Annotated in this window: 90 protein-coding genes, 3 tRNA genes, 5 pseudogenes and 1 riboswitch (2 of these 99 only partly in view); of the genes and pseudogenes, 42 read left to right on the forward strand and 56 right to left on the reverse strand. The window is 59.8% G+C overall.

The window, feature by feature from the left end; translation table 11 throughout:
• Both I6L34_RS01285 and I6L34_RS01290 read left to right on the forward strand, forming a co-directional pair.
• Nucleotides 1-696: the 3' portion of a pirin family protein gene (locus tag I6L34_RS01285; protein WP_216955407.1), read on the forward strand. It extends 204 nt beyond the left edge of the window; 696 of the gene's 900 nt are visible here — the last part of the coding sequence; the start codon falls outside the window, past its left edge; its stop codon occupies nucleotides 694-696.
• Nucleotides 693-1919 (forward strand): CynX/NimT family MFS transporter, encoded by a 1227-nt coding sequence (locus tag I6L34_RS01290; protein WP_216955410.1) that lies wholly within the window; start codon nucleotides 693-695, stop codon nucleotides 1917-1919. The genes I6L34_RS01285 and I6L34_RS01290 overlap by 4 nt, the downstream gene beginning before the upstream one ends.
• 28 nt (nucleotides 1920-1947) lie before the next feature.
• Here I6L34_RS01290 and I6L34_RS01295 read toward each other — a convergent pair whose 3' ends face one another.
• Nucleotides 1948-2832, reverse strand: a complete 885-nt coding sequence (locus tag I6L34_RS01295) for a LysR family transcriptional regulator (RefSeq protein ID WP_216955412.1) — start codon at nucleotides 2830-2832, stop codon at nucleotides 1948-1950.
• Nucleotides 2833-2933: 101 nt separating this feature from the next.
• Between I6L34_RS01295 and I6L34_RS01300 the strand changes: the two genes are divergently transcribed.
• The 3 genes from I6L34_RS01300 (at nucleotide 2934) to I6L34_RS01310 (ending at nucleotide 6327) form a co-directional block, all read left to right on the forward strand.
• On the forward strand, nucleotides 2934-3572 hold the full coding sequence (locus I6L34_RS01300; protein ID WP_216955413.1) for an NAD(P)-dependent oxidoreductase: 639 nt from the start codon (nucleotides 2934-2936) through the stop codon (nucleotides 3570-3572).
• Between the two features lie 414 nt (nucleotides 3573-3986).
• Nucleotides 3987-5030 (forward strand): isopenicillin N synthase family oxygenase, encoded by a 1044-nt coding sequence (locus I6L34_RS01305; protein WP_216955414.1) that lies wholly within the window; start codon nucleotides 3987-3989, stop codon nucleotides 5028-5030.
• 133 nt (nucleotides 5031-5163) lie between these two features.
• Nucleotides 5164-6327 carry a PLP-dependent aspartate aminotransferase family protein gene (locus I6L34_RS01310; RefSeq protein ID WP_216955415.1) on the forward strand — a complete coding sequence of 388 codons (1164 nt, stop codon included), beginning with the start codon at nucleotides 5164-5166 and terminating at the stop codon, nucleotides 6325-6327.
• 109 nt (nucleotides 6328-6436) lie between these two features.
• Here the strand turns inward: I6L34_RS01310 and I6L34_RS01315 are convergent, their stop codons facing one another.
• The 3 genes from I6L34_RS01315 to I6L34_RS01325 form a co-directional block, all read right to left on the reverse strand.
• On the reverse strand, nucleotides 6437-8101 hold the full coding sequence (locus tag I6L34_RS01315; RefSeq protein ID WP_216955416.1) for an AMP-binding protein: 1665 nt from the start codon (nucleotides 8099-8101) through the stop codon (nucleotides 6437-6439).
• A 98-nt stretch (nucleotides 8102-8199) separates the two neighbouring features.
• A complete protein-coding gene (locus tag I6L34_RS01320; protein ID WP_005333639.1) occupies nucleotides 8200-8478 on the reverse strand; it encodes a YfcL family protein in 279 nt (92 codons plus the stop codon).
• 99 nt (nucleotides 8479-8577) lie between these two features.
• Nucleotides 8578-9693 carry an ATP-NAD kinase family protein gene (locus I6L34_RS01325; RefSeq protein WP_216955417.1) on the reverse strand — a complete coding sequence of 372 codons (1116 nt, stop codon included), beginning with the start codon at nucleotides 9691-9693 and terminating at the stop codon, nucleotides 8578-8580.
• Nucleotides 9694-9813: 120 nt separating this feature from the next.
• Between I6L34_RS01325 and I6L34_RS01330 the strand changes: the two genes are divergently transcribed.
• The gene (locus I6L34_RS01330; RefSeq protein WP_005352619.1) at nucleotides 9814-10551 is read left to right on the forward strand and encodes a TerC family protein; all 738 of its coding nucleotides are present in this window, start codon (nucleotides 9814-9816) and stop codon (nucleotides 10549-10551) included.
• Nucleotides 10552-10647: 96 nt separating this feature from the next.
• Here the strand turns inward: I6L34_RS01330 and I6L34_RS01335 are convergent, their stop codons facing one another.
• The 18 genes and pseudogenes from I6L34_RS01335 to pspA all read right to left on the reverse strand — a co-directional run bounded on the left by I6L34_RS01335 (nucleotide 10648) and on the right by pspA (nucleotide 27132).
• Nucleotides 10648-11136, reverse strand: coding sequence for an OmpA family protein (locus I6L34_RS01335; protein WP_005333642.1), 489 nt, complete (start codon nucleotides 11134-11136; stop codon nucleotides 10648-10650).
• Nucleotides 11137-11171: 35 nt separating this feature from the next.
• On the reverse strand, nucleotides 11172-12401 hold the full coding sequence (locus I6L34_RS01340; protein WP_139732016.1) for a diguanylate cyclase: 1230 nt from the start codon (nucleotides 12399-12401) through the stop codon (nucleotides 11172-11174).
• A complete protein-coding gene (locus I6L34_RS01345) occupies nucleotides 12398-12955 on the reverse strand; it encodes a YfiR family protein (protein ID WP_005333646.1) in 558 nt (185 codons plus the stop codon). Before I6L34_RS01345 ends, I6L34_RS01340 begins: the two co-directional genes overlap by 4 nt.
• A gap of 189 nt (nucleotides 12956-13144) precedes the next feature.
• Nucleotides 13145-14692, reverse strand: coding sequence for a transcriptional regulator TyrR (tyrR, locus tag I6L34_RS01350; RefSeq protein WP_005333656.1), 1548 nt, complete (start codon nucleotides 14690-14692; stop codon nucleotides 13145-13147).
• Nucleotides 14693-14840: 148 nt separating this feature from the next.
• Nucleotides 14841-14930: pseudogene (locus I6L34_RS01355) on the reverse strand (4a-hydroxytetrahydrobiopterin dehydratase); the annotation flags it as partial.
• 29 nt (nucleotides 14931-14959) lie between these two features.
• Entirely contained in the window at nucleotides 14960-15298 is a 339-nt protein-coding gene (locus I6L34_RS01360) for a 4a-hydroxytetrahydrobiopterin dehydratase (protein WP_019444917.1), read from the reverse strand.
• Nucleotides 15299-15361: 63 nt separating this feature from the next.
• Complete coding sequence (gene phhA, locus I6L34_RS01365) at nucleotides 15362-16156, reverse strand: phenylalanine 4-monooxygenase (RefSeq protein WP_115521826.1); 795 nt, start codon at nucleotides 16154-16156, stop codon at nucleotides 15362-15364.
• A gap of 153 nt (nucleotides 16157-16309) precedes the next feature.
• Nucleotides 16310-17740 carry a gamma-aminobutyraldehyde dehydrogenase gene (locus tag I6L34_RS01370; RefSeq protein WP_216955419.1) on the reverse strand — a complete coding sequence of 477 codons (1431 nt, stop codon included), beginning with the start codon at nucleotides 17738-17740 and terminating at the stop codon, nucleotides 16310-16312.
• A 29-nt stretch (nucleotides 17741-17769) separates the two neighbouring features.
• On the reverse strand, nucleotides 17770-18597 hold the full coding sequence (locus tag I6L34_RS01375; RefSeq protein WP_005352644.1) for an ABC transporter permease: 828 nt from the start codon (nucleotides 18595-18597) through the stop codon (nucleotides 17770-17772).
• A gap of 35 nt (nucleotides 18598-18632) precedes the next feature.
• Complete coding sequence (locus I6L34_RS01380; protein WP_005346227.1) at nucleotides 18633-19601, reverse strand: ABC transporter permease; 969 nt, start codon at nucleotides 19599-19601, stop codon at nucleotides 18633-18635.
• On the reverse strand, nucleotides 19598-20611 hold the full coding sequence (locus I6L34_RS01385; RefSeq protein ID WP_139708577.1) for an ABC transporter ATP-binding protein: 1014 nt from the start codon (nucleotides 20609-20611) through the stop codon (nucleotides 19598-19600). The genes I6L34_RS01380 and I6L34_RS01385 overlap by 4 nt, the downstream gene beginning before the upstream one ends.
• A gap of 143 nt (nucleotides 20612-20754) precedes the next feature.
• Nucleotides 20755-21900 carry an ABC transporter substrate-binding protein gene (locus I6L34_RS01390; RefSeq protein ID WP_115521822.1) on the reverse strand — a complete coding sequence of 382 codons (1146 nt, stop codon included), beginning with the start codon at nucleotides 21898-21900 and terminating at the stop codon, nucleotides 20755-20757.
• Between the two features lie 197 nt (nucleotides 21901-22097).
• Nucleotides 22098-23021 carry a LysR family transcriptional regulator gene (locus tag I6L34_RS01395; RefSeq protein ID WP_005346246.1) on the reverse strand — a complete coding sequence of 308 codons (924 nt, stop codon included), beginning with the start codon at nucleotides 23019-23021 and terminating at the stop codon, nucleotides 22098-22100.
• A 190-nt stretch (nucleotides 23022-23211) separates the two neighbouring features.
• Nucleotides 23212-24243 (reverse strand): YcjF family protein, encoded by a 1032-nt coding sequence (locus tag I6L34_RS01400; RefSeq protein ID WP_216955421.1) that lies wholly within the window; start codon nucleotides 24241-24243, stop codon nucleotides 23212-23214.
• Between the two features lie 53 nt (nucleotides 24244-24296).
• Complete coding sequence (locus I6L34_RS01405; RefSeq protein ID WP_058056957.1) at nucleotides 24297-25703, reverse strand: YcjX family protein; 1407 nt, start codon at nucleotides 25701-25703, stop codon at nucleotides 24297-24299.
• Between the two features lie 101 nt (nucleotides 25704-25804).
• The gene (gene pspC / locus I6L34_RS01410; protein ID WP_005333670.1) at nucleotides 25805-26209 is read right to left on the reverse strand and encodes an envelope stress response membrane protein PspC; all 405 of its coding nucleotides are present in this window, start codon (nucleotides 26207-26209) and stop codon (nucleotides 25805-25807) included.
• Nucleotides 26206-26442 (reverse strand): envelope stress response membrane protein PspB, encoded by a 237-nt coding sequence (gene pspB, locus I6L34_RS01415; protein ID WP_005333672.1) that lies wholly within the window; start codon nucleotides 26440-26442, stop codon nucleotides 26206-26208. Before pspB ends, pspC begins: the two co-directional genes overlap by 4 nt.
• Nucleotides 26443-26445: 3 nt before the next feature.
• A complete protein-coding gene (gene pspA, locus I6L34_RS01420) occupies nucleotides 26446-27132 on the reverse strand; it encodes a phage shock protein PspA (RefSeq protein WP_005361184.1) in 687 nt (228 codons plus the stop codon).
• Between the two features lie 196 nt (nucleotides 27133-27328).
• Here pspA and pspF point away from each other — a divergent pair, with 196 nt between their 5' ends.
• From pspF to I6L34_RS01450, 6 genes are all read left to right on the forward strand, one after another.
• Nucleotides 27329-28357, forward strand: a complete 1029-nt coding sequence (gene pspF, locus I6L34_RS01425) for a phage shock protein operon transcriptional activator (protein ID WP_075115121.1) — start codon at nucleotides 27329-27331, stop codon at nucleotides 28355-28357.
• 108 nt (nucleotides 28358-28465) lie between these two features.
• Nucleotides 28466-30061, forward strand: coding sequence for an ABC transporter substrate-binding protein SapA (gene sapA, locus I6L34_RS01430; RefSeq protein ID WP_216956846.1), 1596 nt, complete (start codon nucleotides 28466-28468; stop codon nucleotides 30059-30061).
• A 2-nt stretch (nucleotides 30062-30063) separates the two neighbouring features.
• Complete coding sequence (locus tag I6L34_RS01435) at nucleotides 30064-31023, forward strand: ABC transporter permease subunit (RefSeq protein ID WP_129503868.1); 960 nt, start codon at nucleotides 30064-30066, stop codon at nucleotides 31021-31023.
• Nucleotides 31024-31058: 35 nt separating this feature from the next.
• A complete protein-coding gene (locus tag I6L34_RS01440) occupies nucleotides 31059-31952 on the forward strand; it encodes an ABC transporter permease subunit (RefSeq protein ID WP_005333677.1) in 894 nt (297 codons plus the stop codon).
• Nucleotides 31952-32950: an oligopeptide/dipeptide ABC transporter ATP-binding protein gene (locus I6L34_RS01445; protein WP_005333679.1), complete on the forward strand. Its 999-nt coding sequence runs from the start codon at nucleotides 31952-31954 to the stop codon at nucleotides 32948-32950. The genes I6L34_RS01440 and I6L34_RS01445 overlap by 1 nt, the downstream gene beginning before the upstream one ends.
• Nucleotides 32951-32984: 34 nt before the next feature.
• Entirely contained in the window at nucleotides 32985-33770 is a 786-nt protein-coding gene (locus I6L34_RS01450; RefSeq protein ID WP_005333681.1) for an ABC transporter ATP-binding protein, read from the forward strand.
• Nucleotides 33771-33875: 105 nt separating this feature from the next.
• On the opposite strand, the gene htpG is transcribed toward I6L34_RS01450, so the two are convergent.
• Nucleotides 33876-35789: a molecular chaperone HtpG gene (gene htpG / locus I6L34_RS01455; protein WP_216955424.1), complete on the reverse strand. Its 1914-nt coding sequence runs from the start codon at nucleotides 35787-35789 to the stop codon at nucleotides 33876-33878.
• Nucleotides 35790-35957: 168 nt separating this feature from the next.
• Nucleotides 35958-36560: a recombination mediator RecR gene (gene recR, locus I6L34_RS01460; RefSeq protein WP_021231388.1), complete on the reverse strand. Its 603-nt coding sequence runs from the start codon at nucleotides 36558-36560 to the stop codon at nucleotides 35958-35960.
• Nucleotides 36561-36937: 377 nt separating this feature from the next.
• On the opposite strand from recR, the pseudogene I6L34_RS01465 reads away from it, so the two are divergent.
• Nucleotides 36938-37854, forward strand: a pseudogene (locus tag I6L34_RS01465) (IS5 family transposase).
• Between the two features lie 53 nt (nucleotides 37855-37907).
• On the opposite strand, the gene I6L34_RS01470 reads toward I6L34_RS01465, so the two are convergent.
• The 21 genes and pseudogenes from I6L34_RS01470 to I6L34_RS01570 all read right to left on the reverse strand — a co-directional run.
• The gene (locus tag I6L34_RS01470) at nucleotides 37908-38291 is read right to left on the reverse strand and encodes an Imm50 family immunity protein (protein ID WP_141108814.1); all 384 of its coding nucleotides are present in this window, start codon (nucleotides 38289-38291) and stop codon (nucleotides 37908-37910) included.
• Entirely contained in the window at nucleotides 38288-42985 is a 4698-nt protein-coding gene (locus tag I6L34_RS01475) for an RHS repeat-associated core domain-containing protein (RefSeq protein WP_216955426.1), read from the reverse strand. The genes I6L34_RS01470 and I6L34_RS01475 overlap by 4 nt, the downstream gene beginning before the upstream one ends.
• On the reverse strand, nucleotides 42982-43710 hold the full coding sequence (locus I6L34_RS01480; RefSeq protein WP_058056962.1) for a DUF4123 domain-containing protein: 729 nt from the start codon (nucleotides 43708-43710) through the stop codon (nucleotides 42982-42984). The genes I6L34_RS01475 and I6L34_RS01480 overlap by 4 nt, the downstream gene beginning before the upstream one ends.
• Nucleotides 43700-45745 carry a type VI secretion system tip protein TssI/VgrG gene (gene tssI, locus I6L34_RS01485; RefSeq protein ID WP_058058708.1) on the reverse strand — a complete coding sequence of 682 codons (2046 nt, stop codon included), beginning with the start codon at nucleotides 45743-45745 and terminating at the stop codon, nucleotides 43700-43702. Before tssI ends, I6L34_RS01480 begins: the two co-directional genes overlap by 11 nt.
• A gap of 11 nt (nucleotides 45746-45756) precedes the next feature.
• Nucleotides 45757-46044 carry a type VI secretion system PAAR protein gene (locus tag I6L34_RS01490; RefSeq protein WP_058057360.1) on the reverse strand — a complete coding sequence of 96 codons (288 nt, stop codon included), beginning with the start codon at nucleotides 46042-46044 and terminating at the stop codon, nucleotides 45757-45759.
• 305 nt (nucleotides 46045-46349) lie between these two features.
• Nucleotides 46350-47777 carry a VasL domain-containing protein gene (locus I6L34_RS01495; RefSeq protein ID WP_216955428.1) on the reverse strand — a complete coding sequence of 476 codons (1428 nt, stop codon included), beginning with the start codon at nucleotides 47775-47777 and terminating at the stop codon, nucleotides 46350-46352.
• A 44-nt stretch (nucleotides 47778-47821) separates the two neighbouring features.
• Nucleotides 47822-51319, reverse strand: coding sequence for a type VI secretion system membrane subunit TssM (tssM, locus tag I6L34_RS01500; RefSeq protein ID WP_064336275.1), 3498 nt, complete (start codon nucleotides 51317-51319; stop codon nucleotides 47822-47824).
• A gap of 41 nt (nucleotides 51320-51360) precedes the next feature.
• Nucleotides 51361-52788, reverse strand: coding sequence for a type VI secretion system protein TssA (gene tssA / locus I6L34_RS01505; protein WP_216955430.1), 1428 nt, complete (start codon nucleotides 52786-52788; stop codon nucleotides 51361-51363).
• A gap of 8 nt (nucleotides 52789-52796) precedes the next feature.
• Nucleotides 52797-53402, reverse strand: coding sequence for a type VI secretion system-associated protein VasI (vasI, locus tag I6L34_RS01510; protein WP_216955432.1), 606 nt, complete (start codon nucleotides 53400-53402; stop codon nucleotides 52797-52799).
• On the reverse strand, nucleotides 53402-54940 hold the full coding sequence (locus I6L34_RS01515) for a sigma-54-dependent Fis family transcriptional regulator (protein ID WP_019444941.1): 1539 nt from the start codon (nucleotides 54938-54940) through the stop codon (nucleotides 53402-53404). Before I6L34_RS01515 ends, vasI begins: the two co-directional genes overlap by 1 nt.
• 2 nt (nucleotides 54941-54942) lie before the next feature.
• Nucleotides 54943-57585, reverse strand: a complete 2643-nt coding sequence (tssH, locus tag I6L34_RS01520) for a type VI secretion system ATPase TssH (protein ID WP_058058706.1) — start codon at nucleotides 57583-57585, stop codon at nucleotides 54943-54945.
• A 20-nt stretch (nucleotides 57586-57605) separates the two neighbouring features.
• A complete protein-coding gene (gene icmH / locus I6L34_RS01525; RefSeq protein ID WP_019444943.1) occupies nucleotides 57606-58385 on the reverse strand; it encodes a type IVB secretion system protein IcmH/DotU in 780 nt (259 codons plus the stop codon).
• Between the two features lie 23 nt (nucleotides 58386-58408).
• A complete protein-coding gene (gene tssK / locus I6L34_RS01530; RefSeq protein ID WP_021230534.1) occupies nucleotides 58409-59743 on the reverse strand; it encodes a type VI secretion system baseplate subunit TssK in 1335 nt (444 codons plus the stop codon).
• A gap of 2 nt (nucleotides 59744-59745) precedes the next feature.
• Complete coding sequence (gene tssJ, locus I6L34_RS01535) at nucleotides 59746-60261, reverse strand: type VI secretion system lipoprotein TssJ (RefSeq protein ID WP_058057355.1); 516 nt, start codon at nucleotides 60259-60261, stop codon at nucleotides 59746-59748.
• Nucleotides 60261-61496: a type VI secretion system-associated FHA domain protein TagH gene (gene tagH / locus I6L34_RS01540; protein ID WP_058057354.1), complete on the reverse strand. Its 1236-nt coding sequence runs from the start codon at nucleotides 61494-61496 to the stop codon at nucleotides 60261-60263. Before tagH ends, tssJ begins: the two co-directional genes overlap by 1 nt.
• Nucleotides 61497-61535: 39 nt before the next feature.
• Complete coding sequence (gene tssG / locus I6L34_RS01545; RefSeq protein ID WP_042053054.1) at nucleotides 61536-62534, reverse strand: type VI secretion system baseplate subunit TssG; 999 nt, start codon at nucleotides 62532-62534, stop codon at nucleotides 61536-61538.
• Nucleotides 62498-64264, reverse strand: coding sequence for a type VI secretion system baseplate subunit TssF (tssF, locus tag I6L34_RS01550; protein WP_058058703.1), 1767 nt, complete (start codon nucleotides 64262-64264; stop codon nucleotides 62498-62500). The genes tssG and tssF overlap by 37 nt, the downstream gene beginning before the upstream one ends.
• Before the next feature lie 3 nt (nucleotides 64265-64267).
• Nucleotides 64268-64699: a type VI secretion system baseplate subunit TssE gene (gene tssE / locus I6L34_RS01555; protein WP_005299981.1), complete on the reverse strand. Its 432-nt coding sequence runs from the start codon at nucleotides 64697-64699 to the stop codon at nucleotides 64268-64270.
• Nucleotides 64700-64705: 6 nt separating this feature from the next.
• Nucleotides 64706-66187 carry a type VI secretion system contractile sheath large subunit gene (gene tssC, locus I6L34_RS01560; protein WP_019444949.1) on the reverse strand — a complete coding sequence of 494 codons (1482 nt, stop codon included), beginning with the start codon at nucleotides 66185-66187 and terminating at the stop codon, nucleotides 64706-64708.
• A 37-nt stretch (nucleotides 66188-66224) separates the two neighbouring features.
• Entirely contained in the window at nucleotides 66225-66728 is a 504-nt protein-coding gene (gene tssB, locus I6L34_RS01565) for a type VI secretion system contractile sheath small subunit (protein WP_058057353.1), read from the reverse strand.
• A gap of 781 nt (nucleotides 66729-67509) precedes the next feature.
• Nucleotides 67510-67911, reverse strand: a pseudogene (locus I6L34_RS01570) (transposase); the annotation flags it as partial.
• Between the two features lie 45 nt (nucleotides 67912-67956).
• On the opposite strand from I6L34_RS01570, the pseudogene I6L34_RS01575 reads away from it, so the two are divergent.
• Nucleotides 67957-69166: pseudogene (locus I6L34_RS01575) on the forward strand (IS3 family transposase).
• Between the two features lie 565 nt (nucleotides 69167-69731).
• On the opposite strand, the gene I6L34_RS01580 reads toward I6L34_RS01575, so the two are convergent.
• From I6L34_RS01580 to I6L34_RS01590, 3 genes are all read right to left on the reverse strand, one after another.
• A tRNA-Ser gene (locus I6L34_RS01580) sits at nucleotides 69732-69819 on the reverse strand.
• Between the two features lie 183 nt (nucleotides 69820-70002).
• Nucleotides 70003-71739 carry a C4-dicarboxylic acid transporter DauA gene (gene dauA / locus I6L34_RS01585; protein WP_058056698.1) on the reverse strand — a complete coding sequence of 579 codons (1737 nt, stop codon included), beginning with the start codon at nucleotides 71737-71739 and terminating at the stop codon, nucleotides 70003-70005.
• Nucleotides 71740-71898: 159 nt separating this feature from the next.
• Nucleotides 71899-72177: a hypothetical protein gene (locus I6L34_RS01590; RefSeq protein ID WP_128821555.1), complete on the reverse strand. Its 279-nt coding sequence runs from the start codon at nucleotides 72175-72177 to the stop codon at nucleotides 71899-71901.
• A 49-nt stretch (nucleotides 72178-72226) separates the two neighbouring features.
• On the opposite strand from I6L34_RS01590, the gene I6L34_RS01595 reads away from it, so the two are divergent.
• Nucleotides 72227-72302, forward strand: a tRNA-Asn gene (locus tag I6L34_RS01595).
• A 4-nt stretch (nucleotides 72303-72306) separates the two neighbouring features.
• A tRNA-Asn gene (locus I6L34_RS01600) sits at nucleotides 72307-72382 on the forward strand.
• A gap of 44 nt (nucleotides 72383-72426) precedes the next feature.
• Here I6L34_RS01600 and I6L34_RS01605 read toward each other — a convergent pair.
• Together I6L34_RS01605 and I6L34_RS01610 are read right to left on the reverse strand one after the other, a co-directional pair.
• Entirely contained in the window at nucleotides 72427-73500 is a 1074-nt protein-coding gene (locus I6L34_RS01605; protein ID WP_058056697.1) for an HNH endonuclease, read from the reverse strand.
• On the reverse strand, nucleotides 73484-73999 hold the full coding sequence (locus I6L34_RS01610; RefSeq protein WP_230848152.1) for a bifunctional 2-polyprenyl-6-hydroxyphenol methylase/3-demethylubiquinol 3-O-methyltransferase UbiG: 516 nt from the start codon (nucleotides 73997-73999) through the stop codon (nucleotides 73484-73486). Before I6L34_RS01610 ends, I6L34_RS01605 begins: the two co-directional genes overlap by 17 nt.
• A 555-nt stretch (nucleotides 74000-74554) precedes the next feature.
• Between I6L34_RS01610 and I6L34_RS01615 the strand changes: the two genes are divergently transcribed.
• The 11 genes from I6L34_RS01615 (at nucleotide 74555) to I6L34_RS01665 (ending at nucleotide 91296) form a co-directional block, all read left to right on the forward strand.
• The gene (locus tag I6L34_RS01615) at nucleotides 74555-77146 is read left to right on the forward strand and encodes a RecQ family ATP-dependent DNA helicase (RefSeq protein WP_216955433.1); all 2592 of its coding nucleotides are present in this window, start codon (nucleotides 74555-74557) and stop codon (nucleotides 77144-77146) included.
• Entirely contained in the window at nucleotides 77079-79574 is a 2496-nt protein-coding gene (locus I6L34_RS01620) for a UvrD-helicase domain-containing protein (RefSeq protein ID WP_216955434.1), read from the forward strand. Before I6L34_RS01615 ends, I6L34_RS01620 begins: the two co-directional genes overlap by 68 nt.
• Before the next feature lie 171 nt (nucleotides 79575-79745).
• Entirely contained in the window at nucleotides 79746-80231 is a 486-nt protein-coding gene (locus I6L34_RS01625; RefSeq protein ID WP_005333692.1) for a YqhA family protein, read from the forward strand.
• 128 nt (nucleotides 80232-80359) lie between these two features.
• Nucleotides 80360-80809 carry a hypothetical protein gene (locus I6L34_RS01630; RefSeq protein ID WP_005361249.1) on the forward strand — a complete coding sequence of 150 codons (450 nt, stop codon included), beginning with the start codon at nucleotides 80360-80362 and terminating at the stop codon, nucleotides 80807-80809.
• A 4-nt stretch (nucleotides 80810-80813) separates the two neighbouring features.
• Complete coding sequence (locus I6L34_RS01635; protein ID WP_216955435.1) at nucleotides 80814-83810, forward strand: YncE family protein; 2997 nt, start codon at nucleotides 80814-80816, stop codon at nucleotides 83808-83810.
• Entirely contained in the window at nucleotides 83810-84649 is an 840-nt protein-coding gene (locus tag I6L34_RS01640) for an FTR1 family protein (protein WP_216955436.1), read from the forward strand. Before I6L34_RS01635 ends, I6L34_RS01640 begins: the two co-directional genes overlap by 1 nt.
• Nucleotides 84650-84751: 102 nt before the next feature.
• On the forward strand, nucleotides 84752-86176 hold the full coding sequence (locus I6L34_RS01645) for an NAD(P)/FAD-dependent oxidoreductase (RefSeq protein ID WP_216955437.1): 1425 nt from the start codon (nucleotides 84752-84754) through the stop codon (nucleotides 86174-86176).
• Nucleotides 86177-86210: 34 nt separating this feature from the next.
• Entirely contained in the window at nucleotides 86211-86771 is a 561-nt protein-coding gene (locus I6L34_RS01650; protein WP_216955439.1) for a hypothetical protein, read from the forward strand.
• Nucleotides 86772-86784: 13 nt separating this feature from the next.
• Complete coding sequence (locus I6L34_RS01655; protein WP_254202917.1) at nucleotides 86785-88218, forward strand: hypothetical protein; 1434 nt, start codon at nucleotides 86785-86787, stop codon at nucleotides 88216-88218.
• Between the two features lie 58 nt (nucleotides 88219-88276).
• On the forward strand, nucleotides 88277-89971 hold the full coding sequence (locus I6L34_RS01660; protein WP_216955441.1) for a hypothetical protein: 1695 nt from the start codon (nucleotides 88277-88279) through the stop codon (nucleotides 89969-89971).
• 113 nt (nucleotides 89972-90084) lie between these two features.
• On the forward strand, nucleotides 90085-91296 hold the full coding sequence (locus I6L34_RS01665) for a Bcr/CflA family multidrug efflux MFS transporter (RefSeq protein ID WP_042055658.1): 1212 nt from the start codon (nucleotides 90085-90087) through the stop codon (nucleotides 91294-91296).
• Nucleotides 91297-91372: 76 nt separating this feature from the next.
• Here I6L34_RS01665 and nhaD read toward each other — a convergent pair whose 3' ends face one another.
• A complete protein-coding gene (gene nhaD, locus I6L34_RS01670; protein ID WP_058060016.1) occupies nucleotides 91373-92797 on the reverse strand; it encodes a sodium:proton antiporter NhaD in 1425 nt (474 codons plus the stop codon).
• A 107-nt stretch (nucleotides 92798-92904) separates the two neighbouring features.
• Nucleotides 92905-93372, reverse strand: coding sequence for a DUF4357 domain-containing protein (locus tag I6L34_RS01675; RefSeq protein ID WP_005333716.1), 468 nt, complete (start codon nucleotides 93370-93372; stop codon nucleotides 92905-92907).
• Nucleotides 93373-93569: 197 nt separating this feature from the next.
• Here I6L34_RS01675 and I6L34_RS01680 point away from each other — a divergent pair, with 197 nt between their 5' ends.
• From I6L34_RS01680 to kwaB, 5 genes are all read left to right on the forward strand, one after another.
• Nucleotides 93570-94250 (forward strand): ABC transporter ATP-binding protein, encoded by a 681-nt coding sequence (locus I6L34_RS01680; protein ID WP_005361261.1) that lies wholly within the window; start codon nucleotides 93570-93572, stop codon nucleotides 94248-94250.
• A gap of 30 nt (nucleotides 94251-94280) precedes the next feature.
• On the forward strand, nucleotides 94281-96710 hold the full coding sequence (locus I6L34_RS01685; RefSeq protein ID WP_216955443.1) for an FtsX-like permease family protein: 2430 nt from the start codon (nucleotides 94281-94283) through the stop codon (nucleotides 96708-96710).
• A gap of 185 nt (nucleotides 96711-96895) precedes the next feature.
• Nucleotides 96896-97936 (forward strand): lipocalin-like domain-containing protein, encoded by a 1041-nt coding sequence (locus tag I6L34_RS01690; protein WP_216956850.1) that lies wholly within the window; start codon nucleotides 96896-96898, stop codon nucleotides 97934-97936.
• A gap of 442 nt (nucleotides 97937-98378) precedes the next feature.
• Nucleotides 98379-98966, forward strand: a complete 588-nt coding sequence (kwaA, locus tag I6L34_RS01695; protein ID WP_216955445.1) for an anti-phage protein KwaA — start codon at nucleotides 98379-98381, stop codon at nucleotides 98964-98966.
• Nucleotides 98959-99918 carry an anti-phage protein KwaB gene (gene kwaB / locus I6L34_RS01700; RefSeq protein WP_201908860.1) on the forward strand — a complete coding sequence of 320 codons (960 nt, stop codon included), beginning with the start codon at nucleotides 98959-98961 and terminating at the stop codon, nucleotides 99916-99918. The genes kwaA and kwaB overlap by 8 nt, the downstream gene beginning before the upstream one ends.
• A gap of 123 nt (nucleotides 99919-100041) precedes the next feature.
• On the opposite strand, the gene I6L34_RS01705 is transcribed toward kwaB, so the two are convergent.
• Nucleotides 100042-100836, reverse strand: a complete 795-nt coding sequence (locus tag I6L34_RS01705; RefSeq protein WP_047438899.1) for an alpha/beta fold hydrolase — start codon at nucleotides 100834-100836, stop codon at nucleotides 100042-100044.
• Nucleotides 100837-100954: 118 nt separating this feature from the next.
• Here I6L34_RS01705 and I6L34_RS01710 point away from each other — a divergent pair, with 118 nt between their 5' ends.
• From I6L34_RS01710 to I6L34_RS01720, 3 genes are read left to right on the forward strand one after another with little or no spacing between them, the layout of a single operon-like run.
• Nucleotides 100955-101338 carry an MmcQ/YjbR family DNA-binding protein gene (locus tag I6L34_RS01710; RefSeq protein WP_216955448.1) on the forward strand — a complete coding sequence of 128 codons (384 nt, stop codon included), beginning with the start codon at nucleotides 100955-100957 and terminating at the stop codon, nucleotides 101336-101338.
• Entirely contained in the window at nucleotides 101335-101823 is a 489-nt protein-coding gene (locus I6L34_RS01715; RefSeq protein WP_216955450.1) for a GNAT family N-acetyltransferase, read from the forward strand. The genes I6L34_RS01710 and I6L34_RS01715 overlap by 4 nt, the downstream gene beginning before the upstream one ends.
• A gap of 57 nt (nucleotides 101824-101880) precedes the next feature.
• Entirely contained in the window at nucleotides 101881-102216 is a 336-nt protein-coding gene (locus I6L34_RS01720; protein ID WP_216955453.1) for a DUF3802 family protein, read from the forward strand.
• A gap of 261 nt (nucleotides 102217-102477) precedes the next feature.
• Here I6L34_RS01720 and msrA read toward each other — a convergent pair whose 3' ends face one another.
• The gene (gene msrA, locus I6L34_RS01725) at nucleotides 102478-103110 is read right to left on the reverse strand and encodes a peptide-methionine (S)-S-oxide reductase MsrA (protein WP_216955455.1); all 633 of its coding nucleotides are present in this window, start codon (nucleotides 103108-103110) and stop codon (nucleotides 102478-102480) included.
• A 268-nt stretch (nucleotides 103111-103378) separates the two neighbouring features.
• Here msrA and argA point away from each other — a divergent pair, with 268 nt between their 5' ends.
• Nucleotides 103379-104707: an amino-acid N-acetyltransferase gene (gene argA, locus I6L34_RS01730; RefSeq protein WP_005345063.1), complete on the forward strand. Its 1329-nt coding sequence runs from the start codon at nucleotides 103379-103381 to the stop codon at nucleotides 104705-104707.
• Nucleotides 104708-104814: 107 nt separating this feature from the next.
• Nucleotides 104815-105038, forward strand: a riboswitch (Lysine riboswitch).
• 90 nt (nucleotides 105039-105128) lie between these two features.
• The gene (gene lysC, locus I6L34_RS01735; protein ID WP_047438909.1) at nucleotides 105129-106481 is read left to right on the forward strand and encodes a lysine-sensitive aspartokinase 3; all 1353 of its coding nucleotides are present in this window, start codon (nucleotides 105129-105131) and stop codon (nucleotides 106479-106481) included.
• Between the two features lie 82 nt (nucleotides 106482-106563).
• Here the strand turns inward: lysC and I6L34_RS01740 are convergent, their stop codons facing one another.
• Nucleotides 106564-107649, reverse strand: coding sequence for a hypothetical protein (locus I6L34_RS01740; RefSeq protein ID WP_216955457.1), 1086 nt, complete (start codon nucleotides 107647-107649; stop codon nucleotides 106564-106566).
• Between the two features lie 255 nt (nucleotides 107650-107904).
• Between I6L34_RS01740 and I6L34_RS01745 the strand changes: the two genes are divergently transcribed.
• Nucleotides 107905-110160 carry an LTA synthase family protein gene (locus I6L34_RS01745; RefSeq protein ID WP_216955460.1) on the forward strand — a complete coding sequence of 752 codons (2256 nt, stop codon included), beginning with the start codon at nucleotides 107905-107907 and terminating at the stop codon, nucleotides 110158-110160.
• Nucleotides 110161-110224: 64 nt separating this feature from the next.
• Here the strand turns inward: I6L34_RS01745 and I6L34_RS01750 are convergent.
• A pseudogene (locus tag I6L34_RS01750) lies at nucleotides 110225-111242 on the reverse strand (S66 peptidase family protein).
• 265 nt (nucleotides 111243-111507) lie between these two features.
• Between I6L34_RS01750 and I6L34_RS01755 the strand changes: the two are divergent.
• The 4 genes from I6L34_RS01755 to asrC all read left to right on the forward strand — a co-directional run.
• A complete protein-coding gene (locus tag I6L34_RS01755) occupies nucleotides 111508-112350 on the forward strand; it encodes a patatin family protein (protein WP_216955462.1) in 843 nt (280 codons plus the stop codon).
• A 200-nt stretch (nucleotides 112351-112550) separates the two neighbouring features.
• Nucleotides 112551-113609 (forward strand): anaerobic sulfite reductase subunit AsrA, encoded by a 1059-nt coding sequence (gene asrA / locus I6L34_RS01760; RefSeq protein WP_216955464.1) that lies wholly within the window; start codon nucleotides 112551-112553, stop codon nucleotides 113607-113609.
• Between the two features lies 1 nt (nucleotide 113610).
• Nucleotides 113611-114450, forward strand: coding sequence for an anaerobic sulfite reductase subunit AsrB (asrB, locus tag I6L34_RS01765; RefSeq protein WP_042080452.1), 840 nt, complete (start codon nucleotides 113611-113613; stop codon nucleotides 114448-114450).
• 11 nt (nucleotides 114451-114461) lie between these two features.
• Nucleotides 114462-115343: the 5' portion of a sulfite reductase subunit C gene (gene asrC, locus I6L34_RS01770; RefSeq protein WP_058056676.1), read on the forward strand. Its footprint extends 129 nt past the window's final position; only the first 882 of its 1011 coding nucleotides appear in the window; it begins with the start codon at nucleotides 114462-114464; its stop codon lies off the right edge, out of view.

Genomic DNA, 115343 nt, shown 5'->3' on the forward strand with positions numbered 1-115343 from the left:
GATTCGACGAGCCCCCACGTCAACTACGACTCCCTCGGCAATCAGGGCCCCATCGAACCGGGCGCGCTCCACTGGCTGGCGGCCGGGCGCGGGGCCGTACATACCGAGCAGCCGGAAGGGGCATCCCCCTATGTCCACGCCCTGCAGATCTTCGTCAACCTGCCTGCCCGTCAAAAGATGATGTCGCCTTTTGCCGTCCACGCAGCCGCTGCCACCATCCCCGAGTTTCATGGCGAAGGGGTGCGAGTACGGGTGGTCGCAGGCCACAGCAACGGGATAACGGCACCACACTCGGTAGAACTGCCCCAACCCTTTACCCTGCTCGATGGCCATTGCGCGCCTGGCAGCCGCTTCACCCATCTGCTGGCGGCTGGCTGGAATGCCATGATCTATCCCCTGACCGGATCGCTAACCCTGCAGGCGGAGGGAGAGCGGCACCTCATCCCGGCAGGTCACGGGATGGGTGTCAGCCTCTCTGCCGATGGTGGCGAGGCGGTGGCTCTGCAGCTTGAGGCCACCGAGCCCTGCCACTTCGTGCTTCTCTCAGGCCAGGCGCTCAATGAACCCCTGGTCAAACATGGCCCCTTCGTCATGAACAGCCACGACGCCATTGCAGATCGGCTGCATGCCTATCAGCGCGGCGAATTTGGTCAGCTCAACGATGAGTGGCTGCGCAACGGCCAATATCGGCCATGAGCACGCTCGCTGGCCACCAGCCACAAAGCACGCGCTGGCCTCTGGTCTTCCTCGCCATTTTCGCCGGTGCCAGCGGCGCTCTCTGCCTTGGCAAAGTGCCCGCAGTGCTCGGCATACTGCGCAGCGAGCTGGGGCTGACTCTGGTCGAAGCCAGCTATCTCGCCTCAGCTTTCAATACGCTGGCGATCCTCTGCAGTCTCTTTCTCGGCCTGTTGCTGACCCGCTGGAGTGGGCGGCAAACCGGGGTTGTCGGGCTTTTGGTTATCGTCACAGGCGGGGCGTTGGCGCTGCCCGCCACCGGGCTGGCCATGATGCTGCTGTCGCGCATTGTCGAGGGGATTGGCTTTTTGCTGGTCTCGGTGGCCATGCCCGCCTTTATCGTGGCGGTGACCCGGGAGGAGGATAAGCGACTGGCCTTGAGCCTGTGGGCGGTCAACCTGCCTCTCGGGGCGGCGGCGGGTATGCTGCTCACCCCCTGGCTCACGGCGCAAGGTGGCTGGCGACTGGCCTGGCTGATCCTGATGATCCCGCAACTCTCTGCCCTGCTGCTTCTGCTCGCCAGTCGCTCGGCAGATGGGCTGCGGCTCGGGACGCCCCAAAGAGCGATCAATGTGGGCCAACCGCTGCGCCAACTCACTGCGCTCCGGCAGAAGGCACTCTGGCGCTACGGGTTGGCGTTCACGCTCTACAGCCTGATGCTATGGGCGCTCTTTGTCTGGCTGCCAACCATGTTGCAAGGCAGCCCCGGGATTGGCCAAAGCCAGATCGCCCTGCTCTCGGCACTGGCGGTGGTCGCCAATATTCCCGGCAACCTGATGGGGGCATGGCTGCTGCGCCGGGGCGTGGCGCGAGATCGGCTCATCAGCTGGGCACTGGGCCTGATGGCGCTGTGCGGCATGTTCGCCTTCTGGCCCGGCCTGTCGCCATGGTGGTCCTATGGATTGTGCCTCGTCCTCTCCCTGTCGGGTGGCATGGCGCCGCCGGCTATCCTCTCGTCTGCGCAGGGAGTGAGTCAGGGGCCGGTACAACTGGCCATCGTGCAGGGATTTTTTGTCCAGCTCGCCAACCTCGGTCAGCTGCTTGGCCCCCTGTTGCTGGCGGCCCTGATGACGGACAACGGCCAATGGGGGAACGCTCGCTGGCTCTTTCTGGGCAGCTTGCTGCTGGCAATCGGACTCTATCTGTGGCGCCGCCCGCTCGTTGGCGGGCAAGAGCCCAACTGACAGCTAGGCCAAGCCGCATTGATATGTGTCAGGAGGCGCCTGCAAAGTAGCTGCGCAGCGCCTCGACCACCCGTCGCACCTTCTCCGGGATCTCCCGCTGTGGCGTGATGGCGTGGATCTCCATCGGCTGCACCCGAAAACCGGGCAGCAGTTCCAGCAGACGCCCCTGCACCAGATCCTCGCCAATCTCCCCCTCCGGTTGCAGCGAGATCCCCTGCCCTGCCAGCGCAAACTGGCGCAGGGGCAACACGTTGTTGCAGAGCACCTTGGCCTTGAACCTCACCCTGTGTTCGCCCCCCTTCTCGTCAAGCAGCAGCAAACCGTTGCCCAGCATGTCGCCACAGAGCCAATCGTGGGCGGCCAGATCGGCGGGGGTGCGCGGCGTCCCCTTGCGCGCCAGATAGGTGGGGGCGGCGCAGAGCAGCATCCGGGTTTGCCCCAGTTTGCGGGCCACCAGAGTCGAGTCGGGCAAGGTGCCGACCCGCAATGCCACGTCAATCCGTTCGGCAATCAGATCCCGCTTTTCGTCATCGGCAATTATCTGGATGGTGAGGCCGGGGTGAGCCTGCAACAGCGGGGACAATGCCAGCGCCAGCGGCTGGCCCGCCATCCCCACCGGGGCGGTTATCCGCACTTCCCCGAGCAGGGCGTCGCGCACCTCGGAGAGGCGCAGCTCGGTCTCGTTCAGGGTCTGCTGCAACGCCCGGCAACCTTGCCACACCACCTCCCCCGCCTCGGTCAGACTGAGGCGACGGGTGGAGCGATGGAGCAGGGGCAGCCCGAGCAGGCTCTCCAGCTGGCTGATATGCTGACTGACGGCAGAGGGGGTCATGCCGAGGGATTTGGCCGCCCCTGTCATGCTGCCCGCTTCCACCACGGCAGCGAAGATGGCGTAACGTCTGAGCTGTTCCATTATTAAATCCAGCTTACAAGTGAATGCATTTTTGAGGTGATTATTAAATCATAACTGGCGGCGTAGGATAGCCCCATTCCAACAGTGAAGGAGAGTTCCCCATGAAGATTGCCCTGATCGGTGCCAGCGGTTTTGTCGGTTCAGCCATCCTGAACGAGGCCATCAGCCGCGGCCATCACGTCACCGCCATCGTCCGCGATGTCAGCAAGGTGGCCGCCCATCCGCAGGTCACCGCCGTGGCGGTGGATGCCCAAAACCCGCAGGCATTGGCCGAGGTGCTCCAGGGGCACGATCGAGTGATCAGCGCCTACAACCCGGGCTGGACCACACCGGATATCTACGACCAGTACCTCAAGGGAGCCAACGCGATTGTCGCAGCAGTCAAAGCGGCCAACAGCTGGCTGCTGGTAGTAGGTGGCGCCGGCAGTCTGGAGGTAGCCCCCGGCGTGCAACTGGTGGATACCCCGGAGTTTCCGGCCGAGTGGAAACAGGGGGCGCTGGCGGCCCGCGACGGTCTCACCGCCCTGCGCCGTGAAACCACCCTCGACTGGCGCTTTGTCTCTCCCCCGGTGTTCCTGGAACCGGGCGAGAAGCGCGGCGGCTATCGGATTGGTGGCGATCAGGTGCTGTTCAGTGGCGAACAGCCTGCCGGGATCACCGCCGGTGATCTGGCCGATGGCGTGCTGAACGAGGTGGAAAAACCGGCTCACCAGCGCCAGCGCTTTACCTTGGGTTACTGAGAGCCCACAGTCGGTTAAGGCCAGAGATGCGCGGTCACTCACCTACGCACCCGGTCAGGTGAACACCCGCTCAAACAGAAGGGAGGCATCCGCCTCCCTTCTGTTTTGGCCATTTTTGCCGCTGGCAGCTTGCCTCCCAATCATTCCCTTTTTAGCTCTCAATGGCGGCGCAAAAACCCGTCAGCCCATCAGGATCCGAATTCCATTTCGAATTTTGTATATAACTAAGAATAATTTGTTGTTTCCGTCTTATAACACCGAACAGTAGCATCCCCTTCATTCCAGATGGCGCCACACCGCAAGCGCATACCGCCACACTGTCGCGCCATCCCGTTTGCCGCTCATCAGGCCAGCCCGCACCAGAGGCAGCAGAAGAGATGGCGCCAGAGATAACGAAAGAGTGAGGAGGTGCACATGGAACATTCACCACTGCCGATCATCGATCTGGCTGCCCTCAACGGGGCACCCGACCTGCGTCGCCCTATGTTGGCCAGGCTGGCCGCGGCCGCCCGCGACGTCGGCTTTTTCTATCTGACAGGGCATGGTCTGAGTGACGCCGAGCAGCGAGAGACTCTGGCGCTGGCAGAGCGCTTCTTTGCCCTGCCGGAGCAGGAGAAGCTGGCGGTGCAGATGGTCAACAGCCCCCACTTTCGCGGCTATAACCGGGTCGGTGCCGAGCTGACCCGAGCGCGGCCGGATCTGCGCGAGCAGTTCGATATCATGAATGAGGCGCAAGCCCTGCCTGCGGTCCTGCTCCGTGAACCCTGGCAGCGGCTGATCGGTCCCAACCAGTGGCCGACCGCCCTGCCCGAGATGAAAACCCATCTGCTGGCGTGGCAGGATCGGCTGAGCGATATCACCCTCATCCTGCTGGCTGCTTTTGCCGAGGTGCTGGAGCAACCGGCCCAAGTGTTTGACGCCAGCATTCGCGGCGCCCCCTATCAGCACATGAAGCTCATTCACTACCCGGGGCAAGAGGCGGGCGGCAGCAGTCAGGGGGTCGGCGCCCACAAGGATCCCGGCTACCTGACGCTGGTGATGCAGGACAATCATTCAGGGCTTGAGGTCGAGACGGCCGACGGCTGGATCTCTGCGCCCCCTCTGCCGGGCGCTCTGGTGGTCAATATCGGCGAGCTGCTGGAGCTGGCTTCCAACGGCTATCTCAAGGCGACCCTGCATCGGGTGGTGAGCCCGCCGCCCGGCGTCTCGCGCCTCTCCTGCGCCTTCTTTATGGCGGCGCGGCTCGATGCCACCGTGCCGCTGCTCAGCCTCTCCCCCGCGCTGGCAGCGCAGGCGCAAGGGCCGGAGAGTGACCCGACCAACCCGCTCTTCTATCAGGTGGGGGAGAATGTGCTGAAAGGGCGGCTGCGCTCCCACCCGGATGTGGCGGCGCGTCACTATGGGCCGGTGGAACCCGCTCGCCTTCCACGCACTGAAAGCGAAGCGGTACCGGCCTAAGCAACGCTGAGATCCGCAGGCGGGTATATGCATAAGCCACAAGCAGCATGGATATACCCGCCCTGACAAAAACAACAAGCAACGAACAACAAAACAAGTCATGGCCAGAGCCTGGCCATCACGGAGCAACACGATGAAATTCAAGACCATGAGCGTACACAGCGGCCAGCGGATCGACCCCCAGACCGGCGCCCTCACCACCCCGCTCTACCAGAGCAGCACCTTCAGCTACTTCAACGCCCAGGCGGGCAAGGAGCGCTTTGCAGGTCAAGCCCCGGGTTTTATCTACAGCCGCTTTGGCAACCCCACCACCGCCGAGCTGGAGCAGAAGCTGGCAGCCCTCGAAGGAGCCGACGAAGCACTGGTGGTGGCGAGCGGCATGGCGGCGGTGAGCGCCATCATGTATGCCCTGGCCGACAGCGGTGATGAAGTGGCCTATATCGGCCCGCTCTACGGCGGCACCGATGCCTTCCTCAAGCAAACCTTCAGCCGCGCCGGCATCAAGGTCACCGCTTACGAGAGCGATCGGGATCTGCTGGCCAACATCCGCCCCGCCACCAAGGTGGTACTGTTCGAAACCCTGACCAACCCCACCCTCAAGGTGGTGGATCCGCGGCTGGTGGTGGAAGCGGCCCGCAAGGTGGGCGCCATTACAGTGTGTGACAACACCTTCCTCACCCCCTACCTGCTGCGCCCGCTGGAGCTCGGGGTCGATGTGGTGATGCACAGCGGCACCAAATATCTGGGCGGCCACGGCGACATCATCGCCGGGGTGGTGGCAGGCTCTCACGCCCTGATGAAATCGATCCGCACCGTGGCCCTCAAGCATATCGGCTCCCCCATCGGCCCGCAGGAGGCCTACCTGCTGCAGCGCGGGGTCAAAACCCTGCCGCTGCGGATGGATGCCCACCTGCACAATGCCCAGAAAGTGGCCGAGTTTCTGGCCACCCATCCGGCGGTGAAGAAGGTGATCTACCCGGGGCTTACCAGCCATCCGGGCCACGATGCCCTCGGCGCCTTCGCCAGCGGCTTTGGCGGCATGGTGAGCATTGAGCTGGAAGGCGGGTTTGAGCGCTGCGCCACCCTGCTCGATAACCTGCAACTGTTCGTGCAGGCGGTGAGTCTGGGGGATCTCGAGAGTCTCGCTTGCCATCCGGCCAGTACCACTCACGCCGCCATGGACGAGGCGAGCCGCCTCGCCGCCGGGGTCAACGACGACCTCATCCGCTTCAGCATCGGGGTGGAAGATGCGGACGATCTGATCGCCGATCTGGCCGCCGCACTGGCGCAGATCTAACCGGGCGCGCTTTTACTCGCCGACAAAACAGCGGCGAGTGAAATGCCCCAAACACAACAACGGCCCATCAAGGGCCGTTGTTGTTTGGTGCGCTATGGAAAGACGGGAGTTACTCCTCCCATACCACCACCTGGGATGAGGGCCAGCGATCCCCGACCTGGGCGTACTTTTGCTCCAGCAGGTGACGCTTGATCTTCATGGTGGGAGTCAGCACACCGTTCTCGATATTCCAGGGGGTTTTCACCACCAGAATGCCGCGAATTTTGGCATGAGATTCCAGCTGATCGTTGACCCGTACCCGCGCCGCTTCCAGTCTGGCATTCACCTCCTCCCGATTGCCCTTCATGGCGCTCTCGGCCAGCTGAACCAGCGCAATGGGCTGCGGCATGCCGTAACCAATCACGCAGAGCTGTTCGATAATGGGCTCCTGCCCCAGCAGTCCCTCGATGGGCACCGGCGCCACATACTTGCCCTTGGCGGTCTTGAACACATCCTTCATCCGGCCGGTGATGGTGAGATAACCCTCCTTGTCCAGCTTGCCCATGTCACCGGTGTGGAGCCACCCCTCGGCATCGATGGCCTCGGCACTGTGCTCGGGATCCTTGTAGTAACCCAGCATCATCCCTTCGCAGCGGCAGAGGATCTCCCCTTCGTCAGAGATCTTGATGTTCACCCCGATCCCCGCCTTGCCGACGGTGCCGATCTTGTCGGCGCGGAACGGGTAGTTGATGGTGGAGTAGGCGTGGTTCTCGGTCATACCCCAGGCTTCTGTCACCTTGAGGCCGATGCTCAGATACCACTCAAGCAGCGCAGGGGAGACAGGCGCTGAGCCGCAGCCGAGTACCCGGGCCTGATCCAGCCCAAGCCCCTTTTGCAGCTTGCGTTTGATAAGGCCGGAGATAAGCGGGATCTTGAGCAGCAACGCCAGTTTGTTCTGGGGCAGCTTCTCGTGGATCTTGATGCGGAACATGGCCCACAGCCGCGGCACCGAGATAAAGACGGTGGGACGGCAGCGTTTGACATCTTCGATAAAGGTGTCGAGGGATTCAGGGAACGCGATGGTAGCGCCGCCATAGAGGCTGCCGCCGTAGATGTAGACCCGCTCGGTAATGTGGGCCAGCGGCAGATAGGAGAAACCCCGATCGGCCTGGCTCAGGCTCACCGTCTCCACCAGCTTCTCGCACGACCAGGCGTAACGCTCGACGCTCAGCATGGCCCCTTTCGGCTTGCCGGTACTGCCGGAGGTGTAGACCAGACTCAGCAGGGAGTCAGGGGCCTGCACCGGGCTGTCAGGGATCGGCTCATGCGCCTCCAGCAGATCGTCCCACTGGTGGCTGGCTGGCATGGTGTCATAGGGGAAGGCGATGCGCAGCAGATCGGCGGGTACGCCCGCCTCCTGACTCTTCCAGTCATCCAGCTTGCCGACGAAGATCGCTTTGGCCTCGCTATGGCGCAGCACATATTCGATGGTATCGACGTTGGCAGTCGGGTAGATGGGCACGCTCACATACTGCCCCATCTGCATCGCCAGATCGGCGATAAACCACTGGGCGCAGTTCTTGGAGAGCAGCGCCACCTTGTCACCGGCCACCAGACCGAGGTGACGCAAGGCCGTCACCATCCGCCGCGCTTCATCGGCCACTTCACCCCAGGTGAAATCGACATATTCGCGGTTGATGGTTTGACGCAGGTAGGTTCGATCAGGACACTGCCGCTCCCAGTGATAGAGCATCTCGAGCGGCAGTTTATTGGCAATGCGTGAGGAGGAGGCCATAGTTTAATCCCTGAAACAAAAGGCGAAACTTATTATTAACCTTTCACTAACTTCAGGGGAAGGATAAACTCAAACTTCAGTTTGAATTGTGTATCCGATCAAGCTTCTGCGTCTTGTTGCAAACGACTCCACATCGCCTGCACCAGTTTTTCATCCTCTTCAGAAAGCTCACCTTGCAAGATCGCCTCGTTGAGGCTGCGCAGCACATAGCTCTTGACGTCCCGCACCAGGGTCTTGCCTTCCAACTCGGCCCGGGCAACGGCCAATGAGATATGACCTCGCAGGTAACCCCCCGCAAACAGCTCATCGTCGGTCGCGGTAGCAACCATGCTGTCGATCAGTCCCAACAACTTGTGCTCAAAATCGTGAATCGTCATGTAACGCAGCCTCATTTGCGGCAAAAAATTCGGGGGTATGGAACCGCAATCCGGTTGATTGCAGCTCTCTGGCGCCAGGCCAGCAGCGTCCTTGGCGTCCTATTCCGGGTTGGCCACCGGGTAGATGACCTGATCCTTGTATCCCGTGGTTATTCGCAGATAACCACGCAACGCCCGGTTTAATTCGGGATCATCGGTGTCCACCAGCAGCGGCCTGCCCGCAAGGGCGGCAAGCTTGGCTTTGGTTGCCAGCACCTGGATATTCTCCAGCCCGACACACCGAATCACCTCAGGACTCAATTGCTGATTTCCGCGCCCGAACAGATGTCCCTGTCCGCCGATCAGGGTAATGATCAGTCGGCAGCGACGGCCGCGGATCCGGGTCAGGATCTCGGCGGCGCTGAGATCCTGCCCGATAAGTCGGCCATTTTCCACCAGATCCACACCGAGCAAAGTATTTTCCAGACCGAGCTCTGCCATACAGGCTGCCACCGTGCTGCCGGAGCCCATCAGATAGAGGGTATCGGGCTCCATCTGCTCCACCACACCGGCGGCGAGATCCGCCAAGACCAGCTCTTCGGACTCCTTGCCCCCCTGTTTTACCGCCTGTACGTAACGCAGATCGCCGGGCACCTTCAGCTGGCCGTAGTGGCGGGCCCGCACCTTGCCCGCGCGAAACGCCTCCTCGTCGATGTCGCGCACCTCGGCATCGATCAGGCTGAGCAGTTCCCCTGCGATCATCCGCGCCACCACCCGCCCGCTGGCGGCAGGCGTCACCCCGTAGACGCCGGAGTGGATCTTGCACCCCGCGGGAATGCCGAGCACATGGCAAGACTCCCCCACCGCGGCGCAGATATCCCGCGCCGTGCCATCGCCACCGGCAAACAGCAGCAGATCGACCCCGGCTTCGCGCATCAACTCAGCGGCGTGGCGGGTATCATCGGCCGAGGTGCTCTCCCCGACCGGTTGATAGATGACCCGACAGGGCAATCCCAGCTCTCGGGCCACCGCCTCCCCCATCTCTCCCGCCACCGTCAGCAGTTCGAACGGGACGCTCAGCTCGCACAGTGGCAACAAGGCTTGCCGCGCCCGCTCCTGCGCCTTGGGCACGGCACCACGAGCAAGCGCCTCATCCACCACGCCGTCACTGCCCTTGAGCCCCACTGCGCCACCAATCCCGGCGACCGGATTAATAATGAACCCTAATCGAAACATGCCACCCTCCCTTGCGATGGCCACCATTTTTATCTTTTCCCCCCTCTGGGACAAGCAGTGGCGCCCCTGCTAGAATGCGCTGCTTCAATTTTCCAACCAATTTTCAACCAAGGTTCAATCATGCTGGAATGGGTTCTTGATCCCTCTGCCTGGGTCGCACTCGCCACCCTTACCCTGCTCGAGATCGTGCTGGGCATCGACAACATCATCTTTATCTCCATCCTGGTAGGTCGCCTGCCGGAGGCGCAGCGTCAAAAAGCGCGTATTCTGGGTCTGGGGCTCGCCATGGGTACCCGGATCCTGCTGCTGCTCTCGCTGGCCTGGGTGATGCGCCTCACCGATCCGCTCTTCACCGTGCTGGGTGAAGCCATCTCCGGCCGCGACCTGATCCTGCTGCTGGGGGGCCTGTTCCTCATCGGCAAGAGTGCCCACGAGATCCACGTCACCCTGGAAGGGGCGGCCGAGCCGGAGAGCGTCAGCAAAGCGGCCTCGGGCTTTATCAGCACCCTGATCCAGATCGCCATCCTCGATATCGTGTTCAGCCTCGACTCGGTGATCACCGCGGTCGGCATGGCCGATCACGTGCCGGTGATGGTGCTGGCCATCATGATCGCCGTCTTCATCATGATGTTTGCCGCCAAATCCATCGGTGATTTCGTCGATGCCCACCCCACCATCAAGATGCTGGCCCTCTCCTTCCTCACCCTGGTGGGCTTCGCCCTGATGGCCGAGGGGATGGACCTGCATATTCCGAAGGGCTACATCTACTTCGCCATGGCCTTCTCGCTGGTGGTGGAGATGATCAACATCCGCCTGCGCAGTCATCACGACAATAACGGGCAAAATAGCGCGCAGTAACCCTGCCCCCACATGCCCTCGCGACCCCAGCTGTCGCGATCAAAAAGAGCGCAGGTCGGGCGCTCTTTTTTATGGGTAATGAAATGATGAGAAGGGTTATTGATCGCTGATGACGATGGCAACCCGGCGGTTGGCGGCCCGGCCCTCTCTGGTCTTGTTATCCGCCAGCGGCATGGTCTCGCCACGGCCATGGATCTCCAGATTGGCCGGCTTCATGCCGACCGAGACCAGCACATCGGCCACTGACTGGGCCCGCTTCAGGGAGAGCTGCTGGTTGTAGCTGCTCTCACCGGTATTGTCGGTGTGGCCATCCACCCGCGCCTTGTCCAACCCTACGCCAAGCAGTGTTTTACCCAGTTTTTCAACGGATTGGCGAGTCTGGGGATTGAGCGCCCCCACGTTGTTGGCAAACAACACCCGGTTGGCCAGATCCAGCGTCCACCCCTCATCGGTCAGATAAAAGCCCTGCTCCTTGAGCACGGCGATCTGCTCCGGGGTCAACCCTTTGGGCGCGCTCTGGCAACCGGCCAGCAGTGACAACATCAACCCCAGCAGGGTCACTTTCAACAGGTGGGTGATCTTCATGGTTTGCTCCTTGTTTATGTTGTTATTCTTGCCAGTCAGGCGATGGTTTGCTGTTCGCTGCGGCGCGCCCGTTTCGCCAGATACATGGCTGCATCGGCCTGATCACACAGCACGCTGGCACTCATGCCCGCCTGATAGACGGCGAAGCCGACACTCACCTCGGCCACCAGCTGACGACCGTCACGCAGCGCCACCGGTTCGCTCATCGCCTGCTGGATGCGGCTAATCACCTCTTCCACCTCATGCTGTCGCTGGAGTGGGCCAACCAGCACCGCAAACTCGTCACCACCGAGGCGAAACACCAGATCATCCGGACGCAGCTGATGTTGCACCCGTCTTGAGAGCGCGATCAGCACATCGTCACCGGCGTTATGCCCCAGCGTGTCATTAATTTGCTTGAAACGATCGCAGTCGAGATAGAGCAGCGCAAATCCCTCTTGCTCGCCGAGGGAGATGGCCTGCGCGAGCCGCGCTTCAAACAGGGCGCGATTGGGCAGTCCGGTAAGGGCATCGTGAGTCGCCTGATGGAGCAGGCTGGCATTTTCGCGGGCCTGCTGGGCCTGCCAGGCTTGCAGCTCGTCCAGCAGGGAGTTGAAGTCATCCCCCAACTCGTTAATCTCGACGATATCGGCCGGTGGCGCCCGCATCCCCAAGGTGCGCTGTCGGCGTACCGAGTGGGCGACAAGTGCCAGTTTACGCAGCGGTGCGGTGATGGAGACCTGCATCCGGTCGGCCACATAGAGTGCCACCATGGCGCTCAGCATCAGACAGACCACCATCACCAGCAGCGCCGAGAGCAAAAACAGCAACAGATATTCACCGTGGCCGCGCAGCTCGATGGTGGCGATCTGCTCGCCACCCCGCAGCATGGGGAGTTTGACAGGCCCCGGCATCAGCAGTTGGGCCAGATAGTCTTCGAGCGTCACCAGCGGGTTGCTTCTGGGGCGCTCCCAACTGGCGAGCAGCTGGCCATTGGTCAGCACGATAGTGGCTTCGGCCACCTCTTCCTTGGCAACGATGCCGCTAAGTGCCTCGCTCGCCGCCTCCTCATCGTGGAACACCACCGCCGCCTCGGCGCTGTAGCTGATGGCGCGAGCTACCAGCTCCAGATTGTGGTCGGCGTAAAAACGCACTACCAGCAGGGCCACCAGAGTAAAAAAGAGTCCTGCCACGCTGACGGCTGTGATGGCGGCCACCAGATGGGTTCGCCCCAGGCTCTGACGCAGGGTCAGACGGCGGGGAGCCGCGCTCACCTGTCGTCTCATGGAACCCCCTTGTCGGCATGGGCCAGCTTGAGCACGGCGGGATGCACCCGCACGCCGCTCAGGGCCAGGGCATCGAGGTTCACTTTAAACCGCACCCGCACGCTGTCCGGCGAGGTCTGCAGGCAGAACACCGAGCTGGTGGAGCAGTCGTGGTTGTATTCGCTGATGCTGAGCACTGGGTGTCCCTGCAGGCGGGCAAACAGCGCAATCCGAGTCGGCTCGTCGAGCACCCCCAGATAGAGCACATCGCAGTGATCGCTGATGGCCGGATCGCTCGCCTCGTAACGATGGACCTGCACGGTACGGCCATTGGCCTGACGATCGATGGTAAAGAGGGCGCCGGCATATTCGGTCGGCGCCGCCACGCACATACGCAACACCGCAGGTTCGGTGGGCCAGCGGGTGTAACTCATGATATCGAGCACCAGCTCCCTGACCGCCGTCGCCCGGCTCTCCGCGGCCGTTTCCGCCAGCGCGCGGGGCAACAGCAGGCCAAACGCAACCAACAGGAGCGCCAGACGGGCAGTTAAACGGGGGGAAAAGAGTAACAGCATGATCGGGAGGTGGTCGCCTTGACAATACCGCTGCTATGGCATTGCGGTTCGGGTACATGAACCCAGATAGTAAGTTGGCTGACACTGGCCTGACAAGTCTCACCCCGCCATCATCTACCGAGTTCGTGTAAAGAAAACGGAGAGCCCGTCTGGTAACGGGCTCTCTGGTGGCAGGCAGCAAGGTGGAAATCACTTCTTGCTGATGCCGTATTCTCGCAGCTTGTTGGCGATGGCGGTATGCGACACGCCCAGGCGTTTGGCCAGCTGGCGCGTCGACGGGAAGGCGGGATAGAGCCGGGCCAGCAGCTGGCTCTCGAAGCGCTTCACCGCATCGTCGAGATTCCCCTCAAACCACTCGTCGATCAGCGGCATGGTATCGGCCGCCACCGGCAGATCGATCTGCTCGGGCCCCAGCTCATCCCCTTCCAGCAGGGTCATGGCGCGGTAGAGACAGTTGCGCAGCTGGCGCACGTTGCCCGGCCAGCGGTAGGCGGTCAGGTAGTCGGCCATGTTGCGGGTAAAGCGCGGACGGGGTCGCTGCAACTCGCTGGCAAAGCGGGAGACAAACTGCTGGGCCAGCACCATGATGTCTGCCTTGCGCTCGCGCAGGGGGGGCAGCGCCAGACTGAGCACGTTGAGGCGATAGTAGAGATCCTCGCGGAAGGTTCCTTCGTGCACCAGATCCAGCAACTGCTTCTGGGTGGTGCAGATGAAACGCACGTTGACCTTCACCTCCTGCTCGTCACCGACCCGGCGGAATACCCCATCCTGCAACACCCGCAAAAACTTGGTCTGCAGATGGGGAGACATGTCGCCGATCTCGTCCAGCATCAGGGTGCCGCCACTCGCCAGCTCCAGCACGCCGCGCTTGCCCTCGGTGTTGTTGCCAAAGGCGCCGGGGGCATAACCAAACAGCTCGCTCTCGGCCACGTTATCCGGCATGGCGGCGCAGTTGAGGGCCATAAAGGGGTGGCTGGAGCGCAGGCTGGCACCGTGACAGGCACGGGCCAGCAGCTCCTTGCCGGTGCCGGTCTCACCGACGATGAGCAGCGGCGCATCCTGCATCGCCAGTTTGCGCGCTTGCGACAGCACCTCTTTCATCTTGGGGCTCTCGGCCTGCAGATGCTCGAAGCCCCCCACTTCCACCGCATGAAGCGCGCTGAAGTGCAGGCCGACCCGACGGGCAGATTTGAGCACCACCACGGCCCCGGCCAGCGCCTGCTTGCCGCGGGCTTCTGCCACGAACAGCGGCATCAGATCTGCCAGATACTCTTCGCCATTGAAACTGAGCTTGCAGGTCTGCGGCTTGATCTCGCTCGCCTCCAGCCAGCGGGTGAAGGAGAAACCCTTGACCAGCGAACCGAGCGCCACGCCGCGTACCTCCTCCACCGGCAAGCCGAGGGTGGTGAGGGCAGACTGGTTGGCCTGGGTCACCTTGCCCTTGCTGTCGAGGGAGAATACCAGATCCGGCAGCGCCTTGAGCAACGCCTCGATCTCGTGATGCTCTCGCTCGGAGGGCATGTAGGGGATGGTCTTGACGTCGTAGACGCCGGGAATGCGGCGGATCTCCGGCATCAGGTGCTGAAAATCACTGAACTCCAGCTCGGGAAAGTTGAGATAGATGATGCCTGAGGTATCGATTTCGATGCCGCGCAGATCGATATTGTGCTCCACCAGGCGGTCGAGCAGTTCCCGGGTCAGGCCCAGGCGGTCTTCACAGCTGACTTCAAGACGCATTCGGGACACACTTCCTAGCTAACTCTATGAATGAGCGGATAATACAGTCTCGATCCCCCCAGTGCGAGCGCCAGCCCATAAAAATGCGGGCCTGCCCCGCTTTCGCAGGCAGGCCCGGGTCAACCGATGACGCTGGTGTGGGGCGCGATTACCGGAGCAACTGATCGGTGCGCGCCGCCATGATGAAGTCGTTGCGATGCAAACCGCCGATCTTATGCATCCACCAGCTGACGATCACCATATCGCTCACTGGATGAGTGGTGGCGTTCACTTCAGCAGCTCATCCGTGCGTGCAGCCATGATGAAGTCGTTGCGGTGCAAGCCGCCGATCTTGTGGGTCCACCAGCTGACGGTCACCTTGCCCCACTCGGTCAGGATGGCCGGATGATGGAACTCCGCTTCCGCCAGCTCCCCCAGGCGGTTGGTAAACGCCAACGCCTCCTTGAAGTTGCGAAACGTAAATTCCCGCCGCAGTTGCAGCGCCCCCTCCTCCACCAGCGGCTGCCAGTCGGGAATAAGCTGCATCAGCTCGCGCAGCTCCTCATCGCTCACCTTGGGGGCATCGGCGCGACACGCTTCACACTGCTGGCTGGCCAGTTCGGACATGGGTTACTCCTGCTTGAATTAATGAAAAATTAATGAAAATGAAATAGGGTTGTTTGCTTTTGGTCAGCTCGCCTGTTTGCCAGCGGGAACCTCAAAGCGCGGCGGATAGAGGCCAAGCCGACTGGCCTCGGCCAGAGCAGCCATGATCTCCTCCCCGGTCAGCTGGTAGAGATGATCGAGACTCGGCAGCACAAAATAGGTGGGCTGCATGATGTCGATGCGATACGGGGTGCGCAGCACAGTCAACAGATCGAAGGGTTGCAGCAGCGGCTTGCCAGAAAGGGCATAAGCTGTCTCGCCGATGGAGGAGAGAATGCCGCCACCGTAGATACGCAGCCCGTCAGGCGTCGCCAAGAGGCCAAACTCCACGGTGAACCAGTAGAGCCGCGCCAGAAAAACCCGCTGCTCCTTGCTCGCCTGCTGGCCAAGCTGGCCATAGAGGTGGGTAAAGTGGGCAAAGGCCGGATTGGTCAACATGGCGCAGTGGCCGAAGATCTCGTGAAAGATATCCGGCTCTTGCAGGTAGTCGAGCTCGTCCCGGCGCCGGATAAAGGTGGCCACCGGAAACTGGCGATTGGCCAGCAGGGCGAAGAAGCGATCGAACGAGATAAGTGCAGGTACTGCCGCCACCGACCAGCCGGTCGCAGGCTGCAAGACGGCGTTGATCTCGGCCAGCTGGGGGATGCGATCACGGGGCAGCCCCAGTCTGTCGAGACCGGCCAGATACTCGTCACACCCCTTGCCATCGAGAGCGGCGAACTGACGTTCGATCAGGATCTGCCAGGTGCCGTGCTCTTCGTTGCTGTAGTGGATCACCCCGTCAGCATCCGGCTGGTGGGCGGTGTAGAAGGTTGCCATAGCGGTTCCATCCTCTGGCGCCATATCAAGGCGCCTTGCCGTTTCATCACGGTTTCACTGTAACGAAATGGCAACAAAAAAAGCAGCCGACCCATGAGTCGGCTGCCTGAAACAGTTGTAAATAAATTGTGACAAGCCGCTAACCAATCCCCACTACAACTTGACCATGATATGGCGCGGCACAGTGTAATCCTCCAGTGCATAGAGGGAGAGATCCTTGCCGTAGCCAGACATCTTCATGCCGCCGTGGGGCATCTCGGAGGTGAGCATGAAGTGGGTGTTGATCCAGGTGCAGCCATATTGCAAGTGGCTGGCCACCTTGCTGGCGAGGCTCAAATCCCGGGTCCAGACCGACGAGGCGAGGCCATAGTCCGAGTCGTTGGCCCACTGCACCACCTGCTCGGCATCGTTGAAACGGGTCACCGACACCACGGGGCCAAACACCTCGCGGCGTACGATCTCATCCTCCTGACGGGCCCCGACAATCAGGGTCGGCTCGAAGAAGAAGCCGTTGCCGGGACGGATCTTGCCCCCCGCCGTCACCTCCACATGACCGCTGCTCTGGGCCCGCTCGACAAAGCTGGCGACCCGGTTGCGCTGTCTGTCCGAGATAAGCGGCCCCATCTCAACCCCCTCCTCGTACTGGCTGCCCACCTTGATGGAGGCCACCGCATCGGTCATGGCGGCGACGAACTTGTCGTAGATCTTGCCCTGGGCATAGATACGGCAGGCGGCGGTGCAATCTTGCCCTGCATTGTAGAAACCGAAGGTGCGAATGCCCGCCACCACCGCCTCCAGATCCGCATCGTCGAAGATGATCACCGGCGCCTTGCCCCCCAACTCAAGGTGGGTACGCTTCATGGTGCGGGCGGCGCTCTGCAGGATCTTCTGACCGGTGGCGATATCGCCGGTGAGCGACACCATCCGCACCAGCGGGTGCTCCACCAGCGGCGCCCCCACGCTTTCCCCCCGCCCGCAGATGACGTTGATAACCCCACGGGGGAAGATCTCGCTGGCCAGTTCGGCAAGACGCAAAGCGGTGAGCGGGGTCTGCTCGGAGGGTTTGAGCACCACCGTATTGCCCGCCGCCAGCACCGGCGCCATCTTCCAGGCCGCCATCATCAGCGGGTAGTTCCAGGGGGCGATACTGCCCACCACCCCGATGGGATCGCGGCGGATCATGCTGGTGTGCCCCTCGATATACTCCCCCGCCAACGGCCCTTGCAGACAACGGGCAGCCCCGGCAAAGAAGCGGAAGCAGTCCACCACCGCAGGCAGCTCGTCGTTGAGTACCGCCAGATAGGGTTTGCCGCAGTTGAGGGATTCCAGCGCCGCAAACTCCTCGGCGTGGCGCTCGACGAGATCCGCCAGACGCAGCAGCAGGTTGCTGCGCTGGGCCGGGGTGGTGCGGCTCCACTGGGCGAAGGCGCGCTGGGCACCGTTCACCGCCCGGTTCACCTGTTCGAACGAGGCTTCGGGTACGGCGGCGATCTGCTCGCCGTTGGCCGGGTTGAGAATGGGTTCGGCCTGCCCCTCGCCGGTCACAAACTGGCCATCAATCAAGAGTTGGGTAGAGAGTTTCATGGTTGCATCCTTGCGCACGCGTTGAGTCATCATTTGCCACTGCCAGCGACATCATGGGTGTCGCGAGTGAGGTAGTAGGCAAGCAAAATGGGAATAGTGGTGAAGGCCACTATGATGAGGGCCACCACGTTGGTGACCGGCCTGTCACGGGGACGGATCAGCTCCTGATACATCCAGATGGGCAGGGTGGTCTGCTGGCCCGCAGTGAAGGTAGTGACAATCACTTCGTCAAAGCTCAGGGCAAAGGCCAGCATGCCCCCCGCCAGCAGCGCCGTGGCCAGATTGGGCAGGATCACGTAGCGCAGGGTCTGGAAACCGTCGGCCCCGAGATCCATCGACGCCTCGATGAGGCTCTGGTTGGTGCGGCGAAAACGTGCCAGCGCATTGTTGTAGACCACCACCACACAGAAGGTGGCGTGGCCGATAACGATGGTCCAGAAGCTGAACGGGATCTCCATCAGGCCGTAGGCCGAGCGCAGCGCGATACCGGTGACAATACCGGGCAGCGCGATGGGCAGCACCAGCAAGAGCGACACCACTTCCTGACCGAAGAAGCGGCTGCGGGCAATGGCCCCTGCCGCCAAGGTGCCGAGGATCATGGCTGCCAGCGTCGCCAGCCCCGCGACCTCCAGCGACAACTGGATGGCACGCCACACATCGGGGCGATTGAGGGTCACCTCGAACCACTTGAGGGTGAGCCCGGGGGGCGGAAACTGGTAACTCTTGCTCTCGCTGGTGAAGGCGTAGAGGAAGATAAACAGAATGGGAAAGTGCAGGAACAAGAGTCCACCGATGGCGGCGTACTTGAGCAGGCCCGAAGGGCGCTCTCCCTGACGGCTCACTGAGCTAGCTGACATGACGGCCTCCTTGCTGCCGGTTCAAAGCGATAGGGTCAAAGCGCATCAAAGGCTCCTAACCGTTTCGCAATCGCCAGATAGATGGCGATGATAAGGATCGGCACCAGCGAGAAGGCGGCGGCAAAGGGCAGATTGCCCGCCGTTCCCTGCTGCATGTAGACCACCTGACCGATATACATGGTCGAGTTGCCGATGATGCCGGGGATGATGTAATCACCGAGGGTCAGCGAGAAGGTGAAAATGGAGCCCGCCACCACACCGGGCAACGCCAGCGGCAGGATCAGGTTGCGAAAGGTCTGGGCGGGTGTAGCCCCCAGATCGCTGCTCGCCTCCAGCAGGGATCGCGGTATACGCTCCACCGCCGCCTGAATGGGCAGGATCATGAAGGGCAGCCAGACATAGACGAACACGATAAAGGTGCCGAGCCGCGAGAAGGAGAGCGACGGGCCACCTATCACCGGCAAGGAGAGGATGGCATCGAGCAGCCACTCCAGCCCCATGCTGTCGGCCAGCCAGCTCACTACCCCCTCCTTGGCCAAGATCAGCTTCCAGGCGTAGACCCGCACCAGATAGCTGGACCAGAGCGGCAGCATGATCCCCACATAGAACAGCGCCCGGGTCTTGCCACTGGTGTAGCGCGCCATGTAGTAGGCCACCGGAAAACCGAGCAGGGCGCAGGCCAGGGTCACCAGCAGCGACATGCCGACGGTGCGGCCGATCACATCCAGATTCTCCGGCCGCAGCAGGGCGACGAAGTTTTGCAGCCCCAGCTCGTGGCGCACCTGACCGCTGAACTCGTCCAGCCCGAACAGAGAGTTGGAGAGCAGCATCAGCAAGGAGCCGACATAGATGATGCCGAGCCACAGCAGCGGCGGCCCCAGCAGGATCGCCAGCAGCAGGCCGGGCCGACCATAGAGCAGGGTCGAGAGGCGCCGCAGCGGCCTGAAACGGGCAGGTTCGGGCTGATGGTTCATGGCAAGACTCGCACTGTGAGGGGCACTCATGGCTGCGCCCCCTGATGGGCGCCGCTCAGGCGATGGATAGCCTGCTCCGGCCAGCTGAGGCTGACCCTGCTGCCACGCGCCAGACGGGCCTGCCCCTCATTGGGGTGGTTGACGATGATCTCGAGCTGCTCCCCGAGATCAACCCGATAACGGACGAAGGGACCCAGATACTCCACCTCGCGGATCTCCCCCGACCAGCCCGGCGTGCCCGCCTCAGCGAGCCGGATCCGCTCCGGGCGCACCATCATCTGGCTGCCGTCGCCGCACAGCCGTCTGGCCTGCTCCCCTTCGAACAGATTGACGGTACCGACGAAGCGGGCCACAAACGGCGTCGCCGGAGCGTCGTAGATAGTATCGGGCGCAGCGATCTGCTCGATCTTGCCCTGACTGAAGATGCAGATCCGGTCGCTCATGGAGAGCGCCTCCTGCTGATCGTGGGTGACGAAGATAAAGGTGATGCCCAGCTGGCGTTGCAACGCCTTGAGTTCAAGCTGCATCTGCTCGCGCAGTTTAAGATCGAGGGCCCCCAGCGGCTCATCCAGCAGCAGGATGCGTGGCTGGTTGATAAGCGCCCGGGCGATGGCGATGCGCTGGCGCTGGCCGCCGGAGAGCTGGCTCGGGCGGCGCTTGCCGACCCCGGGCAGTCGCACCAGTTCCAGCATCTCGTCCACCTTGCGGTAACGCTCCGCCTTGGCGACCCCCTTGAGCATCAGGCCATAGCCGATGTTGTCGCGCACATCCATGTTGGGAAACAGGGCATAGTCCTGAAACACGGTGTTCAGGTTGCGATCATAAGGCGGCACGGTGGAGCAGGGTTCGCCAAACAGGCGGATCTCCCCGTCGCTCGGGTACTCAAAGCCCGCGATCATCCGCAGGCAGGTGGTCTTGCCGGAACCGCTCGGCCCCAGCAGGGTAAAGAATTCCCCGGAGGGGATCTGGAAAGAGATGTCATCGACCGCCTTCACCTCGCCATAGTGGCGGCTGACCCGGTCAAATTGTACGGCGTTCATGGGGCGTCCTTGTCTGTGCTGGGATGGGCCGGACTCCTGTCCGGCCCGCTTGATTATCCGCTCTCGGCAGTCGTGCAGAGGAGGCGCAGCGCCCCTGCCGTTGGCAAGGTGGCAACGGTTCCGACCACCTTGCTCACCCCGCCTTAGCGGCCGCCCAGAATGGCGATATAGTCGGAAACCCAGCGGTAATAGGGCACGCAAGTTCCCTGGCTCTTGCACTGGGAGACCGGAGTGCGCCAGAAGCGAACCCGATCGAAGTTGTCGATACCGTTGGTTTTGCACCCGGTCGGGCCCAGCAGGGCATTGCCCTCACAGGCGGCAGGTACCACAGGCACCGAGCCAAACCAGGCGGCGAGATCCCCCTGCAGCTTGTTGCTCAGGGAGTGCTCCAGCCACTTGTAAGCGCAGGTGAGGTTCTTGGCATCGCTATGCACCATGCTGGTATCGGCCCAACCGGTCACTCCCTCTTTCGGCACAGTGGTGGCGATGGGCTGCTTGTCGGCGATCAGGGCATTGGCCTGGAACGGCCAGGAGCCTGACGCGACCACACCTTCGTTCTTGAAGTCATCGATTTGAACGAAGGCATCATGCCAGTAGCGTCCCACCAGCTGGCGCTGCTTGCGCAGCAGATCGAGGGAGGCCTTGTACTGATCCTCGTTCAGCTCGTAAGGATCCTTGATGCCCAGGGCAGGCTGATGGGTCATCAGATAGAGGGCGGCATCGGCGATGTGGATCGGGCCGTCAAAGGCCTGCACCCGCCCCTTGTTGGACTTGCCATCCGCCAGGGTCTGCTCCTCGAACACCACGTTCCAGGAGTCCGGTGCCTTGGGGAACACCTTGGTGTTGTACATCAGGATATTGCCGCCCCACTGGTAGGGCACGCCGTAGTGCTTGCCATCCACAGTGTGCCAAGGGGCATTTTGCAGCCGGGGATCAATCTTGCTGTAGCTCGGGATGAGCGCCAGATTGAGCGCCTGCACCTTGCCACCGGCAATCAGACGCAGACTGGCATCGCCGGAGGCGGTCACCAGATCGAAGCCCCCCTCGTTCATCAAGGCCACCATCTCGTCCGAGGTGGCCGCCGTCTTGACGTTCACCTTGCAGCCGGTCTCTTTCTCGAATCCGGTCACCCAGTCGTAGTTCTTGTCGGTCTCGCCACGCTCAACGTAGCCAGCCCAAGCCACGATATTGAGCTGGCCTTCACCCTTGCCGAGCTCGGTCGGGGCAGCCTGGGTCTGGCCTGCCAGCAGCGCCGGAACAAGAGCCAGCATCAGAGGGGTCAATTTCATCATGCACTCCTTGCATTGTGTTGACTTGCATCAGGTGAAGGAACGCCACCATGGGCGTTAACATCCTGTTAACCAGCAATGAGCTTAGGGGAGTAGCAATACGATGAATATTTCAATTTTTGGTGGCTCAGGTATCAGCTAAATCGATATCGAGTGCAGATGAATCTGATTTTTGGTGGCTACCCCGTAAGAGATGGCTAGCGAGGGAGCGCCTGACGGGCCCGCAACCGGCTCTGATCCCGTGCGATATCGATAAATTCCCGCGCCGTCCAATCCAGCCGAGAACCACGGCGCCACACCAGCCCGATATCGATGGCGGGAATGGGCTCCTTGATGGGGCGCGCCTCGACCCGCTCCTGCTCCAGCGACCAGGGGCGATAGGCAAAATCGGGCAGCAGGGCGACCCCGAGCTGGCTTGCCACCAGACTGCGCACAGCCTCCACCGACGCGGTGCGCAGCACGATACGGGGGGAGATGCCGTAGCGACGCAGGCCGCCACCGATGATCTGATCCAGCTGATCGGCGGTCAGCGAGATCATCGGCTCCTCCCCCAGTGCGGTGAGCGAGAGGGTCGACTCGGCGCAGAGCGGGTGGTTGGCGGCCAGCCAGAGCCGCAGCGGCGAACGGGTCAGCAATTCGGTATCAAACGCCTCTTGCCGGATGGTGCGGTTGGTCATCAGGATCCCCACATCCACCTCGCCATTGACGATCTGGTGCTCCAGAAAAGGCTGTTCATCCTCCTTCACCTCAATCTGTACCGCCGGAAAGGCACGGCGAAAGCGGCCAAGCGCCTCTGAGAGGTAGTAACCCGCCACCAAGGTGGTCACGCCGATGGTGAGTCGCCCCTGATCCTGCTGGGCCACCGCTTTGAGGGAGTGGCTCGCCTCGGTCATGGCGCCGAGAATACGGCGGGCGTGGAGCAAAAACTGGTGGCCCTGAGTGGTGAGGGTGACGCCGCGCGGATTGCGCTCGAATAGCGGGGCGCCGAGCTCGGTCTCCAACTCGCGAATGGCGCTGGTGACCGCCGACTGGGATATATGGAGCTCGGCTGCGGCACGACTCACTGAGAAGCTGTCGGCCACGGCCACAAAATAACGGATCTGGCGAAAGGTAAAGTTCATCGGGCATCCTTGCCGATTGGTACTATTGGTGTGATTGGTAAGATTGACTGCCAGCTTAACCGTAAACGGGCGTCTCGCCAAAACCGGGCACTGCTGCCAACTCAATGATCTGCCGATGAAAACTATGCCCCTGTGGCTTGGCGAGCACGACAGGGGCATGGGTCATCGCAGCAAGGAGCAGACAGGGCTATCAGGATTTGTTGAGATACCCCGCCAGCTGGCCGATCAGCCGCTTGCGCAGCTCGCCGAGTTTGGGTTTCTCGTCCGCACACCAGGGCAGCGGGCGGCACGCCTCTATAGTACGCAGGCCAAGGCGAGCAGTGAGCAGCCCGGCCCCCACCCCTTGCGCCGCGCGGGCAGAGAGCTTGGCGGCAAACTCGGCGCCCAGCAAGTCCATCCCTACCTCGGTCACCAGCTCGGTTGCACCGGCGTAGAGCATGTTGCGAAACACCTGACGGATGAGGCGTATGCGGCTCCAGTAGCCAAGTTCGATGGCGTAGACATCGGCGATATCCTCGATCATCCGCAGGTTGCGCCACAGCATCAGCATCATGTCGACGGTGGCGAGCGGGCTGAGCGCCACCAGAACAGCGGCCTCCCCCGACCATTTGGCCACCCGCGCCTGGGCCAGCTTGTCGCGCTCGCCGAGCACCAGCTGGCTGTAGAGGGTCAGCACCTCCCGATCGCTGTGGCTCTCGTCGAGCTGGACCAGCCAGGTCTGATACCCCTCGCGCCCCTTGTCGCCACTTTTGACCGCCAACCCTTCGCAGAAGGCTTGCCCCTGCCCGACCCCCTGATGGGCCAGCAGATCTTCTGCTCGCGAGCGCACATCCTGGCGCCGCTTGAGGGTGCGCAGGCGCAGCCACTCGCGCCCCACCACGCTGGCGGTCCCCGCCGCCACCAGCGCCGAGGCCGCCAGCCACGCGCTGCCCCAGAGCGGGGTGGTGAGGAATTGATCGTAAAGAAAGACGCCATACTGGCCCAACGAGAGCAGACCGACCGCCCCCAGCCCCCACGCCAGTAGCCGATGGCGGCGTCGCGGTTTGCTGACGAGGGCGCTCTCCACCTCGGTGAACTCGTCCAGCTCGTCGAGGCGCTCGAAACTCGCCTCCTCCAGCCGCTGGGCTGGTGCGGGCGGTCGCTCGTCACTGGCCACCGTCAAGGCAGGCTCAAGGATCACCTTGCCCTGCAGCGGTGGCCGCTCTTTTATCTGATCGTTCATCGCATTGTTCTCCTGTGCGCAGCCTTCGGCTCAGGTGCCAAGACCGCACACCGTTATTCGAGGTGATCCCCGAGCAGAAACTCCAGCGCTGCATCGAGCCGGATATGGGGCAGCGCCTGATGGGGGCTCATGGGCATGGGGCGAAACGCCTGAAAATCAAAACCCTGACTGTTCCACCACTGCGCAGGCGGAATATGGGGCGGCACCTCCCCCGGGAACAGCAGCAGCGGCTCACCGCTCAGGCTGGTGCCACGGATGGCCGGGAACTCGCGGCCATTGGCCACCCCCTTGCCAACTTCCGTCGCCTTGATGGCGGCGAGCGCCAAGCACTCAGTGGTGATCCCCTCAAAACGAGCCTGACCGCGACCGCTGCGTACCAGATGCTGGAGCAGGGAGACCATGGGCGCATGCTGTTCGGGGGTGACGTGATCGGCCTTGCTCGCCACAAAGAGCAGCTTGTCGATACGGGGCGAAAAGAGTCGCCGCCACCAGTTGCTCTTGCCGTAGGCAAAGCTCTCCATGATGCGGGCGATGGCCTGCTGCATGTCGCCAAAGCTGGCCGCCCCGGCGTTGAGGGGCTGCAGGCAATCCACCAGCACGATCTGGCGATCAAAACCGGCAAAGTGCTGCTCGTAGAAGCCCTGCACCAGATGCTGTTTGTACTGCTCGAAGCGCTGCTTGAGGGTGGCGTAGAGGGTGCCATCGGCAGGCTCGCTGGCAGGCATATCCCACACCCAGGGGACAAACTGCAGCATGGGGGCACCGGCATACTCCCCCGGCAACACGAAGCGACCGGGTTGAATAAGGTGCAATCCCAGCTCCTGTTTGCAGGCATGCAGATAGGCGGTGTAGCGCTCGGCAAGCTCAGCCACCGGCCGCTCTTCGAAGCGCTGATCGACCTGCCACCCGGGTGTCAGCCAGCTGGCGGCAAGTGCCTGCAGCTCTGGGCGACGAAGCTGCTCGCGCACCTGTTCGCTCCACTGCTCGTAGCTCATCTCCAGCAGCGGCAAGTCGAGCAGCCACTCCCCGGGGTAGTCCACCAGATCCACGTAGAGGGTGGAGATCTCCCCCAGATGTTTGCGCAGGGGATGACGGGTGCGATAGCGGATTTCGAGGCGCACTTCGGCCACCCCGCGGGTGGGCTCGGGCCAGGCAGGTGGATCGCCAAACAGGGAGTCGAGGCCACGCTCGTAGGCAAAGGTGGGGATGTGGGCATTGAGCTGCGGCACCCGGCGGGCGCCGAGGATGCGCCCCTGACGCAGGGCATCCCACAACGGCAAACGGCCATCGATGGCCGCGTGTTCCAGCTGGTTGACCAGCGCCGTGATAAAGGCGGTTTTGCCGCTGCGAGAGAGGCCGGTCACCGCCAGCCGAATATGGCGATCCCGCACCCGGTTCACCACGTCGTTCGCCTTGTGTTGCAGGCGAGTCAACTTCTGTTCCAGTTTATTGAGTATCAAGGCTTGACCCGTTCTCCCTTGGTGGTTGCATCTGGATAGCTGGTGTCGATGGTGGCGCATCACGGGAGGCGCCGCCATCGACATGGGTGCTTCAGCAAGAACTACAGCTTGCGAAACTCCCGCTGCAGGGTGAACTCCCTGGAGGTCACCAGCTTCTCGATCCGCTGAACTCTAGGCTCCAGCGCGTCAAGTTCCTGCGCGATGCGGCCCAGCGCCTGATGAGGGGTGATCCCCGCCTGCCAGCTGCGCGCTTTCATCCGCACCTCGGCAAAGTCGGCATCCTCTTGCGAATAGAGGGTGACCGGCTTTTTGTCGAGCAGGAACCAGGCGGCGATATAGGCGGTGAAGGTGATGAAACCGGCGAAGATAAGGCCACTGATGGCGAGCAGCCGCACGATCCAGGTCTCCACCCCGAAATACTCAGCCAAACCGGCACAGATCCCGGCTATCTTGCCACGCTGGGGATCGCGATAGAGGTTACGCCCTTCACGACTGACACTGCTCATACCTTGTTCCTCCAACCGGGTACTTCCGCATCCAGAATCGACTCCAGCGCGCCCACTCGCTCCTGCATCTTCTCGGTGCGAGCCAGCAGCCCTTGCAGCTGTTCCCGCTCGCTATCGGCAAGACCGGCGCCAATCCGCCCCTTGGCACGATAGTGCAGCACCAGCCAGATGGGAGCCACCACCACCATGAAGACCACCATGGGAACCATCAATACGCCCAGCAGATCTTCCATCTGTTACTCCCCCTGTTTGCCTTCGCTTTTGCTGTCGCCCTGACCCAGCTTCTGGCGCATGGCTTCCAACTCGCGGCTTATCTGATCGTCCACTTCCAGCTCGGCAAACTGCTGCGCCAGCGCCTTGTCGGACTGTCCCAGATCGGCGCGCGCTTCCATTTCGTCGATGCGACGCTCCATCCGCTCAAACTTGCTCACCACCGCCTGGCTCTCGCCACGGGCTACCTGGCTCTGCACATTGAGACGGCTGCTGGCCGCTTCGGTGCGAATGGCCATCGCCTTTTGACGGGCGCGGGCATCTTCCAGCTTGGCTTCGAGCTGGCGGATCTCTTCACCCAGCTTCTCGATGCCGCTGTCGACCGCCTGCTGCTCGCGGTAGAGGGTCTCTGACAACTCGGTCTGTTTCTTCTTCTCGATCAGGGCGGCGCGGGCCAGATCTTCACGTCCCTTGGTAAGGGCCAGCTCGGCCTTGGCCTGCCACTCGTCGACCCGCTCCTGATGACGGGCGACCTGACGGCCAATCTCTTTCTGGCTGGCGAGGAAGCGAGCCAGATTGGAACGCTCCTTGACCAGCTCGTCCTCCATCTCCTGGATGATCAGGCGCACCATCTTCTGGGGATCTTCTGCCTTGTCGAGCAGAGCCGTCAGGTTGGAATTGATGATGTCGGCCAGACGGGAAAAAATACTCATGATTGCACTCCTGTTATTGGCATGGCGTTGTTTCTCCATTGACAATGGCAACTTGTGTGCCAATCTGGAACAAAATTTAACTTGTTGATTTATATGGGGCAGAATAGCCGGATTGCAAGATGCCTCGCGCAAGTGATGATTAAAATCACCAACTTTTGGTAAGATTGACCAGCTTTTACAACTGACAGGGATCACTATGACCACGGCCACGGAAAGCCTGCTGGGGGAATCCAACGCATTTCTCGAGATCATTGAGCAGGCCTCACGGCTCGCCCCGCTGCGCAAACCCGTGCTGATCATCGGTGAGCGGGGGACGGGCAAGGAGCTGATCGCCCACCGCCTACATTATCTCTCGGCGCGCTGGGATCAAAGCTTTGTTACCATCAACTGCGCCACCCTGAGCGAGAGCCTGCTGGAGACCGAGCTGTTCGGTCACGAAGCGGGATCGTTTACCGGCGCAGCCAAGCGCCACCAAGGCCGCTTCGAGCGGGCCGATGGCGGCACCCTCTTCCTCGACGAGCTGGCCACCACCAGCGCCCGGGTGCAGGAGAAGTTGCTGCGGGTCATCGAGTATGGCGAGTTCGAGCGGGTGGGTGGGGCCAAGCCCCTCAAGGTGGATGTGCGGCTGGTCTGCGCCACCAACGAGGATCTCCCTGCGCTGGCCGACAAGGGGCAGTTTCGCCCCGATCTGCTCGATCGGCTCGCGTTTGATGTGATCACTCTCCCCCCCTTGCGGGAGCGGCGGGAAGATATCCTGATGCTGGCAGAGCACTTCGCCCACAACATGACCCGGGAGCTGGGCTATCCGCTCTTTGCCGGCTTCTCGCGCAAGGCAACCCAGCTACTGCTGGATTACCACTGGCCGGGCAACGTGCGGGAGCTGAAGAACGTGGTGGAGCGTAGCATCTATCGTCAGGGCAATCCCCAGTTGCCGCTCTCGACCCTGGTGCTCAACCCGTTTGATTCCCCCTGGCGACCACAGGTCACGCAACCTGCGCAAGAGGCCCGAAGCGAGGTACAATCTGCATCCCCCCTCGCCTTGCCGCTCGATCTCAAGCAGGCGGTGGCGGAGTACGAGATTAATTTACTCAAGCAAGCGATGCAGCAATCCCAGTATAATCAGCGCAAAGCCGCTCAACTGCTGGCCTTAAGCTATCACCAGTTCCGTGGCATGCTACGCAAATATCAGCTGCTGGATGGCGATAACGATGCAGAACAAGAGTGAAGGAGTGCGGTTGATGCCGACTCCAGCAACACGCCAGCCTTCGCGCTGGCACATTTGTATCAAAACGTGCGTACAAAACCCCTATAAGAACATGGTTCAACAATGAGAATGCTCACACCCTTGCTGCTGGGTATGCTGGTGCTGGTCACCGGCTGCCAGAAGCAACCCGAGGCCTCCAAAACCGGACTCATCTATTGTGCTGAGGGATCCCCCCTCTCCTTCAATCCCCATGTTTCCAACTCCGGGGTGACACTGGATGCCAGTGCCCGTCCGCTCTACGACCGCCTGCTGGAGGTGAACCCCAACACCCTGGCGCTGGAGCCGGCGCTCGCCACCAACTGGCATGTCAGCGAGGATGGCCTCACCTATACCCTGACCCTGCGCAAGGGGGTGACATTTCACCATACCCCCTGGTTCAAGCCCACCCGCACCTTCAATGCCGATGACGTGGTCTTCACCTATGCCCGCCAGCTTGACGAGCAGCACCCCTATCACAATGTCTCCGGCGGCGATTACCCCTACTTCTACAGCCTGGGGCAAGATCTGCTGATCAAACGGGTGAGCAAGAAGGGGCCGCAGACGGTGGTATTCGAGCTGAATCAGCCAAACGCCTCCTTCCTCGCCACCCTGGCCAGCGACTATGCGGTGATCCTCTCCGCCGAATACGCCGAGCAGATGTTGCAGGCAGGCACCCCGGCCCTGCTGGATAGCCGCCCCATCGGCACCGGGCCGTTCAGCTTCAAGGAGTATCGCCACAACGAGTTCATTCGCTATCTGCGCCACCCCGGCTATTGGGGCGGCGATGCCAAGATTGAACAGCTGGTCTACGACATTACCCCCAAATCCGCCAAACGGCTGGCCAAGCTGCTGACCGGCGAGTGCGACGTTATGAGCACCCCTTCCGCTAGCCAGCTCTCGGTGATCAAGCAAAATCCGGCGCTGAGCCTCTCAGTCCAGTCGGGGATGAACGTCGCCTTTTTGGCCCTCAATACCCGCAAGCCGCCGTTCAACAACGTCAAGGTGCGTCAGGCCATTGCCAGCGCCATCAATATCGACAACCTGCTTCAGGCGGTCTATTTCGATACCGGCCTGCCCGCCAACAGCCTGTTGCCGACCCTCTCATGGGGTTACAACCCCAGCCTGCCCGAGCGCAAACCCGACCTGAAACGGGCGCGCCAGCTGCTCAAGGAGGCGGGACTGGAGAAAGGGTTCGAGATGCAGGTGCTGGTGCAACCGGACGCCCGCCCCTACAACCCGGATGCGGTCAAGACCGCCCAGCTGATCCGCAGCGATCTGGCCAAGGTCGGGATCAAGCTCAAGATCGTGCAACGGGAGTGGCCGGTGATCGAAGGCCGCCTCACCAAGGGGCAGTACGACAGCCTGCTCTCCGGCTGGATTGCCGACAACGCCGACCCGGACAACTTCTTCCGCCAGCTGCTGAGCTGCTCGGCAGTGGAGCGCGGCAACAACTACAGCCGCTGGTGTAGCCCGGCCTTCGATCAGTTGCTGGATGATGCGGTCACCACGCCCCAGCTCTCGTTCCGGCTGCGTAACTACTACTATGCCCAGACCCTGCTCAACGAACAGCTGCCGCTGATCCCGCTGGCGCACGCCTTGCGTACCCTGGTCAGCCGCAGCGACATCGAGGGGCTGACGCTGATGCCCTTTGGCGGCACCTCCTTCAACCAGGCTCACAGGGAGTAAGCATGCTTCTATACACCTTGCGCCGCATCAACCTGCTGCTCATCACCCTGCTGGCGCTGACCTTTGTCGCCTATCTGCTGGACTATCGGCTGATCGGCCATCAGCTCAGCTTCTGGAGCGGCTATCCCGACTTCCTGCGCCGCATTTTCGCAGGTGACCTGGGGCTCTCCAGCGTCTCCGGGCTGCCGGTGCTGGACGAGATCCGCCACTACTTCCCGGCGACCCTGATCCTCTGTCTGGCGGCGTTCGCCATCTCGCTGCTGGTGGGCATTCCTCTCGGCACCCTGGCGGCACTGTCCCAGGGCAAGACGCTGGATCTCTCCATCATGACTGCCGGTCTTATCGGCTATGCGGTGCCGGTGTTCTGGCTGGCACTGCTGGTAGTGATGCTCTTTTCGCTGGATCTCGGCTGGTTGCCGGCATCGGGCCAGATCAGCCTGCTCTACGACGTGCCCCCCATTACCGGCATCGCGGTGCTCGATGTGCTGCTCAGCAACGAGCCCTGGCGGCAAGCGGCACTGCATGATGCCCTGCGCCACCTGATCCTTCCGTCACTGGTGCTGGCGGTGGTGCCCACCACCGAGGTGATCCGCCATGTGCGCAGCTCCCTCATCGACGTGATGAAGCAGAACTACATCAAGGCGGCGGCGAGCCGGGGCCTTTCCAAGGCGCAGATCGTCTGGCGCCATGGTCTCAAGAACGCCCTGCCGCCGGTACTGCCGCTGCTGGGTCTGCAACTGGGTAGCGTACTCACCTCCGCCATGATCACCGAGGTGGTGTTCGAGTGGCACGGGATCGGCCGCTGGCTCATCAGCAGCATCGCCCTGCAGGATTACGCCGCCATTCGCGGCGCAACCCTGGTAGTGGCCAGTTTCGTGATCCTGACCAGCGTCAGCACCGAGTTGCTGACCACCCTTATCTATCCGGCACGGCGCAAAGAGTTGTATGCCAAACAAGATTGAACGCGCTCATGGCGTGACCAGGAGCCAGGTATCCTATGCAAGATAAATCGAACATCTATCCCGAGCTCAAGATCCTCTCGCCCCTTGAGCAGACGTGGGCCTCCTACAGCCGCAATCCTCTGGCGATGGCGGGGCTCTGGTGCTTTTTGCTGTTGCTGCTCATCACGCTGGTGGGGCCGCTGGTCGTCCCCTACGGCATAGATGAACAGCACACCGACAAGCTGCTGCTCGCCCCCTCGTGGGCGGCGACCGGCAACATCGACTACTTCCTCGGCACCGACGATCTGGGGCGCGACATGCTCTCCCGGCTGGTGGTAGGGGCGCGCCTCACTTTCGGTTATGCGCTGGTCGTGGTGGTGATCGCCATGGTGGTGGGTTCCGCCATCGGCATCCTCGGCGGCATGAGCAAGGGGCTTAAATCGAGCGTGCTGCACCACTTACTCGATACCCTGCTCTCCATCCCCTCCCTGCTGATGGCCATCATCATGGTCGCCATCATGGGGCCGGGTTTTGGCAATACCCTGATAGCCATTACCCTGGCGTTGATCCCGCCATTTATCCGGGCCACCTACAACGCAGTACATGCCGAGATGCAGAAGGAGTACATCACCGCCAGCCGCCTCGATGGCTCGCCCCCCTTCCGGATCATGCGTCTGGCTATTTTGCCCAACATTGTCGAAACCCTGGTGGCCCAGACCACCCGCACCTTGTCGGCGGCCATTCTCGATATCTCGGCGGTCGGGTTTCTCGGTCTCGGCGCCCAGTCTCCCCAACCTGAGTGGGGCACCATGCTGGCCGATTCGAGCGACCTCATCTATCTCGCCCCCTGGACTGTCACCCTGCCCGGCATCGCCATCCTGTTCAGCGTGCTGGTGACCAATTTAGTTGGTGAAGGCATTCGTGAAGCACTCAAAGAGGGGAATGACTGATGCCGCTGCTCGATATTCGCAATCTCACCATCGAGATCGACACCCCGCAAGGCAAGGTCAAGGCGGTGGACAAGGTGAGCCTGACCCTGACCGAGGGGGAGATCCGCGGTCTGGTGGGTGAATCCGGCTCCGGTAAAAGTCTGATCGCCAAGGTGATCGTCGGCATCGAGAAGGACAACTGGACGGTGCGTGCCGACCGGATGCGCTTCAACGACATGGATCTGCTGACCATGGCCCCCAAGGAGCGCCGTCGCATCATGGGCCGCGAGATCGCCATGATCTTCCAGGACCCCATCAGCTGCCTCGACCCCTCCGAGGAGATCGGCACCCAGCTGGAAGAGGCGATCCCGACCGATTCGTTCGAGGGACAATTCTGGCAGCGCTTCCAGTGGCGCAAGAAAAAGGCCATCGCCCTGCTGCACCGGGTCGGCGTCAAGGATCACCGCAAGGTGATGCGCGCCTATCCCCACGAGCTGTCGGATGGCATGTGCCAGAAGGTGATGATCGCCATGGCCATTGCCAACCAGCCGCGTCTGCTGGTAGCCGACGAGCCCACCAGCGCCATGGAGTCCACCACCCACTCCCAGATCCTGCGACTGCTGGACAAGATGAACAAGCTGGGCAATACCACCATCCTGATCATCAGTAACGATATCGCCGCCATCGCCAACCTGACCGATACCATCAACGTGATGTACTGCGGCCAGATGGTGGAAGTGGGCACCCGGGAGCAGATCCTCGAGACCCCGCATCACCCCTATACCGATGCCCTGCTCAAATCGATCCCCGACTTTGACAAGCTGGTGCGCCACAAATCGCGCCTCGAGACATTGCCCGGCGTCATCCCGCCGCTGCAACACCTGCCCATCGGCTGCCGTCTGGGGCCGCGCTGCCCCTACGCCCAGAAGCAGTGCGTGCAGACCCCCCTGATGAACAAGATCAAGGGCCATCAGTTCAGCTGCCACTTCCCGCTGAACATGGAGGAGCCAAAAAAATGATGACCGTTAATGCCCCCATGAAGGAGCCCCGCTTGTGATCGAGCCATCCCTGTTGCAGGTCAGAGGCCTTAGCAAAACCTACCAGAACCGCACCGGTCTATTCCGTCGTCAGGCGGTGGAGGCGATCAAGCCCCTGTCGTTCGATCTCGAAGTGGGTCAGACCCTCGCCATCGTCGGCGAAGCTGGCTCCGGCAAGAGTACCCTCGCCCGCATTCTGGCTGGCATGATCGAACCCACCAGCGGCGACATCGCCATCGACGGCCAGCTGATGGTGCATGGCGATTACCAGACTCGCTGCAAACTGCTGCGGATGATTTTTCAGGATCCCAACACCTCGCTGAACCGCAAGATCCGGGTCGGCCAGATCCTGGAAACCCCACTGCGCCTCAATACCGAGATGACCGAGGAGGAGCGCCGCGAGAAGGTGGTGCAGACCCTGCGCATGGTGGGGATGCTGCCGGATCACGCCCTCTTCTACCCGCAGATGCTCTCCTCCGGTCAGCAGCAGCGGGTTGCGCTGGCGCGGGCGCTGATCCTCAACCCCAAGATCGTGGTGGCCGATGAGGCGCTCTCCACGCTGGATATCTCGGTGCGCTCCCAGATCATCAACCTGCTGCTGGAGATGCAGGAGACCATGGGGCTGAGTTATGTGCTGGTAGCCAACGACCTGGGTATCGTCAGCCATATCAGCGACGAGGTGCTGGTAATGCACGAAGGTCGGGTGGTGGAGCGCGGCAAGACTCTCAAGGTGTTTGCCGATCCCCAGCATGAGGTGACTCGCCGTCTCATCCAGAACTACAACAACGAATACCGCAAATAGAGAGGCGCTGGCCGCCTCCCTCACCGCTGTGTTTCGCCGAGTTCACTCGGCAGGATCAAAAAAGCCCACTGTATGCAGTGGGCTTTCTGTTACCAGCGTTGCTGCTTAGGCTTGCAGCAGCAGACGGTTGATGCGGGAGACGAAGCTCGCCGGATCGTTCAGCCCGCCCTGCTCGGCCAGCTGGGCCTGTTCGTGCAGCAGGGTGACCCACTCGCCAAACAGCGCCTCGTCTTCGATGGTGTCGAGTTTCTTCACCAGCGCATGGTCAGGGTTGAGCTCCAGAATGTACTTCTGCTCCGGTACCGGCTGGCCGGCGGCACGCATCAGCTTGATCATCTGGGTGCTCATGCCGTAGGCGTCGGTGACGATGCAAGAAGGTGAGTCGGTCAGACGGTGAGTGACACGCACCTCTTTCACTGCATCGCCCAGGCTCTTCTTGACCCGCTCCACCAGACCGGCATTGGCCTTCTCGGCCTCCTCCTGCGCCTGTTTGGAGGCTTCGTCTTCCAGATCGCCGAGATCCAGTTCGCCACGGGTGACGGAGATAAGCTGCTTGCCGTCGAACTCGGTCAGGTGGCTCATCAGCCACTCGTCCACGCGCTCCCACATCAGCAGCACTTCGACACCCTTCTTGCGGAAGATCTCGAGGTGCGGGCTGTTCTTGGCAGCGGCATAGGAGTCAGCAGTGATGTAGTAGATCTTCTGCTGGCCTTCCTTCATGCGGCCAACGTAATCCTCAAGAGAGACGGTCTGGGCTTCGCCCTCGCCAGCGGTGCTGGCAAAGCGCAGGAGCTTGGCGATCTCTTCGCGATTGGCGTAATCCTCGGCCGGGCCCTCTTTCAGCACATTGCCGAACTCTTTCCAGAACTTGGCGTACTTCTCGGCATCGTCTTTCGCCAGCTTGGAGAGCATGGTCAGAACCCGCTTGGAGCAAGCCTTGCGCAGGGAAGCGGTCACCTTATTGTCCTGCAGGATCTCGCGGCTGACGTTGAGCGGCAGATCGTTGGAGTCCAGCACCCCTTTGACGAAACGCAGGTAGGTCGGCATAAACTGCTCGGCGTCGTCCATGATGAAGACGCGCTGCACGTAGAGCTTCAGACCGTGTTTCTGCTCGCGGTTGTAGAGGTCGAACGGTGCGCGGACCGGTACGTAGAGCAGGCTGGTGTACTCCTGCGCCCCTTCCACCCGGTTGTGACCCCAGAGCAGCGGATCTTCAAAGTCGTGGGCGACGTGCTTGTAAAACTCCTGATACTCCTCGTCCTTGATATCTTTCGGGTTGCGGGTCCACAGTGCCGTGGCGCGGTTAACCTGCTCCCACTCGCCCGGGGTGCCGACGATGGTCTCGCCATCCTCTTCGCGATCCGGGGTACCCTCTTTGAACATCTCGACCGGTACGCTGATGTGATCGGAATATTTGCCCACCACGGAGCGCAGACGCCAGTCGTCGAGGAACTCGTCCTCTTCGGCACGCAGGTGCAGGATGACGTCGGTACCGCGACCCTCTTTGGTTACGTCAGCGACGGTGAAGGAGCCTTCCCCTTCAGATTCCCACTGTACGCCCTGCTCCGGAGCAGTACCGGCGGCGCGGGAGACCACGGTCACCTTGTCGGCCACGATAAAGGCGGAGTAGAAGCCGACCCCGAACTGACCGATCAGCTGGGAGTCACGTCCCTGATCGCCGGAGAGGTTTTTGAAGAATTCTGCGGTGCCGGACTTGGCGATGGTACCCAGGTGCTCAATCACCTGATCGCGGGTCATACCGATCCCGTTATCGGAGATGGTCAGGGTACGCTTCTCTTTGTCCACCACCAGACGCACACGCAACTGGCCGTCGTTTTCGAACAAAGAGGCATCGGAAAGCGCCTTGAAGCGCAGCTTGTCCGCCGCATCGGATGCGTTGGAGATCAGCTCGCGCAGGAATACTTCTTTGTTGGAGTAGAGGCTGTGAGCCATCAGGCTCAGCAGTTGTTTGACTTCAGTCTGAAAGCCGTGGGTTTCGGCATGAACACTTTGGGTCATGGACCAATCCTCAGAAACATCGGGTTGAACATATGCCCAACCTAGATGGGGACAGCGATCCAAATATCAAGGGGGCGAATGTGCAATCCTGCTCATTCGCCCCCTGTTGGCGTGTAACCGCCGATTTTATGTTCAGTTTTTCGCGACTTGCCTGCCGCCACCCGCCCCTTACTTGAGGCGCTGGCGCCCCATTAGGGAGTGGGAGAGCGTGGTGCCATCCACCAGCTCCAGCTCACCCCCTACCGGCACCCCGTGGGCGATGCGGCTCACCTCTACCCCGGCGGTGCGGGCCATATCGGCGATATACCAGGCGGTGGCATCCCCCTCGATGGTGGGGTTGGTGGCGAGGATCAGTTCGCTGATCGCCTCATCTTTCAAGCGGCGCTCCAGAATATCGAGTCCCAGCTCCTCCGGGCCGATACCGTCCAGCGGCGACAGATGGCCCATCAGCACAAAGTAGCGACCGGAAAACTGGCCGGTCTGCTCGATGGCGGCCACGTCCGCCGGACTCTCCACCACACAGAGCAGGCCATTCTCTTCCCGCTTGGGATTGGCGCAGATATCGCAGCGGTCGTTCTCGGTAAAGGTGCGGCAGTGGCTGCAATGACCGATCTCGGTCAGGGCGCGAGAGAGCAACTGGGCCAACCGCAAACCGCCGCTGCGCTCACGCTCGAGCAGGGTAAAAGCCATCCGCTGGGCAGACTTGGGCCCCACCCCCGGCAATACCTGCAGGGCTTTCATCATCTCATCGAGCAGGGGACTGAACTTCATAACACTCCTTACACAGGCCTGCCCCTCGCCACCACCAGGGCCACGACGGGTCAGCAAAACAGGATAACGCCATTGGCGCAGGACTATACCCGAGCCGGCCCCCCATCGCCATCGGCTTAGCCACACCTTCTTCGCTAACCGCCCTGTCGAGTCAACCGGACAGTTTTCAACGAGGCACTTACCCATTAGAAATGGCGCTTGTTTTGCTCTATCGCCAGCGTGTTTGCCCGAATCAATGGAATTCAAGGAAAACCACAAAAAAGGTTGTGTCACGCCTTTGCTCCACCAGCAGCGTTGTTTCCCAAATCGATGTGGCTGAATGGAACTAACTGAGAACTTGGTGATCTGATCACAACCATCCTCTTCAAGTCTGCATCATGGGCATATCGCTTCATCCCATCACCAACTGGCCTCAATACAACAAGTCTTTGATTAACCGTGGTTCGCTCACCTTCTGGGTTGATGCCGAGGCCATGAACAACTGGTTTCACCACGACCATCACGGACGGCGGGGCAGCAGCCAGCTCTACACCGACCAGACCATTTGTACCTTCCTGATGCTCAAGGGGATTTGCAACCTCACTCTGCGGGCCACTCAGGGACTACTCGACTCTCTGTTCGAGTTGATGAATGTGCCGCTGTGCGCACCGGACTGCAGATGTGTTAGCAAGCGCGCTCGCACGGTGAAAGTGGCCTATCGACAACCCGCCAAGGGGCGAATCACCGACTTGGTCATCGACTCAACCGGGCTGAGGGTGTTTGGTGAAAGCGAATGGAAGGCCAGAAAACACAGCGCCGAGAAATGGCGAATCTGGCGCAAGTTGCATCTGGCGGTAGACTCGACAAACCACGATATCGTGGCAACAGAGGTGTCATTTGAAAACACCCATAATACGGAGGTTTACCGACCTTGCTCAATCCACTGCGGCGCAAGCTGGGACGTGTTTATGCGGATGACACCTATGACAGCAAAGCCAGCCATCATCTTATCTCGTGCAAAGGGGCGACAGCCTGTATCCCGCCTCGCAAGAACGCTGGACTCTGGAAAAAGGGGCACCCAAGAAATGAGGCTGTACTGGTAATGCGCAAGAAAGGGCTGGCGCACTGGAAGAAGATATCGGGGCATCACCGCCGCTCGCTGGCAGAGACGGCAATGTATCGGTTCAAGCAGTTGCTGGTGGGGAAAATCAATCTGCGTAACTACAATGGCCAAGTGGGAGAAGTCATGGCGTATGTAAGCGCCATAAACAAGCTGAATACCTTGGGCCTACCTGTCAGAAAGCCCCGAGTGTAGCGGTCACCAGGGGCTGGGGCTGTTGCTGCTTGATGATTGATTTGGCCCCCCCCCTAACTTAAATACACGCTGCAACTTTGAAAAACCAGAAACTCCGCCTTTATTTCAACTTTAAAATCCCCATTACATTGTCGGATAACATAAATATCTTTTTGTTGTTCAATATCAATAGAAAAAAAACCTGCCATATACCAACCGGATATATAAACACTTTCTGCATTACAAACAGAAAGAGTTATTGAAACCGTATTGAAATCTCTTCCGTATAAACCCCATTTTGCAACCTCTTTAGACGGCTTCTCTTTAGTATGAAGAGTTAAAAAAATATGGCCACCGGAAGAAAACTCAACTCTACCGATTAAAATATCACCGTTTATTCCTTCTGGATATAAAGCTTGCAAATGTGGGTGTGGCAATACCACATCAAACAGATTCATTTTTTCACTCCAAAATTATAATGACCATGAGTTCCTAAAACAGAGCCTGTATTCAAATTATCTGAAGGCCTAATATTAAAATGAGGTTCCAACCCGTGCCTAGGAGTTGCTTTAGCATGACCTAAGCTATGTTCTTGAATAAATACGCTCTCACCTTTTGCATTTATAAACTCATATTGCCTAGTTGTTATTGGTTGATTGTTAGTTCCCATAATCACTCTGCCATTCCCATCTAATAATTCAGGCTTGGTGATATTAACGGGCTGCTGGGTCATGGGTATTCCTGCATCACGCTTTGCTTGTCTAAAGGCCTCACGCCGAGTTTCAGCCTCATAAGAGGTTTTCTTATTCGGCCCCGGCGGACACTGCCCCGGTATATTCGTCAACCCCAGCGGATCCACCCAACCGGTCGGGTTGGGGGCATACTGATAGTTGTTGAGCCCGCCTGCCAAGCCTATCGGGTCGGGGGTGATAAATCTACCCGTTTCAGGTTGGTAGTAGCGGTGCCGGTTGTAGTGAAGGCCAGTCTCAGCATCAAAATATTGCCCTTGAAAACGCAGCGGCGTCGCCACTTCCGTTATCTCTTCCCGCCACACATTGCCATAGGCGCGATAGCGCACCTGCCAGGCAGTCGCTCCATTGTCACGAGTCAACGCCAGCGGGGTACCAAGGTGGTCAAGTTGATAATGGAATACCTCGGCATCCTGCCCTTCCCCTTCCAGCTGTACCAATGGCTTGAAGCTGCCCGGTTCATAGATAAAGCTGCGGTATTGCTCATCGGTACGATGTTTATCATTACCAAGCTGATAACTGCTTTCGGCAATCAGGTTGTTGGCCTGCCACAAGAATTCGGTGACCAGCTCGCCCTTTGCCCCACTCACCGTCTTGCGAATACGGCGGCCAAAGGCGTCGTAGTCATAACGGGCCGTGGTGCCATCCGGCAGCTCAGCCCTGATCAGTTGGTGCTGGCAGTCGTAGTGATAACGGGTAACCAGTGACTGGCCTTTGCCCCGTCGCTCGATGGCCAGTCGGCCAAATTCGTCGTACTCAAAATGGCGATCGCCACTAAACAGCAGCCGGTTCCCCTGGGTGCGCGCCCCATCAAACTGACTACCCAGCGTCTGGCTCAACAGGTTGCCCGCCGGATCGTGCAGGAACCGCTCGGTCAGTTCACCACGCACCTCCAGCAAGCGGTCCAGCGGGTCGTAGCGGTAGTGCTGCTCCCCTTGCACGCTGTCATTGATCTGCAGCAGATTGCCGGTGCGGTCATAGCCGTAACGCCGCTCACGAGCGACCTGTTTGCCCCGTTGCAATCGCAGCGCCGTCAGCCGCCCTTGCTCGTCATATTCGTATTGCTGGGTCAGCGCCCCCTGGCTGCGGCGCATCTCCAATCCACCAACCATCTGGTGGCGAGTCAGCTCAGCGCCGTTCAGATCAATCCCGCTTAGCTCGCCATGCAGGTAGTGGTAAGCCAGCTTGTTGCCATCGGGCAACTGCCAGTGGGCCAACCGCCCCATGGCATCATGCTTGAAATAGTTGGAAGCCCAGCCCTGATGCTCGGCCAGCAGATTGCCTGCTGCATCGTATTCAAAGGTGAGTGGCCAGGCGCTATCATCCACCTGGGTCAACTGACCGTACTGGTCATAGCTGAACTGGATTTCACGGCCATCGGGCAAGGTTTTTTTAAGCAGCCGCCCCATGGAGTCTCGCTCATAACGGGTGACCAGCTCGGTCTCCTGCTTGCCGAACTCGGCCTTCTCGCTCAAATGGCCGTTGAGGTCGTAGCGGTAAGCGGTGGTGCGACCATCAAAGCCGGTTTCCCGCGCGACCAGGCCATTGGGGAAGTAGTGAATGCGGTGCTGCTCGCCATGCTCGTTCTCAATCTCGCTCAAGAAGAGCTTGGCATTGTCGTAGCGATACTTAAGCTCACTGCCGTCCGGGTTGATGCGGCGGCTTACCAGATGCAGGCCGGGGTGATATTCGTAGCGGGTCTCACGGCCCAGCTCATCCCACTCGGCCGTCACCTTGCCATAGGCGTTATATTCGAAGCGGCGGGAGCCACCACCAGGCAGATACACGGCTTGCAAGCGATCGGCCGCATTCCATTCATAGCGGGTAATCGCGCCACGCGGGTCGCGCCGTACAATCTGACGACCCCGCTCGTCATAGCGCCAGCGGGTCACGCCGCCGTTGGCACCCTTCTCCTCGATCAGCTGCCCAAGGCGGTTCCAGCCCAGTTCGATGCGGCTGCCATCGGGTTGCACCACGGTACTGAGCTTGCCTTGCGTGTTATAGCTGTAGCGAGTCTCCCGCCCCAGGGGATCCCGTCTTGCAATCACATCCCCTTGCTCGTTGCGTTCAAAACGCCACTCACGCTCCCCCTGCACCACCTTGCGAACCCGACCATCCCAATAGTGATAGGTGGTCTGACTGCCATCGGGCGCAATCTCGCACTCCAGCAAGCCCGCTTCGTCATAGTGGTAACGGGTTTCGCCCCCCAGTGCATCGCGGGCCAGCACTTTCTGACCCTTGTCGTTATAGACAAACTCGCTGACCGCGCCGTCGGGATCTTGCTGACGGATCAGTCGAGCGTTGCTGTCATGCTGGTACACCTCCTGACTGCCATCAGCATTGCTGACCGTCACTTCACCCTTGTCATCATCCCAGGTGTAACTGACATCAAAACGGGCCACATCACTCCAGTGGCGAACCGCGCGCGCCAGCTTTCCTTCCCGCTCCCATTCCCAGAAGAACCCTGCGCCGCCCGCCAGTCGGCGCTCCAGGATCACCCCATCGGAACGATAGCGGTAACGTTCGCACTCACCGGCCCCGTTTTCAGCCACCACCAGGTGCCCTGCATCGTCATAGTAATAACGTTGCAAGGTCGCTTCTGGCTGCCAGTTAATACCGTCAAAATGCTGTAATTCGACAGCGGTCAGATATGCCTTTTGATAGACAATGCGAAGAGCCAGACCGCCCTCGTTCTCAATCCAGCAGGGGCGCCCCTGCTCATCGGCACGGATAGTGAGCCGGTTGCCATAAAGGTCTGACATGGCCGTCAAACGGCCTGTCTTGCCATGCCAGGTGAAATGCAGGAAGGGCGATCCCGCCTTGGCTACTATTACCTCGTCAGGCTCATCCCCCAGATAAACGGCCGCCTCTGACAACTGGTTGGTGATCATGGGTCTGGCTGCCGAGGGCATCGGCAACTCGATGGCAAGAGACTCCTGATCCCACCAGGTCAGGCTATCTCCGTGACGTTCTAGCCGATGGGCCAGCGCATGACTCCACCCCGCCCCCATGCCACAGGAACGCTCAACAGCTGACGTGCGATAGAGGCGACCAAAGGTAAACGGCAGCATGCCCGGCAGATGGGCATCCTCCAGCGCCAGTAACTCCTCGCCGGTGACCATGGACACAGGGCAGTTGTTCTTGCAGGTTTTGGCTTCAGTCTGGCTGGCATGACCAGCGGCGTTGGTTGAGTGTCTGGAGGTGTCTGGTGTACTACCAACCTGCTTGATAGTGGTGCGCGACTTGTGCCTGCGGCTCTCTGCTGTCGCTTTTTCTACAAGCGTTGATGCTCCTCTGTCGATCAGCTGTAGATCTGCTTTTTTAAGCGGATTCAACGGCGCCCCACCCGTCACCAACACCGGCTTGGCTACATCGATATGAGCGACCAAATTGTGCTTTTTTGACATGGCGATTAATGTTGCCGCCAGCTTGGCCATCCGAGCCTGCTGCTTGGCCGCCCTGGTCATGGTGGTCGCCACTTTGGCACTATAGCGAACGGCTATTCCTGCACCGCCGGTCAAGACGATCCCAACCAGTACATCAAACAGTACAGTGACCACCGCCTGGGTACCAAACTCCACCAGCTCATCCGGGGGGAGCATCTTTAACCAGCTCACCAGTGCATTAACATAGAGATAGATCAACGCCTCATCTTGCAGCACCAACATGGCGCTCTCGATCTTCTCTGCTCCCGCTTGTGCCACATCGGCCGCATTTACCCCGAATTTCAGCAGTTTTTCGGCATTACCCATTGGATCAGCCAATAAATCATACAGACCGGTTAAATCGTCCCATACCGAGGCAAGCGCACGACCAATCCCACGCAACACTCCGGCGGCAACTGCAACGCCACCACCGCCATTACGTTGATAATTAACCCATGCAGGTTGATGGGTCGAGGCCCACTCGCGCTCCAACCAGGCAGCCAAATCAGCCTGCACCACCTGATATGATCTAAATAATCCATCAAAATCACTCTTCTTCACATTGGGATAGAAGGTCACCCTGTAGGATTCCCCTGGCTTGAGACTCCCAATTTCGGCCACCCCCTTGGCATCGAGCGAGCCCTTTCTTTCCTCTTTAGCAGGGACAAACTTTCCCTTTTCCATCTTCCCCGATTCCACTAGGTAGGGGGTATTACCGATAGGAATAAAGCGCACGGATTCAAACAGATGGACCAGCCGCAAAGTGCCACTCAACGGGCACTGCGTCACCACGGATTGCGCCTTCTTGCTGCTCGAAGACGCCTTTATCGTCTTGTCACCAACCTTGATGGTCTGCTCCATGTCCATACCGAGCATGTCGCCAAGAAAGAAACTCTCGGCATCCTTGCGGTACTCAGTCAGGGCATTGCGATAATCGGCGATCACCTGGGTGAAGACGGCCTGGCCGGCATTACTCATGCTTGAACCTCATTGAGCAGCGCCGCTTCCAGCGCTGGAAATAGATCGATATCAGGGGATGGGTAACGGGAAACGAAACGGGCAACTTTGCACCTGAGATTGGCCTCGGGGAAAGCCCAGTAAAGCTGGCCATTCTCATCTGCCAGCTGTTGCATCAGGTTGTGGATAAGGGGACCTGTATCTTGCTCGGCCAATACTGCTGCGATAGCTGGAGGAAGTTCCCACCAGGGAAATGGACGTACAGCACAGGGCTCCGATGGTTCCCATGAAAATGCATTGCCCTGACACCACATCGCACCCAGTTGCGGCAACAGCGTTGTCATACCATCACCAAGCTGCGACACGATGGCAGACATATACACGCCATCCCAATAGCGAAAGAACACGGCTTCACCCTGATGCCAGATCTGGGTCAGCCCCTGAAAATGGCCATAGAGAGTGCCAGAAGGTTGCTCGGTCGCCAGAATAAATCCCCAATCGCGAGCATCGGTCGTTTCAGCCCATTCGATAAAAGGACTCACTTTGTCCAGCTCGACCAGATAGGGCATCACGGGGAGCCAGTCGTGATAGGGGGTACCGAGATAGAGTCCGCGCGGTGTATGACGGCCATCAAGCTGGTAATAGTGCTGCAAAGGTGCCGCATCGCTGGCCCCTGCCAGTACGGCATACAGTGGGCTGGTTTGCACGGCTACCCACTCAGCAAGCGACATTGCTTCAGATTTCACAGCCGCCCTCCTTGCACTTCTCACACTCCTCACAGAAAGGGGCGGCACTCTTCATGGTGGCCAGCTGGGCAGGACTGAGCGGCACCTTCGGCATGGGAGGAACTGACACACCATGAGGGCCGACAGGGGATTTACCCGCCCAACCTGAACCAGACCCTGGGCCTCCCCCAGAGTTCATCTTGATCGTAGGGCCAACCAGTGTGACGCCACCACCATCCACCTTGATAAAGCAGCCGCCCACCTTGACGGTAATTTCAGATCCCGCCTCCAGCACCACCTTGGCACCAGCCTTGACGTGCACCTCCTGCCCAGCCTGGGTGAGCCAACTTTGTCCCAGTTTTTGGTGCATGGAAGCATCCACCGTCAGCGAATAGTCCGCCTTAATGTGGTCACGCTTCTCGCCCTCCACCGTCAGGTGGTCGTTGGCCTTGATGCGAGTGACCCGCTCATTGTCGATATCCCGATGCTCGTCATGCTTGATATGCCACGCCGCATCGTTTTCAATCAGCACATTCAGGTCTTTCTGACCGTGGATATAAATCTCTTCCTGTCCCGCCTGGTCTTCAAAGCGCAGCTCGTTAAAGCCCTCCCCCTTGTGGGTTTCGGTACGCAGCACGGTGCGAGTCTTGTTGGCTGGCAGCTCATACGGCGGCCGGTTGGTGGCGTGGTAGGTGCGACCCGTCACGATAGGCTGGTCGGGGTCACCTTCGAGGAATGAGACGATAACCTCATGGCCAATGCGCGGAATCGCCATCATGCCGTACTGGCCACCGGCCCAGCCCTGACTCACCCGCACCCAGCAGGAGCTCTGGTCGTTGGAGCTGCCATATCTGTCCCACGGGAACTGCAGCTTCACCCTGCCATGTTCGTCGCAGTAAATCTCCTCCCCCTCGGGGCCGACCACTATCGCGATTTGCGGGCCGTCCACCATCGGCTTGTGAGGTGCTTCGGGGCTGCCGATACGGGCGCGCCAGGTGGTACTCGCCTTCACTACGCCAAATTCGTTGTGGTAGACGGTCGGGCCGCTGCCGCCTTCTTCTTCCAAGGCTTGTGGCTGCTCACCGGTGTGGCGGATATGAACGATTTGCCAGTCAGTGTTGAGGCTACCATTGGGATGTTCGGTCAATGAAAAGTGCTGGCCCGGCAACAAGGCGGCACTGTTGGACTTGCCACTGCCCGCCACCGCGTCATTGCGCAGGGCATCGAGCCGATGCTGGACAAACGCCTTGCCGCTCGGGTCCTGCTTGTAGCGACCCGGATAGTCGAAGTGCTGGTAGGTATCCCGTTGGTGCTCGAGCTCTGCACCCTGCTTTTTGTGGGAGAGGCCATAAGCTGGCGTCTTGAAGCTGTAATCTTTCAGCTCCACATCCGAGGGGCGCACCGCCTCGCGGTAGTGGAACTGGCGCACATAGGGACCTTGTTCCAGCGAGCGGTTGCCGAGGTTGAAAAATAGCTCGGGGCCCGCGGTCAGGGCTGCCGCATCGTCAGCAAAGACGATGCGGTGCTTGCCTGCTTCAAACTCGTGGAAGTAGAACAAGCCCTCTTCGGCGGCCAAGCGGTTCACAAAGTCGAGGTCAGTCTCCCGATACTGCACGCAGTATTCCCGCTGGGCGTGTTCGTTTTTCAGGGCAAAGGCGTAGTCGGTGATGCCGTGCTCTTGCAGCAGGATACTGAGGATTTCATCGGGCTTTTGCGCCTGAAAGATGCGGGAGTTCTGGCGCAGCCCCAGCCGCCACAGCGCCGGTTTGACTTGCAACTGATAGCGGGTACGGCGAAAACCGCTGTCTCCTTGGGCAAACTCGCTCACAACCCCGCAGACCCGGCGTTGCAGCTCGCCGTTGTACCACACAATCAGCTCGCATGGCTGGTCCAGCACGGCGCCAAAGTCGACATCAGGCTGGCTACTGGCCAACTCCAGCTGCAGATTGAACGGCCGGTTCAGCCCCTCATCCAGCTGAAAACTGGCCACCACGAAGGTGCTCTCGGGCAACGCCCCCACCTTGACCGTAAATTGTAATCCTGTGCTTTGCGCCATGACTCTGTTCCTTATCCTGCCTGTCCGCTACCGGAACCAATCACCACGCCACCACAATCCACTGACGTGCCGGTGACGGCGATGGGTTTGCCATTCACCAGCACAGAGCCAACACCACCGGCAATGGCCCGTGGGTGCGGCGGGTTGTTGGGCTTGTCATGGGGCGCCAGTGGATCACCTTGACGAGCCACAGGCTTACCATCGAGGAACACGTCGGGACTGGCAGCTATCACCGGGGTCGGTGGGAAGCCATCGTGGTCGGTGCCGATGTCACCGAGCAGTGCGATAGCGGGGCACATAGTCATTCTCCATATGAGTGGGGAGACGCACAGACATCATCCCTCTGCCCCTGTGCCCGATGGAACGCACCAGGCACAGGCGATTTTGATAAACAGCAGATAAACAGAACAGGCCACAGCACAGGCTATGCCATTTAGCACTGGCGAAATTAGCCAAATAAAATCAAATGGTTAACCTCTTTCGATAGATGACAGGGTTATCCATTCGCAAGGGATTGCGCAAACAGGGAAATCCCCCTACCAAATATTGCATCTGCAGTGCAACCATCTGGAATATGCGCAACTGGTTGCGCATAACAGAGCAATCAGCTACCGGATAGCCCCTGTTGCAGTTGGTAAAGCCGGATGTTGAGTGCTTTCAAGTCACTCTCTATCCCTTTCAGCTCGGCAGCCGTAATAGGCTCCTGCGACGCTTTTCGCGCCTCCAGTTCGCTCAGGCGCAAGCTGAACGGGATCTCCTGCATCAGGTTCTTCTGTACCTCGTAGAGCTGAGACTTGAGGTAGGAAATCGTGACCGTCTTGCGCTGACGCTCCAGCTCCAGCAGCTGATCGATCAGGGCATCGACCCCGGCGCGCGCCTCCAGATAGGTCGGAACCCGGTTGAGATCCCCTTGCTGACCGGCCAGCGCGGTCTGCCACTGTTTGTCGAGGGCCTTGACCGCCAGCGAGTCGGGATAGAGCATCTGCAGCGAATTGCGCAGCCCCTCGCCATAGCGGTACCAGTAGAGGGGAGAGGTCTGCTCCAGCCGGTCCAGCTGTGCCTGATAACGCGACACCAGCTCGCTCTCCATCCCCTGCAGGGTCTGCTCCCCCAACACGATGCGCGCCTGGCGAATGTCGTCATAACTCAGGGCCTGCGGTAACGCTGCAGCGGGTTGTTGCAACCGTTGCGCCGCGATGACCTTCTCCTGCTGCTGATGTTGCCAGCCAAGCCATCCCATCATGGGCAAGGCGCAGGCGAGCAGGCCACAGCCAAACCAGAACCAGGCCGGCCGCTGTTTGCGGTGCTGCTCAATCTTGAGCACGGTCGGCTTCATCTGCCCCTTCTCACGCCCCACCAGGATACTGCCCTGAGGCAGGTGCGGGGTTGCCCCGACAGAGGCGCCGTGGTCGCTCTCCATGTCGGATTTGAAGAAGACCATCGGCGGGATCTGCAGCTCATCCTTGAGGCCCGGCTCATCGGAGACGATGACGATCTCGGTCTCGTCAAACAGATGGGTGTACCCCTCGATAAAGTGCACCAGATTCTCGACCCGGGGGATGCGGCTCAAACCGGCGTTGTGCAGCTTCTCGCTGATGAGTTGCAGTGCCCGCTCGCAGCGGTAGATCAACCGCTTGTCCTCGTGGCTGATCTGGTACTGGCGGATCACGTCACTGATGCGGGCAATAAACCAGTCGAGCATCTCGATGCGGGCCCGCTCCTGATGCACCGGTGGCCAGAAACTCTCCCACTGGGTGACGATCAGGTTGGCGAGAAACTCGCACCCTTCGGTAAAGCCGCTCAGCCCCTGAATGCGGGAGCGCGCCAGAGTGAAGTAGATGGCGGTTTGCAGATCCACCCCGTGCTTTTCAAAGATTTGACTGGCAAGCTGATGGATCCTGACCCAATCCACCTCGGGGCGGGAGGCGTGGCTAAGCTTGTTGATCTCGGCGCGCAGCGCCTCGTACTCCGGCAACATTCTGGGGTCACGCCCCACTTTCAATGCCTGCTGGCCTTGTTGATTCTGTGACATATCGGATTCCAAAATGCGGAGGGGCATGACGCCCCCCAACATGATCAGTAGAGGGATTCAGGCAAGCTGAACTGGCTGAACAGGCCGCCGGTGAAGGGGTTCTGGGCGCTGTCGGTATAGACCCGATAGGTCATGGCACCCTGATCCACCGGGAAGCGCACATCAAAGGTGGCCTCGTTGACCTGAGTCAGCTCCCCCTTGTCCATCAGGCGGAACATGGCCCAGGGACCGACAAAGCCCTCGCTGCGCGGTGAACGTTCGCGGGCCGCCGGTACCAGGGTGATCTTGCTTTCAGCCCCGTCGCGCATGGTGTTTGGCCACACCAGCGGGATCTTGTTGCGACGGCCGTGGGCATACTCCAGCAACTGGCCATCCAGGTTGAGCACACTACGCCGCTTGTTGGCGGTGAGTTCGATGGGCTCGAGGGCAAATTGCACCTCCAGATTGCCCTGCTGGCTGAAGAAGATCTGGCGGATCCGCGCAGCGCGATCCAGCTGTTTGATCAGCTCCGCCTGAATGGGTGAGCTCAGCTCTCCCTCCATCAAGCCCCCCTCCACCATGGGTTTGAGGTTGACCTGATAGAAGCTGTCCAGGGTGCCGCCCGGCGCAAAGAAGCGCTCCATCTCGGAGAGCGGCACATCCTTGGCAGAGCTCGGGTTGAACGGATAGCGATCCGCCAGTTGGCTGTTGAACGGTGCCAGCACCTTCGCCTGCCACTCCTGATTGAGGGATGACATCGCCAGATCAATCACCAGTTGCGAACTCTGATCCGCCAGTTGACCCACCCAGCGATTGAGCGGCTCGGGCAGACCACGGGCATACTGCTGCAATGCAAAGACCGGATCGGCGTACTTGTTGGTCAAACGCAGTTGCACCGCCTTGAGGGCTGACTGTCCCGGCTCGGTGGCATTGACGATCAGCTCCATATAGTGCTGCAGTTCAATCAGCTTCTGGTTCACTTCGGAAATGAGCGGCCCCTGTTCGCCACGGCCAGTCAAGACGCCATTGGTGGCCATAAAGGGGCGACCTATCCGGGCAGTGATCGCCTGCGCCGGATCTCCTTCCGCATCGGAGATCTTGCGAATACGGGTATTGTCATCCAGCGCAGCGAGCACCCGCTGGAATGGCTGGTCGTTGCCGGTGATGGCCGAGAGCACATCGAGCGCCTGCTCGGGACTGGCAAGGGTCTGCACATCCAGATTGGTCAGCAATTTTTGCCACTGGTTGACGTAATCGGTGACATAGCGATCGTTGACCTGACGGGTGATCTCCTTGCGATCCGCCTCGCTCAACTGGCTCAGCTTGCGCTGGCCCAGCACCCAGGCATCCATGGCGGTGAGATCGATCAGCGCCTTGTCCTGTTTGAGGAAGAAATCACTGAACCCGGGCCAGGTCAGCAAACGCGGCACCTGACCAGCACTCTCGTTGCGCAGGGCAAACACGGTATCGAAGGTGGGGCCCACCTCGTCACGGACATTGAGATCCGGCGGCAACACATCACCCGCCTTCACCACCAGATTCTGATAGACCCGCTGATACATGGGCAATTTGCCCAGTTCACGCTGGGCGCCATACACCGGCTCCTTGAACGGCACAAATGCCGTGATGGCAGCCTGATCCCGAGCGGCGCGAGCACCATGCCAGTCGGTATGATCAAGGGCATAGTCAAGATGTCCCATCAACTGCTCCTGGACCGCCCCCTGTCCCGGGAACGCTTTCTGCCAGCGGCTGGCCATGTACTGCTCCACCAGCTCCTTGTTGCGACCGGAGGCATCATCGAGCATCCGCATCACCCGCAGGATGGAGAGCTTCTCCTCGCTGCCAGCCGGTGCCCGGTTGAGATCCTCCAGCAGTCCCTGCATCTGGGCAGGCAGGAAACGCAGCCCCAGCAGTTGCAGATAGGAGCCTTCCACATAGGGGCCAATCTCATCCCCCTGATAGAGGCCAAGGTCTGCCACCAGCGGCATCCGTTCGCGGTAGTTGCCAAAAGAGAGGGTTGCCTCGCGAATAAGGTTGAGACGTGGCAACTGGCTGACACCGAAGGCATGTTCATCAGCGACCTCGTTGGTCTCGGTGAACGCTTGCGCCTTGGTCAGTACATTGCGCCCCGCCTCCTCATTGACCCGGTAGAAGTAGTGCCAGCCACCGATCAGGGCTGCAGAGAAGAGCGACAAGCAACTCAAGCCAATGGCCATCCGGCGACGACGATAGAGGGTATGCAGCCGATTTTCTCCGGCCAGATGGGCCTCGGGGAAGATGATCGAAGAGAACAACTTGCGCACAAAATAGGTGTTGGACTCCCCGCGCAGGGCGGAGTGAATAGGCTCGGGCAAGCTGTAACGCCGGGAAGCGGCCTGAGCAAAGGCATCGAACGGGACACCTTGCTGATAAACGGAGCTGATATAGACGCCGCGCACCAGCAGTGGTTTGCTCTCTTCAATGGTCAGGGTTTCATCGAGCAGGCTGGTCACATAATCCTTGAGACCCGCCAATTGACGGACAAACGAGAAGAGGGCGTTGCGCTGGGCGGCATCGAGCCGGGCCAGCATCATCTCGGGCAAATTGCGGTTGAGATTGTCGACCCACTGATCCCAGAACAGCGCCAGATCCTGCTGCCAGGATTTGCCCTGACTGCTGCCGGGATTGAAGGTCACCCCCAGCACGGCGTCACGGGCCTCTTTATCCAGCTGTTCATAGACCACATCAAAGCCGCGCAGCATGTCGAGTTTGGTGAAGGTGACATAGAGCGGCAGCCGGGTATTCATGGTGGCCGACACCTCTTGCAACCGGGCACGCATCAGCTGGGCATACGCCTTGCGCTCGGCCACGCTGGCCGCAGACAACCACGCCAAATCAACGGTCAGTACCAGACCATTAAGGGGCTGACGACGACGGTGCTCGTTGAGCCAGTTCAGCAGATGCAACCAGAGCCGCTCATGCTTGCGAGCTTGCGGGTCCAGCTCGGGCTCGGCTTGTGACAACAGCGCACCGGCCGGATCCAGCATTACGGCTTGCTCCCCCAGCCAGCAATCGACCAGCTGGCCTTGCGCCACGTCCCGCAGTTCGGTATCGAGTCTGGGATTGAGCTTGTTGGCCGGATTGGCACGGTGGATCAGGCTGCTCTTGCCGCTGCCGGGCAGACCCAGCACCAGATACCAGGGCATGGCGTAGAGCGCCCCCTTGCCAAGGTGTTCATTCAAGGCTTGCAACCAACGATTGAGGAACTGCGCCTGTTTGTCGATGAGCCCTTTGACCGGATCTTGTTCCAGCAGCACCTCATGCTGGCGCTCGGCCTTGAGCTGCTTCATCTTGCGCCATACCCGCCAGGAGAGTACCCCCAGCAGCAACCAGAGCCAGAGCAGGGTAAACACCACCCGCCCCCACAAGGGCTCGAATGGCTTGGCATCACGGATCTCGATGCGAGGCCCCAGCCACCACACCAGGATCAGGGCGACAACCCACAGCACCACACCGAGCAGGGGCCAGGAGGGTTTCAGTTTCGGCAGCTGTTGCCGCAGAAAGGTAAAGATGGTTTTGAACATAAAATGTGATCCAACTCCGACTCAATGACTCATTTCGGCACTTATTTCGGCAAATGGGTGGCATAGGGGGCCAGGCGGCTGACCAACCCGGGCTCCCACTGCGACAACCCGAGGCGATCTGCCTCTTGCCACAAGTGTTGATATTGCTGGCGCGCAAGCGCCTCCATGCCTTCCTGCTCCAACAACTCCGCCTGCACCAGCAAGGCATGGAAGCGGGCTCTTGGCTCTTTCATCTGTGCCATCCGCTCATCAAGCAGGGCGAGCGCGGCGGCAATCCCCTGTTCCCCATGACGCAAGGCGACCTCCTCGGCCAGCTCGGCCTGTCCGCTGCCGCCCCCACTGCTCTTTGCAGGCTGCAACCAGCGGCTGCACTCGGGGGAGAGAAACGGGGAACCATCGCTGAAGGTGAGATCTCGCAGCGCTGGCAGGCGCTGTAAAAACGCATCCAGCTCCGCCATGATCGCCTGTGCCACCGCGCCATATCCCAGCTTCTGTGCCACCTCGGCCGAGAGCCTGTGCCCCTCGAACCAGTAAGGGGCCAGCGTCAGGCTCTGCTCGATGCGCTGCCAGAGCGCCAGATCTGGCGTGCCCATGGCTGCGCGATACTCATCCACCATGTCAACCGACATGGGCGCAAGCTGGGTCTTGTTGCCCTGCGCCGTTATCGGCGGGGTGGTGATGCCGGCCCAGATGGCATGACGACGCAGCCGATAGCCGATAGCCACCTCTGGCTGGCGCTCAATCAGCAGCTCCGCCACCTTGAGCTGGGTCTGTCGCCATGCCCGATCGTTGGAGCTATCAATCTCGACCCCGGAGCCCTTGCTGCTGCCACTGAGCACCATGGTGCCTGCCATGCCGCTAGCACTGGCGGTCGCTGCAGCAGCGCTGCTTGCAGGTTGACCTCCGGCATCTGCCTGGGCCTGGGCAACCTGTTGTCGCTGGGCCCGCTTCAACCCCATCACCAGAGGATCCAGAAGTTCCCCCTTGTCAGGGCACTGGGTCAGCCAGACGGCCTCCAGCTGTTCTGCCTGCGCCAGCAACTGCGCCAGTTCCGCCGCAGAGGCGCTCTCGCTCACCCTCGGCAGGGCACCCTCGAAGCGCTTGATGATCTGCACCATCAATCGCTGCTTCTGGGTCGCATTCCCGGGCCAGGCCAACAGCCAGTAAGCCTTGATCCAGGCTTCCAGCAAGCTCAGCGCCGCGCCCATCGGGGTCGCCTTGGCGGGATGCTGCAGGCAGCGCAGCAGTTGGGCCAGCACCCGCATATCCTTGGTGCGGCTCTCCAGCAATCCCAGACAGGCTTCGGCGACCGCATTGAGATCGACCTGGCTGTGGGCAAGGGAGCCCAACTTGACCAGTTCGGTCTCCACATAGTCCCAGCGAGGCTCATCGGCCAGCACGGCCCCTTTGATCTGTTCATCCGGCAAGCTGGTGAGCAGACGGCTACACCAGGGGTGTTGATAGCTCATCTTCCCCCCTACCAGCGACACTGTTGGCGCACCGGTATCAGCGCCTCTTTCAGGCCGCTGAGATCGACCCGCAGCAAGGCGCCGTTGGCCGCCTGAACCTGCAATTCACGATGACCGATCCAGCGCTTGAGCTCCTCGATGGCGGGCAGACCGCGGCCATATTCGAGCAGCCATCCCTGATCCCGGATAAACCAGCTCTGGCTGCTGCGAGTCGCTTGTCCATCCAGCGCGACCGCGACACTCTCCCCGCGCCACGGCGCATCCAGCCGCAAACGAATATGGGTGATGCTGTTGACACAACCGATCGCCAGGGTGGCACCGCGCAGGGCCGGACGGGTCAATACCGCCGTGCCACTCTCCTCATCCTGTCGCAACAGGAAGGGTGAGCTATCCGGCACTCGGGCCAACTCCTGCTCCGCTATCGCCAGCCAGGCCGGAGACTTGGAGCTCTCCTTGCTGCCTGATTGCGTCGCCTCATTGCCGAGGGCGTCATAGCAGGCGAGCCGGACCAGAGGGGATTGCTCGCGACGACACGCTTGCCACGCCGCCATATCGAGGGGAGGCACCGCATTGCCGGTCGCCAGCAGCAGGGGCAACAAACCCATGATGCTCATCAGTTCACCTCCAGTTTCTGGCACTTGTGATCAAGGGTGCGCTTGGGAATATTGAGGCTCTCGGCTACCAGCATGCGATTGCCCTGAAAGTAGCGCAGGCGCGCTTCAATCACCGATGCCTCGTACTGCTGCATGGCCCGGCGCAGATCGCGGATATGGTTGTAATCATCCAGCGCATCAGGCAGCTCGGCACAGACCCGATCCCGCAGCTCCGGCGGCAAGGCGCCAAGCCCCACCTCTTCACCATGACGGGTGTGGGCACAGGCCACCTCCAGCAGATTGCGCAGTTCGCGCACGTTGCCGGGGAAGTCGTAACTTTGCAGTTGCTTGAGGAACTTGCGCTGCAAGCCAGCCAGTCCCTTGTCATCCTGCGCGGCAAACTGGGCCATGAAGTGCTGGCAGAGCAGCGGCACATCCTCGATATGCTCGCGCAAGGGGGCGATCAGCAGCAGACACTGGCAGAGACGGTGGTAGAGGTCGGCACGGAACCGCCCCTCCTCCACATGGCGGGTCAGCGGCTGATGAGTGGCCGCGATGAGGCGAAAATCGGAGTGATACTCCTGCTCTGCCCCAAGCGGCCGGTAGCTGCGGGTTTCCAGCACCCGTAGCAGCTTGGCCTGCATGGCAGCGGGCATATCGCCCACTTCATCCAGAAACAGGGTGCCACCATTGGCCTGCGCCACCAGTCCGGTCTTGTTGGAGAGGGCGCCGGAGAAGGCCCCCTTCTGATAACCGAACAGCTCGCTCTCAATGAGATTCTCGGGGATGGCGGCACAGTTGATGGCAACGAACGGCTTGGCGGCGCGCTCGGAGCACTGGTGCACCAAGCGGGCGACCACCTCCTTGCCACTGCCGGTCTCCCCCTGAATGAGCACGGTCAGCTTGTGCTGGCCCGCCTGGGCGATCTGCTCGCGCAAGCCGCGGATCACCGCCGACTGGCCAACCAGCTGATCCCCCAGCAACTTCTCGTGCTGGCGCTGGCGCTCCCCCTCCCCCTTGATCTGACGCAGGGAGTCGCGCAACACGTTCTGATCCCGGCGGCTACGACCCAGATCGCGGATCAGGGTGAGCTGGTTGCAAAAGACCTGCGCCAGACTGGCCAGCTCGGGGCGAGCCGCCCACTCCTGCAACACATCGCCACTGTCCATCATCGCCAGCACGGCAAACGGCTTGCCGTTGCCATCATTGAGCGGAAAGGCATGCAGACCGCACTGCTGGCCAAGGTTGGCCAGCAGTGCGCGAAAACCGGCATGCTCAATGCGGGCACCGCCATGGAGGGAATCCCAGGTGCGGGATTGCGCCTTGTGCAGCACATAGGCGAGTGGATGAGAAAAATCATCTACCGCCAGCGCCAGCGCAACCTCCTGCCCCTTGACCCACCCTTTGCACTCCAGCTGGCGGCCGCTCACGTCCAGCATGCCAAGCAGCAGTCCTTTGGGCTGGAAGCTGGCATGGAGGGTCGAGCTCCACCAGTGGCAGAGATGTTGTTCATCCCGTTGCGAGGTGAGCGCGAGGGCGAATGCGAGGGCTTGCTCCATGGTCAGCCCTCCACCTCGGCCACAAACTGGTGATCGGCCACCGAGAAGCGTACCCGGTTGATGGGCTCACCGGCCGAGAGGCGCTGCAACAGTTGCAGGGAAACCGGCGGCAACAGGGCTCCATCAATGACGGACTCCAGCATCCGCGCGCCGTTCTCGCTGCGGTTGGCCCGCAGCAGGATCTCCTCGGCCACCTCGCTCTCCAGCACAACCTCGGCACCGAAACGCTCCTTGAGCAACTTGACCAGCCGGTTGAGTTTGCCACCGACGATCTGCACCAGGGTGTCGTGACCGAGCGGCAGGTAGGGGATCACCTCCATCCGCGCCAGCAGGGCCGGTTTGAAGAAGGCAGCCAGCTCAGGGTAGAGCGCATCCAGCAGGTCATCAGGCTGCTCGGCATGATCGACGATGGTCTGGAAACCGAGGTTGGAGGTGAGGAAAAAGACCACGTTCTTGCAGTCGATGATCCGTCCTTCCCCATCGGCCAGCTCGCCCTTGTCGAACGCCTGATAGAAGAGGTTGAGCACGTCGGGGTGCGCTTTTTCCACCTCATCCAGCAGCACCACCGAGTAGGGCTTCTGCCGAATGGCTTCGGTCAGCACGCCACCCTCGCCAAAGCCGACATAGCCGGGAGGCGAGCCGATAAGACGGGAGACGGTGTGCTTCTCCTGATACTCGGACATGTTGATGGTGGTGAGATACTGACGACCACCAAACATCAGCTCGGCAATCTGCAACACGGTTTCGGTCTTGCCAACCCCGCTTGGTCCCACCAGCAGGAAGGCCCCCAGCGGACGGCCTGGACGACGCAAATCGGCGCGGGCGGTCAGCAGGTGTTTATGCAGGTGGGCCACCGCCACATCCTGCCCCTTGATGAGCTCGCCAAGGTACTCCGGCAGACGGGTCACCACATCGAGCTCCCCTTGGGAGATGCGATTAAGCGGCACCCCGGTCCACTCGGCGATCACCGCTGCGATCTGAGTCTTGTCTACATGGGCAGAGACCAGTACCTCACCCTGTTGCAGCTCGGCCAGCTCGCGCTCGAGACCTGCCAGCTGCTCGGCAGCCGCTTGCGGATCGAGCGGCGCATCGGCGAGATCCAGCGCTTCTCTGGCCAGCATCTCATCCTGCTGATCGGCCAGTAGGGCGGCACGCAGCTCGACAATCCGATGCACCAATCCCTGCTGTTGCTGCCACTGTGCTTCCTGCTCACGCAGGGTGTCACGGCATGTCTGCTGGGCCGCTTTCAGTTCTGTGAGTCGCTCATCGTTGTCACCCAGACCGATCAGGCTCTGGCGCTCCAGCTGACGGATCTCCAGCTCACGCTGGCGCAGTTCGTTTTGCAAATGGCTGACCGCGCGCGGTGGCGTGGTCAGGTTGATGGCCACTCGGGCACAGGCGGTATCGAGTACGTCGATCGCCTTGTCCGGCAGTTGACGACCGGAGATGTAACGGGCGGAGAGCTGGGCAGCGGCTTGCAACGCCTCCTCATCGATCAGCACCCCGTGGGCCTTTTCGTAGATGCTGCGCAGACCGCGCAGGATCACGGTGGCTTCATCTGCATTAGGCTCACCCACTTTCACCAGCTGGAAACGGCGCGACAGGGCGGCATCTTTTTCCACGTACTTCTTGTACTCACCCCAGGTGGTAGCGGCGATGGTGCGCAGCTCGCCACGAGCCAGCGCGGGTTTGATGAGGTTGGAGACATCCAGCCCCCCCGCCTGATTGCCCGCCCCGATCAGGGTGTGGGCCTCATCGATAAAGAGGATGACAGGTCGCACGGCGTCCTTGACCTCCTGCATCACCCCCTTGAAACGCTTCTCGAACTCCCCCTTGACCGAGGCTCCGGCCTGCATGGCGCCAAGATCCAGGGTCATCAGCTCCACATCGCGCAATTTTTCCGGCACCTGGCCTGCGACGATGCGCAGCGCCAACCCTTCGATCAGGGCACTTTTACCGACACCCGCCTCCCCCACCACGATGGGGTTGTTTTTGCGGCGACGGGAGAGGATGTCGATCATCAGATCGATCTCGTGATCCCGGCAGAGTACCGGATCCAGGGTTCCCTGACGGGCCTGTTCGGTGACGTTGACAGTAAAGCGGGCCAGCAGGCTGGCATCGGCGGGCAGCGCGGCCTGAGTCGAAGTGCCGTTGGCAGAAACAGTCACTTGGGTCTCGGCAGACTCTTTCACCCACTCGTCGAACTGCTGGCGCAGCAGCTCGCGATTGACGTTGGCAAGCAAACGGGTCACCGAGCCCGGCAGGTAACGCTGGGGAGTCATCAGCAGCACAAGCAGCATGACGCCGCTGCGCAGTTGGCCATGTTGCAGCTCGGCAGAGGCGAGCAGCCAGCTGTCTTGCAGCCACTCCACCAATAGCGGCGAGAAGGAGGGATAACCCTGACCATAACCGTTATCGGCCGCCGAGGGTTGCAGCAGGCTCTTTAACTCTTCAACCTCAACTTCGGCCCGTTTGAGGATCTGACGCACATCGCTGAGGGGGGTCTCCAGCATCTTGAGCAGCAGGTGCTCGATGCGGATCTCGGCGCCCTGATGATTGACACAGAGGGCCGCAGCCTCCTCCAGCATGTGACGGCAGATGGGGTTGAGTCTTTCCACCAGTACCGGTAGCTCTATACGAATCAAGGCGTGCTCTCCTTAAGTATTTATTTTAATAATTCGCCCAGTTGACGCAGTACGTCCTGGGTCTGGTTATTGAGTTGGTGGTGATAGAGGCCAAAGATGATGGCCAGGATCAGCGCGCCGCCCATAAACAGGGTGCGCAGGGAGACTTGCTTGCGCAGCTGGTAGCGAGATGCCTGCTGACCGAGGTCGAGATGAAACACGCTGGGTGCCTCACCGCCACGTTCGAGTGACAGCTGCTTGTGCAGTTGCTTGACGATCCGTTCAAACTCGTCACGGCCCTGGCTCATCACCTTGTAGCGCCCCTCAAAACCAAGGCAGAGGCAGAGATAGATGAACTCCAGGATGTCGCGATAGCGCACCGGATCTTCCTGCAGACGCGACAGCAGCACGAACACCTTCTCGCCACCCCAGGTCTCGTTGTGAAACCTGGCCAGCAGGGAGTGTTGGGACCATTCGCTCTGGCTGCCCCAATCGCGCCCCATCACCGCCTCATCGATAAAAGTACAGAGGATGTAGCGAAACGAGAGGACGACGCCGTTCTCGTAACCCTGAGCCATCAACTCCTGCTCGATGGCCTGGATCTCGGTCACCACCCGTTGATAAAGCTCGGGCACCCGGTCGTAGCGCGACAACAGACGCACCCGCTGTACCAGCCCCAGCAGCGGGGTCACCGCATCGATCATCGGGTTGATGCTCTGGCCACGCAGGCGGAACCAGTAGTCCGAATCCATGTCCAGCTGCTCGGCGTGATCGAACAGCAGGTCGCTCAGTTGCTCGTTGTTGATAATGTCCGTGGTCATCTCTGCTTGTTTCCTTGATGCGATCACTGGCTACGGATGGCCCAGAGCTGCATGTCGAGCTCGGGGAAATCGCCGGCAATGTGGAAGGCGAGCGTGTTGCTGACCGCCAGCATCTGCCAGGCAGGGCTCTGACGGTCGAGCTGGAAGTAGCTGTAACCGGCGTGATAGGGCAACTGGCGCGGCGCCACCGGCAGCGGCAACAGCGGGATACCTGGCAGCTGCAGGCTGATGAGTTCGCGGATCTTGTCGCTCGACGCCACCTTGGTCTGCTGCAGCAACTGTTTGCGCAACTGCTCCTGCGGCATGCGGGCACGCACTGCCAGCACGAAGTCGGCGCTCTGCATCAACTCGCTCTCGTTGACCATGGCCACCATGACGCCGTACTGGTGCTTGCGCAGCTGGATGGAGACGGCACGTGGCGACAGCACGGTACTGAGCGCCTGACGCAGGGCCAACATCACCGGCTCGAAGCTCACCTGCTGATCGTCATGACGATAAGCGGGGAACTCGGGGGGCAGACGGGACTCGTCGGTAAAGGTCATCAACTCGCCACAGAGCTGCACCAGCGCTTCGTGCAACCGCTCGGGGTGCAGGGTGCCAAGACGCGCCAGATGGGAGAGCTGGGGCTGAGCCCGGTTGAGCAGTTGCAGCATCATGAACTCGGCCACATCAGCCACCCCCTGCTGCCCCGGCGCGGCGATGCGCTGGGAGAGGCTGCGAGCCCGCTCGGCCACGAGACCAGCCGATTCGCCAAGGAAACGCTTGAGGGTCGGAATGGCAGAGACGCTGATACTGCAAGGCATGAAATTGGGATCGAGCACCAGACCACCGTCCGGACGCTTGTCCAGAATGCGGGCGATGGCGAGCGAGGCGTAGGCGCTGCGATCTTCCCGCTCCAGCATCAACCGCAAGCTGACCCGCCCCACTTCGAGGGAGACCACGTCGCCCCCTTCGCTGTGCAGATCCCGCACATCGTGGCGATGGGCCTGCAAACGGGTGGCCACCTGACCGCCCTGATTGACCTCGTTGACCCCGCTCACCGAGAGTGGCAGCGCCAGATAGACCTTCTGGTTGGCCACCGAGGCATCGGTGATCTCCAGCGGGGTCGGCAACACATCGTCGTTCGGGATGTTGAAGACGGTGCCGTCCGGCAGGATACCGGTGGCCCCCACCAGCGCGATGCGGCCAAAACCGAGGTAATCCTCGTTGATGGCGAGCGACTGCAGCCCGTAGAAATAGTCGGACAGCGCGCTCAAACGCGCGTGCAGCGCGTAATCTGAATGTCTCTGTTGTTGCTGGAAGTGCTGGGGCTTGATAAAGAGCCCTTCACGCCAGATAACCCGATTTCGACTCGACATAATTATTCTTCTTCTTTTTGTAGTTCCACTTCATCCAGGCGCAGGTGCACCAGGATTTGATAGGCCGTCCCCTTGCTCTTGATCTTGATGACCTTGCGCCACTCGGCGCTGTCCGGATCGGCGTACCGTGCAATCACGCCGATGTAACGGGTCTTCTCGTCAAGCTTGACGGGGGGCAGGTATTTGAACTGGCCGGGCAGCAGGGTGTAGTCCTGATGATCCAGGTAGTTCTTGCCAAGGGCCTTCTCTACATCCGCCGTCACCTGGTCATAGTCAGTAGCGAGCAGCTTGGAATCTTCAGCCAGCAGCACCACCTGAAACTCGATGGGTGCAGCCTCCCCGCTCTCGTTGGGGTTGACATCAGGCTCTGCCAACAGGCTGAGCCCCAGGGTGGAGGGCTGGTCATCGTTGCTCCCCACCTGAATATCCGGGTTCATGGCCACATCGGCCATCTTGCCCATGGTGGTACAACCGGCCAGGGCCAGCAGACAGGCCCCAAACCACAGTGCACGTATCATCAAATCAGTCCCTGTTGCTGACGCACGGCCTGGTCATACGCCTGGGCGTAAACCTGATGGAACAGCTTGTCGAACCCCTGCTGACGGGCGGAGGTGAGTTCGCGGTAGTAGTGCTGGTACATGTTCCAGGCCCAGCCTTCATCGGCCACACCCGGGGTACCGGTACGACGGTAGTGCTCGAAACGGCCGAGCAACGCCTCGGGCGAGAAGGCTTGCAGGATGCTGTCGAGCGCAGCGCCAATAGCCTGCTGGTTCGCCACGTGGTGAATGCGCACATTGCGCAGACTCTCGGCCACCGCAGCAGGCGCGGTCAGGTGCACCGGGCTCTTCTGCTCGGCAAACATCACCGCCAGGGTCTCGTCATAATCGAGACCAAGGCGCAGCGGGTTATCTTCGATGGGGCGCAGGTGCTTGTCCGCCAGCGCCGCCTGATCGCTTTGCAGTTGCAGCAACCCCTCCACCATGGCACGCACTGTCTTGCCCATCTCTTCGAGCATGTCGTGGGCTTGCTGGGTGTCTTGCAGCTGCAACGGCTGGCCAAGACCACGCATCAGCGGAGTCAGGGCGACGTGATCAACGCCCTCCAGTGGCTGGAAGTCGGGGTGGTTCTCGATGGTGGGCATATCCAGAAATTCTTGGTTCATGGTGTTCTCGACGGCTGAAAATGGAGCGAGGGATACGGTGTCCATATCCGGTTGAAACTGCGGTTGAGCCTGCAGGCGAGCATCCACCAAGGGACTCGGGGCCGCACGCTCCTGCTGCAATGCCAGCAGGGGGTCGACCCCCAGGGCCTGTGGGTCATCCAGGGTCTGGGTGTGGTGAGGATCGCTGGCCAGCCACTCATCAAGCTGCTCGGTCGGACGGTTACCCAGCACCTGCTGCAAACTCTGCTCGGGGGAGATGGCACCGAGATAGGCTCTCAGGCGAAAAGGGCCGACAATCAGCTCGTCACCCTGCTCGAGGTTGACCTTGCGAGCCCGCCCGATGGGCGAGGTGGCACCATTGATGTAGGTCTGGCCGCTGAGATCGCACAGGCAGAAACGACCATCATTGAGCTCGACGCGGGCATGGGCTGGCATCACCGCCCCCAACCTGTCTCGCAGTTGCCAGTCATCCTGTTCGGAGGAGCCCAATGTTCCCCCCATCTCGTCGAAGCGATATTGCACCTGCTGGCTGCCGTCGAGCTGCTCGCTGTTGAGCACCACCAGAGATAGTTGCTGGTTAAAGTCGTCCACATTCACTCCTGCACGTATTCCTACACTGAATTTCTGTGCTTATTCCTGTACACAGATCGTCACGAACGGGTCACTCGGCGGTTGGCCGAGAAAGGTACTCCACCCCAAACGGGCACTCTGCTCCTCCCCCAATCTCAGCCCCTTGGCCTGCTCCTGGCCGAAGCCAAGCCGCAGATCCCAAGCCAGCTGATCGCGCAAGATGAAGGAGACAAAGGTCACCAGGGCGTGGAAATGCTCCCCGTTCGGGAGAAATCCGAGAAACTGGCTAAAACTCAGATCATTGATTTTCAATAAAAACTTGCCGGCACAATCATTAACCTTGTCACCGATGACGAAGTCGTGCCCCAGGGTGGCGCAAGCACCGCCCAAGCGGTTTTGCTGCTCCGGATGGATCGGCACCTTGCGCCACTGCCAGGCACTCACTTCCACATCCGCCAGATCGAAGCAGTGGGCCACCAGACCGGCGACCACCTCTGGAGAGCGGCTGGGGCTGGCCAGCATGCCCGCATAGGAGAGCATCTTGGCGCGGTTGACCGGCAAACTCTGACAGACGGCATCGTTGCCAAGCCCCACCAACGCAAACATCAGACGGGAGAACCCATCCTCACCGTCATCCTGAAAACGGACGTGGTAGCGATACTTGCGCCAGATCCGGTGCAGCAGGGTCAGCAGGCGGTGGTGGAAGAAATCCAGGAAAAGACCGAGCTTCTGTTCCCCCTGGGCGTACTCCCACGCCAGCGAGTCGAGGTAATACCCCGGCATCGGCGACTGGCTGCCGTGCAGACCCAGAAAGGCCACTTCCAGTTCGTGGCGCCCCTTCTCGTCGCGGCCAATTTGCAGCACGTCGCTGGTGGGAAACCCCAGCGATGCAGTCGCCTTGAAACGAATATTTTCGTCACTCGGCAGGTGGTCGAGACCACGCTCCTGATCGGCACCATCCAGCCGGTTGAGCAGCTCAACCAGCTGGAAGAAATTGAAACGGGGCGCCTCGTTGGCAGCACTCACATCAGGGAGTGCTGACCGATCTGGACTGGCCACTGATAGCGCTCCTTGTTATCGAGATTGACCACCTCAAGCAGGTGGAAAGCGTTGACGCTGGCATAGAGCGAGAAGAAATGGGCCAGCACTGTGCTGAAGAGATAGAGCTCCCCTTCGCTGCCAAAGGCGGACTGGCGGATGGAGAGCACCGACTTGAGTCCCCGCACCGGCATGCCACGCACCAGCCTGTCCACAGGCTTGGTCTCGATCTCCTCGATCCCCGCCAGCCGCTTGCGCGACGCCTGCTCTGCCTGCTTGTCGTGCAAAGCGGGAAAGTCATAGGTACGCAGCACCTGCACCAGGGCATCCCGGCGCAGTAGCGAGACATAGTTGAGCGACAGGTTGGAAATCAGGGTCCAATGCAGGCTGCCATCGAGAGCCGGACGCAGTGGCCGGGTCGGCCGGATCAGGTTGCGGAAGGTAGAAAACGACGGTGAACTGCCGGTTGGCACGCAGATGCTGCCGACCTTGAGCCGGGCAGCACGGGAGCGGTTGGTGCAGGTGAGCGTCACCGAGATGGATTCATCCAGATCGACCGTAGTGGTTTCATCTCCCCGCACGAACGAGAGGCTGTGTTCGAAGCCATCACCGCTCACCGACTCTCGTACCCGCACCCGGTAATAGAGCGCCAGCCGCTGTTTGGCCCGCTCAATCTGATGCTGAAAACTTTCAAACGGCTGATAAATGCGTGGCGTACCGCGGGAGCGGCCCATATTGCCCTCAACCCAGCCTTCAACCTGATCTACCGAGAAAATTTCGAAACTGTCGGCATAGCGATAGCTCGCCTTGAGCGGGTATTCCGCCTGACGGCCGTTGAGATTGACCGGCTCGCTATCGTGCTGGAACAGGTTGATAGCCGGCACGCAGTTGAGCATGAAGGAGTCGGGACGGATCTTGAGTTCCGCAGGCAAAGGCCGGTCGAAACAGAAATGGATTTTGAATTCACTCACCGGCAGCGGCTGTTTGGGCCACTCACCACCGGAGAGTTCGAAGAAGAGAAAGCTCTCCGGAAAGCAGAAATACTCCTGCAGGATCCGGTAGCCGGAATAGACATTATTCGGATAGGGCAGCAGCGCATCGTCGCGCTCGAAGCCGACCGATTTGAGTGCCTTGGCCTCCTGACGAAAGCGCTTGCCGTCGATCTCAAGCTCGATATGGGAGAGCAGGTTGGAGAGCCAGAAGTAGAGCTCATACGCGGTGTAGCTGTCGCCACCGAGGAAGAAGCGCAGCTTGTCCAGCTGCAATTCGCTAAGCGGCAGAGGGGCATGCAGCGCAATATCGAGCGAGATAGTAGAGAGATCGTTGCCACTTTGCGCCGTTATCTGGCGCATTTCGGCCGGATAGACCCAGGCATCGTGACAGGTCTGAAAATGGCAGGTTACGTCGTCGATTGGCAAACTGTCCAGCTGGCAACCCTGCCTGACCAGTGCCGGTTGGGCAATGGCCCCCGGAATGACCGAAAACTGCATGATGGTCATGCTGGGGACGGGGCGCAGATAGTTCGGCCAGAGCATATTGAGCAGACCGTGAGTCAGCTCGGGGAACTCGTCCTCGATTTTGGCGCGCAGGTTGCCCGTAAGAAACGCAAAGCCTTCCAGCAGGCGTTCCACATCCGGGTCGGTATTCTGCTCCGACAAAAAGCGGGTGAGTTCGGGATAACTATCGGCAAATTCGCGCCCTTGCAGGCGCAAAAAAGCCAACTCATCCCTGAAGTAATGTTCCAGCGACATTGATCAGACCATGCGGTAGTGACGGTGACTGTCCATATGGACGTTGAACGAGGTAACTTGCTCGATATGCTCCAGCCGCACATGGGCCGTCACCTGAAACGACATCTCAAGCGGACTTGCCTGATAGTCGGGTGAACGGACATCCACATGGATGATCCGAGGTTCATAACGACGGATGCATTGCCGGATCGCCTCCCGTATCCGCCCCTTGATATCCGCACTGCCCTGAGTGGCGTCATTGAGATCAATAACCCCCAAATCGGGTGCACTGCGGCAATTGCCGGGACGGGTGTTGAGGATCTGGTCGAGCTGACGTTTGACAGAGTCGACCAATTCATCAACTTCCGAACGGGGGGAGGAGCCAAGCCCCTCCCCTCGGATGCGATCAAACAGGCTGGCCGCATTTCCTCTATCCCAGGAAGAGAGATGCGGCATCGGGCCTTATTCCTTGTCCAGTCGACCTACCAGAGAGAGCTCGAAGCTCGCCCCCATGTACTTGAAGTGCGGGCGCACGGCCATGGCAACCTGGTACCAGCCCGGCTCCCCTTCCACATCCAGCACCTTGATCTGGGCGGCGCGCAGCGGACGACGGCTACGGACGTCTGCCGGCGGGTTCTCTTGGTCTGCAACGTACTGCTTGATCCAGCCGTTCAGTTCACGCTCCAGATCCTGACGCTCCTTCCAGGAGCCGATCTGCTCGCGCTGCAGCACTTTGATGTAGTGCGCCAGACGGTTGATGATAAACATGTAGGGCAGCTGGGTACCCAGCTTGTAGTTGGTCTCCGCTTCCTTGCCTTCCTTGGTGTTGGGGAACACCTTGGGTTTTTGCACCGAGTTGGCAGAGAAGAACGCCGCGTTATCACTGTCCTTGCGCATGGTCAGGGTGATGAAACCCTCTTCGGAGAGCTCATATTCGCGACGGTCGGTGATGAGCACTTCGGTCGGGATCTTTGCTTGCAGCTGACCCATGGCCTCATAAACGTGCACCGGCAGATCGTGGATGGCACCACCGCTCTGCGGGCCAATAATGTTCGGGCACCAGCGGTACTTGGCAAAGCTGTCGGTCAGGGAGGTGCCCATCAGATAGGCTGTGTTGCCCCACAGGTAGTGATCGTGATCCGAGCTGATATCCTCCTGATAATTGAAACCCTTGATGGGGTTCTCGGTCGGATCATAAGGCAGACGGGCCAGGAAACGTGGTGCAGTCAGCCCCAGATAACGGGCATCTTCCGACTCGCGCAGGGAGCGCCATTTGGTGTAGGCCGGTCCTTCGAACACCGATTTCAGATCCTTGATGGAGGGCAGATCGGTGAAGCTGTCGACGCCGAAGAAGGCGGGAGCGACAGAGGAGATGAAGGGGGCGTGGGCCATGGCACCGACGGCACTGACATACTGCATCAGCTTGATGTCAGGCGAGCTGTGGGTAAAGGCGTAGTCGCCGATCACGGCACCGATCGGCTGGCCACCGAACTGGCCGTAGCCGGTTGAATAGACATGCTTGTAGAGACCGGACTGGGTGATCTCCGGGGAAAACTCGAAATCTTCCAGCAGCTCTTCCTTGGTAGCGTGCAGCACCTGGATCTTGATGTTTTCACGAAAATCGGTGCGATCTACCAACAGCTTGAGGGAGCGCCAGGAGGATTCCATCTCTTGCAGCTCTTTGGCATGCAGGATGACGTCCATCTGCTTGCTCAGCTTCTTGTCGAGCTCGACAATCATGCTGTCAACCAATGCCTTGTTGACCGGCTCGCTGGTGGTACCGCTGTCCAGAATGTTGGCGATAAGCGCAGCCACACCCTGCTTGGCAACACTGTACCCCTCATCAACCGGTGTGATGCGAGCCTGCGCCATGATTTCGTCCAGCAAAGAGGACGAGGAGGCTGCACCCGCCCCCGCTTGAACCTGTTCTTCGACCAAAGACATGTTTGTTCCTTTCTCGTCAGTCAATACAACCCGCCGATCACTCGGCAGGCTTGATCAAATCCAGCTCTTTGAGCAGTTGCTCACGAGCCTCATCACTGGACAGCAGATCCTGCAAACGATTGCGGAAAGAAGGGATGTTGCCCAATGGCCCCTTCAGGGCAACCAGCGCCTCACGCAGTTCAAGCAGCTTGCGCAGCTCGGGGACCTGTTGGGCAACACTGTCAGGAGTGAAGTCTTCCAGTGACTGGATTTTGATCGAAACCGGCAGATCGTCCTGGCTGTTCTCTTCCAGACGATTGGGAACAGAGAAGTTCAGTTCCAGTGCCGATTCTTTCATGACGGAAGAAAAGTTGTTTTTGTCGATGGAAACGGTTTGGCGCTCCTCGATCGGCGTTTCTTCGGTACGGCCCTTCATATTACCGACCACCATCATAGTCAGCGGAAGTTCAATTTCCGCCTGTTGACCACCGGTTGCCGGTACATATTTGATATTGATACGTTCTTTGGGCGCAACTGTGGCGCCGTCAATTCCTTTTCCCATGCTCTAAATACCAAGTTAAGGGTCACCCAAGACCCTATAGCTTATAGCTTATACCCCTCCTCTCAACTGTAAGATATTACAGTTAAGCCATCCTATGGACGATTTTGTCAAAGAGGCACTCACCAACGATGCACTTTTGATATATTTCAAGCAAAAGCTCTAGTTATCAAAAGCACAATATCTCTTGTTATTTATCTACAACCCGAAGCCTCAACTCAATGGTGTGAGGTCATATTGGCATTAATGCCTATTTTGAGCGGCATGGTATATAGAGAGAATTTGATGGTCAACGAATAATTCTAACGCGAACACATGAAAGCCATTAAAACCATTAAAAAACAAAAACTTAAATGAAAAATCAATCTTTGCGACAATAAAGACGCTCGCACGATGACATCACAATAACAACCTGTCATTTATTACAGTTGACCTAGGGTAGCATTAGAAGAATGCGCCATCGAATCACATTATTGATACCGTCTTTATCGCTATGCGAGCGCATGCGTCAAAATCAGTCGTTAAGCCAATCGAATGAATTGAATTAAGTAACGCTAATAATTTGATTCATATAGCTTGCTTGCATTTATGGCCAGTTTAAAAAAACCACTATTTATCGAAAACATAAATGACGATCCGTAGTCATCACTCCCCTCATAAATCCAGCCGTAGCGTACAAGCCCCCCGAATCTACAAGTTATGCACCATTGAATCGCGTTGAGACGGCGTTGTTGCCCAAATCAGCTGTAAGAGCGTATCTTACACCCCCCGCCCCAAGTGACCGCTACACTCGGGGCTGTCTGACGGGCAGACCCAGGCTGTTCAGTTTGTTTATCGCTCCAACATACGCCATCACTTCCCCTACCTGACCGTTGTATTTTCGCAGACTGATTTTCCCCGCCAGCAACTGCTTGAACCGATGCATCGCCGTCTCTGCCAGCGAGCGCCGGTGATACCCCGATATCTTCTTCCAGTGCGCCAACCGTTCCTTGCGCATCACCAGCACGGCCTCATTTCTTGGGTGTCCCTTTTTCCATAACCCCGCGTTCTTGCGAGGCGGGATACAGGCTGTCGCTCCTTTACCTGCTATCAGCTGATGGCTGGCTTTGCTGTCGTAGGCGCCATCCGCATAAATACGGCCCAGCTTGCGCCGCAGTGGATTGTGTAGTGGTCTAATCATCTCGGACACCATTTTAGGTGGTACAGTCGCCACCATGACCTGAGGTGTCCAATGACAAGATTACGTCGCTCATTTACTGCCGAATTCAAACTCGAAGCCGCATCCCTGGTGCTCGACCAGGGATATTCTGTCCCTGAAGCCAGCCGTTCACTGGATGTCGGTGAAACCGTACTGCGCCGCTGGGTTCAGCAACTGCAATCCGAACGCGGTGGTACAACCCCCACCGGAAAAGCACTGACTCCGGAGCAGTAAAAAATTCAGGAGCTGGAAGCCCGCATCAACCGGCTCGAGCGCGAAAAGGACATTCTAAAAAAGGCTACTGCTCTCTTGATGGCGGACGAGTTCACACGTACGCGCTGAATAGACCGATTAAGGGAGCAAGCCCCCATCACCTTGGTCTGCTGCGCTTTCGATGTTCCCACCTTCTGTTTTTACGATTATCTGGCTCGCAGGCGGACGATTAACCGTGAGCGCATGCAGCAACGCTTTGAGTTGCGCCGGTTGTTCAAAGCGAGCCGGAACTCAGCGGGCAGCCGTGCCTTGATGTCGATGATGCGGGAATTGGGGTATCAGATTGGTCGATTCAAAGTACGTAAGCTGATGAAGGAGGGCGGGTTGGCATCCAAACAGCCGGGCGTACACACGTTATAAGGTGGCACGGTCAGAACGACCGAATATACCCAATCTGCTGGCCCGCGAATTTGATGCTCCGCAACCCAATCAGGTGTGGTGTGGTGTGGTGTGGTGTGGTGTGGTGTGGTGTGGTGTGGTGTGGTGTGGCGATATTACCTACATCTGGGCTGGTGGTCGTTGGCATTACCTGGCAGCGGTGCTCGACCTGCATACCCGACGGGTCGTGGGCTGGGCGATATCTGATAAACCTGATGCAGAATTGGCAATCAAAGCACTGGAGATGGCCTATCAGCAGCGGGGTTGCCCATCCGGTGTGCTATTTCACTCCGACCAGGGCAGCCAATATGGTAGCCGGGCATTTCGGCAACGACTGTGGCGTTATCGCATAACCCAGAGCATGAGTCGGCGTGGAAACTGCTGGGATAACGCCCCGATGGAGCGACTGTTCAGGAGCCTGAAGTCAGAGTGGCTGCCGGCTATGGGATATATGAGCTTGCGAGAAGCGAAACGAGATATCAGTTATTACCTGATGGATTACTACAACTGGCGGCGTCCACATTGCCACAATGACGGGATACCGCCAGCAAAAGCCGAAGAACGGCCTAACCAAGTGTCCGGATTTAGTTGACCACTACACCCTTCACTGCTTCTCAAGATGAGGCAGAAAACCCTGCGCATCCCAAATGGCCTGATCGGTGTAGAGGGAGTTGATAAAACTCGGATACATTGCACCCGTGGACGTGGCAGCACCTGCTACGTAGCCTTGCTATCAACCTGTGAGACAAGCCTGTTGCGCCGAGGCCATTCAGTGATAGGACGAGACGCGTTCCCATAGTGTTGATTTGAAGAGAATGACGCGATTTGGCATCGGGTGGTATTTGATTGGCTAGTGAAGGCGTGGATCTGAGATGGGAGAAGAGTATTCATAACCCAAGTGGCATGACAGACTATTTTCGAGAGCGAGCGTTTCTATCCCGTTGTACAACGCATAAAGACCAACTTTGCGACAGGTTCTTTTTGTTCCTTCTCCGGGTTAGAACTGGATTATTTGCAGCTCAGTGGCTCACCGCTTCGAATCGGCCGTTGGCAGCCATGAATAACCCCGAACGACTCCCGTGTGGATTTTTCCCCTCGTCGATATAAGAGTTCCGTATAGCAAAAAGCCCTGATGTTTCCATCAGGGCTTTGCAATGTGGCGGTGAGGGAGGGATTCGAACCCTCGATACGTTGCCGTATACACACTTTCCAGGCGTGCTCCTTCAGCCACTCGGACACCTCACCAAATTTTTGCTCACTGCTTTATGTGCTTGAGCAGCACATTCGCTGGCGGACCATGCCGCGGCGACGGGGCGTAATGTAAGGGATACGATGGCTTTTGGTCAATGCAATTTTTTACTTTTTGCGTTCGTTTGCTCAATATCCGAACTAAGTGACCAAAAATATGCCGTTTCGTATCCCTTTCAATCAATTTACTGCCGCTTCGTGCAAATGTTCACCTTTGAGCGCCTCTTCCAGCGAGCCGTAAAACTCCAGCTTGCCGGGCTGCGGCCGCACCTTGGCCCGTGCCAGGGTCTTGAGCGGTTGGAACTGCAACTCGGCCACCCGCAACTCGACACCGGCTTTAGCCATCTGCTTGCCAAAGTGGAGGAAGGCAGACAGGCCGCCCGCATCGAGGATGGAAACCGCCTCCATCTGCAACACCAGCACCTTGTGTCCTTTCACTTGCGCTTCCAGCTCGGCAAAGACCCGTTCGGCCGCGGCGAAGAAGAGCGGGCCGTTGATCTTGTAGAGCAGGCCGCTGTCCGGCACCTCATGGGCATAGCGTTTGTGCTCGGCCAAGTCGTGCAGTTTGGTCATCTTGGCGATTTCGCGCATAAAGAGCAGGGAAGCCAGGATCACCCCGAAGGTGATGGCGATAACCATGTCGAAAATGACAGTGAGTGACAGGCAGACCAGCAGCACCAGCACATCGGATTTGGGCGCGCGACGGATCAGCTCCACCACCTTGTGCGCTTCACTCATGTTCCAGGCCACGATAAGCAGCAAGGCAGCCATGGCCGAGAGCGGCAACCAGGAGAGCCAGGGGGCCAACACCAGAATGGCGGCCAGCACCACCAGCGCATGAACGATCCCCGAGATGGGGGACGTAGCGCCGGCACGCACGTTGGCGGCAGAGCGGGCGATGGCGGCGGTAGCGGTAATGCCGCCAAAGAAGGGGGCGAAGATGTTGCCAAGCCCCTGCCCCACCAGCTCGGCGTTGGAGCTGTGCTTGCGACCTGTCATGCCATCGAGCACCACGGCGCAGAGCAGCGACTCGATCGCCCCCAGCATCGCCATGGAGAAGGCGGCAGGCAGCAGCCGCTCAACAGCCGCCAGGTTCCATTCAACCGGCAAGCCATCCGGTCCGGGCAAGGCCCAGGGCATCACCAGGGTCGGCGCGATGGGCGGAATCCCCATCCCTTGAGTGCCATCGGCCAGGGTATAGCTGAACTTGCTGCCGATGGTGGCCACATCCACCCCAAAGTAATGGAGGCCAAAACCCAGACCCACCCCGACCAGCACCGCGGGCAGGTGGCCGGGCACCGGCAGACGCAGGCGCGGCCAGAGCAGCAGCACGGCCAGTGTTGCGACCCCCACCAGGGTATCGCCCCACTGCCAGCTTGGCAGGGCGGCGGCCAGCGCTTCGACCTTGCCCAGATAGGTTTCCGGCATCTCGGGCACGCTCAGGCCAAAGAAGTCCTTGATCTGCAAGGTGGCGATCACGATGGCGATACCACCGGTAAAGCCCAACGTCACTGACGGGGGAATGTACTCGATAAGGCGGCCAAGACGGGCCATCCCCATCGCCACCAGAAAGAGGCCTGAGATGAGCGTCGCCATCAACAGACCGCCAACCCCGAACTGCTGGGCAACCGGATAGAGGATCACCACAAAGGCAGCGGTCGGGCCGGAGATGGAGTAACGGGAGCCACCGGTCACGGCGATCACGATACCGGCAATGATGGCGGTATAGAGACCGTGTTGCGGCGGTACACCGCTGGCGATGGCCAGTGCCATGGCGAGCGGGATGGCGATGATGCCCACCGTCACACCGGCGATAAGATCACGGCCGAAGCGGGCCATGCTGTAGGGTTCATCAATACAGGACTGGCGTAAGGCTATGGCGAGCTTCACGCTATTTAAAGAGGCTTGCTTGTGCATGTATATCGTAATACCAGAAGAGGGAGATAAAGGCCGGAGAGATCCGGCGCCCGATCATCATCAAGGGCCGGCAGGGCTGTCGACGCGGCGATGGTATCCTGCGTAACCTTACTCCAGACGGGCCATTTTTTCGATGGGCAGGATCAATGAAACGCGCGCTCACCCATTATTTGGCCTATTTGCCGCCAAATCGCCGATCTTGGCTCCTGCTCTCCCCCTTTTTGCCACAAAGATTACCATTTGAGCCTCATCGAGTTGCCAGCACGTTCGCGACATCATGCTGTCATCATCAGGTTGATGCGAACCGAACCAATGCCCCCTGCGCCGGTTGGGGGGAGCGATGGCAAGGGACTGATTGTGCTGAAAATAAACCGCAAAGCGCAACTTTTGGGCAAACAGTCCGAAAATCCGGTTTTCGGGAAATTCGCGGGTTGACACCCGCCGCCCTGGTCATTAATATTCGCCCCGTCTTGACGAGACAGGCAATTCCTCCTTAGTTCAGTCGGTAGAACGGCGGACTGTTAATCCGTATGTCACTGGTTCAAGTCCAGTAGGAGGAGCCACTTTTCCCTCGTAGTTCAGTCGGTAGAACGGCGGACTGTTAATCCGTATGTCACAGGTTCAAGTCCTGTCGAGGGAGCCAAATTCTAAAGCCCAGCCTTTTGGCTGGGCTTTTTCGTATCTGCCTCAGAAGAGCCTAGAGAAGCCTAGATTACTCATCCCCACACTGGGGGCTGTCACGTCCACAAACAGGTCAATACCACGCCACAACCGAGCATGCTCACGGAGTGCTTGCTGATAGGCCCAAGTAGCGATGGCAGTAGAACGCTCGGCATCGACGCTGACCAGAGGGGCCAGCTCGTCCGTGAGGTACGCCCCATGGGTCAGGATATTCTGCTCGTACCAAGCATCCCTGTGCTCGGGAGCGGCAAGAAAATCCCGTTTGCTCCGATTACAGTTGGCGTGTGCCAGTACGAAGTTGTGACCCAAATCGATTGGATAACGACGCCAGGGGATGAAATGGTCTACCTCACCACTCCCGTGTATCGCCTTGTTACAGTAAAAACAGGTTCCCCCCTGCAAGTCCCTCAATACCTCTCCTACTCGCCCCAGCGCCTGACGGCTTGAACCAAATAGAAAATTCTCCAACCCCACACTGGGGCCAATCAGTGGCTGATTACCCTTGATGTCGCAGATAAGCTGTAACCAATGCTGTCGGGAGAGGGAGACCACCAGATCGTAAAAGCGGTGGAGACAGTAGAGAATGCCGGGGTTAAGGCAGATATGATCCGCGCCCCTTTGGTGCGGATAGAGGTGGCACTCCTCTCGCCCACCCAGGATCTGCAGACGCCACAAGGGTCCCTCAACAAGGATGCGCCGAACTCGGGCAAGAAGAGGCCGCCAGGCGTCGTGACGACGCAGTGCAGTTACCGAGCGGACACCCTCTTCACGCAGCCGGGACAACTCCGTCAGCATGATGGCCTGACGACCGCTGCTCTGTTTGAGCAAGGTGGCCGTTTCTCCCGTCGCCGAGTAGGGCAGACTGTGCTGCCAATAGAGCTCCACAAACTTGGTGGCCAGTTCGTCCAGCGTAATGGTGCGCGCCGCAGTCAGATCATGGGTCTCGCTGCTGCGCTCAATCGCGATATCAGCAATCCCGTGGAGCAAGCCGCACTTGTAAGTGGCAACAAAATCGCCTTCGGTAAAGATGCGTTGCAAATAAGCAATAAAGGCGAGTTGCTGCTCAGGAGAGGCGTGCATGCTCGCCCCCAAGGATCAGACTCTGCCAACTCAACCCGGTACGCGCCAAGGCATCCCCCTGTGGTTCTGACACATGGAGCAGTGTCATCCCCTCCGCCAATGCAAGCCGCTCCACTTCATCGACAGCTACCGGATACATGGCTCGCTCCCGCATCTCCAGCTCCGACACAGTCAGGCGAAGACTCAGTACCAGATAGCCGTCTGGTGAGAGCAGCTCATGAAGACGTGCCAGAGCCAAGGGTCGAGACTCCGGGGATAGATGCATCCAGACAGCACTGAGCAAAATCAGATCAAAAGTACCGGTCACGCGAGAGAGAGCAGGCATAGCGTCATTGACCCACGCCACCGCTGCCTCACGGGTATGACATTGCCCCTGTAGAGCAAGTGCCTGACAGGGCTCGGCAGCGACCACAGTGTTGCCCTGATGGAGCCCGGCTAAAAACGCGGCATCCCGACCACTGCCAGCCTCCACATCAAGCACCCTGTGCGGTGCAGCCAAAAGCCAAGGTTCCAGCAGAGTGAGCTAGTCGCCGTGAACTGCGCGAGCAGATACCTGCTGGTAACGGGTCGCCAATTCGGTGGCGTGGCGCTGGTAGTAATCGAGGGACACAATGCGTTCCGATCGGAGAAGGAAGGGAAATAGTCTCACAAGATCAGTGGGTTGACCATGACAAGGACGACACTTTCCAAACATGAGCCATTAAGGATGCAGGGACATTTACCAAAACGGGATACCAGCCAAAAGAACTGAGACCAGAGGGCTCTGAATGATGCCATCATTCAACATTTCGGGTAATATTCGGCCAACTCACTGATCTTTTGGCACTTATTATCGCCATGAGAGGTCAACGCCAGATGGAGATGGCTATTAATGAACTCGACTGATGTCGTGCCCCTGTTTGGGGATGACAAGATTCTTTCCTTTGACCTTGAACTGACCCGGGACGAAAAACTGCGTCATCTGGGGGCGCTCCTGGCTGGTCGTGAACTCAATCTCAAGGGCCCGCAGGATCTCGCACTCAAGGAGCTAAATGCGCTGGCACAAGGGGCGGATGTGATCCTTGGTCACAATATTCTCGATTTTGATCTCCCCTGGTTGGCCAAACAGGCTGTACGCCCTCAGTTACTTCTCGAAAAGCCGGTAATAGATACCCTCTATCTATCTCCCCTTGCCTTTCCCAAAAACCCCTATCACCGCTTGGTCAAGGATTACAAACTGGTTCGGGATACCCTCAATGATCCGGTCGCGGATGCAAGGCTCGCATTGCAGATTTTCTCGGAACAGCTGATAGCACTACAAGCCTTACCCCTGTCCCAATTGCAGCTTTATCAATATCTGTTCGACCGGGGAGTCATGGCGCAATTTAACACTCAGGGTCTGTCACTGGTGTTTGCCAGACTGACAGGCCGCCCGCCAGTGCGGGTCTCGGAGCTACCCACTCTCATCAAGAGCATTGCCCGTGAGAAAGCGTGCCCCAATCAGCTCAACCGAGTGATTGGTGATGCCCTGCGTCAACCCATGCTGTTGTTACCATTGGCTTATGCCTGCGCCTGGTTGCCCGTGTCCGGCGGGAACTCCGTATTGCCCCCCTGGATTTGGCGCCGCTTCCCCCAGACCGCAGAAATCATTCACACAGTTCGTGAACGTCACTGCGGTCATGCTGACTGCAGCTATTGTCAGGAGAACCACGACGCACGCCGCCATCTGCAGCGAATTTTCGAGCTCGACAACTTTCGCAACCTGCCTGATGGGACACCATTGCAGAAGACCTTGATCGAGGAAGCCATGGCTGGCGTCGCATTGCTCGGCATACTCCCAACCAGCGGCGGTAAGTCGCTCTGCTACCAGCTCCCGGCACTGGTGCGTAACCAGCGAAGCGGTGCTCTCACGGTCGTGATATCCCCCCTGCAGGCACTGATGAAAGATCAAGTGGACAACCTTAAACACAAAGCCGGTATTGAAGGGGTTGCCGCTATCTCGGGGCTGCTGACGCTACCAGAGCGAGGCGCGATTCTTGAACAGATCCGCATGGGGGATATCGCCTTGCTCTATATCTCCCCCGAGCAATTGCGCAACCGCACAGTCAAACAAGCAATACGACAACGTCAAATCGGTGGCTGGGTATTTGACGAAGCGCACTGCCTGTCGAAATGGGGACATGATTTTCGCCCTGACTATCTCTACTGCGCCAAGGCCATCGCCACAATTGCCAAGGAACAGCAGGTCCCCATGCCTCCTGTCTTCTGCTATACCGCGACCGCCAAACCGGATGTGATTGAGGATATTTGCGCCCAGTTTCTCGATAAACAGCCCCGACCTCTTCTCAGACTGGAAGGCGGGGTTGAACGTACCAACCTCGAATATGCCGTCGTTGAGTGTCCCGGTCTCAATAAACAGGGCCATATCCTTAACCTGCTCGAGCAGTTCTTTGGTGAGGAAAAGCCCGGCTCCTGCGTTATCTACTGCGCAACGAAGCGCAGCGTGGACGAGCTGGCCGATTTCCTCGGTCAGCAACAATCCCTCCCTGTCTCGCGCTTTTACGCCCGAATGGACAGTGCACAGAAAAAAGCGACTCTAGAACAATTTATCAATGGCGAGATCCGGGTCATCTGTGCGACCAACGCCTTCGGGATGGGGATCGACAAGGATGATGTGCGTTTGGTGATCCATGCCGATATCCCCGGCTCCCTCGAAAACTATCTACAGGAAGCTGGACGAGCTGGCCGCGATACAGCACAAGCCCACTGCGTATTGCTGTTTGATGAACAAGATATCGAGAAACAGTTTCAGCTCGAGGCCATGAGTGAAGTCAGCCTGCGCGATATCAAACAGATCCTGCGCGGAATAAGGCTCAGGGCCAGCAAAGGAGGCAAGCAGGATAACAACTCGCCACTGGTCGCCACCAGTGCAGAGCTCATCAACCAGCCAGAGGTGGAAACCAGCTTCGCTGCCGATGACAGCAATGCGGATACCAAGGTCAAGACAGCTATTGCCTGGCTCGAACGAGCGGGCTATCTGGAACGTAGCGACAACATCACTCAGGTTTTTCAGGGGCGCCCTCTGTTTGCTTCCACAGAAGAGGCAATGAAAAGGGTAGACAGTCTGAAACTGGCTCCCAAGGCCAAAGCCATCTGGCAAGCTGTTATCCAGGCGCTGATGAGTGCTGCCGATGATGATGGCCTCAGTGCCGATGCCATTGCCGAAGAGGCAGGCCAATACATGGCAGACAAAGGAAGTGGTGTTCAGGCCAGTGAAGTGATGCGGGTACTCACCCAGATGGCGGATGTCGGTCTTCTCTCTCAGGGGATGTTACTGACTACCTGGCTTCGCCCCAAAGGAAGAGACAATGCCAGGGTGCTCTGCGGACAAGTACACAGTATTGAAAAGGCGATGCTGGACACCTTGCGTGAACAAGAGCCCGAACCTGATACAGGGCAAGGGCTGACCTTTAACATTCGACTGGTCAATCAGGCCATCAAAGATCTGGGACATGAACGGTGTAATCCTGGCTTGCTGCGCAATTTGCTGACCAGCTGGGCCCAGGATGGTCGCTCGGGGGGTGAGAAAGGCTCCATTGATGTCAAATATCTCTCTCGGGATCTTTACCAACTCACCTTCAACCGAACCTGGTCCCAGCCAGATTGAGCAGACAATTGATCAACGCCATCGCGTCACTGGCGCCACCCTCGATTTTCTCTACACCCTGTTGGCAAGCAGCGAAGAGAGTGTCCAGCGCCAGGTGATGCTGTCATTTGCCCTGGAGCAACTGGTCAAATACCTGCGAGAAGACATGGATGTGGCTCAGCTCATGAACAAGCGGGAGGCAAGCAGCCAGCAGGAGTGGTTGCTCAAAGGGGCAGAGCGGGCACTGCTCTACCTGCATGAGCAACACGCCATCGTGCTGCAAAATGGCCTTGCCGTGTTCCGAAGCGCTATGACCCTCACGCTGACCGCTGAGCGGCAGCAACAATACAACAAGGCAGACTATCAGCCGCTTGAGCATCACTATCGCCAGAAGGTGATTCAGATCCATGTGATGAATGAATACGCCCGCATCAGCCTGGAACACTTCAAGAAAGCCAAAAAGCTGGTGACAGACTACTTCTCCATGGAAGCTGACAAGTTCCTCGGTCACTACTTCAAAGGGCGCAACAAAATCCTGGAGCTGGCGACCAGCGAACACTCCTGGAAGCGCATCGTCGAAGATCTTCACAACCGTTCCCAGGAACAGATCGTCCAAGCACCGCCCGAGCAAAACTTGCTGGTACTGGCAGGGCCGGGGTCAGGCAAGAGCAAGGTGATTATTCACCGCTGCGCCTATCTGATGCGGGTCAAGCAGATCTCCCCATCGCGGATCATGTTGCTCTGTTACAACCATAATGCGGCGATGTCCCTGCGCCGACGCCTGACCGAGTTGCTGGGGCGTGACGGAGCACGGGTCTCGGTATTCACCTTTCACGGTCTCGCCATGAGTCTGACGGGCAATGCGGTGCAAAATCGGACATCAGACGATATCGACTTTACCACCATCATTGATGACGCAATCAAGCTGCTCCGGGGAGAGCAGAACCAGCTCGGTCTCGAATTGGAAGAGCAGCGGGAAAAGCTGCTCGGTGGATTGCAATTTCTGCTCGTCGACGAGTATCAGGACATTGATGAACAACAGTACCAGCTTATCGCGGCACTGGTGGGCAAAAGCGAAGAGGATGAGGAGGCCCGACTGCATCTGATGGCTGTGGGTGATGATGACCAATCGATCTACGCCTTTCGCGACGCGAACGTCAGCTTTATTCGCCGCTTTGAGCAAGACTACAACGCCCAGACTCACTTCCTGACCTGGAACTATCGTTCCACCGCCCACATCATCGAGACCTCCAACCGCCTGATTGAGCACAATCAGGATCGCATGAAGCGTACACATCCCATCGAGATCGACGACAGGCGCAAGATGGAAGTGGCTGGGGGGCACTGGGAGGGGATGGAGACAGCACAGGGTCGCGTCATCATCCAGCAGTGCCAGGATGCAGCCCAACAGGCAGCCGAGGTCGTGAGACATATCACGCTTATCCGTGAGAAGACTCCCACTTGCCCGCTGGAATCTATCGCCGTGCTGGCCCGTAATGGGCTAGAGAAGGAGGAACTGGCCTGGGTACGCTCGGCACTGGCAGATGCTGATATTCCCTGTCGTTTTACTCTGGATAAAGAGAACGGTTTTCCTGTGCATCGCTGCCGTGAAATCTTGCGCTATCAGAATTGGCTACAACAGCAAGGTCATGCCCTGCTGACAGCGGAGCAACTTGCAGCCCCTCTCCCTCCACTCTCACTGGCCAACCGTTGGGAGGAGCTACTGCACGATCTGATTGCTCAGTGGCAAGCCAGCCAGGGAGAGCACGCTCTTTCTGCCCACCACTTCCTGATGTTCCTCTACGAGTATTTGAGCGAGCAAAAGCGCCAGATCCGCTTCGGTAAAGGGGTATTGTTAAGTACGGTACATGGGGTTAAGGGGGAGGAGTATCGCCATGTGATACTTCTCGACGGCGGCTGGCAACGCGCGGCGGAGCTATCGACCAGTAACCTGGAAGAAGAGCGGCGCCTCTTCTATGTGGGGATGACACGTGCTATCGAAAGGCTGGTTCTCATGGCTCGCCACGATCAACGTAATCCCCATATTCCACTGATCGCCTCCCACTGCTACGTGCAGAGACCTAACGCAACCCGACCGGACAGACAACGTCGTTTCGCCATGATGGGTATGTCGCAACTGGTGTTGGGATATGCAGGTCACAGTGATGAAGGCCAGACTATTCACAACGAACTGAGAGCGTTGAAAGTAGGCGATGCCGTACGCATTGCCCCCGACAAACAGGACAGGCTCCATGTCTATCACCGCAGTCACAAGATCGCTCGCCTCTCCCTACAGGGAGAAGAAACCTGGAAATTCGATGTGAATACAATCCGCGAAGCCAGAGTGATCGCCTTGATAGAGCGGCGTAAAGAGCAGGAAAAGGATGAGTATCAACCCAAGATGCGCAGCGAACGTTGGGAGATCCCCATAATCGAGCTGGAGTTATGAACCAAACTGGTAGCCCCCCATGCTACCGGGATAGATCTTCACGACTTGCAGCACCAGCTGTGCCGGTACTGCAGTAGGTGATAGTGAAAGCTTGGTGACTTGACGACACGTCGCTGCCAATAGCCTCAATTCAGGTCATAATCACCCAGCTTCCCTTACCTTGGAGTTTTTATGCGTCGATTCAATTTCATGCTCAATGGCAGCAGATTGATGATGTTCCCCTTCTACATTGGCATTCTCATCTGCGTGGTATTGCTGATGGTGAAGTTTGCCATGCAGCTCTATCAGCTTTCTGTAAACATTTTCGAGATCCCCTATCTGGATCTCATTACCGGCGTGCTGACCCTGGTGGACTTTATACTGGTGGCCCAGATGCTGATCCTGGTTGCTATCTGTGGCTATGTGCAATTTATCCAGACGGAAGAGCAGCGCGCCTCCCTTAGCAGCAACTGGCTTAGCAAGATCAACTTTGCCTCCCTCAAGCTCATCGTCATCAACTCGCTGGTGACTATTGCCGGAGTGGAGGTGCTCAAGGCATTTCTCGAAGATGGCATCATCAACGAAGTCGATATGAAGTGGTCCGTGGTGGTGTTTCTCGCCTTCTCGCTGGCCGCGCTCATCTATGCGGTGACCGAGCGGATGGCGGAGCATAAATAGTCGAGTTCGATCACTGTGCTTGTTCAGCCTTGATTCACCAGCAATACAATTGATAACACTTTTCATTACTCTTACTGCGTTATAAACTTGCTCCCCCCGGGCTGCCCCGCCCGGGTGCTGGAGCCTTTATGACAAGCCTTTCTCTCTCACCACGACAATTCTGGCAGTGGCTGGCCTACCACCATCAGGCCGCCGAGGGCACCCTCTATCTGATGTTCTTCTCCGGCCTGCTGCTGTGGGAACCGCTGACCCCGCTCTGGTCGCTGGCACGCTGGAATCTGTTTTTCCATGTGATGCTCTCGCTCACCCTGTTTCCGCTGCTGTTTGGCGCCTTCTGGCTCTCCCACCGCAGCTTGTTGAACCGAAGCAACAAACCCTTTTTACGCACCACGGGGCGGATTATCGAAGCCCTGCTGCTGATCTGTCTGGCCAGCGGCCTGCTGCTGGTACTGCACGGCACCCCGGGCGATGCCATGGGCAACCTCGCCAGCTGGGCCCACTGGCTGAGCGCGTTGGCGTTAACTCCTCTGGTGCTGCGCCACGCCTGGCGCTGGACCATCTTGAAATGGCGCACCTGATCTTATGTTGAAGTTGTTGTTATCCCTGATGTTGACCGCTCTGCTGCTGGGGACCGCCTCGGCCCAGGAGATGGGCACCGCCATGATTGCCTATGACGAGGGGAACGCCCCGCGCCTCGTTACCGCCAACCTGAGCGCAGGTTCCGTCACCCTGCTGGAGCGCGATAGCGGCAAGCGCCTAAAAGAGGTGCCGCTGGGGGGCGATCTGCGCCAGCTGGCCCGCGCCGATGATGGTACCCTGCTGGTCACCGACTACAGCGGCGATCGCCTGCTGCTGCTGGATGATGATCTCGATCTGGAAAAGGCGATCCCCACCGGCCATAGACCCTACGGGGTCATTTTCGATGCCAAGCGGCAGTGGTTCTGGGTCACGCTGTTCGAATCAGCTCGTCTGCAGGCCTACGACACCGCCGGCAACCTCCAGCTGGATGCAGAAACCGCCGAGACTCCCCGCGGGCTGGCATTGACCGACGATGATCGCCTGCTGCTCACCCACGCCATGACCGGCCAGCTCGCCATCTATGATCTCGCCAAGCTTGGCAACGGCGCCAAGGGATCTTCGCTTCCCAAGCCCAAGCTCATTACCCTGGCCGAGACCCACAGCGACACGCCGAGCGACTCTCAAGGCTTGCCGCGCCTGCTGGACGGCATCGCCCTCTCCCCCGATGGCAGCGAAGCCTGGCTGCCCCATGTGCTGTGGAGCTTTGATCACCCTTTCCAGTTTCAGAGCACCGTCTTTCCGGCGGTCTCCATCATCGATCTCGATGAGGAGAAAGAGCGGGTCGATGAAAGAAAACAACTCTTTTTGCAGATCAATCTGCCAAGCGTCGGCAACCGCAGCCAGATCGTCTCCAACCCGTTCGCGGCGCGCTTTGCCGCCGACGGCAAGCGGGTCTATCTGACCCTGGCGGGCTCGGAAGATCTGCTGGTGTTCGACCTCTCTCGCAGCGGCAAATCCAACAACAACCGCCACCGCCGCAAGAAATTTCAGGGGGGCGCCAAGGCGACCCAGCTCTTGCGCCATCTGCCGGGCCAGAATCCGCGGGATCTGCTGATCGATAGCGACCATATTCTGGTGCACAACGCCATGGGGCAGGATCTCACCCGCCTCAATAGCGGCGGCAGCGGCCCTTTTGCCCGGGTCACCGTCGATGTACCCCACTTCGCCAAACTGGTAGAGACGGATCCCCGCCCAGAGCCGCTTCAGCGCGGCGAGCGGCTGTTCCATCTTGGTAACACGCTTGGCAACAACGGCGCCAACTCACGCTTCCCCATGGCGGGGGACAACTGGATGAGCTGCAACTCCTGCCATTTGGACGGGTTCAACTTCACCAACCGCTATCTGATGGCGGCCCATCGCCAGAAGAGCGGCGACAACGCCATCAACGGCCACGCCAACCTCACCAACATGGTGGCGGGGGATTTTGTCGGCGAATACCTGCGCATGACCCAGCAGACCCAGGGCGGCATGGGGCACGACACCCGCGATGGGGCCGAGGCAGTTGACCCCGCGAAGCCCCAACCGGAAGTGAAAGCGATGATGGAAGATCTGCACGCCTTCGTCACCGCCGATGGCAACATCCCCTATCTCGCCAACTGGCTGCGACTCGATGCCCCGCGCACGGATCCCGCCAAGGCGCCAACCACTCACCCGAAGGAGTGGCTCAACTCTGCCTCCTGCCAGAACTGCCACCAACAGGCCTTCAAAGATTGGAGCGAGAGCAACCACCGACTGATGGGCAACTCCCACCCCTACTACAAGGTGGTGCAGGCGCTGGCCCGCGAAACCGAAGGGGAAGCGTTCGGTCAGTGGTGCCAGGGCTGCCATATGCCCCAGCAGGTGATGACCGGCCAGCTGGATCTGCCCAAGGGCTCCCACATGTTCGAGCAGGGTGGCGCCTCGCTGATTGCCGCCCACAAGGCGGGCGAACCTGTGGTGGAGGAAGGGACTGGCTGCGTGCTCTGCCATCGCATCACCAAGGTAGAAGACGCGGGCGGTAACAGCGCCTTTACCGTGAATTTGAAAGACCGCGAGAGCTATGTGTTCGAGGATGCCCCGGGCGGCAGCCTCCAGCACTGGCTGGCCGAGCGGCAGATCAACGCCCGCCCGGCAGCCCACAAAGCCTCCTACCAGAAGGATTTCTACCGCGATGCGGCCCTGTGCAAATCCTGCCACAACGAGTTTGCCCCGGGCACAGGCGCCAATATCGTCAACACCTGGGACGAGTGGGAAAAATCCAGCTTCGCGAACGCGGAGGATCCCGCCAAGCGGCGCACCTGTATCGACTGCCATATGAACCCGGAGCCGGGCAATGGCGGTGCGCCGGTGGCGGGCCAGTCCACCGAAAACGGCACCATGAAAGCGCGGCTCTATCGCCACAACTTTACCGGCGCCCAGCACCAACTGGTGGGGCTGCGCAATCCTGAACTCGAGCAGGAAAGTCTGGCCCTGCTGCGCTCCAGCGCTACCCTCTCCGCCCGTATCGAACAGACTGCCGATAGTCAGCGGTTGGTGGTGCGGGTCGCCAATACCGGCGCGGGCCATGCCCTGCCCACCGGGGTGGCCGATTTTCGTGAACTCTGGCTGGAGCTGACCGTCACCGACGCCAGCGGCAAGGTGGTCCTTGCCAGCGGCCAGCCGGTGGATGGCGCTGTCCCTGAGAATGCTCGGTTGTTCAGAAAAGTGTTCGGTGATGCAGAGGGCAAGCCGGTGGGGCTCAAGTTCTGGCGCTACGCCAAACTGCTGGAAGATACTCGCATTCCGGCCGATGGCTGGCGCGATGAATCCTGGCCGCTGCCCGCAGAAGCCCAAGGGCCCTTCAAGGCCGATATCAAACTCAATTTCCGCACCTACCCCAAGTGGGTCAATGATGCGGTGCGCGCCGCCGAGCCGAGCTTGCCGGAGCCACCCATAGTGCTGCTCGCTCGTCTTCAACTCAACCGGCTGCAACTCACCTTGCCGCCTCTCCCCGTCACGCCCGCTACGGAGCCTCAATCCTGATGTTTGCAAGTTTTCTGATTACCCTGCGCGAGGGGCTGGAAGCCTTCCTGCTGGTCGGCATCTGCCTCTCCTACCTCGCCAAGCTGGGGGCGAGCCGCTACAACAAATTCATCTATCTGGGGGTGGGGCTCGGCCTTATCGCCTCCCTGATCGTCGCCTTCCTGTTCCAGGTGGTGGTGAGCCAGTTCGAGAGCGAGCGCTACAACCACCTCTTGATGGCGGGGATCCTCATCTTCGCCACTCTGGTGCTCACCTATATGGCGATCTGGATGCAAAAGCAGGCAAAATCCCAGGTAGGGGCCATGACGGCACGCATCGATGCGGCCATCGATGGCGGCAACCTGTTTGGTCTGGTGCTGCTCGCCTTCCTGGCGGTGATGCGCGAAGGGTTTGAAACCGTGCTCTTCTTCTCCGCCCTGCTCTACTCCGGGCAAGGGGTCGATCTGCAATCCGGCCTGATGGGCGCGCTGGCGGGGCTGCTGGTCTCCATCGCGCTGGTGTGGGGGCTGCTGCGCTCCACCCGCAAGGTGGCGCTGGCGCCTTTCTTCCGCTGGACGGGCCTGCTGATCATCATCATCGCCGCAGGTTTGCTGTCGTCCGCCGTCAACATGTTGCAGGCGGCAGAGATCATCACCTTCTGGACCACGCCGGTGTTCGATATCAGCCACATTCTCGACGATCAGGGGGTATTTGGTACCTTCCTGCGCGCCCTGTTTGGCTACAATGCCTCACCCGCTGGCTTGCAGCTGCTGACCTGGGCCCTCTATCTGGCGATCTTCGTTACCCTCTGGCAACGCAGCTACCGCCCGCAGGTGAGTACAGCGACTGGCAAGGGCTGAGCCCGCACGCCCTGTGGCAACAAGGCCACGGGGTAACAACACCATTCGGGAGCCGCGCCTTGGCGCGGTTCCCTTATCTATCAAGCAGTTTCGGAATAGGTCATGAGCGATAACAACAAGAAAAGCATTGCAGTGCTGGGCGCTGGCCCCGCCGGTTTGATGGCGGCCTGGCGCCTGTGCCGCGCCGGTTTTGCCGTCACCCTGTTCGAGCAGGAGCCGGTGGTCGGCGGCATGTGCGCCACCCAGACCTTCAAGGGGCGCGATGGGGAGTATCGCTTTGACTACGGCGGTCACCGCTTTATCACCAAAAACCCCGAGCTGCTCGCCTTTATCGACGAGCTGATGGGGGACGACCTGCTCCACGCCGAGCGCAAGAGCGTCATCCGCTTTGGCGGGCGCACCTATGACTACCCCTTGAACCTGCCCAACCTGCTCAAAATGGCGCCGCTGGCCCTGATGGCCGGTGCGGTAAAAGACTTGCTGCTGTTGCCCTTTAGCAAGAAGCCGGACGATTTTGCCAAGGCGAGCTTTGCCGAGTGGATCCAGAGCCACTTTGGCCGCACCCTCTATCGCCAGTTCTTCGAGGGCTACACCGGCAAGCTGTGGGGCATCAACCCGGACCAGCTCTCCGCCGACTGGGCCGGTCAACGTATCAGCCTCATCGATTTGAAAGACGTGGCGCGCCGCCTGCTGCCAAGACGTAACGGCAGTATCTCGGTACGCACCTATGCCCGCAAATACCGCTATCCCAAATATGGCTTCGGCCAGATCTTCACCACCCTGGGGGAGCGGCTGGTGGCAGAGGGCGTGGAGCTCAAAACCGGCGCCACCATCACCCGCCTTGAGCAAGCCGATGGCCGCATCGAACGGGTGTATTGGAAACAAGATGACGTTGAGCAGAGCGAGCGCTTTGATCAGGTGATCTCCACACTGCCGCTGCCGCTCACCTGCCAGCATCTGGGCTTGCCGTGCGATCTGCACTACCGGTCGCTTCGCTTCGTCAATATGCCGCTTAAAACAGAGAACCTGTCGGACAACACCTGGCAATACCTCTCCGACCCCCATATTCTGGCGACCCGCCTGCAGGAGCCGCGCCGCCGCAGCCCCTTTATGGCGCCCCAGGGCCAGACCTCGGTGATGCTGGAGATCCCCTGCAACCCCGGGGATACCACTTGGCAGGCGCCGCTCTCTGATCTGCGCGGTCGGGTCACCGCCGATCTGGCGAGCCTTGGCGTCGATACCCAGAAGCTTGGCGATGAGACCTTCGAGGCCCGCAGCGAATACGCCTATCCATTGATGGATTTGGGCTATCAGGCGCGCCGCAACGAAGCCATCAAGGCGCTGATGCCGATTGGCAACCTCATCATGACCGGCCGTCAGGGGACATTCCGCTACATCTTCACCGACACCGCCATGGAGATGGGGATGATGGCGGCCGACATGGTGATCGACGGGGTGGACAGACGCCATGCCATCTTTAACCATCGCAACGAAAACACCGTGATCGAAACCCAGAGCGTGGCCTGATGGCCGCGCCATTGGCATAAGTAAGGAGAACAGGATGACCATCCGCCCGGGTTTACTCGCCCTCACCCTGCTGCTGGCCCTGAGCGGGCAGGCGCAGGCTTACTCCTACGCCGCCGCCGGCAAGGAGCCGCTGATCGACGCCCGCGAAGCGCTGCTTGGCGCCGCCACTGGCGGCAAGGATGCCAGCGCCACCTTGAGCGAGATTGCCGACGAACTGACCTATCTGGAGCAGCACCACAAGGTGGAACTGCAAGGGCCGCTGGCCGCCGCCATCAAGGCCAAAGATGCCGCAGCCACCGCCGCCCTGCTCAACCGCGCCTACAAGGCGGAGATCGAGCGCCGCCTCGAAGGGGCCAGCCAGAATCTTGGCGACTACCAGACCGCCAAGGTGCTGGTGGTCAAGAGCAAGCGCTTCCTCGATCTGATCCTCCCATCACTCAGTGAAGGGGATCGCAAGGCGGCCGAGCAGGCGCTGGCCAAGGTGCTGGATGCCATCGGTAACCCGGGGGTATTCGGGGTGGGCGCCAAGCCCGCCGATGCCGCCGCCTTTAGCGATGCAGAAAAAGCGCTGATGGCCATACTGGCACCGCTTTGATGGCCTCTCATCGATGACGACGGCCCCCCTCATCCCCAACCCTTCTCCCGCAAGGGGAGAAGGGGGGCGTCACCACGGTCGATTACGCTTCGCTAATCGCCCCAACTTACTGCTCCTGTTACTGATCCTGCTGCAACTGGCCTGGCTCGGCTGGCTGCTGGCCTTCCCGGTCTCCCTCGATTCCGACGATGCTCTCAATTTTGCCCACGGGGTGACGCGCTTTAGCGTGCTGGAGTTCTCCCCCCACTTTCCGGGCTACCCCGCCTTTATCTGGCTGGCGCGGCTGATCAATCTGGCGGTAGACGATCCGGCACGCGCGGTGCAGTGGGCAAGCCTCTTGGGTAGCAGTTTGCTGGCGCCGCTCGCTGCCTTGCTGGCGGTGAAGCTGTGGCAACGGCCAAGCCTGCTGGTGCCGGTTTGGTTGCTGGTGCTGGCACTGCCGCTCACCCCGACGCTGGCGCTATCCGGCCTTTCGGATGGACCCGCGCTTGCCGCCTGGCTCGGGTCGCTACTGGCCTTGCAGCAGCGCAGAATTGCACTGGCGGGCCTGTCGTTGGGCCTTATGCTGGCCCTGCGCCCTTCATACTTCGTGTTGGCCCTGCTGCCCCTGTGGCTGGGGATGGCGCAAAAGGGAACACGCATCAGATTTGTGCTCCCCATCATGCTGGTGGGGCTTATCAGCCTGCTCTTTGTCTGGCAAGCCGATGGCTGGGCCTATTTCAGCGAGGGGCGGCGCTTTACCGACGGCCACTTTACCCTGTGGGGCAACACGGCAGCGGCCCATGGCGATCGGCTGCTCAGCTGGGCCCGCACCTTCAACGATCAGCTCACCCCGCTCTGGCCCTTGGCTGTTGGGGCTCTGCTGGTACTGCCGCTTTGGCAAAGATCAAAAAACCACCCTGCCGCCCTCCACCCGCTCTGGACACTCTACTGGCTCGCCCTGCTGCTCTGGACCCTGTTTGGCCAGAATCCCGACAATCCCCGCCATCTGGCCCCCATCACCCTGCTCGGTATCGTGCTGCTGGCAGGTTGGCTGCCGCGCCGTGGTGAGGAGGTGGTCGCGGTGGCCGGATTGCTGCTGCTCGGCGCGACCTTCACCCTGCCCCGTCCGCCCGCCATGGTGCAGGCGGCAAAACTGGCAGAAAAAGCGTGCCCGGCACTGGTGACCCAGTGGGGCGTGCGGCTGCTGCGGGAGACCACGGCCTTGGCCGTCACCGATGGCTGGTACAAGGGGGATGCGGCGCTGGCGCTCTCTCAGGGAGCCTGCCGTCTCAGTCGCCGCCCCATCGCCGCGAACGAAATGCCCACCGCGGTGCGCCAGCACTGGTTTGCCCCACGCTTTGCCGCCGAGCCCGGACTCTGGCTCGCCATTCCCTCGCTGCAGACACCTCATAGGGAAAGTGACAAGAAACACAGAAAGAGCACAAAAAACCGCCTGGGCAACTAAAAAAGAGGGGTATAACTCGGGTACACTCACTGCGCATCCATAACAGACGAGTCTCCTTATGCGTGTAACCAGAGAGTGGCTGTGGGTTTTGTCGGTGCTGACCGGGGCCTGTGCCCTCCTGTTGCTGCCATTCTGGCTGCGCGGCGGTAGCCAAGGCCATGATCTGTTTCACCACCTGCTCTCCGGTCACTTCTTTGCCGTGCAACTGTGGCAAGGTGAGCTCTATCCGCGCTGGTTGATGGAGATGAACGGCGCCTTTGGCAGCCCGGTCTTTTTCTTCTATCCCCCCTTGCCCTACTATGTGAGCGCCCTGTTCGCCGGCCCCACCCCACTGGCCCACGAGGCGATGACGCCGCTGCTCTGGAGCAGCAGCGTGGCACTCTGGCTCTCCGGCCTGTTTGCCTATCTCTGGTTGCGCCCCTTTGCCGGCCACGGACGGGCGCTGGCGGCCAGTCTGCTCTATATGGCGCTGCCCTATCATCTGGCCATCGATATCTACGCCCGCTTTGCCCTGGCGGAGAGCTGGGCCTTCGTCTGGGCACCGCTGGCACTGCTGGCGCAGGATCGCCTCTGCCGCCGCGCCCCCTTTGCGCTACTGCTGCTCGCACTGGCCGTCTCCATGCTGACGCTTTCCCATCTACCAAGCACCCTGCTCATTCTGGGCTTGCTCACCCTGCGCAGCCTGCTGCTAGTCTGGCGCTACAAGGGGAGCACAGCGCTTGTCAGTGTCCCTGTCACCGCCTCCCCGCTTATCGGCACCCTGCTGGGCCAGCTCTGGGGGTTGGCGATGGCCAGCCTGTTGCTGCTGCCCGCCCTGTTGGATCAGGGGGGGATCTCCATGGAGCAGATGCGCACTGGCATGTTCGAATTTCAGCGCAACTTTCTCGATCGTTTGCCCCAAAGCCGTGATGACTGGCGCTTTCGCGGCCATCTCGCCTGGCTGACGCTGCTCACCCTGGCTCTGCTGTTGGTAGCTTGGGCTGCCGCCCGCGAGCCGCGCCATCCCGAGTTGCTGCTCTGGGGGGTCATTGGCACCCTGAGCTTTCTGATGATGCTGCCACCAAGCGAGCCCCTGTGGCGCCTTCTCACACCGTTGCAACTGGTGCAATTTCCCTGGCGCCTCAATCTGCTGCTGGTCATCGCTACCGTCGCCGTGGTGGCGCTGGGTACCCCCACCTATCGCCCGTGGCAGTGGGTCTGGTGGCTACTGCTTGCCCTCACTCTGCTCTCGCAGGGGCTCTATGTACTCGAGGCGCCGCTCACCCAGGCTCCCGTAAAGAGTCAGCTCGACGGGGAGTTCGACAGCAAGCGCAGCGCCCGCGAATACCGTCCAAAGCAGGTGCCACGCGGCATGTTTGCCCCCACCCTCCTGGCCTGGAAAGAGGAATTCCAGCCCGCCATCACCAGTGACCATCAGGGGGTGAAGTGGCAGATCCAGCGCTGGCAGCCTCGTCATATCGAATTGACAGTGGATGCCCCGGCGCCCGCCAAACTGATCCTGCACCAGTTTGATTACCCGGGCTGGCAGGCAAGGCTCGACCAGCATCTGCCCCTTAGCGTCAGCAGCACCCGCAACGGGCTGGTGCAGGTCTGGGTGCCCGCCGGACAACACAGCCTCACATTTACCCTCACCGCCCGCTGGCCGGAGCGGCTCGGGTACGCCATCTCGTCGCTGGCCTGGCTGCTCTGGCTGGGGGGGGTGATCCGCGCAGCGCGCCCGCATGACCGCAAGCGTGCACCCCAAGGTGGCTGAGCCGCCGGGCACCTCCCCCTTTTGAGGGGGCAGGAACGTCATGCCGAGCGGTGGCAAACCTGATAGACTCGCCCTTCTCCCTTTTTCAACCAAGGTTCACCAGCGGATACCCTATGCCCCAATCGCCAACAGCTCAGGCTGCCGCCCTCTCCCCCCGTTTCCTGTTTATCCTGCTCGGCGCTCTGGCGGGTCTGACTCCGCTGGCGGTGGATATGTATCTGCCCGCCATTCCGGCCATTGCCCGGGATCTGGCCACCAGCATCGACGGCGCCCAGCTCACCATCAGCGCCTTTCTGGGCGGCTTTGCCATCGGCCAACTCTTCTACGGCCCGCTGGCCGACAGCTATGGCCGCAAGCCGGTGATCCTGGCGGGGCTGGTGATGTTTGCCATCGCCTCGGTGGGTTGCGCCATGGCGGACTCCCTACCTGAATTGCTGGCCTATCGGATGTTGCAGGCAGCGGGCGGTGCGGCGGGCTCTGTGGTGGTCAATGCCCTGCTGCGCGATCTGTTCGAGAAGGATGCGTTTTCCCGCGCCATGTCGTTCGTCATTCTGGTGATGACGCTGGCGCCGCTGGTGGCCCCTGTGGTGGGCGGCTATATCAGTGCCCACGCCGACTGGCGGGTGATCTTCTGGCTGCTGGTGGGGATCAGCTTGCTGATCTGTCTGGTGATGCAGTGGAAAATTCAGGAGACCCTGAAACCTGAACATCGCCAACCCCTTAATCTTGGCCAGATCCTCAAGAACTACTGGGGGGTGCTCTCCCATCGCGGCGCCATGGGTTACGTGCTGTGCGGCTCCCTCTCCAGCTCCGGCATGTTCGCTTTCCTGAGCGGCTCCCCTTACGTCTATATCGAGTATTTCAAGGTGCCGACCGAGCACTACGGCTGGCTGTTTGGCCTCAATATTCTGCTGATGATGGTGGTCACCTTCGTCAACAGCCGACTGGTCAAAGGAGTGGGCGCTGAGCGAATGCTGCAATACGGCCTGCTGGTGCTGCCCTGCGCGGGCGCCCTGCTGGTCTACAACGCCTGGAGCCAGACCGGCGGTCTGTGGGGCATCGTCATTCCGGTGGTACTGTTTGTCGGCCATATCAGTCTGGTGGGCGCTAACGCCATGACCGGCCTGATGGGCCACTTCCCGCAATCTGCGGGCACCGCATCGGCACTGGCGGGCACCCTGCGCTTTGGCATCGGCGCCCTGGTCGGCATTCTGGTCAACCTCAATCCGCCCCACTCGCCGCTGCCCATGGCCATTGCCATCGCCTGCTGCGGCGTGGGCTCCACCCTGAGTTACTGGCTGCTGACAGGCAAGCGAGGCGATTGAACCCCCTCCCTCCTGTCAGAAAAACGAAAGAGGCTTCCGTCAACGGAAGCCTCTTTTCGTACTGGCGGCCAGACGTTCAGAACTGGGCACTGTTGAGCCAGAGGTGCGCCCCTATGCTCACCAGATAACCGAGCAAGATGGCAGGCAGCCACTTCAGGTGGCCAAAGAAGGTATACATGCCGTGGGCCTGTCCCATCAGGGCCACCCCGGCCGCAGAGCCGATGGAGAGCAGGCTGCCGCCCACTCCGGCGGTCAGGGTCACCAGCAGCCACTGTCCCAGCGCCATATCCGGGTTCATCGACAGCACGGCAAACATCACGGGAATGTTGTCGATGACGGAGGACAAGACCCCGATGAAGATATTGGCCATGGTGGGATCCCCAGCGTCATACAGCCAGTGTGATACCAGCTCCAGATAGCCCATAAAGCCCAGCCCACCGACACACATCACCACCCCGTAGAAGAAGAGCAGGGTATCCCACTCCGCCTTGGCCACCTTGTTGAACACATCAAATGGCACCACAGAACCCAGACTGCGCAACCGTACCTCATCACCATTGCGTTCATAGAGCGCACGCTTGCGGGCAAGGGATCGCGGTAACGACTTGCGCAGATAAAACCCGAAAAACTGCAGATAACCGAGCCCCAGCATCATGCCCAGTACGGGTGGCAGGTGGAGGAAACTGTGGCATAGCACCGCCGTGATGATGGTCAGCAAGAACAGTGCGACGATGCGGCGGGCTCCCCGCTTGAGATCGACCACCTCGTTATCAGCCTCCGGCACATGGCGCGGCACCATCAGGCTCATCAGGATGGCGGGCACCAGAAAATTGAGCAGGGAGGGGATCAGCAGGGTGAAGAACTGGCCAAATTGCACCTTGCCCGCCTGCCACACCATCAGGGTGGTGATATCGCCAAAGGGACTGAACGCCCCTCCGGCGTTGGCGGCGATCACTATGTTGATGCAGGCAAGATTGACAAAACGCCGATCACCGTTGGCCACCTTCAACACCACGGCGCACATCAAGAGCGCAGTGGTCAGGTTGTCTGCCACCGGCGAGATGCAAAATGCCAACCCGCCAGTCAACCAGAACAGGGTGCGCAAGTGAAAACCGGATCGCACCAGCCAGGCGCGCAGGGCATCGAACAGCCGCCGGTCCTCCATGGCGTTGATATAGGTCATCGCCACCAGCAGGAACAGCATCAACTCGGCATATTCCAGCAGGGTATGGCGAAATGCCTGCTCGGCGACAGGGCTCATCCCCTGCTGTGCATAGGCGATACCGATCAGGATCCAGATCACCCCGGCGGCCACCAGCACAGGTTTGGACTTGCGCAGTTGCAGATACTCTTCAGCCATCACCAGGGCGTAGGCCAACACAAACAATCCGACACAAAAAAGTCCGATTGAGGAGGATGTCAACAGAACAGGGCCACTACTGGCATGGGCGGGAGGGATAAACAGGGACAGCAGCAAAATAACAGGGGTGAGCGCAGACATGGTCTCTTCCTTTTAGAACCGTCTGGCAATGATGCTAGCACCTGGATGAAAAGAAAAATTCATCCAGGTCAATTAACGCTTAATTGGTTTGCTGTCGAAACGCGGGATTATTTCTTGCCAAAACCCGACTGCTTGAGGGTATAGCCTGCGCTGTTTTGCCAGGCATCCAGACCGCTGCGGTTATTACCCGCCACCAGACTGGCGGCCAGACTCGGGCTGTTGAACAGCTGATCGGCGGTAAAGACAAAGCCGCCCTGACTGCGGGGCACTATGACCCCCTTTTCCAGCAGTTCGTGACGCAGCTCGATCACCGCTTCACGCAGGGAGGCGGCATCCTCGCCATTGGCGGTGGAACCAGCCAGCACCATAAAGCCCGGATTTTGCCGCTTGCCCACCGGATAACCATGGGCCTCGGCCCCTTTGCCGTTGAAGTGGTAGAGCTCGCGCTCCCCCGGCCGGTTGTCGGAGAGTGCCTTTTGCAGGGTCATCAGCTCGTTGTAGATCTCGATGGGGACGACGGCAGCCTGCTTGTTGCCCTTGCTATCGATGATAAAACTGACTTGCTTGTGTAACATCCTTGCTCATCCTGTGACCCATGGAAGCCCCTATTCTAACCACCTCGGGCAAGCGGGATCCAGCGAGGATCCACTGCTCTTTTGCCGCCTTGATCACTAACTGGCACTCTTGATCAACCGTAAGGGGTGTTGATCAATGCTGGCCGTGCTAGCGTACCAAGCATGATGAAAGCCATTGACCATCAAACGGTTATCCCATGCTGACACTGCGCAACCTCTGCAAGAGCTTCGATAACGGCAGTGAACGACTGCCGCTGTTCCACCATCTCGATCTCGCCCTCCCCGCTGGCGAGATCACCCTGCTGCTGGGCCAAAGCGGCTGTGGCAAGTCCACCCTGCTCAATCTGATCGCCGGGCTGATTGCACCGGACGAGGGGGAGATCTGGCTGGGGGAGACCCGGATCGACACCCGATCCCCCGACGAGCGGGCGCGCCTGCGGGGCCGCCATTTCGGCATCGTCTATCAGGATTTCAACCTGCTGCCGACCCTCAACGTGGCCGAGAATCTGGCCCTGCCGCTCGCGATCAACGGGCTGCCACCGGATGAGACAAAGATTGACCAGTTGCTGCATCGGCTCGATATGAGCCATAAGCGCCATGCCTGGCCGGAGCAGCTCTCCGGCGGTCAGCGCCAGCGGGTAGCGCTGGCCCGCGCCCTCATCCATCAGCCCCAGTGGCTGCTCGCCGACGAGCCCACCGGCAGCCTCGATGAGCACAATGCCGAACAGGTGATGGCGTTGATGGTAGCGGCGGTGCGCGACACTGGCGCAGGCTTGCTGCTGGTGAGCCACAACCCCGCCTATGCGGCCTTGGCCGACAGAGTGCTGCGTCTTGAAGGGGGCCAACTTATCGAGCTCAAGGGGCCCCGTCATGACTAAACGGCGACTGCGTCTGCCGGGAGCACGCTGATGCTGCCACTCAAAGCGCTGCTGCGCCTCTATCGCAGCCACCCCTGGTTGCTGTTGATGAGTCTGGCCGGGCTGGTATTGGGAGTATCGCTGGTGGTGGCCATCGAGCTGCTCAATCACAGTGCCCGCACCAATTTTGTCGCTGCCCGCAGTCAGCTGGCAGGGGAAGCCAACTACCGGCTGGCCCCCGCTGGCGGGCTGGATGAACAGCTTTATGTGCAACTGGTGACCAGCCAACCCGCCCTCGATGCCATGCCCCAGATCCATGGCTGGCTCAAGGATGAAGAGGGGCGCAGCTTTCAACTGCTTGGGATGGATCTCTTCAACCCCAGCCCCCTGCGCCAGCTGTTTGGCGCCCAACCCGCGAGCGAACCCGCGTTCTCCTTAACCCGTGCCGACAGCATCTGGTTGGCGGCCCCCGAAGCGCAGCGCCTTGGCTGGCAAGCGGGCCAGAGCCGCCTTTTTGTATTGGGCGGCAGCGATGGCGCCAGCGCCCGACCCCTGACCCTGACGCTGGCGGGCACGTTTGAACCGGGCGCCGTGCCCATGGAGCGACTGCTGCTCACCGACATCGGCCTCGCCCAGCCGCTGCTGGATAAAGCGGGTCGGCTCGATCGCATCGTCTTCAAGCTAAGCGACGCCGAGGCTCGTGCCCTGCAGGCCACCCTGCAAACCGATTACCCGAACCAGCCCTTGTGGCTTGAGCCCATCAGCCCGGCACTTGATGCCGGCCAGCTTGGCGATGCGCTGGCCCTTAACCTGACGGCGCTCTCATTGCTCGCTATGGCGGTGGGATTGTTTCTGGTGTTCAACGCCCAGCGATTTGTCCAGAGCGTGCGCCGCCCCCAGCTGGCCCAGTTGATCATTCTGGGAATGGGGCCGAGTCGGGTGCTGCGCTGGCTCATTCTGGAGCTGCTTATTCTTGCCACCATCGGCACCCTGCTAGGGGTGCTGCTCGGCAGCCTGTTGGCGCTGGCCCTGATGGGGCAACTGACCCAGGCGCTGGCCGATCTCTATGGGCCCAACCCCATCGACCTGTTGCGCCTCTCCCCTGTGAGCCTGCTCAAGGCACTGTTGATCGGGCTGCTCGGCACGCTGGCCGCCAACCTGCCCGGCTGGTGGCAACTGCTGCGCCAATCCCCCCTCGAACTGCGAGCCGGGAGCAGCCGTCCCCCCGCTCACCCGTGGCGACGGCGCGTGCTGGCCATCGCCATCTTGCTGCTGTGCGCCCTCTGCCTGTGGCTACCGCAAACGGGTTTGACCGGCGCCCTCTTTATCGCCGGCGGCTGGCTGCTGGCCATGGCGCTCTGGCTGCCCGATGCCCTGCGCGCCCTGCTTGGCTGGCTGCGACGGCGCGCGGGCGGCCCCCTCACCGCCCGGCTCGGGGTGGCCGAGACCCTCTATCATCTCGATCGCACCGCCATCGCGGTGATGGCATTGCAACTGGCCATCGCGGCGGCCATCGGCATCGGGGTCATGGTGTCGAGCTTTCGCTCCAGCGTGGAGATCTGGCTCGGCCAGCGTCTGGCCGCCGATCTCTATGTCACCGCCCCCAAGGGGGTGGCGGGCAACAAGGGTACCTTGAACGAAGCCACCCTCGAGACCCTGCTCGCCAACCCGCTGGTGAGCGCCGCCTCGCGCCGTTCGGTGCATCCTGCCCGCTGGCAGGGGCAGCCCATCGAGTGGGCGCAGATGGACTTTATCCCCCAGCTTAAAGCGTCCTATCCGCTGCTGGCCGGACGCTGGCCCACCCGCCCCGACGAAGTGCTGGCGAGCGAACCGCTGACGGTGCGCCTCGGGGTCAAGGTGGGCCAGACATTGGCGATCAGCGGCGAGCAGGGGCCAAGGCAGCTCACCGTCACCGGCGTCTATCAGGATTACGGCAGCGACAAGGGACAGATCCTGCACGCCTTCGAGGCGGGGGCGGTGCAATCCCTCGCCCTCTTTAGCAACGACCCCGAGCAGCTGGCCGACCGTCTGCGCGAGCGCTTTGGCACGCAGCTCAATCTGCTCTCCGCCCCCGCCATCCACAGCGCGGCGCTCAAGGTGTTTGACCAGACCTTTGTGGTGACCGAGCTATTGAAGCTGCTGATCCTGGGGATCGCCTTTGTCGGGATCGGCTCGGCTTTTATGGTGCTGGGGCTGGCACGCCGTGGCGAGCTGCAGACCTTGCAGAGTCTGGGCTTGAGCCCCCGTCACTGCCGCCAGCTGCTGGTGTGGCAAGGGGCGGGATTGGGGCTGCTCACCGCCCTGCTGGCCCTGCCGGTGGGGTATGGCCTCGCCTGGGTGCTGATCGAGGTGGTCAACCCACGCGCCTTTGGTTGGCGCCTCGCCTTCGAGGCCGCCCCCCTTCATGCGGTCACCGCCCTGTTGCTGGCGCCGGTATGTGGCGCACTGGCATCCTGGTATGCGGCAAGGAGAGTGGTATGACATATCGGTTAGCACACTGGCTCAATCATGGCTTGAAGTTCCCATTAACCACGTCCCTCTCTCCGCCCATTTGTCAGCGCAGAGAAGAGCACAGTGCGACATCGAACCATCCCCTCTCCCTTCGGGAGAGGGCCAGGGTGAGGGGGAGCTTGTCCTCCTTACGGCCCCTGTGGCTCGCCGCCCTCTTGCTCCCGCTGATTGCCATGATCGACAGCGCGCAAGCCAGCGATCTGGGTGTCCTGCTCGGCGGCGGCAGCGACAGCTTTAAAAAGGTGCAGCCGGGGCAAACCATCCAATTGCCGGAGGATCACGCTGCCCACCCCGATTACCGCTCCGAGTGGTGGTATCTCACCGGCAATCTCAAGGATGAACAGGGGCGCGAATATGGCATGCAGTGGACTCTGTTTCGGCAGGGTATCGAGCAAGAGATCCGCTCCAGCAACCCTTGGCTCACCCCCCAGCTCTGGCTGGCCCAGTTTGCCATCACCGATCTCGATCGTGGCAGCCACCAGCAAGATGAGCGGGCCAGTCGGCAGGGGCCGGGACTGGCGGGGGCCAGCGGCGGCCAATATTGGCTCAGGGAGTGGCGGCTTGCCTCGCAAGGGGCTGCGCTCTTCCCCGCCACCCTCAAGGTACAGAGCAAGATTGGCGAGCTGAACCTCACCGTCACTGCCGCCAAGCCGCTGGCGCTGCAAGGCAAGGCCGGTTACAGCGAGAAGAGCCCGGGCAACGCCTCCTTTTACTACTCCTACCCGCGCCTCACTCTTCGCGGCACCCTGACTCGCGATGGCGAAACCCGCACCGTCACCGGACAAGGCTGGTTTGATCACGAGTGGAGCAGCTCGGTATTGGCGGAGTGGCAATCGGGTTGGGACTGGTTTTCGCTGCAACTGGCCGATGGCCGCGAGCTGATGCTGTTTCGCCTGCGCACCAAGCCGGGACGCACTGAGCCAGAAAACCGCTACGGTATCTTGATTGAGCGGGATGGCAGCAGCCGGGTGCTCGCCCCCGACGCGATTCGCCTTACGCCGAGCAACACCTGGCGCGGCCCCAAGGGGCAGGATTACCCCGTCGAGTGGCAGCTAAACGCCGCCGGAATGAGCCTCACCATCAAAGCCCGTCAGCCCAATCAGGCCATGACAGGTCGCTTTGACTACTGGGAGGGAGCTGTCTCTGTCTCGGGGGATGCCAAGGGGGTCGGCTATCTGGAGATGACCGGCTACTGAACACCCTCGACAAACGTGGCCGGTCTGCTCGATGACCCGAACCCCATAGCCCTTATAACAGGGCATAACCGTGATATTGCCCAGCCATTTCTGTCACTTGGCGCCAGTAGCCAAGGATGCCTTATCTGTTTATTTATCGAACACCCTCACCCACCCAACCCGCAGCCAACTTGGCTCAAGTCTGATCCTTGTCAAAAAACCTTTCAAAATCCGAGCGATAACTAACTTTTTACTCACTTAAATTGATCGTCGTTTGATATCTTTCTCATCCGGCACTCATAGCCCCAAAGGCAGCCGAGGTAAGCCGATATTTGATCAACGTCCAATCTGGTCAAACGCTGTGCTCGGGGAGCTGCAACTCCGTGCGGTAGGGATTCATTTGATGGAAAACTTATTACTAATAACAGTTGGATAATGTTAAGTAATGATTTAGGGGCTGAATATGAATACTAAGGAGAAAATAAAACTTTACATTCTTTCACTTATGTTTTTATTTGTCATGGTAATTTTCCTTTCCATTAATATAAAGCCTCCATCTTCGGATAGTGAGCTAAAACATAATATTATTATATATTATGCCTTGTCGAATTGGCTTCCTATATTAATGCTGGCTCTCATTGCATACTGCGAGTTTTTAAGACGTGAATTCGACTTTGAGCTTAATGGAAGTGCTAGTGACAGCTTATTAGTCATTGATTGTAAAAGTGAAAATTATGAACATTTAAGCTTTTTAGCGACATATATTGTTCCGTTTGCAGGACTAAACTTTGACTCTCCATTCAAGTTGCTTGCTTATTTATTTTTATTAATTGTAATTGGTATCATCTTTGTTAGAACAGATAAATATTATACAAATCCTACGCTATCTATTTATGGATACAAACTATACAGGGCCACGTTAGCAGATCATGTCAACCATTACCATTCCGTAATCGTATTAACAAAACATGACTTAAGAAAAGGGCAGAACATTGCCTATAAATTTATCTCAGAAGATGTTTGCTTTGCTAGGAAAATAAATAATGACTAGAGATGATATTAAAAGTGACATGAAGAGCATTCTAGACACATGCTCAGGGATTAAGGTTTTCTTTATTGATGATGACAATAATGAACTTTATGACTCTGATATTGAAAGTGAGGGGCTGGATGAGTTTATGGTTAGTTTTGTCAGTGACCTGAAAAAACAATTCACTGATAACGAAAAATTCTCAATTCCAAATTTATCTAATGCCGACGAAAGAAAACATGCGCTTTACTATTTTGATTTTGATGACCAAATTCATGAATTTAAGTATTTAGATAAAGTTAATGAGATGCAAGCCAATAAAATAATTGGCAAGTACCAAGTTAGAAGTAAAGGTCTGTCAAGTATTAAAGCTGTTGTCATAAGACTTAAAGGAAGTGATGGGAAAGTAGTCTCATTTTATCAGTACATACATAGAACATCTCTATGGACTTCGGGGAAAGGAGTTTTCTTTACAACTCATGAGACCCGCGTCGTAAAAATGACAGATGATGTTTTGAGACTAAATAGCAACTTTATCTTTGCCAAAATTGGACAGAACTATTTAATTAACGATGTTAGAGCATTTGAGAGAGAGTTAGGATTTGACAAAATCATCCATGCCAAGGCAGCACAATACTATACAAGTATTGAATCGCGCGGTCTTGTCGAAAATCTAGAAAAGTTTAACAAACAAATTAACAAGGAAATTAACTTCGCCAGAAAATTTGTCAAGGTTTTTAAAAACTCAGCAGTAATAGAACAAAATTTATCTAATGAAGAAATTATCTCGTTTGCCATGAGCAAACCCTTCTATAAAGAGAAGCTAAAATTAACAGAAGATGGTAGTCAGTTTGACTTGAATAGCATATCACGCTGTTCTAATTTTCTGCAGCTATTGGATGATGAGTTTTTGAAATCAGAACTAACAGGCATGAACTACATAGCTAGATCAAAAGATAGAGCTAGCTCCTAGTTTGTCCTGCATATATTGCATTAAAATAAGGCCCTAATAGACTTTTTCTGTCAGGGGCTTATTTATTTCACCGCCAACGCAGGTAGTGAAAATGCGGCGATAAGCCATACAAGTGCACGGCAATTACGGGTTAGCAACACCAACTTGGCGAGTAATAAAATCCAAGGTAGTACGATTAAACTGCTCCGGCTGCTCCACATTGCAGACATGGCCGCACTGCTCGATCACCGCCAGCGAAGAGCTGGCATCGCGGGCTACCTGTTCGCGTACCGGCGCCAGAAACATATGATCCTCCTCCCCCATCACATAGAGGGTGGGAATGGGCAGGGAGCGCTCGCGGAAGTAGCGCATCAGCGGGTTAACCTCGGTGGCGAGGCGGAACCAGCGCTTGAACTCCTTCTGGCAGAGCTTGCGGGCCTCGCGCACAAAGAGGTTGCGCGACTCCTGATGGTGCTGGCGCGGCATGATGATGAAGGCAAACAGCCGGTAGAGCCACATATAGGGCAGGAAGTGCTGGCCGAGTCGGCCCAGCTGCACCAGCACCCGCGAGCGGATATCGAGCCGCAAGATGGCGCCCCCCAGTACCATGCTTTTGACCCGCTCCGGGCAGAGCTCGGCCAGATGGCGAATAAGGATGGTGCCAAGGGAGATGCCGACAAAGTGGGCGCGGCGGATATCGAGATGATCGAGCAGCCGAACGATATCTTCGGTCACTTCCCGAAAGCTGTAGTGGCCCTTGACCACCTGTTGCAGCTGGTGAGACTGGCCGTGGCCGCGCAAGTCCAGCAGCAGCACGTTGAAGTGCTCGCGATAGGCGCGCAGCTGCTTGAACCAGATGGAGGAGCTGCCACCGGCGCCGTGGACAAACACCACCCAATCCCGCTCGGGACCCAGTTCGAAAGTCTTGTGATACAACATCCAATAGGCTCCCTTGGTGATGGGGGGTATACTCGGCTGCGCGCATATTAACAGAACAGGCCCGCCGATAGATATGCGCCTGACATGACCCGGATCACCCCTTGCGCGAGAACTTTCCATGGATTTGACCCGTTTGCGCCACTTTCTGCTGACCCTGCCGGGCGCCACCGAAGATACCCCGTTTGGCCCGGAGATCCTGGTCTACCGCATCGCGGGCAAGATGTTCGCGCTGGTGGATTGGCAGGCCGAGCCGCTCACCATCAACCTCAAATGCGAGCCCGAGCTGGCGTTGCTGCTGCGCGAGATCCACCCCGAGGTCAAACCGGGCTGGCATATGAACAAGCAACACTGGAACACAGTGATCCTGAACAGCACCTTGCCAGATGATCTGTGGCAGGGCTGGGTGCACCACTCCTATGAGCGGGTTGTCGCGGGTCTGCCCAAAGCCAAACGGCCACAGGCGCAGCGCCCCCTCTCCCCCACTGACGATCCAACCTTATGACCCCAGCACTTAGTCCAGCACTTTGTATTGTCCCCCTTGGTGAGGCACATATCCCCGCCCTCGTGAGCCTGTTTGAGCAGGCGGTGCGACGCTGCGGCCCCGAGCACTACAGCGCCGAGCAGGTGGAGCAGTGGGCCCTCGGTTCACAACATCCGGGCTTTGTCAGCCAGCTGCGTGAACACCACGGCTGGGTAGCGGAGCTGGCAAATGTGCCCCTCGGTTTTGTCACTCTGAGCCCCGATGGCCACCTCAGCCTGCTCTATGTGAGCGCCGACCATCAGCGCCAGGGACTGGGCAATCTGCTGCTCACCACGGCGCTCGCGGGGGCCAGAGGGCTCGGTATGACCCTCATCACCACCGAGGCCAGCGCCTTCAGTTATGAGCTATTTTTACGACATGGCTTTACGTTGACCGGGCTGGAGTGCGTGGAGCGGGGCGGAGTCAGTTTTACTCGCCATCGCCTGCACTGCTGCTTGCCAAGCTAGGGCAAGCCACTAAAATACGCTTAATTTTCGTATTGTTACTGTATTGAGGCAGCAACCATGGTGGTAGAAAGTGAAGGCTATATCTCGCTGATCGAGTATCTGGTGGAGAGTTTGGGACTGTTTGAATCCCAACAGCAGAACGATGGTGAAGAGACCATCGAAGATCTGGTCAGTGGCCGTGTTGCCAGCAACCTGATGGCCATTTGCGAGCAAAACCCCCAGCTCGATCCCAAGGTGCGTTTCGCTATCATGCAGGAGGCCGACGCCGTGGTCGCCGATCTGGAAGAGGTGCTCTCCGCCGTCTGGCTGCGCGCCCCGACCCCGGAACAGAAATCCTTCCTCATCGAGTTTATCGATCTCATCAAGAACCTGTTCGACAGCGCCATCGGCTGATCTGCCGTCCGGTTTTCCCGCCCAACGCAAGATTTCAGAACAGCAGATAAGGAAAAGGGCCGCCTTGGTGGGCAGCCCTGCTTGCTATCATTTTCAACCCGCCAGTGCGTTCATTCATCAGGCGGTTATCAAGGCAAGAAATGTGTCTGGACTTTGCATCCGATCCCTGGACGCTACCTAGTTAGTCCCGACTGGTCGCAATAAGTTCCCTCCTCCGACCATTTATTTTCACTTTTATTAAGAAATCGACTACAAACCTGTTCAGCGGTTCAGGCTGGGTGGCAAACAGACTCCAATGCCACCCAATCCGCAGTAACCATCCGGGTTTTTCTCCAGATATTGCTGATGGTAATCCTCGGCATAGTAGAAGGGCGCCAGCGGCAGAATGCGGGTGGTAATGGCACGACTGTCGCCGCTTGCCGCCATCGCCTGCTGATAGGCCGCCATGCTCTGCTGGGCAATGATCTGCTGGCTCTCGTCGCCATAGAAGATCACCGAGCGATACTGGGTGCCAATGTCCCCGCCCTGACGCATCCCCTGCGCCGGATCGTGCTGCTCCCAGAACAATTTGAGCAGATCGCCATAGCTGGTCACCGCCGGATCAAACACCACCTGCACCGTCTCGGCATGGCCGGTCAGCCCGCTGCACACCTCTTTGTAGGTGGGATTCTGGGTCACACCGCCCTGATAACCGGCCGCGGTGGAGTAGACGCCCGGCTGCTGCCAGAACAGGCGCTCCACGCCCCAGAAACAGCCCATGCCAAACCAGGCGATCTCCATGTTCTCGGGCCAGGGGCCCTGGGTCGGGTTGCCATTCACCGCATGCTGCTGACCAATCACCATCGCTTCGCGTCGTCCCGGCAGGGCATCTGCCGGTGAAATAATCTGTTCCATGAATTCTGTCCTTGTATAAAACCCTGTGAAATCACACAGCTGACGAAAAGGAGCATCGAAGATAGCAGTTTATCGCGCCGGATCAACCGGCGGGCCCCTCCCCGCTCGCCCCAGCGGCCATCTGCGCTTCGAACCATCCTTTCCCGATCCGCACGGCCAAGCCGCCCCTCGTAGACCAGAAACGGCCAAAATCAATATTTAGTCTTGATTTGTGAATTAATTTTCATATATTGAGCCAATCGCTGTTTTTTTATGGAAGAAATATCAAGTGCGTGAACGCGAACCCAGTCTGGTCAATGCCTTCCGGCAATCCACCCCCTATGTCAATGTGCATCGGGGTGCCACCTTTGTGCTGATGATGGGCGGAGAAGCCATCTGCCACCCCAACTTCGCCAATATCGTCAGCGATATCGCCCTGCTGCAGACACTGGGCATACGCCTGGTGCTGGTGTTTGGTTCACGTCCGCAAAACGATGAGGCGCTGGCCCGCGCCGGTATCGAGGCCCAGTATCACAAGCGGATCCGGGTCACCGATGACGAGAGTTTCACCATCATCAAGCAAGTGTGTGGCGGCCTGCAATATGACATCACCGCCCAGCTCTCCATGGGGCTCGCCAACACCCCCATGCAGGGGGCGCGGATCAGCGTGGTGAGCGGCAACTTTGTCACCGCACAGCCGCTGGGGGTGGATGATGGCATCGACTTTTGCCACAGCGGCCGGGTGCGCCGCATCGACGTGGAGGGGATCACTCGCCAGCTCGACCAGAAGAGTCTGGTGCTTATCTCCCCCATCGGCTGCTCGGTCACCGGCGAGAGCTTTAACCTGAGCTCGGAAGAGGTAGCCCGCCGGGTGGCGGTCGACCTCAAGGCGGACAAGCTCATCTGCTTTAGCAGCACCCAGGGGGTGATGGACAGACGCGGCGAAGCCATCTCCGAGCTCTTCCCCGAACAGGCCGAAGAGCTGCTGGTGGAGCTGGAGCAGGCGGGCGAAGAGATGTCCGGCACCGCCCGCTACCTGCGTGCGGCCATTGCCTCCTGCCGTGGCGGCGTGCCCCGCTCCCATCTGGTCAGCTATCAGGATGATGGCGCCATGCTGCAGGAGCTGTTCAGCCGCGACGGCCTCGGCACCCAGATCGTGCGGGAAAGTGCCGAGCAGGCCCGCGCCGCCACCATCGAAGATATCGGCGGCATTCTGGATCTGATCCGCCCGCTGGAGGAGGAAGGCATTCTGGTGCGCCGCTCCCGCGAGCAGCTGGAGATGGAGATCGACAAGTTCACCATCATCGAGCGCGATGGCCTCATCATCGGCTGTGCGGCCCTCTACTGCTTTATGGAAGAGGCGATGGCGGAGATGGCCTGCGTCGCCATCCACCCCGACTATCGCAACTCCAACCGGGGAGATCAGCTGGTGGCCAAGGTGGCCGAGCGGGCCAAGCGGCTCGGCATTCGCCGCCTGTTCGTGCTCACCACCCGCTCCATCCACTGGTTCCGGGAGCGGGGCTTCGATCCGCTGGAAGTGGAAGATCTGCCGGTGGCGCGCCAGCGTCTCTACAACTGGCAGCGCCGTTCCAAGGTTTTGTCAAAGACCATTGCCTAAGCCATTGATTCTGTGTTGAGTTAGCCGACAATTTGAACTTTTTCACAAACTCGATTGACAGTGCAATCCAACGCAGGGTATTTCTAAATGCACTCCACCGCCCTGGTGGAGCCAGAAGAGGAGCGCTGCCCAGGCAGCCCAAGGGAGGACGCCAGCGTCCGGTGAACTTGGGTCAGGGGGAGCAGCGCCGAGACGAGTGAGGAGACTGGTAACCTCAACGTCGGCTGCGGGGGCTGAATCCCCCGGGTTGTCATCGGTAGTGATCATCCCCCACCGCGCTCTGTCAGGGGCGGTACGGGATGGGCTCTGCAGGTGGAGTGCTTCTGGCCGGGATAGCTTCGTTCATTCCTGCCATTTTCAGCCTCCTCCTCTTTTTTTTGCCCGATGGAACCGGAATTTTAAAATAAGACAGGAGTAAGCAATGAGCCCGATCAATGTCGCCAAGTTTGGCGGAACCAGTGTCGCCAACTTCCCAGCCATGAACCACTGCGCCGATATCGTGCTGGCCAATCCCGCCACCCGGGTGGTGGTACTGAGCGCCAGCGCCGGTGTCACCAACCTGCTGGTCGCTCTGGCACAAGGGGAGCTGGACGAGGCGGGCCGCGACGAACAGCTGGCCAAACTGGCCGGGATCCAGCAGGCCATTCTGGCCGATCTCGGCAACCCCGTTGATGTGAGCGCCCTCATTCATGGCCAGCTGGACGAAATTCGCCTCATGGCCCAACAAGCTCACCAGCATACCGATGCGGAGCTGGCCGATCGCCTCATCGCCTGCGGCGAGCTGATGTCTACCCGCCTCTTTACCGAGCTGCTGCGCCAGCGCGGCGTCAAGGCCCACTGGCAGGATGTGCGCCAGCTGATGCGCACCGACAGCCGCTTTGGCAAGGCCACCGTCGACCTGGCCACCACCCGTACTCTCTGCCAGCAGACGCTAGGCCCGCAGCTTGGCGACAGCCTTATCATCACCCAGGGCTTTATCGGTGCCGATGGCGATGGCCGCACCACCACGCTGGGGCGCGGCGGCTCTGACTACAGCGCGGCCCTGCTCGCCGAAGCACTCGATGCCGCCAGTATCGAGATCTGGACCGATGTGCCCGGCATCTACACCACGGATCCGCGCCTCGTCACCCGCGCCCGCCCCATTCCCGAAATCAGCTTTGTCGAAGCAGCCGAGATGGCCACTTTCGGCGCCAAGGTGCTGCACCCCGCCACCCTGCAACCGGCGGTGCGCCAGAATATTCCGGTGTTTGTCGGCTCTGCCAAGGATCCTGCCGCCGGTGGTACCTGGATCCGCGCCAGCACAGATTCAAGCCCGCTGTTTCGCGCCGTCGCCCTGCGCCGCCAGCAGGTGCTGGTAACCCTGCACAGCCTCAACATGTTCCACGCCTACGGCTTCCTGGCCGAAGTGTTCGGCATTCTGGCCCGTCACCGTATCTCGGTCGACCTCATCACCACGTCGGAGGTGAGCGTGTCACTGACGCTGGATCACACCGGCAGCCAGAGTAACGGCGAACCGATCCTGAGCGACAAGGTACTGGCCGAGCTGGGGCAACTCTGCAAGGTGGAGGTGGAAACCGGTCTGGCACTGGTGGCACTCATCGGCAACCGGATGAGCGAAGTGAACGGGGTGGGCAGTCAGGTCTTTGACGCCCTGCGCGAGCACAACATCCGGATGATCTGCTACGGCGCCAGCGCCCACAACCTCTGCTTCCTGGTCAAGGAGAGCGAGGCGGGCAATATCGTCAACCGCCTCCATCAGGAGTTGCTGGACTGACCCTCACCGCGAGGCGAACCAGACCATGCAACAGGGCGCCCGCAAGGCGCCCTGTTCATTTGTACTCCGCAAAGGTATCGGCTCAGGCAAGGCTGGTGGCAGGCAACTGGCAGGCGACGGCTTCGCGGCGCAGCTGCTGCAAGCGGGCCAGCAGCCCGGTCTGGCCCAACTCAGTCTCCTGAGGCGAGAGATTGTCCACCAGCAGCGGATAGTGATCCGTTACCGCCTGCATCAACCAGTCGAGGCGACGCAGGGTGAGCGGGCCGCAGCTCTGGCCGCTCAGATCATCGGCCACATCGAGCCGGTGGCTGCGATACATGTCCCGCCACCAGTTGGCGACCAGCGCCTCGTCGCTCGCCAGCGCGGCGCTCCACTCCCCTTGCAGGGCGTGCAGGCGGGCCAGCACGGGCGCACTGGCCCCTTCACGGATCAGGTGGTGGATCTCCCGTTTGACCCATTTCAGGCAAAGCTCGCGCCAGTAGCGAAATTGCGGCAGAGGATCGGCCTCATCGAGCCAGAGTCCGGAGAGGGTGCGGGTCTCCAGCCGCTCCGGCACATGGAACTGCGGGTCGACCAGACCGTTGGAGTTGTATTCAAAGCGGGGATCGAAGGTCCACATATAGCCAAAGTCGAACACGCTGATCTGCTCGCCGTCATCGAGCAGGTTGCCCGGGCTCGGATCCCAGTCAAACCAGCCCCAGCGGGCCAGCTCCCCCTGCACCTCCAGCATCTGGGCCAGATTGCGTTCGTTGAGCTGATGGATCGGCACACCCCGCAACCAGGGGGAGACCAGCACCCCGGCCCGCGCCGAGCCAAAGCTGGTGCAGACCACGTGGGAGAGGACAGTAGGATGCAACTCGCGCAGCGCCTCGATTTCGCGCCGCCGCTCCAGCTCGGTCAGAAAGGCTGTCTTGCCATCGAGGTTGGCCACCAGCGAATCCTGACGGCGCCGCTTGAGGCACCAGTGATGCCCCTCCACCTTGAGGTGAAACACCTCGGCGGTGAGACCGTGGCGATAGACCTTGACCACAGCCGGATGGCTATCCTTCAGCTTGACCAGTTGGGCCAGCGGCAGCGGGCAGTCGCGCTCGCGTCCGATCCGGATCTCTTCCTTGCTCTCCAGCATGCGCAGCAATCTGGCCTGACGTGCCATCACTTTGGGATTCATACATGTACCTCCAGTCGCTATCGAGAGACTAAACAGCAGATCCCTCCCAAGCCAGTGGCAAAACCCCATGATGACGCTTTCATCACATATTCCGAACAACCCCTCGATCGGGATCACAATTTGCAAGGTTGAGCTGTAACCAAATATTCATTAAGTGGTCATTAAATTGACAAGCTGAAACAAGGCCCGCACCATCGGGTCAAACTCTATGCGGATGAACGATCTCTCCCTCACTCGCTCAAAGGATGAGCTTATATGAATCGCCCCTCCTCAGGCCGCCCCCGCGTCCTGAGTCTGCCTTCTCTACTGCTTGCCCTGCTGGGCGGATTGCTGCTGCTAACCCTGTTGTTACCGCTGATCAATCCCGGCAGCTGGCTGGGTCGTGCCCAGCCGCTGGTGCTGGGCCCCGCCGACAATCCGCTGGCCACCCTCACCCGCCACGCCCTGCTCTATAAAAGCGACAGCCGCGGCCTCTATCTGGTGGTGCGCAGCCAGTGGCAGTTGCGAGGGCCATTGCAAGCGGGGGACAAGGTGCGGGTGGAGCTGCTCAACGACAAGGGGGAGCGGATCGACCAGCTCAGTCAAGCGGTGGATAAACGTCAGGTGTGCCGCAATAACCGCTGCTCGCTGGATCTCAACAGCACCCTGCGCGCCCCGGACGATGCCCTTGATAGCCGCTATCAGCTGCGCATCGGGCTGCTGCTCAAGGATCGCCCCGAGAGCGGCGATTTCAGCCAGATCCTGCAAACCCTGCCCGAGCAGGGCTTCAACCTCACCTATCTGGTGGTGAGCCTGACCCTGGTACTGGCCCTGAGCGCCGCCGTGCTCAAGACGGTGCTGCCAAAGCTGCGCCGCAGCCTGCGCTGGCGGATCATCGGCAGCCTGCTGCTCGGCAACCTCACCTTCGTGCTGCTGCACGGCTTCGTGGTGTTCAAGCTGGGGGAATTTCTGCTCTGGTCAGGCTTTCGGCCGGAGCACTACTATCTGGCCTGGGGCAGCATGGTGCTGGGCTGGAGCCTCTGCGCGCTGGCGGGCTTCAACCTCTATATGGGGCTGGTCTTTACCGCGCTTTCTGGCATCGGTCTGCTGGCCAACTTTATGAAGATCGCCATCTACGGCGTGCCGCTCGGGGGTGATGATTTTGGCAACCTGCTGGCGCTGCTGCGGATCCTGCTCGACCAGCACCCCATCCTGCCCATCTTCACCGTTTTACTGGCACTGTTTCTCTGCTGGCGCTTTGCCCTGTCACGCTGGGTGCTGCGCACAGCCGCGGCCACCGTCGCCTTCTTTGCCCTGTGCGTCTTTGCCACCCAGACTGGCAACAAGCTGCTGGGAGCCAACATTCGCTACGTGGATCGCGCGGTCAACTACCACAGGGACATCATCCGCTCTGGCCCCGGCCTCTATCTGTTCAATCTGGTGGACGAGATGCTGCAAAGTGGCAGCGTGTTTCGCTACCCCTTGCAGATCAACGAGCTGGCCCCGCAGCTGAGTTATCCGCCCCAGGGCATAGCGCCGCGCTGGGATCTGGTGATCGTGCTGCAATATGAGTCGCTCTGGCTCGACTGGAAGGGGCGGATCTGCGCCCCTGCTCCCACCCTCTCCCTGCCCGCCAGCGTGCAGCAGTGGCAAAAAACCATCCACTCCCCCACCACCGGCGGCATGACGGTGCTGGCGGAGTTCGAGATGAACACCGGCCTGCCGGTGGGCTTGCTCAAGCAGGGGGTGGTGCCCTACTACTACCTCTCGCAGCAGGTGCCGGGGCTGGCCCAGAGCGCCAGACAGAACGGCTACCAGACCCTGTTCGCCCACCCCTATGTGGAAAAATTCTGGGGCCGCGCCAAAGCGATCCCAGCGCTCGGCTATGAGGAGCGCTGGTTCGACACCCGCTTCACAACCCTTGAGCACAAGGGGCTCTATATCTCCGATGATGCGCTGATCGACCACCTGCTCAAACGCAGCGAACAGGATGACAAACCGCTGTTTGCCTATGCGGTCACCATGCAGGGGCACGGCCCCTTCGATGGCCCCCGCTATCAGGGGCAGGAGCGCAGCGGCGCCTGCCCGAACCAGAGCGAGAGCGACACCCAGCTGCTCAACACCTACTACACCGGGGTGGTGGATGCCATGGCCTCGCTGGAGCGGCTGCTCAAGACCCTCGACCAGTCGGGCAAGCGCTATCTGGTGGTGGCCTTTGGCGATCACCAGCCGTTTTTGATGTCGGCCGGCAAGGGCATTCACGGTGACAAGCCGGCGCGCGATGCCACCTACCAGATCCCCATGATGGCCTTCACCCGCGCCGATGACCCCCTCAATCTGGCGACCCAGTTTGCGCCGGTGCGCCAGCTCTACCAGATGGGTCAGGCCACCCGCCAGCTGCTGGCGGGGGATATCACCCCCATCGAAGAGAAGCCCCTGCTCCATCCGGTGCTGGGCGAGGAGAAAGGGTTCGACCCATCAAGCCTGGTGCCGCAGATCCGCGCCAGCTTCCGACCCGATGCCCTGCCCTGATCCCTCCCCACAAAAACAGACCAGGCCGCATCCGCGGCCTTGTTGTTGGACATTCATTTCGCACTCATTCTGCTCGCCACCAGGGCTCCAGTAGCGTGAGTCTCTGCCTGTCGAGATCGAGCGCTACCTCGATACCCAGCGGCAGCGTCAGCATGGGCTGGGTATGGGCGCAGTCAAACTCCGCCAGAAATGGGGAAGCTCGGCTCCCCCACCACCTCCAGCAGGATATCGAGGGGTCGCTTGACGCTACCCTGATCGTTGAACAGCTCATGCTTGCCGAGGATAAGCGCGCCGATCCGATCAAACACCCCGCACAGCTTGAGATGGGCAAAAGATCGCTCCAGCGTCTCGGCTGATTTCAGGCTGTCCTCCAGCAGCAAAATGTCGCCGTGCTCGATGGGCGGCATATAGGGGGAGCCCCAGATCCCCGCCATGGTGTTGAGATTGCCGCCGATCAGTCGCCCCTCAACCCGGCCAGAACCCACCGAGATCAGCCGATTGGGCTGGCACTGCTTGGCCCGGGTCTGATTCTCCCAGTCCAACCGTTCATCGCTCCACTGCACCGGGGTGGGCAGCGTGCAGGGGACGCCAGCTTCATCGGCCAGCGCAATCTGTAAAAAACTGGCCAGCGTCTCATCCACCAGCGGCGGCAACTCGCCAAAGGAGGCCACCAGCGCCGGGCCATAAAAGGTAACCAGGCCAGTTTGGGCATGTATGCCGAGCAGCAGCGCCGTCACGTCTGAGTAGCCAACGATGATCTTGGGATCGCGCCTCAGCGCCTCAAAATCGAGGTAGGGCAGCAGGGAGTTGGAGTTGCTGCCGCCAATCACCGAAATGATGCAGCGCACTTCTGGGTCGCGAATAAGGGCGTTGAGCTCCTCGGCCCGCGCGGCAATGGAGCCGGAGCGCCAGTGATCCTGCTGGCCGGTGAGGCTGCCCGCCTTGAGCCTAAAGCCCTGCCCCTCAAGAAAGGCTCTGGCGCGGGCAAAACGGTTGGGTGCCCAGGCGGTCGCCGCGCTGGAGGGGGAGAAAAAAGCGATGGTATCGCCACGTCGGAGCAGCGGGGGAACCAATAACGTCATGACACACTCATCCTTGCCAATATCCAGCCATCACAGACTTGTTGAGACTCCTACACAACCCCTTTGATCACAACGGGTTTATCACCATCGTTTAGAAATACAAAACACTTGATTCATTATTAACAGATATTCTAAACACCATCCCCTTCCTAGAATGACCTCATTGCGATGGCCAACCCCGGTTGGTTGTCAGAACGGTCGGCCTGACAGCCCGGACGTTCTCTTTCCCACTTTTTCTCTCTGACTTATCAATGAGGTGCCTGTCATGAACAAAAACGCATCCCCCAGCGCATTGGTTGTAGAAGGCGGTGCCATGCGCGGCATATTTGCCAGCGGCGTGCTGGATGCGTTTATCGAGCATGACTATCGCCCCTTTGACTTCGCCATCGGCGTCTCGGCGGGGGCCACCAACTTGCTGGCTTATCTCGCCAGCCAGCATGGCCGCAGCCACGAGATCCTGACCAAACTGGCATGCAGCCAGCAATTTATGGATCCCCTGCGTTTTGCCAAGGGGGGCAATCTGGTGGATATCCACTGGCTGTGGAACACCAGCTGCCGCAAGTATCCCCTCGACATTCACGCCTACCGGGAGACCGGCATCCCCTTCTATGCGGTGGTGACCAATACCCTGACCGGCAAGGCGGAGTACATCCGGGTCAAGCCGGAGAACATGAACGAGGTGCTGCCCGCCAGCTGCGCCATTCCCCTCGCCTCCCACGAATACCCGGAGGTGCACGGGGTGCCGATGACAGATGGGGGGGTGGCCGACTCCATCCCGGTGATCGAGGCCTACCGCCGCGGTGCCCGTCACCTGACGGTGATCCTCTCCGAGCCCCTTGGCTATCGGCTCAAGCCGATGCCCTTCCCCTGGATGATCCGCACCCTGCTCAAGACCCGCCCCGCGCTGGCACAGGCGCTGGAGCAGCGGGATCGCAGCTACAACGAGGCGCTCGATTTTATCGCCAATCCGCCGGAGGACTGCCAGATCGAGGTGATCGCCCCGGCCGACTACTTCCCCGTTTCCCGTTTCACCCGCGATATCAACAAGCTGGAGATGGGATACATGATGGGCAAGTGCGCAGGCTATCAGGCCGCCCTGCTCAATTGATAAGGGTTTTACAGGTATGACCCGACCTGCCGCGACGCACGCGCCGCAAACACAATAACAATCGGGTCAGTTGAGCAACATGAGTCATAAAAACAGACCGTGGCGAGGCAAGCGCGGCCAGAACCGATGCCAGACATCCTGACCGACCCGCTCCTCATCCCTATGCCAGGGCATCTCACCCTCATACAAGGTGTTTATTTATGTCGTTTCTTCTCACCCATCCCGCGCTGGCGCAGCTGTTCGAGCGGCTGCTGCCCGATTACCGGATCATGGCGCCCGCGGCCGAATATCGGGGCGGCCGCTTCTCCGACACCGACAACGTCACCTACCACAGCATCCGCCATCCGGCCGATCTGGTGTGGCAGGAGAAGTCCCACTTATCCCCGAAAGAGGTGGTGCTCCCCATCACCCAGACCCTGTTCCACTTCGACAATCTGGAGCTGCGTGAATCAAAGGTGGAGGCCAAACCCACCCTGCTGTTCTTGCGCAGCTGTGATATCCACGCTCTGCGCAGGCTGGATCAGGTCTACCTGAAAAACGGCCAGAACAGCGACGTCTACTACGCCCGGTTGCGCAGCAAGCTCAAGCTGGTGCTGCTGGAGTGCCGCGAGAGCTTCGAGAACTGCTTCTGCGTCTCCATGGGCAGCAACGAGACCCAGGACTACGCCGCCGCCATTCGTCTGAGCGATGAGGGTGCCCGTATTGAGGTGAAGGATCCCGAGCTGCTCGGCTACTTTGCCGAGCTCGGTGAATCCGACGACTTCACCCCTGAATTTGTCCAGAGCAACCCGGTCAAGGTACGCACCCCGGACAGCGTCTGTGACGACCCCCAGCGGATCCGCCAGATCCTCACCACCCATCCGGTCTGGGCCGAGTACGACAGCCGCTGCATCGGCTGCGGCCGCTGTACCACCTCCTGCCCGACTTGCAGCTGCTACAGCGTGCACGACCTCACCTATGCGGAGAACCCCAAGCAGGGCGAGCGCCGTCGCCAGTGGGCCAGCTGCATGGTGGATGGCTTCAGCGACATGGCCGGTGGCCACGGTTTTCGCGCCAAGCATGGCGAGCGCCTGCGTTATCGCGCCCTGCACAAGGTCAACGACTACAAGGCCCGTCAGGGGGAGGAGCACATGTGCGTCGGCTGCGGCCGCTGCGACGATCGCTGCCCTCACTACATCTCCTTTAGCAACATCATCAACAAGATGACCGATGTGGTCGAACAGACCATCGCAGCCGACAACGCGCAGGGGGCGAACTGATATGTGCCAGTGCCAGCAAACCGCAACAGCAGAACAACAGCAGGAAGCAGTCGAAAACCGCCTGCTGCCCAAGGCCTACACCATTCTGGCCATCGAGCGTCACACCGAGCTTGAGTGGAACTTTCGGGTCTCCCGCGACTTTGATGTCCACTACGGCCAGTTTGTGGAGATCTCCCTGCCCACCGTTGGCGAAGCGCCCATCTCGGTCTCCGACTATGGCGATGGCTATGTGGATCTGTTGATCCGCAAGGTCGGCAAGGTGACCGATGCGCTGTTTGCCCTCGATGTGGGCGACAAGGTGTGGATGCGCGGCGTCCACGGCAACGGCTATCCGCTGGAGACCTACCACAACCAGCACCTCATCGTGGTAGCGGGCGGCACCGGCGTCGCGCCGGTCAAGGGGCTGCTGCGCCGCTTCAGCAAACATCCGGAAGAGGTGAAATCCCTCGACATGATCCTCGGCTTCAAGAACGAGCAGGCGGTGCTCTATCGCCACGAGATGCCGCTCTGGGCCGAGCAGCAGAACCTCATCGTCACCCTGGACGAGGGCAAGGAGAGCGAGCAGTTTCGCATCGGCCGGGTCACCGACTACATCGACCAGCTGGATCTCGCTGACAAGGAGGATATCCAGGTGATCGTGGTCGGCCCCCCCATCATGATCCGCTTCGTGGTGCTCGCCTTCCTCGAACGGGGCATCCCCAAGGATCGCATCTGGGTCGACTACGAACGCCGCATGGCCTGCGCCGTGGGCAAATGCGGCCACTGCCGGATGGGCGACACCTATATCTGCGTGGATGGACCGGTCTTTCGTTTTGACCAGGCCCAGCATCTGATCGACTGAGGGAGAACACCATGAGTCTCGATATCGACATCATCAAGGCCCGCGCCAAGAACGAATACCGCCTCTCCAAGGTGCGCGGCGAAGCGATGATCAGCGTACGCATTCCCGGCGGGATCATGCCCGCCCACCTGCTGGCGGTGGCCCAGCAGATCGCCGAACAGTATGGCAACGGCCTGATCCACCTCACCACCCGCCAGAAGCTGGCGATGCCCGGCATCAAGTATCAGGACATGGACAAGGTCAACGCCGCCCTCGAACCCTTTATCAAGGAGATCGAGGTGGAGACCTGCGGCATCGAGGTAGAAGACACCCAAGCCGGTTACCAGACCATCGGCGGGCGCAACATCGTCGCCTGTCAGGGCAACACCATCTGCCAGAAGGGCAATATCGACTGCACCGGGCTGGCCCAGCGGATGGAGAAACACCTCTACCCCAACCCCTATCACCTCAAGATGGTGATCGCCGGCTGCCCCAACGACTGCGCCAAGGCCAACATGGCCGACTTCGGTATCCTCGGCATCGCCAAAATCCACTTCAATGCCGAGCGCTGCATCGGCTGCGGCGCCTGTGTCAAGGCATGTAGCCACCACGCGGTGGATTGCCTCGCCATCAAGCATGGCAAGGCGGTCAAAGAGGAGAGCAAGTGCATCGGCTGTGGCGAGTGCGTGCTGGCCTGCCCGACCCTGGCCTGGCAGCGGGATCCCAAGCAGCTCTACATGGTCAAGCTGGGGGGACGCACCAGCAAGAAGACTCCCCGTACCGGCAAGCTGTTCCTCAACTGGGTAACCGAAGAGGTGCTTCATGCGGTGATCAAGAACCTGTTCGAGTTCGAGGCCGAGATGCTGGATGGCAAGCCCATCTACCTGCACATGGGTCACCTTATCGACCGGGCC

The organism is Aeromonas sp. FDAARGOS 1404, from assembly GCF_019047085.1.
GTDB lineage: Bacteria > Pseudomonadota > Gammaproteobacteria > Enterobacterales > Aeromonadaceae > Aeromonas > Aeromonas veronii.

Bases quoted from the DNA above. Each gene is read 5' to 3' on its own strand.
- I6L34_RS01395 (WP_005346246.1), bottom strand. From the start codon at position 23,021: ATGAACTTTACCTTTCGCCAGATCCGTTATTTTGTGGCCGTGGCCGAC.
- I6L34_RS01620 (WP_216955434.1), top strand. From the start codon at position 77,079: ATGTCAAATATCTCTCTCGGGATCTTTACCAACTCACCTTCAACCGAA.
- I6L34_RS01490 (WP_058057360.1), bottom strand. From the start codon at position 46,044: ATGTGCCCCGCTATCGCACTGCTCGGTGACATCGGCACCGACCACGAT.
- I6L34_RS01655 (WP_254202917.1), top strand. From the start codon at position 86,785: ATGACGACGGCCCCCCTCATCCCCAACCCTTCTCCCGCAAGGGGAGAA.
- phhA (WP_115521826.1), bottom strand. From the start codon at position 16,156: ATGGCAACCTTCTACACCGCCCACCAGCCGGATGCTGACGGGGTGATC.
- I6L34_RS01300 (WP_216955413.1), top strand. From the start codon at position 2,934: ATGAAGATTGCCCTGATCGGTGCCAGCGGTTTTGTCGGTTCAGCCATC.
- recR (WP_021231388.1), bottom strand. From the start codon at position 36,560: ATGAAGTTCAGTCCCCTGCTCGATGAGATGATGAAAGCCCTGCAGGTA.
- kwaB (WP_201908860.1), top strand. From the start codon at position 98,959: ATGACTAGAGATGATATTAAAAGTGACATGAAGAGCATTCTAGACACA.
- tssK (WP_021230534.1), bottom strand. From the start codon at position 59,743: ATGTCGAGTCGAAATCGGGTTATCTGGCGTGAAGGGCTCTTTATCAAG.
- I6L34_RS01640 (WP_216955436.1), top strand. From the start codon at position 83,810: ATGTTTGCAAGTTTTCTGATTACCCTGCGCGAGGGGCTGGAAGCCTTC.
- I6L34_RS01645 (WP_216955437.1), top strand. From the start codon at position 84,752: ATGAGCGATAACAACAAGAAAAGCATTGCAGTGCTGGGCGCTGGCCCC.
- asrA (WP_216955464.1), top strand. From the start codon at position 112,551: ATGTCGTTTCTTCTCACCCATCCCGCGCTGGCGCAGCTGTTCGAGCGG.
- I6L34_RS01650 (WP_216955439.1), top strand. From the start codon at position 86,211: ATGACCATCCGCCCGGGTTTACTCGCCCTCACCCTGCTGCTGGCCCTG.
- pspC (WP_005333670.1), bottom strand. From the start codon at position 26,209: ATGAGCAGTGTCAGTCGTGAAGGGCGTAACCTCTATCGCGATCCCCAG.
- I6L34_RS01445 (WP_005333679.1), top strand. From the start codon at position 31,952: ATGCCGCTGCTCGATATTCGCAATCTCACCATCGAGATCGACACCCCG.
- I6L34_RS01290 (WP_216955410.1), top strand. From the start codon at position 693: ATGAGCACGCTCGCTGGCCACCAGCCACAAAGCACGCGCTGGCCTCTG.
- I6L34_RS01740 (WP_216955457.1), bottom strand. From the start codon at position 107,649: ATGAATCCCAAAGTGATGGCACGTCAGGCCAGATTGCTGCGCATGCTG.
- I6L34_RS01515 (WP_019444941.1), bottom strand. From the start codon at position 54,940: ATGGAGCAAGCCCTCGCATTCGCCCTCGCGCTCACCTCGCAACGGGAT.
- tssE (WP_005299981.1), bottom strand. From the start codon at position 64,699: ATGCCGCATCTCTCTTCCTGGGATAGAGGAAATGCGGCCAGCCTGTTT.
- I6L34_RS01745 (WP_216955460.1), top strand. From the start codon at position 107,905: ATGAATCGCCCCTCCTCAGGCCGCCCCCGCGTCCTGAGTCTGCCTTCT.
- I6L34_RS01705 (WP_047438899.1), bottom strand. From the start codon at position 100,836: ATGTTGTATCACAAGACTTTCGAACTGGGTCCCGAGCGGGATTGGGTG.
- I6L34_RS01345 (WP_005333646.1), bottom strand. From the start codon at position 12,955: ATGCTGTTACTCTTTTCCCCCCGTTTAACTGCCCGTCTGGCGCTCCTG.
- I6L34_RS01470 (WP_141108814.1), bottom strand. From the start codon at position 38,291: ATGAATCTGTTTGATGTGGTATTGCCACACCCACATTTGCAAGCTTTA.
- I6L34_RS01370 (WP_216955419.1), bottom strand. From the start codon at position 17,740: ATGAAACTCTCTACCCAACTCTTGATTGATGGCCAGTTTGTGACCGGC.
- tssM (WP_064336275.1), bottom strand. From the start codon at position 51,319: ATGTTCAAAACCATCTTTACCTTTCTGCGGCAACAGCTGCCGAAACTG.
- I6L34_RS01715 (WP_216955450.1), top strand. From the start codon at position 101,335: ATGACCCCAGCACTTAGTCCAGCACTTTGTATTGTCCCCCTTGGTGAG.
- tssB (WP_058057353.1), bottom strand. From the start codon at position 66,728: ATGGGAAAAGGAATTGACGGCGCCACAGTTGCGCCCAAAGAACGTATC.
- tssJ (WP_058057355.1), bottom strand. From the start codon at position 60,261: ATGATACGTGCACTGTGGTTTGGGGCCTGTCTGCTGGCCCTGGCCGGT.
- tssI (WP_058058708.1), bottom strand. From the start codon at position 45,745: ATGGCGCAAAGCACAGGATTACAATTTACGGTCAAGGTGGGGGCGTTG.
- I6L34_RS01495 (WP_216955428.1), bottom strand. From the start codon at position 47,777: ATGTCACAGAATCAACAAGGCCAGCAGGCATTGAAAGTGGGGCGTGAC.
- I6L34_RS01295 (WP_216955412.1), bottom strand. From the start codon at position 2,832: ATGGAACAGCTCAGACGTTACGCCATCTTCGCTGCCGTGGTGGAAGCG.
- pspB (WP_005333672.1), bottom strand. From the start codon at position 26,442: ATGGAAGATCTGCTGGGCGTATTGATGGTTCCCATGGTGGTCTTCATG.
- tssA (WP_216955430.1), bottom strand. From the start codon at position 52,788: ATGAGCTATCAACACCCCTGGTGTAGCCGTCTGCTCACCAGCTTGCCG.
- tssF (WP_058058703.1), bottom strand. From the start codon at position 64,264: ATGTCGCTGGAACATTACTTCAGGGATGAGTTGGCTTTTTTGCGCCTG.
- I6L34_RS01625 (WP_005333692.1), top strand. From the start codon at position 79,746: ATGCGTCGATTCAATTTCATGCTCAATGGCAGCAGATTGATGATGTTC.
- I6L34_RS01380 (WP_005346227.1), bottom strand. From the start codon at position 19,601: ATGAGTGCCCCTCACAGTGCGAGTCTTGCCATGAACCATCAGCCCGAA.
- tssC (WP_019444949.1), bottom strand. From the start codon at position 66,187: ATGTCTTTGGTCGAAGAACAGGTTCAAGCGGGGGCGGGTGCAGCCTCC.
- I6L34_RS01605 (WP_058056697.1), bottom strand. From the start codon at position 73,500: ATGCACGCCTCTCCTGAGCAGCAACTCGCCTTTATTGCTTATTTGCAA.
- I6L34_RS01665 (WP_042055658.1), top strand. From the start codon at position 90,085: ATGCCCCAATCGCCAACAGCTCAGGCTGCCGCCCTCTCCCCCCGTTTC.
- I6L34_RS01720 (WP_216955453.1), top strand. From the start codon at position 101,881: ATGGTGGTAGAAAGTGAAGGCTATATCTCGCTGATCGAGTATCTGGTG.
- tyrR (WP_005333656.1), bottom strand. From the start codon at position 14,692: ATGCGTCTTGAAGTCAGCTGTGAAGACCGCCTGGGCCTGACCCGGGAA.
- vasI (WP_216955432.1), bottom strand. From the start codon at position 53,402: ATGAGCATCATGGGTTTGTTGCCCCTGCTGCTGGCGACCGGCAATGCG.
- I6L34_RS01400 (WP_216955421.1), bottom strand. From the start codon at position 24,243: ATGAACGATCAGATAAAAGAGCGGCCACCGCTGCAGGGCAAGGTGATC.
- I6L34_RS01310 (WP_216955415.1), top strand. From the start codon at position 5,164: ATGAAATTCAAGACCATGAGCGTACACAGCGGCCAGCGGATCGACCCC.
- I6L34_RS01635 (WP_216955435.1), top strand. From the start codon at position 80,814: ATGTTGAAGTTGTTGTTATCCCTGATGTTGACCGCTCTGCTGCTGGGG.
- I6L34_RS01335 (WP_005333642.1), bottom strand. From the start codon at position 11,136: ATGAAGATCACCCACCTGTTGAAAGTGACCCTGCTGGGGTTGATGTTG.
- lysC (WP_047438909.1), top strand. From the start codon at position 105,129: ATGAGCCCGATCAATGTCGCCAAGTTTGGCGGAACCAGTGTCGCCAAC.
- I6L34_RS01435 (WP_129503868.1), top strand. From the start codon at position 30,064: ATGCTTCTATACACCTTGCGCCGCATCAACCTGCTGCTCATCACCCTG.
- I6L34_RS01630 (WP_005361249.1), top strand. From the start codon at position 80,360: ATGACAAGCCTTTCTCTCTCACCACGACAATTCTGGCAGTGGCTGGCC.
- I6L34_RS01360 (WP_019444917.1), bottom strand. From the start codon at position 15,298: ATGTCCGAACTGGCCAGCCAGCAGTGTGAAGCGTGTCGCGCCGATGCC.
- I6L34_RS01475 (WP_216955426.1), bottom strand. From the start codon at position 42,985: ATGAGTAATGCCGGCCAGGCCGTCTTCACCCAGGTGATCGCCGATTAT.
- sapA (WP_216956846.1), top strand. From the start codon at position 28,466: ATGCTCACACCCTTGCTGCTGGGTATGCTGGTGCTGGTCACCGGCTGC.
- I6L34_RS01440 (WP_005333677.1), top strand. From the start codon at position 31,059: ATGCAAGATAAATCGAACATCTATCCCGAGCTCAAGATCCTCTCGCCC.
- I6L34_RS01710 (WP_216955448.1), top strand. From the start codon at position 100,955: ATGGATTTGACCCGTTTGCGCCACTTTCTGCTGACCCTGCCGGGCGCC.
- I6L34_RS01675 (WP_005333716.1), bottom strand. From the start codon at position 93,372: ATGTTACACAAGCAAGTCAGTTTTATCATCGATAGCAAGGGCAACAAG.
- I6L34_RS01385 (WP_139708577.1), bottom strand. From the start codon at position 20,611: ATGAACGCCGTACAATTTGACCGGGTCAGCCGCCACTATGGCGAGGTG.
- I6L34_RS01755 (WP_216955462.1), top strand. From the start codon at position 111,508: ATGAACAAAAACGCATCCCCCAGCGCATTGGTTGTAGAAGGCGGTGCC.
- pspA (WP_005361184.1), bottom strand. From the start codon at position 27,132: ATGAGTATTTTTTCCCGTCTGGCCGACATCATCAATTCCAACCTGACG.
- pspF (WP_075115121.1), top strand. From the start codon at position 27,329: ATGACCACGGCCACGGAAAGCCTGCTGGGGGAATCCAACGCATTTCTC.
- I6L34_RS01330 (WP_005352619.1), top strand. From the start codon at position 9,814: ATGCTGGAATGGGTTCTTGATCCCTCTGCCTGGGTCGCACTCGCCACC.
- I6L34_RS01375 (WP_005352644.1), bottom strand. From the start codon at position 18,597: ATGTCAGCTAGCTCAGTGAGCCGTCAGGGAGAGCGCCCTTCGGGCCTG.
- htpG (WP_216955424.1), bottom strand. From the start codon at position 35,789: ATGACCCAAAGTGTTCATGCCGAAACCCACGGCTTTCAGACTGAAGTC.
- I6L34_RS01340 (WP_139732016.1), bottom strand. From the start codon at position 12,401: ATGAGACGACAGGTGAGCGCGGCTCCCCGCCGTCTGACCCTGCGTCAG.
- I6L34_RS01680 (WP_005361261.1), top strand. From the start codon at position 93,570: ATGCTGACACTGCGCAACCTCTGCAAGAGCTTCGATAACGGCAGTGAA.
- I6L34_RS01390 (WP_115521822.1), bottom strand. From the start codon at position 21,900: ATGAAATTGACCCCTCTGATGCTGGCTCTTGTTCCGGCGCTGCTGGCA.
- msrA (WP_216955455.1), bottom strand. From the start codon at position 103,110: ATGGAACAGATTATTTCACCGGCAGATGCCCTGCCGGGACGACGCGAA.
- nhaD (WP_058060016.1), bottom strand. From the start codon at position 92,797: ATGTCTGCGCTCACCCCTGTTATTTTGCTGCTGTCCCTGTTTATCCCT.
- dauA (WP_058056698.1), bottom strand. From the start codon at position 71,739: ATGCACAAGCAAGCCTCTTTAAATAGCGTGAAGCTCGCCATAGCCTTA.
- kwaA (WP_216955445.1), top strand. From the start codon at position 98,379: ATGAATACTAAGGAGAAAATAAAACTTTACATTCTTTCACTTATGTTT.
- I6L34_RS01325 (WP_216955417.1), bottom strand. From the start codon at position 9,693: ATGTTTCGATTAGGGTTCATTATTAATCCGGTCGCCGGGATTGGTGGC.
- I6L34_RS01320 (WP_005333639.1), bottom strand. From the start codon at position 8,478: ATGACGATTCACGATTTTGAGCACAAGTTGTTGGGACTGATCGACAGC.
- I6L34_RS01305 (WP_216955414.1), top strand. From the start codon at position 3,987: ATGGAACATTCACCACTGCCGATCATCGATCTGGCTGCCCTCAACGGG.
- I6L34_RS01315 (WP_216955416.1), bottom strand. From the start codon at position 8,101: ATGGCCTCCTCCTCACGCATTGCCAATAAACTGCCGCTCGAGATGCTC.
- asrB (WP_042080452.1), top strand. From the start codon at position 113,611: ATGTGCCAGTGCCAGCAAACCGCAACAGCAGAACAACAGCAGGAAGCA.
- icmH (WP_019444943.1), bottom strand. From the start codon at position 58,385: ATGACCACGGACATTATCAACAACGAGCAACTGAGCGACCTGCTGTTC.
- I6L34_RS01685 (WP_216955443.1), top strand. From the start codon at position 94,281: ATGCTGCCACTCAAAGCGCTGCTGCGCCTCTATCGCAGCCACCCCTGG.
- I6L34_RS01660 (WP_216955441.1), top strand. From the start codon at position 88,277: ATGCGTGTAACCAGAGAGTGGCTGTGGGTTTTGTCGGTGCTGACCGGG.